Origin of the sequence: Paracoccus hibiscisoli (assembly GCF_005048265.1) — a bacterium.
Lineage (GTDB): Bacteria > Pseudomonadota > Alphaproteobacteria > Rhodobacterales > Rhodobacteraceae > Paracoccus > Paracoccus hibiscisoli.
The window spans coordinates 1-86,655 of the sequence record NZ_SUNH01000020.1; the positions used below are offsets into that span (position 1 = coordinate 1).

Genomic DNA, 86,655 nt, shown 5'->3' on the forward strand with positions numbered 1-86,655 from the left:
GCCGCCGCCGGAAGGGTGCGACGGGGCTGAGGCGCAGATTGCAGAAGGACCCGGGTCAGGGCTCAGCGATGAACGTCGGATCGACAGGCGTCAAGCCAGGGCCGGAAACCTGGTCATGCCGCTGCCGATCAAGAGCCGTCGCGGCTCATTCGAACCCAAACATATGACTTATGGAGAATTTTTCTCCAGCCCGACACGCGATGGCAGTTTTATGCGTGCCGGAATGGAAGCGACCACCGCAAAATGGCAGTTTTTCGGTGGTCATAACATCAGACGGTGTCCAGGTACAGCTCGACGGTCTCCTCATCCGACAGCTCGGCCATGTAGTGCAGCTCCTGGCGCTTGGTCATCAGGTAGTTGTCGACCAGGTGCGCGGGCAGGATGCGGCGGATTTCGGGGCAGGTGTCGAAGGCCTCGATGGCGGCGCCCCAATCACCCGGCAGCTGGGCCAGGTTCTTGTCATAGGCGTTGCCCTTGAAAGGCGCGGGGGCCTCCAGCCGGTCCTCCATGCCGTTCAGCGCCGCGCCGAGGATGGCGGCGATGGTCAGATAGGGGTTCACGTCGCCGCCCGCCACGCGATGCTCGATCCGGCGTGCCTTGGGACCGGATGAGGGGATGCGGATCGCCGCCGTCCGGTTCTCATAGGCCCAACCGATGCCGGTCGGTGCATGGGCGTTGGGGACCAGCCGGTCGTAGCTGTTCTCGTGCGGGGCAAACAGCAGCGTCGATCCGGGCATGGCGCGCAGACAGCCGGCGACCGCCTGGCGCAGCGCCTCGGTCCCCTCCTCGCCGCCATCGTCAAAGATGTTGCGCCCCGCCCGGTCCAGGATCGAGAAATGCATGTGCATCCCGTTGCCCGCGAACATCTCGTAGGGCTTGGCCATGAAGCTGGCCGCGAACCCGTAGGAGCGCGCGATTCCCTTGACCAGCATCTTGAACAGCCAGGTGTCGTCGGCGGCCTTCAGCGGGTCGGCCTGGTGCATCAGGTTGATCTCGAACTGGCCCGGCCCGGCCTCCGAGATGGCGGTGTCGGCCGGGATGTCCATCGACTCGCACGCCTCGTAGAGCGTGGTGAAGAACTGGTCGAACGCGTCCAGCGCGCGCAGCGACAGAACCTCGCCCCCCGTCCGCCGCTTGCCCGAACGCGGGCTGGGCGGCACGCGCAGCGTCTTGCCGCTGTCGTCGATCAGAAAGAACTCCAGCTCTGTCGCGACGACGGGCACCAGCCCCGCCGCCTGATAGCGTTCGGCCACGCGGGCCAGCGCCTGACGCGGATCGCCGTCATAGGGGCTGCCATCGGGGTGGAACATCCACAGCGGCAGCAGGCCCGTCGGCGCGTCCAGCCAGGGCATGGGCAGGAACCCGCGCTCGGTCGGCAGCAGCAGCCCGTCGGGGTCGCCGGATTCGAAGACCAGGGGGCTGTCCTCGACATCCTCGCCCCAGATGTCCAGGTTCAGCACGGAATAAGGAAATTTGGTCCCCTCCTCCAGCAGCTTGCCGGCATAGCGGGCGGGGATGCGCTTGCCGCGCGCAACCCCGTTCAGGTCGGCGGCGGCCACGCGGATCGTCTTCACCTCGGGGTGTTCGCGCAGCCATTCCATGGGGTCATCTCATCAGTTGGGGACGGTATCGGATGCGGCTGGCCGCATCGGGCAGATGCCGGTTCAGCCGCCGGTTCACCCTGCCGAAGATCCAGATCAAAGCCAAGGTGGCGGCGATGAAATAGGCGGCGGCAATGGGATAGGCGACGAAGGGGTTGAAGGTCCGGTCCGCGAAATAGCTGGCGTAATAGAGCGCGTCGCCCTTTTGCTGAAAGGCCGGAAAGCCCGAGAAATAGACCAGTGTCGTGGCGTGGAACAGGAAGATCGCCTCGTTCGTATAGCTGGGCCAGGCCAGGCGCAGCATGGTGGGCCAGATGACCCGGCGGAACCGCTTCCACCCGGTCAGGCCATAGGCGTCGGCGGCCTCGACCTCGCCCTTGGGGACCGACATCAGCGCGCCGTGAAAGATCTGCGCGCTATAGGCGGCGGTGTTCAGGATCAGCACGATCAGCGCCCCGGCCCAGGCCCGCGTCAGCCAGCTGGTCTGGACGGTCATGCCCAGGATGTCGATGCCCGCGCGCGGCAGCAGCACCAGCGATTCATAGGCGATGAAGAACTGGATGAACAGCGGGCTGCCGCGAAAGACAAAGATGAAGGCATCCGCGGGCTTGCGCAGCCAGGGGTTCGGACTGGTCTTGGCCAGCGCCAGCGCAGTCGCCAGCACGAAGCCGAAGGACAGCGCCAGAACCGCGAAATAGAGGTTCCAGATCAGCCCCGATCCGATCAGCGTCGCCTGCTGGCACAGGGTGTAGTCGGCGCGCGGCAGCAGGCGTTCCCCGATGCCGATCGAGCGCAGCCCGTAATCCATGATGGTCTGGACGCAGCTCATGCCGGGGTTTCCTTGCGCAGGGCCTCGCCGCCCATGGTGGCCTGGCCCTTGGACAGGCGGCGGGTCACGCGGTCCAGCACCCGGCCCGAGATCCAGGTCATACCCAGATAGAACACCAGGATGCCCAGGAAGTAATACAGCCGCCAGTCGGGATGCGGATAGGTGAAGGCGCTGGTCTTGGAGCCGCCCAGTTCGCGCGCCCAATAGACGATATCCTCGACCCCCAGCAGGAACAGCAGCGGCGTGGCCTTGATCAGGATCATCCACAGATTCGACAGGCCCGGCAGGGCATAGGTCCACATCTGCGGGATCAGCACGCGGCGGTTCACCTGGGCGCGCGACATGCCATAGGCCTCGGCCGTCTCCAGCTGGGCGCGGGGCACGGCCTGCATGGCGCCCGACAGCACATTGGCCGCAAAGGCGCCGAAGACGACCGAAAAGGCGATGACCGCCAGAAAGATGCCATAGACGTCATGCACCCAGGGCGCGGCGCTGTTCAGCGGCAGCTTGGCCGCGGCGCAGACGACGAAATCGTTGCCCTGGCGGACCGGCGCGTCGCTGTCGCACAGGATCTGGTGGCGGACCCATTCGAATCCCTGGTCCAGCGCGATGGGCACGAACAGGAAGAAGATGATGTCGGGCACGCCCCGCACCATCGACGTGTAGATCCCCCCGAACCAGCGCAGCGGCGCGATGCGCGACCGGCTGGCCATGGCGCCGCCAAAGCCGAACAGCAGCGCGATGGGCGCGGTGATCGCCAGCAGCAGCAGCACCGTCCCGAAGCTGGCATAGAACAGCAGATGCGTGCCCGATGTGAGGTAACACGACAGCCAGACAAGCCCCTCGAGCGAGGATGGATCGGCGCAATAGGAGAACATGGGATATCCCGAAGGGCCGCCGCAGGACCGGCCTGCGGCGGCGGGTCAGATCATTCGAAGATCAGCGCGTCGTCGCCGAACCATTTGACGATCAGCTCGTTCAAGGTGCCATCCTCCTTCATCGCGGTGATCTGCGCGTCAAAGGTCGCCAGCAGCTCGGTGTCGGACTGGCGCAGGCCCATGCCGATGCCCTCGCCCAGGGCCACCCGGTCCATGCCGTCGACCCAGACCAACTCTCCGCCCGATTCCGCCACGATGGGGGCCAGGAAATCGCGGTCGGCCAAAATCGCGTCGGCCTCGCCATTACGGACGGCGGCGACGGCCTGGTCGGGGTTCGGGAACTCGATCAGCGTGGCGCCGGTCTCGGCGACGTAACCAGCCTGGATGGTGTTGGTCTGGGCGGCCACGACACCGCCCTCGACATCCACGTCACCCGACAGCGCCGCATAGGCCGACGGCGTCGCGGGGGTGTAGGGCTGGGTGAAGGCGATGACCGCCTGGCGTTCCTCGTTGATGTTCATGCCGGCCATGATCGTGTCATAGTTCGACGAGACCAGGTTCGGGATGATCGAATCCCAATCGTTGCGCACCCAGGTGCATTCCAGGCCCGCCCGCTCGCACATCGCGTTGCCCAGCTCGATCTCAAAGCCGGTGACCTGTCCGGTCGCGTCGTCGATGAAGTTGTAGGGGGCATAGGCGCCCTCGGTCCCCATGCGGATGGTCTGGGCCTGGGCCAGGCCCGCGGTCAGCATCAATGCGGCGGCGGCAATCGTCAGCGATTTCATTCGGCGGTCTCTCCTGTTGGTTTCTTATGTCGCCATCGTGGCGGACAGGAAGCCGCGCAGACGGTCGGTCTGCGGGTTCCCGAACAGCCGGTCAGGCGGGCCTTCTTCGCAGATCACGCCCTGATGCAGGAACACGACGTGATCGCTGACATCGGCGGCCAGCCGCATGTCATGGGTGACCAGGATCATCGTGCGATGCTCTCCGGCCAGATCCTTGATAACCTTGACGACCTCCTGCTGCAGCTCGGGGTCCAGCGCGCTGGTGGGTTCGTCGAACAGCAGCGCCTTGGGCTGCATGCACAGCGCGCGCGCGATGGCCGCGCGCTGCTGCTGGCCGCCCGACAGCTGGGCGGGCCAGGCATCGGCCTTGTCGCCGATACCGACCTTGGCCAGCAGCGCGCGGGCACGGGTCTCGACCAGGGCGCGATCCTCGCCCAGGACGGTGACCGGGGCCTCCATCACATTCTGCAGGATCGTCATGTGCGCCCACAGATTGAACTGCTGGAACACCATCGACAGGTTGGTGCGCATGCGCGTGACCTGAGCGCGGTCGGCGGGCTGGCGGGCCTGCCCCTGCCCCTTCCAGCGGACGGGTTCGCCCTCGAACAGGATCTCTCCGGCCTGGCTGTTCTCCAGCAGGTTGCAGCAGCGCAGCAGGGTCGATTTCCCCGACCCGGACGATCCGATCAGGCTGATCACATGGCCGCGCGGCGCGGTCATGGACACGCCTTTCAGCACCTCAAGCGGGCCATAGGACTTGTGCAGGCCCTTGATCTGGATGACCGGGGCGGCGTCAGAGGCGGGGTCGGTCGGGGAAGGGGTCTGGGTCATCATCCGCGCATTGGGCGTCAAACGGGCCCGTTTTGCAACGGGGTCAGGGGGGCAACCTGCCGATAAGGGCAGGTTGCCGCTGCGTCAGCCAACGCTTCAGGCAATCTCGATCGAGTATTTCTCGATCACGGTGTTCGCCAGCAGGCCCTTGCACATGGCCTCGACCTCGGCGCGGGCAGCATCCGCGTCGGTGGCGGTCAGGTCCAGCTCGATCAGCTTGCCCTGGCGGACGCCGGTGACGTCCTTGTGGCCCAGGCCGCCCAGGGCGTGGCGGATCGCCTCTCCCTGGGGGTCCAGGACGCCGTCCTTCAGCATGATGGTGACTCGTGCCTTCATGGCGGCGTTCCTTCTCAGTTGATCGCGGTCGGTTTCAGGCTGGTGGTGTTCGCGGGCATCAGGCCCAGCCTGCGCGCCACCTCGGTATAGGCGTCGGTCAGGTTGCCCAGGTCGCGGCGGAACACGTCCTTGTCCAGCTTCTGGCCGGTCTTGACGTCCCACAGCCGGCAGCTGTCGGGGCTGATCTCGTCGGCGACGATCAGGCGCATGAAGTCGTTGTCCCAGACCCGGCCGATCTCGATCTTGAAGTCGATCAGCTTGATCCCGGCCCCGTAGAAGACCCCCGACAGGAAGTCGTTGACGCGCAGCGCCAGCGACACGATGTCGTCCAGATCCTGCTGGCTGGCCCAGCCAAAGGCGATGACATATTCCTCCGACACCATCGGGTCGCCCAGCTCGTCGTTCTTGTAGCTGTATTCGACGATGGGGCGCGGCAGCAGCGTGCCCTCCTCCAGGCCCAGACGCTTGGACAGCGAGCCTGCCGCGAAATTGCGCACGATCACTTCCAGCGGGATGATCTCGACCTGGCGGATCAGCTGTTCGCGCATGTTGATGCGGCGGATGAAGTGGTTCGGGACGCCGATATTCGTCAGCCCGTTCATGAAGAACTCGGACAGGCGGTTGTTCAACACGCCCTTGCCTTCGATGGTGGCGCGTTTCTGCGCGTTGAAGGCGGTCGCGTCATCCTTGAAATACTGGATCAGCGTGCCGGGTTCCGTGCCCTCATAGAGGATCTTGGCCTTGCCTTCGTAAACTTTCTTGCGCCGCGGTGCCATGGGCCCACCGTCCTTTCGCATGTCCCTGAAGATGCCGCTTATCCCGGATTGCCCATCAAGGGCAAGACGAGCCTTGCGACAAGCCCCCCCGATAGGCATATCTTGACGCAGAAGACAGACAGGAGTGTCCCATGTCCACGTTCAACGACCGCGAACGCGCCTATGAATCCAAGTTCGCCCATGACGCCGACCTGCGTTTCAAGGCCGAGGCGCGCCGCAACCGCCTGCTGGGCGAATGGGCGGCCGAGCAGCTGGGCAAGAGCGGCGACGACGCGCGCACCTATGCCATGAGCGTGGTCAGCGCCGATTTCGAGGAGCCGGGCGAGGAGGACGTGTTCCGCAAGGTCGAGGCCGATCTGGCCGGCCGCGCCGAGGCCGCCACGATCCGCGCCAAGATGGCCGAGCTGATGACCGAGGCCATGCGCCAGGTCGCCGACGAGAGCTGAGCCGCAGGGCACAGGCACCGCGACGGGGGGCGGCGACGCCCCCTTTTTCATGCGCAACAGGCGGCCTGCGACCGGGGGACGCGGAGGGCCTGATTTTGCAAGGTTTTACCCCGCACCGGGCGTGCACCGGGGCTGCACCGCCTGTGCACAGGGCGTACACCGCTTGCGGACCCCCGGTTAAGACCCCGTTAACGAAGCCGCAGGCGGAAAGACGCGACCTCAGCAACTGGTGATCGGGGCGGGGGATACGCAGAGCCGGTCGCGGCGTTGTCAGCCCATCACGGTTTCGACCGGACAGTCACGGAGACGATCCATGTCGCTTTATCGCACCTTCACCGCCGCGGCCCTGGTGGCCGTCACTGCCTCGGCCATGCCCGCGCTGGCCGATCCGGGCCGGGGCAATGGCAACCACCGGGGCGGCCCCCCGCATGCCCAGGGTTGCCCACCGGGTCTGGCCAAGAAATCGCCCGCCTGCGTGCCCCCCGGACAGGCCCGCCAGATGGAACGGCGCTATGGCCGCGATGTGGGCCAGGTCCTGCGCGTCGGGGATTACGCCCTGATCCGCGACCCCCGCCGGTTTGAGCTGCAGCAGCGCGACGGCTGGCGCTATTACCGCGACGGCGACCGCGCTTATCGCGTCGATGCCGAGACGCAGCAGATCCTGGCGATCATCAACCTGGCCCGTGCGCTGATCAATTAAGGGTGGGGGTCACCTGACCGCCGCGGGCAAACCCCGCGCCGCAGCCTCGGCGCGGGGATAGAGGCGCAGCATGGTCGCGGCCCGCGCCACGTTCAACGCCATCAGCGCCGCCCACAACCCGTGATTGCCCCAGACCGGCGGCAGGATCAGCACGCCCACGACGAACACCGCGACGGATTGGATCATCGCCACGCGCATCTCTCGGGTCAGGGTGGCGCCGATGAAGATGCCGTCCAGCATCCAGCCCGCCACCCCGACCAGCGGCGCCAGCGCCAGCCAGGGCAGATAGAGCCGCGCCTCGGCCCGGACCTGCGGGTCGGTGGTCAGCATGTCGATGATCGCGCCCCCGCCCAGCAGAAAGACCAGCCCCAGCGCCACTGCGCCCCCGAAGCCCCAGGCCGAGGTCATCAGGCTGGCGCGGCGCAGCCGGTCGGGACGGCGCGCGCCCACCGCCTGGCCCACAAGGCTTTCGGCGGCAAAGGCGAAGCCGTCCAGCGCATAGGCGGTCAGCGCCAGGAACTGCAGCAGCACCTGATTGGCGGCCAGGGGCACGTCGCCCTGCCCCGCCCCCATGAACAGAAAGCTGGTCATGCAGCCCTGCAGCAGGACCGAGCGGATCATGATGTCACCATTGACCCGCGCCAGCCGCGCCAGCCGGTCGCGCGCCCACAGCCCCCGCGCCGCCAGCGCCCGGCGCAGCACCGGCGCGGCCAGCCACAGCCCCAGGCCAAGGCCCAGCGCCTCGGCCGCAAGGGTCGCCCAGGCCACGCCTGCCACGCCCCAGCCCAGACCCAGCGCCAGCGCGATGCTGAGCGCGACGTTCACCCCGTTCTGGACCAGCTGCAGCGCCAGCACGGCGCGGGTGCGCTCCACCGCGATCAGCCAGCCGGTGATCGCATAGAGGCCGATGGTCGCGGGCGCCCCCCAGATGCGGATCGCCAGATAGTCGCGGGCCAGCGCCTCGACCGCGTCGGATGCCGGCGCCAGCCGAAAGGCCGCCCCCACGATCCCCCCCTGCAGCGCGATGAAGGCCAGCCCCGCGGCCCCGGCAATGGCCAGCGCGCGCAAGAGATGCGCGCCGACCTCGGGCGCGTCGCCCGCGCCATGCGCCTGCGCCACCAGCCCCGAGGTGCCCATGCGCAAAAACCCGAACACCCAATAGACCGAGGTCAGGATGACCGCGCCGATGCCCACCGCGCCGATGGGTTCCGGCCCGCCCAGCCGCCCGACCACCGCCGTGTCGACCAGCCCCAGCAGCGGCACCGTCAGGTTCGACAGCACGATGGGCAGGGCGATGTTCAGTACCCGCCCATGGGTCAGGGCCGTCACGGCTGGGGCATCAGGAAATGTCCGGTGGCCTGGGCGATCAGCCGGGCGCGGTTGTCCTGCCAGGCCTCGACATGCACGCTGGCATAGCGCCGCCCCGACCGGACCACGCGGGCGCGGGCATAGGCGTCGCGCGGCAGGCCCGACCGCAGGTAATCGACGGTGAAGTCGATGGTCTTGGGCAGGCGCGGCAGGCTGTCGGGGACGGCCGCGTCGGGGGCGATGCGGCCCGATTCCAGATCCTCCCACATGGCGGCCCAGGACAGTTCGATGATGGCCGTGACCTCCAGGAACGCCGCCGTCACGCCGCCATGGATGGCGGGCAGCATCGGGTTGCCGATCAGCTTGGCGTCATAGGGCAGGATGGCCGTCAGCTCATCCCCGCGCCGGTCAAAGCGGATGCCCAGCCAGGTCATGTAGGGCACCCCCGAGACCAGCGCGTTCAGCGCGCTGTCGCGGCGCGACTTGATCTGGTGCAGCGGTTCGTTGCGGTCGGCCATGATCACCGCTCCGCCGTGAAGGCGCCGGTGGCGGAGGCCACGGGGTTGTCGGGGTCGTCATCCAGCGCCGTGGCGCGCAGGAACGCCACGCTGCGGGTCATGTGATAGCATTCGGCCCGCGCGGTGATGCGCTGTCCGGGGGTGGCCGCGCGCATGTAGTCGATGCGCAGATCGATCGTCGCGGTCGAACGCGGGTTCGTCGGATGCGCCATCACCGCCGCCCCGCAGCAGGTGTCCATCAGCGCCGAGACCACGCCCCCGTGGATCACCCCCGTGCGCGGATCGCCGACAAGGTGGTCGGCCCAGGGCATGCTGATGACCGCACGGCCCTGCCCGATCTCGTCCACGCGCATGCCCAGGGCGCGCGCATGGGGGATCGCCTCGATGAATTGCTGGGCGATGCGGGCATGGTCGGCGGGGTCGGTCATGGGTCGGTCCTGATGGGGCGCGGGGCGCGCGCGCGATTCGGTTGAGAAAGGATGCAGCCGTGCTTAAGTTGACGCCAAGGGAAATCGTCGAGGAGGTGGCCGGTGACCGAGGACCGCATCAGTTTCAAGGACATGTGCACGCGCTTTGACGTGACGCCGCGCACCTTGCGATACTATGAATATATCGAGCTGCTGGCCCCCCGCAAGGAAGGCCGCGCCCGCTTCTATGGCCCGCGCGAGGTGGCGCGGATGACGCTGATTCTGCGGGGCCGGCGGTTCGGATTCTCGCTGGAGGAGATCCGCCAGTGGCTGCAGATCTATGACAAGCAGGGCTCGCGCGAGCAGTATCAGGTCTGGATCGACATGGCCGACCGCCAGCTGGCCGTGCTGGACCAGCAGATGGCCGACCTGCAGGCCGCCCGCGCCGATCTGGACCAGCTGCGCCGCACCACCGTGGACGAGCTGGCGCGCATGGGCTGACGCGGCGGAAGCCCCCGCCGTGACGCGGCGTCTTGCTTACGTTCGCGTCAACTTGGGGCTAGGGTGAATGCAGGACGGAAAGCCGGTTTGAGGAGGAGCCGCCCCGAATGTCCGACGATCTGATGACCATCCGCCAGATGTGCGACACCTATGAGGTGACGCCCCGCACCCTGCGGTTCTATGAGGCGCGAGAGCTGATCTTTCCCCAGCGACGCGGCCAGCACCGGCTGTACGACCGGCGCGACCGCGCGCGGCTGATCCTGATCCTGCGCGGCAAGCGCTTTGGGTTCAGCCTGGAGCAGATCCGCCAGCTGCTGGAGCTGTACGAGCCCGGCGGCACGAACCGCGCGCAGATCGCCGCGACCATCAACGTCGGGCGCGACCGCCTGGCCGACATGGAGCGGCAATATGCCGAACTGAGCGAGGCGATCGCCGATCTCAGGACCCAGATCTCGGAGGCCCAGAGCCGCCTGTCCGCTACCCCCGAACAGCCCAGAGGATGACGCCATGCCGACGTATACGCCCCCGATCCGCGACCTGCAGTTCGTGCTGCACGATGTGCTGAAGCTGTCGCAATCCGACCTGCCCGGCCATGACGAGCTGGCCCCCGACTTTACCGAGGCCGTGCTTGAGGCCGCGGGCAAGCTGTCCGCCGAAGTGCTGGCGCCCCTGAACCTGTCCGGCGACCACGAGGGTTGCGTGCTGGAGAACGGCGTCGTGCGCACCCCCAAGGGGTTCCGCGCCGCCTTTGACCAGGTCAAGGAGGGCGGCTGGACCGCGCTGGATTGCGACCCCGAATATGGCGGTCAGGGCATGCCCTACACGATGGGCGTGGCCACCGGAGAGATGTTCGTGTCGGCCAACATGGCGTTCAACATGTATCAGGGCCTGACCCACGGCGCCTATTCCGCCATCCACGCCCATGGCACGGATGAGCAGAAGCGGACCTGGCTGCCCAAGATGGTCAGCTGCGACTGGACCGGCACGATGAACCTGACGGAACCGCATTGCGGCACCGATCTGGGCCTGCTGCGCACCAAGGCGGAACCCCAGGATGACGGCAGCTATCTGATCACGGGCCAGAAGATCTTCATCTCGGCCGGCGATCACGACATGGCCGAGAACGTCGTCCATCTGGTCCTGGCCAAGGCGCCGGGCGGCGGCGAGGGCACCAAGGGCATCAGCCTGTTCATCGTCCCGAAGTTCCTGGTGAACGCGGACGGCTCTCTGGGCGATCGCAACGGCGTGAGCGTCGGCGCGCTGGAGCACAAGATGGGCATCCACGCCAACGCCACCTGCGTGATGAACTATGACGGCGCGAAGGGCTGGCTGCTGGGCGATCTGCACAAGGGCATGCGCGCCATGTTCACCATGATGAACGAGGCGCGTCTGGGTGTGGGCCTGCAGGGCTATGCCGCGGCCGTGCCCGCCTATCAGAACGCGCTGGCCTATGCCAAGGACCGCCTGCAGGGCCGTGCCGTGACCGGCGTGCAGAACCCCTCCGGCCCCGCCGATCCGCTGATCGTGCATCCCGACATCCGCCGCAGCCTGATGGACCAGAAGAGCTTCATCGAGGGGGCCCGCGCCCTGGCGCTGTGGGGCGCGCATCTGATCGACCGCGGCCACCTGGCCGGCGACAAGGATGCCGAGGGGCTGGTGTCGCTGATGACGCCCGTCATCAAGGGCTTCCTGACCGACAAGGGCTTTGAGGCGACGGTGCTGGCGCAGCAGGTCCTGGGCGGGCACGGCTATGTCGAGGAATGGGGCATGAGCCAGTTCGTCCGCGACGCCCGCATCACCATGATCTACGAGGGCGCGAACGGCGTGCAGGCGCTGGACCTGGTCGGCCGCAAGCTGGCCCAGGACGGTGGCAAGCATGTCATGGCCTTCTTCGACATGGTCAAGACCTTCTGCAAGGAGCAGTCCGGCAACGAGGCGCTGGCCGCCGACTTCATCGAACCGCTCAAGGCCGCGTCCAAGGACCTGCAGGCGGCGTCCATGTTCTTCATGGAGCGCGGCATGAAGAACCCCAATGACGCCTTGTCGGGCAGCTACGACTTCATGCACCTCTTCGGTCACGTGACCCTGGGCTTCATGTGGGCGCGCATGGCGGTCGCCGCCCGCGCGGCCTTGGACGAGGGCACCGGCGATCAGGCATTCTATAAGACCAAGCTGGTCACCGGGCGTTACTACATGAAGCGGCAGCTGCCGATGACCGCCACGCATCTGGCCCGCATCCAGTCCGGCGCCGCCACCGTGATGGAACTGGAAGCAGAGGCCTTCTGAGCCGCCCTGCCAAGCCCGCGCGACCGTCGCGCGGGCCGAGATCCCGGATGCCTCCGGCGGGGATATTTGAGTGAAGAAGAAGCATCCCCGGCCCGCGCATGGCCATCGGCCGCAGGCGCGGGCCAGGGACTTCTCCTTCAGCGGTCATCGGCTTCCCAGCCTGTACCGCACCCGCCAGCTTCGGGCCGAATCGTTGAGAAAGGGTTAACCCGCCCCTTCTTCTTCATGAAAATATCCCGCGGGGGGTCCGGGGGGCGCGAAGCCCCCCGGCCGTTTCGGCCCGGTGCCGTCCGGGCGATCTAGGAGGAACCATGACCGACGCATTCATCTATGACGCAGCCCGCACACCGCGTGGCAAGGGCCGCACCGACGGCAGCCTGCACGAGGTCACCTCGCTGGCGCTTTCCGCCCGCCTGCTGAACGCCGTCAAGGCGCGCAACAACCTTGAGGGGCACGCGGTCGAGGACGTCATCTGGGGCAATGTCACCCAGGTCAAGGAGCAGGGCGGCTGCCTTGCGCGCAGCGCCGTGCTGGCATCCGATCTGGACGAGCGCATTCCGGGCCTGTCGATCAACCGCTTCTGCGCCTCGGGCATGGAGGCCGTGAACCTGGCCGCCAACCAGATCAAGGGCGGCGCCGGTCAGGCCTATATCGCCGGCGGCGTCGAGATGATGGGCCGCGTCGCCATGGGCAGCGACGGCGCCGCCATCGCGGTCGATCCCAGCCTGGCGATGAAGTCCTATTTCGTCCCGCAGGGGATCAGCGCCGACATCATCGCGACCGAATACGGCTTCACCCGCGAGGAGGCCGACGCCTTGGCGCTGGAGAGCCAGCGCCGCGCCGCGCAAGCCTGGACGGAGGGCCGGTTCGACAAGTCCATCGTCCCCGTCTTGGACCAGAACGGCCTGACCATCCTGGATCGCGACGAATACATGCGCCCCGGCACGACGGCGGATGACCTGGCCAAGCTGCGCCCTGCCTTCAAGGAAATGGGCGAGATGATGCCCGGCTTTGACAAGGTCGCGATGCTGAAATACCCGCATCTGACCCATATCGACCATATCCACCATGCCGGGAACTCGTCGGGCATCGTGGACGGCGCCGCGGCCGTGCTGATTGGCAGCAAGGAATTCGGCGAGGCGCATGGCCTCAAGCCCCGCGCCCGCATCCGCGCGACGGCCAAGATCGGCACCGATCCCACGATCATGCTGACCGGCCCCGTCCCGGTGACCGAAAAGATCTTGCGCGACAGCGGCATGTCCATCAGCGACATCGACCTGTTCGAGGTGAACGAGGCCTTTGCCAGCGTCGTGCTGCGCTTCATGCAGGCGTTCCAGATCGACCATTCCAAGGTGAACGTGAACGGCGGCTCGATCGCGATGGGGCACCCCTTGGGCGCGACCGGCGCGATCATCATCGGCACCCTGCTGGACGAGCTGGAGCGCCAGGACAAGCAGGTCGGTCTTGCCACCCTGTGCATCGCGTCCGGCATGGGCGCGGCCACCATCATCGAACGCGTCTGAGGAGAGACCCATGACCGATTTCACCATGAAGACCGGCGATGATGGCGTGGCGATCATCACCTGGGACGTGCCGAACAAGTCGATGAACGTGCTGTCCATGGAGGGCGCGGTGGCGCTGGACGGGCTGATCGATCAGGCGCTGGCCGACGATGCCGTCAAGGGCATCGTCATCACCAGCGGCAAGAAGGATTTTGCCGCGGGGATGGACCTGAACGTCATCGCGGGCATGAAGGATCAGGGCGGCGCGCAGGGCGTGTTCGACGGCGTCATGACGCTGCACCACATGCTGCGCAAGATCGAGCGTGCGGGCATGGACCCCAAGACGCTGAAGGGCGGCAAGCCGATTGCCAGCGCCCTGCCCGGAACCGCCTTGGGCATCGGGCTGGAGCTGCCGCTGGCGACGCATCGGATCTTTGCCGCCGACAATCCGAAGGCCAAGATCGGCCTGCCCGAGATCATGGTCGGGATCTTTCCCGGATCGGGTGGCACCACCCGTCTGGCGCGCAAGCTGGGCGCGATGATGGCCGCGCCCTTCCTGCTGGAGGGCAAGCTGTCGGACCCGAAAAAGGCCAAGTCGGCCGGGATCATCGACGAGGTGGTCGAGAACCCGCTGGAGGCCGCGCGGGCCTGGGTTTTGGCGGCCAAGGATGCCGATCTGGTCAAGCCTTGGGATGCCAAGGGCTACAAGATGCCCGGAGGAGAGCCGTTCCATCCGGCGGGCTTCATGACCTTTGTCGGCGCAAGCGCGATGGTGCATGGCAAGACGATGGGCGTCTATCCGGCGGCCAAGGCGCTGCTGAGCGCCGTCTATGAGGGCGCGATGGTGCCGTTCGATCAGGCGCTGAAGATCGAGGCGCGCTGGTTCACGCATGTGCTGATGAACCCCAGCAGCACCGCGATGATCCGCAGCCTGTTCATCAACAAGGAAGCCTTGGAAAAGGGCGCGAACCGCCCCGAGGCGCCGGATCAGACCGTCAAGAAGGTCGGCATCCTGGGCGCGGGCATGATGGGCGCGGGCATCGCCTATGTCAGCGCCATGGCCGGGATCGAGGTCGTGCTGATCGATGCACAGCAGGCCAGCGCGGACAAGGGCAAGGCCCTGTCCGAGGGGCTGTTGGACAAGGCGATCAGCCGCAAGAAATCGACGCCCGAGAAGAAGGCCGAGGTGCTGGCCCGCATCACCGCCACGACCGACTACGCGGCGCTGGAGGGCTGCGACCTGATCGTCGAGGCGGTCTTCGAGGACCCCGCCGTCAAGGCCGAGGTCACCAAGAAGGCCGAGGCCGTGATCCCTGCGGATGCGATCTTTGCCACCAACACCTCGACCCTGCCGATCAGTGACCTCGCGAAAGCCAGCACGCGGCCTGAGCAGTTCATCGGCATCCACTTCTTCAGCCCCGTCGACAAGATGCTGCTGGTCGAGATCATCAAGGGCCGCGAGACCGGCCCGGTGGCGGTCGCCAAGGCGCTGGATTTCGTGCGCCAGATCCGCAAGACCCCCATCGTCGTGAACGATGAGCGGTTCTTTTACGCCAACCGCTGCATCATCCCCTATATCAACGAGGGGATCCGCATGGTGGCCGAGGGCGTGAACCCCACGCTGGTGGAAAACGCCGCCAAGATGATGGGCATGCCCCTGGGGCCGCTGCAGCTGGTCGATGAGACCTCGATCGACCTGGGCGTCAAGATCGCCAAGGCGACCAAGGCGGCGATGGGCGACGCCTATCCCGATGGCGCGGTCGATGAGGTGCTGTTCTGGATGGCGGATCAGGGCCGGATGGGCCGCAAGTCCAACGCCGGCTTCTATGCCTATGACGACGCCGGCAAGCGGCAGGGCCTGTGGGAGGGTCTGGACGCGCAGTTCCCGCGCGCCGAGGATCAGCCCGACCTGCACGATGTCCAGCACCGCCTGATGTTCGCGCAGACGCTGGAGGCGGTGCGCGCGCTGGAGGAGGGCGTGCTGGAGGACATCCGCGAGGGGGACGTCGGCGCCATCCTGGGCTGGGGCTTTGCGCCCTGGACCGGCGGGCCGTTCGGCTGGCTGGACATGCTGGGCGCGGGTCGCGCGGTCGAGATCTGCGACCGGCTGACCGCGGCGCATGGCGACCGCTTCAAGGCGCCGCAGATGCTGCGCGACATGGCGGCCAAGGGCGACAGCTTTTACGGGCGTCGCGCCGCGGCCTGACACCGTTCCGGATGGGCCGCCCGGCGTGGCCCATCCGCACCACCCCTGTGTCGCTCCTGCCATGCAGGAAACTTTCCGCGCACCCCATCGTTGATCGGGCAGGAATTCGCCATATGCTGGCGGCAACGGCCCCGCCCGCGGCGGACAGGCTGACAAGGGGACATGACGATGAGTGACGAGACGAAACGCCGGGCCGAGGCCGCACAGGCCCAGATCGACGCGCTGACCCGCACCTCTCTGCCCGAACCCGCCCCCACGCCGCAGGCCCTGACCGATGCGGACCCTGCCCTGCAGGCCAAGATCCGCAGCCGCATGGCCGAGATCGACCTGAAGGACAGCAATTCCATCCTGCGCTTTGGCACCCGCGCCCAGGCCGATCTGCAGCAGATCAGCCAGGCGATGCTGGCCGACGTCAAGACCAAGGAGGTCGGACCGGCGGGCGACAGCCTGCGCGCGGTGGTGACCACGATCCGCGGGTTCTCCACCACCGAGCTGGACATGCGCCGCGACCGCAGCTGGTGGGAAAAGCTGCTGGGCCGGTCGGCGCCCTTCGCCAAGTTCGTCGCGAATTACGAGCAGGTCCAGACCCAGATCGACCGCATCACCGCCGAGCTGGAGGCGCATGAGCAGAAGCTGCTCAAGGACATCAAGTCGCTGGACGTGCTGTATGACCGCACGCTGGATTTCTATGACGAGCTGGCGCTGTATATCGCGGCGGGCACCGAGAAGCTGGCCGAGCTGGACCGCGACACCATCCCCGCCAAGGAGGCCGAGCTGGCCGCGACCCCCGATGCCGACCAGGTGATCGAGGCGCAGGAGCTGCGCGACCTGCGCACGCTGCGCGACGATCTGGAGCGGCGGGTCCACGACCTGAAGCTGACGCGGCAGGTGACGATGCAGTCGCTGCCCTCGATCCGGCTGGTGCAGGAGAACGACAAGTCGCTGGTGACCAAGATCAACTCCACCCTGGTGAACACGGTGCCGCTGTGGGAGACGCAGCTGGCCCAGGCCGTCACCATCCAGCGCAGCGCCGAGGCCGCCCGCGCGGTGCGCGAGGCCAGCGACCTGACCAACGAGCTGTTGACCCGCAATGCCGACAACCTGCGCGCGGCCAATGCCCAGATCCGCACCGAGACCGAGCGGGGCGTGTTTGACATTCAGGCCGTGCAGACCGCCAATGCCCAGCTGATCGCCACCATCGAGGACAGCCTGCGCATCGCCGATGAGGGCCGCACGCGCCGCGCCTCGGCGGAGGAGGAGCTGACCCGGATGGAGGCCGAGCTGCGCGACACGCTGGCGCGGGCCTCGGCCCGTCCGGCGGTCTCCGGACCCGCCGGGGGGCGCTGATGCGGCGCGCGGTCACCGCCTTGGGGCTGGCCCTGCTGCTGGCCGCCTGCGACAGCCCGACCCCCGGCGACACCCCCGAGGCCCCCCGCCCCGACCCGCGCCCCGAGGTTGTGGAGGAGCCCGCCGATCCGCAGGCCGAGCTGCGCCGCGCCCGCGCGGAACGCAACCGCGCCGCCAACGAGGCCGCGCGCCAGGCCAGCGCGACCCCCAGCCCGGCCAGCCGGACGCAGCGCGATTTCTATGCCGCTGCCGAACGGCGCCTGGTCGCGCAGGGCCGCCTGCGCCGCGACCGCGTGCCGATGGACGCGCCCATCGATGCCGAGACCCTGACCCGCAACTTTGTCGCCATCGCGCTGCGCGACGAATACAGCCAGACCAGCGGCGGGCTGGTGGCGCAATCGCGCGCCGCGCCGCTGCGCCGCTGGCGCGCGCCGGTGCGGATGCAGCTGGAATTCGGCGCCTCGACCGACATGGCCGCGCGCCCGGCCTGGCGCTCGGAGGTGGCGGATTTCGCGGGGCAGCTGGCCTCGGTCACGCGCCATCCGGTGTCGCTGACCGCCGAAGGGGGCAACTTCACCATTTTGGTCCTGACCGAGGATGAGCGTCGCGCCATCGGCCCCCGGCTGGCGCAGCTGGTGCCGGGGATCCCGGCGCAGGACGTGGCCATCATGACCGACCTGCCGCCCGCGATCACCTGCGCGGTCTTTGCCTATTCGCAGGGGTCCGCCTCCGATTACGCCCGCGCCGTGGCCGTGATCCGGGCCGAGCTGCCGCCGCTGCTGCGCACGTCCTGCATCCATGAGGAGCTGGCGCAGGGCATGGGTCTGGCCAATGACAGCCCCGCCGCGCGCCCGTCGATCTTCAACGACGACGAGGAATTTGCGCTGCTGACCCGGCACGATGAGCTGCTGCTGCAGATCCTGTACGATCCGCGCCTGCGTCCCGGCATGACCGAGGCCGAGGCCGCCCCCATCGTCCGCCAGATCGCCACCGAGCTGTTGGGCGAGAGCGCTTGATCCACCCCCCGGCCCGCCCCTAGAAAGGGGCGAGGTCAGCGGGAGGCACCTATGTCCATCTTCGACATCCTGGGCGGCGAATTCATCGAGGTCATCGAGTGGACGGCCGACAGCCGCGACACGATGGTCTGGCGCTTTGAGACCGTCGGGCGCGCGATCAAGTATGGCGCCAAGCTGACCGTCCGCGAAGGTCAGGCGGCGGTCTTTGTCCATGAGGGGCAGCTGGCCGATGTGTTCGGGCCGGGCCTATATATGCTGGAGACGAACAACCTGCCGGTGATGACCCGGCTGCAGCATTGGGACCACGGTTTCCGCAGCCCGTTCAAGTCCGAGGTCTATTTCGTCAACACGACCCGGTTCAACGACCTGAAATGGGGCACCCGCAACCCGATCATCGCGCGTGACCCGGAATTCGGCCCCGTGCGCCTGCGCGCCTTCGGGACCTATTCGATGCGGGTCAGCGACCCCGCACGCTTCATGTCCGAGATCGTCGGCACCGACGGCGATTTCACCCGCGACGACATCACCTATCAGATCCGCAACGTGATCGTGCAGGAGTTCTCGCGCGCGATTGCCGCGTCGAACATCCCGGTTCTGGACATGGCGGCCAATACCGACCAGCTGGGCCGCTTGGTCGCCAAGGCCATTGCCCCGGTGATCGAGGCTTACGGGTTGATCCTGCCCGAGTTCTACATCGAGAATATCAGCCTGCCCTCCGAGGTCGAGGCGATGCTGGACAAGCGCACCAGCATGGGAATCATCGGCGATCTGGACCGGTTCGGCCAATATGCCGCCTCGGAGGCGATGCTGTCGGCGGCCCGGAACGAAGGTGGGGCGGGCGCGGGCATGGGCGCCGCGATGGGGGCCGCCATGGGCGCCACCATGCGCGGGCCCTGGGGCGCGGCCCCGCAGGCGGCGCCCCCGCCTTTGCCCGCCGCCGACGGCCCGCGCTGGCATGTGGCCATCGACGGCGCGGCCTCGGGGCCCTTCGCGCAATCCGACCTGCAGCGCCTGGTGGCCGAGGGTCGCCTGACCCGCGCCACGCTGGTCTGGACCGAGGGGCAGGACGGCTGGCAGGAGGCCGGACAGATCGCCGCGCTGGCCGACATCCTGGGTGCCACTCCGCCGCCCCTGCCCCGCTGAGGCCCGCATGATCCCGGCCGAGCACCGCTTTCCCTGCGGACAATGCGGGGCCAGCCTGACCTTTCGCCCCGGCCAGCAACAGCTGGTCTGCGACTGGTGCGGCCACAGTCAGACCATCGGCCCCGGCCCCGCCCGCGCGCCGGGACGGCAGGCCGATGACAGCGGCACCGACGCCGCGGTGCAATGGGCCGAAGGGCCGCGCCCCGCTGGCGCCGCGCTGCGCGAGATCCCCCTGGCCGAGGGGCTGGACCTCTATCGCGGGGCGGCGGATATCGTGCAGACCGTGCGCACCCTGTCCTGCCCCAATTGCGGGGCGCAGGTCGATCTGGATGCCGATCACCACGCCAGCGCCTGCCCGTTCTGCGCCACCCCGGTCGTCACCGATACCGGCCCCACGCGGCGCATCCGGCCACAGGGCGTGATGCCCTTTGCGCTGACCGAGGCTGAGGCCCGCGCGGCCATGACCGATTGGCTGGGCAGCCTGTGGTTCGCGCCCTCGGGGCTGACCGCCTATGCGCGCAAGGACCGGCGGCTGACAGGGGTCTATTCGCCCTTCTGGACCTTCGATGCCGACACGACCTCCCGCTATCGCGGCCAGCGGGGCGATGCCTATTACGTCACGGTGCAAAGCACCCAGACCGTGAACGGCCGGAGGCAGACGGTCAGCCGCCAGGAACGCCGCATTCGCTGGACGCCGGTGTCGGGCCAGGTCGCGCGCCAGTTCAACGATGTGCTGATCCCCGCATCCACCGCCTTGCCGCCGCGTTTCTCCGAGGCGATGAAGCCCTGGGACCTGTCGGCGGTGGTGGCCTATGACCCCGGCTTCCTGTCGGGCTTCGAGGCCGAGGGCTATACCGTCGCCCTAGCCGACGGGCACGAGGCCGCCCGCCAGCAGATGGCCCAGATCATCCAGCAGGACGCCCGCCGCAGCATCGGCGGCGCCGAACAGCGCGTGGACCATGTCGACAGCCGCTTTGCCAACGAGACGTTCAAGCATGTGCTGCTGCCGATCTGGTCGGCGGCCTATCGCTATAACGGCAACAGCTATCGCTTTGTCGTCAACGGCCAGACCGGCAAGGTCATGGGAGAGCGTCCGTACTCGGCCTGGAAAATCGCGGGTGCCGTGGCCGTGGCACTGGTAGCGGTAGCAGCCATCCTGTATCTGACGCAGTAGGGCCGAACCAAAGGGGGACCGACCATGATCCTGTGCGCAGGCGAATCGCTGATCGACATGGTGCCAGCCGACGGCACCTTCCGGCCCCTGGCGGGCGGCGCGGTCTATAACACCGCCATCGCGCTTGGGCGGTTGGGCCAGCGGACGGGCTATCTGTGGCCCATCAGCCGCGACCCCTTCGGCGACCAGATCCTGCGCCCGCTGGCCGAGGCCGGGGTGAACACCGACCTCTGCCCGCGCACCGACCGGCTGACCACGCTGGCGCTGGTGACCCTGACCAACGGAGAGGCGCGCTATTCCTTCTATGACGAGGGCTCGGCCGGGCGGATGCTGCATGCGGACGATATCGGGCCGCTGCCCGAGACGGTGACGGCACTGTTCGCGGGCGGCATCAGCTTGGTGCCCGACCCCTGCGGCGCAACGATCGAAGGTCTGATCGCGCAGCATCACGACCGCTTGCCGGTGATGATCGACCCGAACATCCGGCCGTTCTTCATCACCGATGCCGGGGCCTATCGCGCGCGTCTGGCGCGGCTGCTGCCGATGGCCGATATCGTCAAGCTGTCAGCGGATGACCTGGAATGGCTTTATCCCGACCTGTCCCCCGAGGACGCCGCCCGCGCGGTGCTGCAGACCGGCCCGCGGCTGGTCCTGCAGACCGGAGGGGAAGCCGGCGCCAAGGCCATCTGGGCCGGAGAGACCGTCCACGCCCCCGCCGTGCGCACCACGGTCGCCGACACGATCGGCGCAGGCGACACGTTCAACGCGGGCGTGCTGGCCTCGCTGGACCGCCAAGGCCTGCTGTCCAAGGACGCCATCGCGGCGATCACCCCCGACCAGATCCGCGCCGCCCTGACGCTTGGCGCGCAGGCGGCGGCGGTCACGGTGTCCCGCCCCGGCGCGAACCCGCCCTGGGCGCACGAAGTGCCCACCTGACGTTCAGGAGGGTCCGGGAGGGGCGAAGCGCCTCCCGGCGGGGGGTCGGCCGGCGGGTCGCCACCGGTTCGAGAGCCGGCGGCCGACGGGGGCTGGCCCCCCGCCTTCCGTCGCGGGACGCAAATGGCTCAGTCCGCCGGATGCCACCCACCGCTGCGCGGCTCGTCAGGTTCGTCGTCCGCCTCGATCTCTTCGGCGGTGCCGGTAAAGGCCTCGAAGGCGCCCTTCTGCCGCGCGGTCCAGCGCAGGTCCAGGTGCAGCCCGTCCTCTCCCGCCGCCTCGCGCTCGACCACGCCGGCCTCGTGCAGCCAGGCGCGGCTGCGGCCATCGGCAAAGTCCAGCACGACGTGACCCTCGACACGCGGCTCGTCCAGAACGTCGCCCAGTTGGCGGTCTATGGCGGCGATCAGATCGTCCAGCCCCTCGCCCGACAGGGCGCTGACCGCCTGCACGCCCTCGGTGCGGGCATCGGTGCGGCGCAGGGCGGCGCGGGTGTCGTCGCCCAGAGCGTCGATCTTGTTCCAGACCTCGATGGCGGCCACGTCGTCATCCACGCCCAGACTGTCCAGGATCGCGGCCACGTCATGGGCCTGCTCCTCGGTCTCGGGGTGGCTGATGTCGCGGACATGCAGGATCAGGTCGGCCTCCAGAACCTCCTCCAGCGTGGCGCGGAAGGCCGCGACCAGCTCGGTCGGCAGGTCACTGATGAAGCCCACGGTATCCGACAGGATGATCCGCCGCCCCGATCCACCCTCGCCCGCATCGGGCAGCTTGATGGCGCGCATGGTCGGGTCCAGGGTCGCGAACAGCATGTCCTTGACGAACACGTCCGCGCCGGTCAACCGGTTGAACAGCGTCGATTTTCCGGCGTTGGTATAGCCCACCAGCGCGACGATGGGATAGGGCACCTTGGCACGCGCCGCGCGGTGCAGGGTGCGGGTCTTGACCACGCGCTCCAGCTGGCGGCGCAGGCGGGTCATCTGTTCGTCGATGGCGCGGCGGTCGGCCTCGATCTGCGTCTCGCCGGGACCACCGACGAAGCCAAGGCCACCGCGCTGACGCTCCAGGTGGGTCCAGGCGCGCACCAGGCGCGTGCGCTGATAGGACAGCGCGGCCAGCTCGACCTGCAGCACGCCCTCACGGGTGCGGGCGCGGTCGGCGAAAATCTCCAGGATCAGCCCGGTCCGGTCCAGAAGCTTGACGCCCCAATCCTTTTCCAGGTTGCGCTGCTGCACCGGGGTCACGGGGCCGTCGACCAGAACCAGCTCGACCTCAAGGGCCTCCAGGCGTTCCTTGATCTCGGCCAGCTTGCCCTTGCCGAACAGCTTGCCCGGGTTCGGCTCGCGCAGGTTCGCCACCTCGGAGCCGACCATCTCGATGCCCGGCAGGGCCAGCGCCAGCGACACGGCCTCGGCCAGCGAATGCTCGGGCTGGCGGCGTTGCGTGCGGGCACGGCCCAGATCGGGGTGGATCACATAGGCCCGGGTCGGGCTGGCCGCGGTCTCCGTCAGTTCTGCCAAATCAATCGTCGCCTTCGTACAGGGTGATGGGCTGGCCCGGCATGATCGTGCTGATCGCATGCTTGTAGACCAGTTGCGACTGCCCGTCGCGGCGCAGCAGCACGCAGAAATTGTCGAACCAGGTGATCACGCCCTGCAGCTTGACGCCGTTGATCAGGAAGATCGTGACGGGCACCTTAGCCTTGCGGACATGGTTCAGGAACGCATCCTGCAGGTTCTGCTTGTCGCCAGCCATTTGTTAATCGTCCGTTTTTCACTGTCCCTGTGATGTCAACATCTAAGCCCATGCGGCACCCCATGCAAGCTTGGCGGGATCTGCGAAGGTTGAGTGACAACATTTGGGCCACACCTAGCGGCGCCAGAATTCCGGCGAAAACAGCGCCAGCACCGCCAGCGTCTCGATCCGGCCCAGGACCATGGCGCAGGCCAGCACCGCCTTGGTGAAGTCGGGCAGGCCCGACCACCCCTCCCACGGGGCCGAGGCGATGCCCGCCGTGCCCTCGAACGCGGGGGTCAGCGGGATGGCCCCGGCCAGCGGCCCCGCATTGGTCAACGCCGCGATGGAGAGGATGGTCGCGGTCTCGAACTCGATCGGATGGATCGAGACCAGGCTGACGACCAGCGCGATCGAGATGGCGAACAGCATGAAGAAGATGAAGGCCAGATAGGCCCCCTCGCGGCGCAGCCTGCGGGCGATGCGGCCGCCGCCCGACACGGAATGGGGGTGGATGATGCGCTCCATCTCGCGCTGGCCGTGGCGGGCCAGGGCATAGACGCGCAAGAGCTTGACGCCCCCCGCCGTGGTGGCGATGCCGCCGCCCATCATCGCCAACCCCGCCAGGATCAGCCCCGGCGCATCCAGCCCCGACCACACCCGCGCATCGGCCCATTCGACCGAGGTCCAGCCCGTGGTGGTCAGATAGGACAGGGCGCTGAACAGTCCGCCCCACATCGCGGCCAGCGCGCGCCCGATCTCGGTCAGGCCCAGGGGGTCGGGGGGCGTGGCGCGGTCGACCTCGATCGCGCCCAGGAAATGGCGCAGGAACAGCACGGCGGCGACCAGCCCCACCAGCCCCAGGGCCATGCGCAGCTCCGGGTCCTCGACCAGGCGTTCGGTCGCGCGCAGCTCGTTCCCGCCGGGCCAGAAGCGGCGCGACAGGGCCGGGATCAGGAACAGGAACACCAGCATCTCTCCGGGAATGCCCGAGGCCACGCCCGCAGGCCCGATCACCGGAGAGATCCCCGAGGTGGACAGCGTCCCCATCGCCCGGACCAGCGCCACGAAGGACGGATCGCCCAGCATCAGCAGCCCCACCCACAGCACCAGCGTCAGCCCCGCATAAAGCGGCCCGACCTGCAGCGCGGCGCGCAACAGGCGGCGCGACGGATCGCCCAGCTGCGCGTCGAAGCCCGGGTCCGACAGGTGCAGCACCGGGCGGCGCGGATCGGCCGAACGCGGCAGCTGTTCGTGATATTCCTTGCGGTTGTAGGGGCTGGCCATGATCTCGAACCCGCCCACGCGCAGGGGCGCCAGGATCGCCACCGCCGCGACCAGCACGAAGAACCCGCCCATCCAGCCCACCATCGCCCGCCACAGATGCAGCGGCATGGGCAGCAGGTCCGCCGAATAAAGCGACGCGCCCGTGGTGGTCAGCGACGACACCATCTCCCACCAGGCGTTGAAGAATCCGGTATCGGGCTGGCTTTCCGCAAAGGGCAGCGCCAGCAGCAGCGGCAGGATGCCATAGACGCCCATCATCATCAGCAGAGTCTCGCGAGAGCGCTGCGGCCGGGGGTTGGCCTGGGTCGCCAGCCCGATCAGCCCGCAGAACACCAGGATCAGCAGCCCCGCGTAGAAAAAGTTGCGCGCGATGAAGGCATAGCCCGTGACCGAGGCATAGGCCGCAGGCCCCATCATCATCAGCGCCACCAGCCCCGCCAGCAGCACCAGAAGCGGAACCCGCTGAAGAAACGCGATCATGCCGCCCCCGCCCTAGAAGAAGTCGATCGAGACCTGCAGCAGGCGCTCGACCTCGGGGACGTCCTTTGTCAGGGCAAAGATCAGCACGATGTCGCCCTCGTCGATGCGGGTGTCGGCCAGAGGCTTGACCACGCGGTCGCCCTTGCGCACCGCCCCCAGCAGCGCGCCTTCGGGGAAATCGATGTCGCGCAGCGCGCGCCCGGCCATCGGGCTGGTGGACAGGACCTGCGCCTCCATCACCTCGGCCTCGGCATCGCCGATGGAATAGATGTCGCGCACCCGCCCGTGGCGGATATGGCGCAGGATCGTCGACACCGTCGTCGATCGCGGGTTGATATAGGCGTCGATGTCCAGCGCCCCCATCAGCGGCACCAGCGTGGGGTCGTTGATCAGCGCGATGGCCATCTTGGCCCCCGCCTGCTTGGCGCGGACCGAGGCCAGGATGTTCGTCTTGTCGTCGTCGGTGACGGCCAAGACGGCATCGGCCTGGGGGACGGCGGCCTCCTCCAGGATCTCGGCGGACAGGCCGTCGCCGTTCAGCACGATGGTGCGCTCCAACCGGTCGGCGGCGAATTCGGCGCGCGCGCGGTCGCGTTCGATCAGCTTGGCGCGGATGCGGTCGGGCCGCGCCTCCAGCGCCTGCGCCACGGCCAGGCCCACATTGCCCGCGCCGATGATGGTCACGCGCTCCTGTTTCTGGGGGGGCTTGCCAAAGATGTCCAGCGTGCGGGCCACGTCGTCGATATGGCTGAAGACATAGATCTGGTCATGCGCGAACAGCTGATCGCCCGGTTCGGGCGCGAACAGCCGCCCCTTGCGGCGCACCCCCGCGACGATGGCGCGCAGGCTGGAGAACAGCTCGGTCAGCTGGCGCAAAGGCGTGTTCAGCGCCGGGCAGTCCGCCTCCAGGTCGATCCCCAGCAGCTGGATCTTGCCGTCCATGAAGGTCTCGACATCAAAGGTCGAGGGCGCCGACAGGCGTTGCAGCGCGGCCAGCGCGACCTCTCGTTCGGGGCTGATGACCACGTCGATGGGCAGGTGTTCGGTGCGGTACAGGTCGGAATAGATCGCGTCCAGATAGGCCCCCGACCGCAGGCGCGCGATCTTGCGCGGGATGCGAAAGACCGAATGCGCGACCTGGCAGGTGACCATGTTCACCTCGTCCGAATGGGTCGCGGCGATGATCAGGTCGGCGTCGCGCGCGCCCGCCCGGTCCAGCACGTCCGGGTGGCTGGCAAAGCCGGTGACGCCCTGGACGTCCAGCGCCTCGGTCGCGCGGCGCACCAGGTCGGGGTTGTTGTCGATGACGGTGACGTCATTGCGTTCGCCCGACAGGTGGCGGGCGATCTGCCAGCCGACCTGCCCCGCCCCGCAGATGATGATCTTCATGCGTCACCCTTCTTGTCGCGCGCCCTCTTTGCCTATGCCGGGCGCGCGTCCCGTGCAAGCGTGGGCTATTTACCCATCACCATCTCATCCTCGCCGCGCATGCCGCCGACCACGCCCAGGGATTTCAGCTTGCGGTGCAGCGCGCTGCGCTCCATGCCCACGAATTGCGCGGTACGGCTGATATTGCCGCCAAAGCGGTTGATCTGCGCGACCAGGTATTCGCGTTCGAACAGCTCGCGCGCCTCGCGCAGCGCCATCGCTGTGACCGACGGCCCCAGGCTGAGGGTGTCGCTGTTGTCGGGCGTGGCCCCCTGCGGCTCCAGCTCGGCGGGCAGGATCGGGCCGTGGGTCTCGGCCAGGATCAGAACGCGCTCGATCACGTTGCGCAGCTGGCGGATGTTGCCGGGCCAGCGCATGGATTGCAGGGCGGCGACCGTCTCCTCGGGCAGATCGCGGGGCGTCAGGCCCTGGTTCTTGTGGAACTGCTCGATGAAATGGCGCGCCAGGGCCGCGATGTCGTCGCGCCGGTCGGCCAGCGACGGCACCGCGATGGGCACCACGTTCAGCCGGTCATACAGCTCCTGGCGGAACCGCCCGGCGGCGATTTCCGCCACCAGATCGCGGTTGGTGGAGGACAGCACGCGCAGATCGACGCGCACCTTGTCCGCGCCGCCCGCGCGCACGAATTGCTGTTCGGTCAGCACGCGCAGGATCTTGGGCTGGGTGCCCATGGGCATGTCGCCCACCTCGTCGAAATAGATGATGCCGCCATGCGCCTGCTCCAGCAGGCCCGGCTCGATCCCGCGTTCGGGGGTCTCGCGGCCAAACAGCACCTCCTCCATGCGCTCGGGCTCGATCGTGGCGCAAGGGACGGTGACGAAGGGCGCCGACGCGCGGGGCGAGTGCGCGTGGATATAGCGCGCGGCGCTTTCCTTGCCGGTGCCGGGTTCGCCCGCCAGCATCACCCGGCCGTTCGACCGCGCGACCTTGTCCAGCGCGTCGCGCAGCCGCTTGAAGGATGCCGACTGGCCCAGCATCTCGGCGGCGCGGTCGCCGCCGCGGCGCAGGGTGCTGTTCTCGCGCCGCAGGCGGGCGGTCTCCATCGCGCGGTTGATGACCACCATCAGCTGGTCGATGTTGAAGGGCTTCTCAATGAAATCATAGGCCCCCTGCTTGATCGCCGCGACCGCGATCTCGATGTTGCCGTGGCCGGAGATGATGATCACCGGCACGTCGGGGTTGTTGCGCTTGACCTGTTTCAGGATGTCGATGCCGTCCATGCGGCTGTCCTTCAGCCAGATGTCCAGGATCATCAGGGACGGTTCGCGGTCGTTCAGGGCCGCCACGGCCTCGTCGGAATTGGCGGCCATGCGGGTGTCGAAACCCTCGTCGCGCAGGATGTCGGCGATCAGTTCGCGGATGTCGCGTTCATCATCGACGATCAGGATGTCGTTCATGGTGTCGCCTCGTCTTTTTCTTGTCTGCTCTTGGTCTTGGGGGCCCGGACGGGGTGGCGTTCGCGGGGCAGCCGGATCTCGGCCATGGCGCCCGGCGGATCGGGCGCGTCCGTCAGGGACAGGCTGCCACCATGTTCCTCGACGATCTTCTTGACGATGGGCAGCCCCAGCCCGGTGCCGTGGCTTTTCAACGTCACATAGGGTTCGAACAGCCGCGACCGGTCGGCAGGCAGGCCCGGCCCCGAATCGGTGATACGGATGCAGACCGATTCCGGGTCCACCTGCAGCGTCACGGCGATGCGCGCCTGCCATCCGGGGATGGCGTGCCCGGCCTGTTCATCGATCGCCTCTCCGGCGTTCTTCAACAGGTTGGTCAGCGCCTGGCGCATCATGCCCGCGTCGCAATCCACGATGACCGGATCATCGGGGATGTCGCGGGTGATGGTCGCATGCAGCGCATCCTGCTGCAACAACAGCGCCTCGCGCAGCAGGGCGGCCATGTCGGTTTCCGCCCGGTCGGGTTCGGGCATCCGGGCAAAGCGGCTGAATTCGTCCACGATCCGACGCAGGTCGTTGGTCTGGCGGATGATCACGTCGGTGTATTGCTCCAACGCGGCGCGGTCGCCTTCGGGGGCCAGCGGCCCGAACTTGCGGCGCAGCCGTTCAGCGGACAGCTGGATCGGGGTCAGGGGGTTCTTGATCTCATGGGCGACGCGGCGGGCGACGTCGCCCCAGGCCGCCATGCGCTGCGCGCTGACCAGTTCGGTCACGTCGTCGAAGGCCACCACATAGCCCTCCAGGGCGCCGTCGGTGCCGCGGCGCACGGCCATGCGGACCAGCAGGCTTTCCACACGCCCCTCGCGCATCAGGCGGATCTCGTCCTGGATGGTTTCCGCGACCGAGGCCGACAGGCGCGCAAACAGCGGCGCGAATTCCGGCACCACCTCCGACAGCAGCGCGTCGATGTCGCGCTTTGCGTCCAGCCCCAGCAGCCGGCTGGCCGAGCGGTTGACGAAATCGATCTCTCCGGCCGCGTCCAGCCCGATCACCCCCGACGTGACCGAGGTCAGCACATTGTCGAACAGCCGCCGCTGATCGTCCGACAGGCGATAGCTTTCGATCAGTTCCGCGCGCTGCGTCTTGAGCTGACGGGTCATGCGGTTGAAGGCCTGTCCCAGGGTCTGGATCTCGTCGCCGGTGCGGACCTCGGGGACCTGCACGTCCAGATCGCCGCGCCCTACGCGGTCGGTCGCCTGCGCCAGCAGGCCGATGGGCCGCGACAGGCGCGAGGCGAACCACAGCCCCATCCAGACCGCCGCCGCCACCAGAAGCAGCGCGAACCCCAGATAGACCAGCGAGAATTCCAGCAGGACCTGCGATCGCATCTCCTCCAGCTGCTTGTAGTCGCCCGCCGTGGCGCGGGTATCATCGACCAGCCCCAGCAGGTCGCCATCCACGTCGCGCGTCACATACAGATAGCGGTCGGCCAAAGGCGGCAGGGCCACCAGCGCGCGGAATTCGTCATTCTCCCAATCCTCGATCAGGGTGATGCCATCGGCCTGCGCGCGGTCCAGCTGATCGCTGGAGGGGGCCTCGTACCAGAACAGATAGCTGCGCTCGCCCCGGGCGCGGATCTCTCCGGCGCCGTTGATGATATAGGCCTCGCGCAGGCCGCGCTGGATCAGGCTCTGGCCCTGGGACAGCAGGCCGCGCAGCTCTCCGTCCTCGATCAGCGGGTTGGTGCGTCCGGCTTGGGTCAGCACGCCGGCCAGCGCGCGGGCATCCTCGGTCAGGTCGCTGCGATGTTCGGCGTGATAGGCCTCGGCTGCGGCCTGCGATGTGGTGACGACCTGCTGAACGCGGTCGGAAAACCAACCCTCCAGCCCGATATTGACCAGAAACCCCGCGAACAGCGCGACCAGGACGGTCGGCACCAGCGCCAGCCCCGCAAAGATCGCCACCAGCCGCGCATGCAGACGCGATGCGGGCGCCGTGCTGCGCCGGGCCGAGATCAGCCGCGCCATCCGCGCCACGATGAATCCGATCAGCACGATCAGGAACACCAGATCCGCCAGCAGCACGGCGCGCAGGGTCTGTCCCTGCAGCCCGCGCCCGAAGGGGCCCATCACCGCCAAGGTCGCCACGGCCAGTGCGATGCCGGTCAGCACCACCCCCCAGGTCAGCAGCCCGCGCCATTGGCGGGGCAGCCGGATGCGGGCCAGCCTGTCCCAGCTGAGCCCCGTTGCCAAGCCTGCCATAACCCCCACTTGCCGTCTTTCGCGGCTTTTGCTGTGGGCGCGCGTGTTATCCGCGCTGCCCCCTGTGGCGGTTTTACATCAGTTTGCGGCGCCGTGTCACCTCGATATTCAGCTCGGTCAGTTTCTTGCGCAGTGTATTGCGGTTGATGCCCAGCAGATCGGCGCAGCGCAGCTGGTTTCCGCCCGTCGCGTCCAGCGCCACCTGCAGCAGCGGGCGCTCGACCTCGCGCAGGATGCGATCATAGAGGCCCGGCGGCGGCAGCGCGTCGCCATGCAGGTCAAAGTAATGCTGCAGATGCGCCTCGACCGAATCCGACAGGCGCGATCCGACCTGCGGCAGCGGCACCACGCCCGCCGGTTCCGGCGTGGGCGCCACGGTCGAGACGGGCGCCGGGGCGGCGGCGCGGTGGCCGGTCTGTTGGCTCAGCGCCTCGCGCATCTCGGTGGCGGTGATGGCGGTGCCGCTGGCGGTCAGGGCCAGGCGCCGCATCATGTTCTCCAATTCGCGGACATTGCCCGGAAAGGGATGCGCGCGCAGCATGGCCGCCGCATCATCCGACAGGCTGCGTTCTGGCAGCCCCTGGGCGGCCGCGCGGGCCAGCAGATGGGCGGCCAGCGGCAGGATGTCGTCCACGCGCGCGCGCAGCGGCGGCACGCTGACGGTGACCCCCGCCAGCCGGTAATACAGGTCCGACCGCAGCCGCCCCGAGGCCACATCGGCCTGCGGGTCCGACCCGGTCGTGGCCACGATGCGGGGCGCATGGGCGCGGTCGGGGCCCGATTCCATCGCCTCGATCAGGCCGATCAGGCGGGCCTGGGCGCTGGCGTCGAAGCCTGCCGGGTTCTCGATCACCACGGTGCCGCCGCGCGCCTTGTCGGCGGCGCGCGCGATGGCGTCCTCTCCGGCATCCGACGAGGTCAGGATCGCCAGCCCCCGGTCGCGCCGGTCCGACAGTTCGTGAAAGCTGCGCGCGATGGTGGTCTTTCCGACCCCTGCCTCTCCGGCGATGATCACCGGCAGGTCGGCGTTCAGCACACGCGCGACCATGCGGAACAGCGCCTGCATGCTGGGCGCATGCCCGATCAGCGGCATGGCGGGGTCGGCGGCCTCACGCGGGGTGGGCAGCGGTTCGGGCACCGGGTCGGATTTGCGCGGACGCCGCGACAGGGCCTGGTTCGCCTTGGACATCAGGTCCGGCAGATCGAAGGGCTTGGGCAGGTATTCGAACGCCTCGGCCTCGGTCGCGCGAATCGCGGTGACGATGGTGTTCTGGGCCGAGATCACGATCACCGGCAGGTCTGGCCGCGCCTCGCGGATGGCGGGGATGCGGTCGATGCCGTTGCCGTCTGGCATCATCACGTCGGTGATGACCAGATCGCCGCGCCCCTCCTCGACCCATTTCAGCAGTTGCGCCAGGCTGCCGGTGGCATGGACCCTGCAGCCCGCGCGGGTCAGCGCCTGCGTCAGCACCGTGCGGATGGTGCGGTCGTCGTCAGCGATCAGAACGGTGCCGTCCATGGGATCAGGTCCTTATGCCTTGGGCAGGGAAATGCGGAACACGGTGCGACCGGGGCGGCTGTCCACCCGGATCAGCGCGCCGTGGTCGGTGATGATCTTGCTGACCAGCGCCAGGCCCAGCCCGGTGCCGTTCTCGCGGCCCGATACAAAAGGCTCGAACACCTGGTCGGCGATGGCGGGGGGAAAGCCGGGGCCGTTATCCTCGATCTCGATCTGCAGGGGCAGCGGGCGGCCCGTGGGGTCGGTGTCGTCGGGGGGGCGGCGCAGCGTGTGGTCGTAATGGGTGCGCAGGCGGATCGTGCCGCCCGCCTTGCCCGCAAGCGCCTCGGCGGCGTTCTTGACCAGGTTCAGGCAGACCTGCACCAGCTGGTCGGCATCGGCCAGCGCCATCGGCAGCGAGGGGTCGTAATCGGTCGCGATCTGCACGTCGCGCGCAAACCCCGCCTTGGCCGACCGGCGCACCTGTTCCAGCACGTCGTGGATGTTCAGGGGGGCCAGGTCCGGCTCGGACGTGTCGCCAAAGCGTTCGACCTGATCCAGCAGCGCCACGATGCGGCGCGATTCGGCCACGATCATCTCGGCCATCTCGCGGTCCTCGGGGGTGGCGTTCATGGCCATCAGTTGGGCCGCGCCGCGGATGCCGGCCAAGGGGTTCTTGATCTCATGGGCCAGCATCTCGGACATGCCGATGGCGCTGCGGGCGGCGCTGCGGACGTGGCGGGCCTGATGCGCGCCGTCATCGTCCTGGGGCACGATCAGCAGCGACACGGCGCCGCCCGACAGGCCCGCGGGCCCGGCATGGACCGCGGCGCGGCGCGCCTGATGCCCGCCGGCGCGGTCGCCGATCTCAAAGCGGACGCAGGCCTGATACAGCGCCTCGTCGCTGGCGCGGACCCGCGCCATCAGCGGCGCCAGGGTCGGGCGCAGGCGCAGGCGGGTGGACATCTCGTCCCCCTCCAGCATACGGCCCAGGGTGGAATTGCGCGACAGGTTCAGCCAGATCTCGGCCGCGTCATTCATCGCGGCCACGCGCCCCTCGGCGTCCAGGATCAGCGCGGGCAGCGGCAGCGCCTCCCATCCCGGTCCGGGCGCGGCCTCGCGAAAGTTGCGCGGGCGGGGCGTCATGCGGCAACCCCCGCGGCATCGCCAAAGGCGCGACCGATCAGGTCCAGCGTGGCGGCAGGGGTCTCGGCGCGCATCAGCTGGTCGCGCAGGGCTGCGCCGTTCGCGTCGGCATACCAGCCCAGATGCTTGCGCGCGACGCGCAGGCCCAGCTCGGCGCCATAGAAGTCCAGAATATCCTCGTAATGCTCGGCCACCAGATCGGCCAAGGCCGCGCCCTGCGGGACATGCGGCGCGGACGTGCCCCACAGATCATGCGCGATCTGCGCCAGAACCCAGGGGCGGCCCTGCGCGCCCCGTCCGACCATCACCGCATCCGCGCCCGACGCAGCCAAGGCCGCGCGGGCGCTGTCGGCATCGACCACGTCGCCATTCGCGACCAAAGGCGGGCGGCCCGGCAGGTCGGCCACTGCGCGGATTGCGGTCCAGTCGGCCTGCCCCTTGTAGAACTGCGCCCGGGTGCGGCCATGCACGGTCAGCATGGCGACCCCCGCATCGCGCGCCCGCGCGGCCAGATCGGCGGCGTTCAGGCAGTCGTCGTCCCAGCCCAACCGCATCTTCAGCGTCACCGGAACCGACACCGCGCCGACCACCGCATCGACCAGCGTCATCGCATGGTCCAGATCGCGCATCAGCGCCGCGCCGGACAGGCCGCCCGTGACCTTCTTGGCCGGGCAGCCCATGTTGATGTCGATGATGCGGGCACCCATGCCTGCCACGATCCGGGCGGTTTCGGCCATCGGCGCGGCCTCGCGGCCCGCGATCTGCACGCTGACGGGCAGTGCCCCTTCGGTCAGGGCCTTGGCGCGCACCGCGGCGCGGGTCGAGGGGCGCGGCGTCACCATCTCGGTCGAGGCGACCATCTCGGAGACCATCAGGCCTGCGCCAAATCGGGCGACGGCGCGGCGGAACGGCACATCCGTGATGCCCGCCATGGGTGCAAGGAACACCGGCGGGCCAAGGGGTGTGTCACCAAGCAGGATCGGGTCGGGCAAGCGCATGTTCTGTTCCTTCACCCCGGGGCACATCGCCCGCAAGAACGGCAGGCGGCGGCGGACCTGCCCAAATCGCAGGCGCGTCCCAGTTGCCCACAATTCAAGCATGTTGCAATCACTTTAAGCAGACCACGCCTCAGACCGGCACGCGGGCCGATGTCGCAACCGGGACGCGAAACGGCGCGGAACGTGGTGGCGGCAGGGGGCGGGTCGTGCTTGGATGGGCCGGGAAATGCAAGGGGAGAGTCATGTTTCTGTCGGTCTTCGATCTGTTCAAGCTGGGGGTGGGGCCCTCCTCCTCGCACACGATGGGACCGATGGTCGCCGGCGCGCGGTTCCTGGACGCGCTGCGCCTGCAGCCGTTCCGCGCCCACGGGCTGCGCGCCAGCCTGCATGGCAGCCTGGCCTTCACCGGCAAGGGTCATGCCACCGACCGCGCCACGATCCTGGGTCTGGCGGGCTTTATCCCCGCCAGCATGGACAGGGACGCGGCCGAGGCCGCCCTGGCCCGGAACCGCGAGACGCGCCTCTTGGAGCCGCAGGGTCTGGCGCCGCTGGTCTTCGACCCCGACCGCGACCTGCGGTTCGATTACGACCACACCCTGCCCGGCCATGCCAACGGCATGACCCTGTCGGCGGTCGATGCCCAGGGCGACGTGATCTTTCACCAGATCTATTATTCCATCGGCGGCGGCTTCGTGATGACCGACCAGGAGCTGGCCGACAAGGCGGGGGCGGTGCGCACGGATGCGACCTCCAGCGTGCCCTATCCCTTTGCCAGCGCCGCCGAGATGCTGGCGATGGCCCAGACCTCGGGCAAGTCCATCGCCCGGATGAAGGAGGCCAACGAGCTGTGCTTTCGGTCGCAGCCGGACCTGCATGCGGGGCTGGACCGGATCTGGGGCGCGATGCGCGACTGCATGGACCGGGGGCTGGCGACGGACGGCATCCTGCCCGGGGGCCTCAACGTGCGCAGGCGGGCCAAGGCCATCCATGAGAAGCTGCTGGCCGAACGCGGGCTGAACATGACCGCGCCGCATGTGATCAACGACTGGATGTCCACCTATGCGATGGCCGTGAACGAGGAGAACGCCGCGGGCGGTCAGGTCGTGACCGCGCCCACGAACGGCGCGGCGGGGACGGTGCCCGCGGTGATCCGCTATTGGCTGGACCATGTGCCGGGCGCGTCCGAACGCCTGCTGCCCGATTTCCTGCTGACGGCGGCGGCGGTAGGCGGGCTGATCAAGCACAATGCCAGCATTTCAGGGGCGGAATGCGGCTGTCAGGCCGAGGTCGGATCAGCCGCCGCGATGGCCGCCGCGGGTCTGGCCGCCGTGCTGGGCGGCACCCCGCAGCAGGTGGAGAACGCCGCCGAGATCGCGCTGGAGCATCACCTGGGCATGACCTGCGACCCGGTGCGCGGGCTGGTCCAGGTGCCCTGCATCGAACGGAACGGGCTGGGCGCGATCAAGGCCGTGGCCGCCGCCAGCCTCGCGCTGCGCGGGGACGGCAGCCACATCGTGCCGCTGGACGCCGCGATCGAGACCATGCGCCAGACCGGCCGCGACATGTCCGACAAGTACAAGGAGACGTCGCTTGGCGGGCTGGCCGTGAACGTGCCGAACTGTTGACGCGCGCCCTCAGGGGGACAGGTGGCCGCGCAGGCTGTAATGCAGGCCCTGGGGAAGGAATTCAGCCCGCCCCTGGCCGTCGAAATAGGCCGGGACGATCATGTTCACCAGCCGCGATCCGAACCCCTCGCGGGTGGGCGGGGCGACGGGCTGGCCGCCCTCCTCCTGCCAATCCAGGGCAAAGGCGTCGCCCTGCACCGACCAGGACAGTGCGACCACGCCATCGGGGCTGGCCAGAGCGCCGTATTTCGCGGCATTCGTCGCCAGCTCGTACAGCGCCAGCGACAGGCCGACCGCCTGCTGGCTGCTCAGCGGCACGGACGGCCCGGACAGGCGGATGCGGTCGCTGCCGACCAGATGCGCGCCGATCGAGCGGGCCATGACCTCGGTGATGTCGGCGCTGTCGCCCAGGCCGGTGAACAGGCCCTGCGCCTTGGCCAGCGCCATGATGCGGGCGCCCACAGTATCGCGCGCCTCCTGGATGGTGGCGGCGTTGCGCAGGCTGGAGGACACCACCGTCGAGGTCACCGACAGGATGTTCTTGATGCGGTGCAGCAACTCCTCCTGCATGACCTGCTGGTTGCGGCGGGCCTGGACCAGCGCGGTCATGTCGACGGTGATGTTCATCAGCCCCGCCACGCTGCCGTCATCGTCATAGAGCGGCGAATAGCTGAAGGTCCAGAACGTCTCCTCGTCAAAGCCGTTGCGCGTCATGATCAGGCGCATTTCCTCGGAATAGGTGCCCCGCCCGGACAGGGTCTGATCGACCAGCGGGCGCACGTCCTCCCAGACATCGGACCAGATCTGGCGAAAGGGCTGGCCCAGGGCGTGACATTCCTTGGCCCCCAGAACGTGCATGTAGGCGTCGTTGTACAGCATGATCAGATGCGGGCCCCAGAACATGCAGCAGGCGTGGCGCTGGCCCACCATGATCCGCACCGCCGCCAACAGCGCGCCCGACCAGCCCGCCATCGGGCCCAGGGGGGTGGCGGACCAGTCGAAATCACCGATCCGGCGTGCCATCGGCCCATCATCCCACGAGAACCGCGCGCGCGCGTGCGGTTCAGGACGATCGGGGTCACGGGCAGGAGCCGCAGAGGTCATCAGGTCATCGCCGCCGATCAGAGGAAGGTATTCCCGGATCATCACCGGATTCCCGGCGCTCTTCAATGACCAAGCCGTCAAACAACCCCCTGCAGGACGTGCAATAATCATTTATCAACGAATCTTCCCGCACTGCCCCCATCCGCAGCGGTCCCGCCCCTGCCAGCGCGCCATGAGAGGCCGGCAAGGGCCTGCCGGGGTGGGGGCGTGACGCTTGCCCCCTGTGGCTGCGGTTGCTAACGCTGGACGGACAGTGATCCAGACCGAACCAGAAGGCCAAAGCCCCATGTTCCCGCGCCCCCCCTTCCCTCGGCTTGCCATGCTTGCCCTGATGACCCTGCCCCTGGCCGCCTGCGACAGCGAGGCGATGACCGACCTGCGCCGCAATGTCGGGCTGGAGCAGGCCTCCGCCGAACCCGAGGAGCCCGCAGGCCCGCGCCCGCCCGCCGTCTCTCCGCTGGAGCAGCCGATCGAGACCGGCGCGGGCGCCCGCGCCATCGCCACCGCCGAGCCGCTGACCTATCGCGCCACCGCCTTTGTCGCGCGCGGCAACGAGCCCGACTGGAACGTCCAGATCAGCGGCACCACCGCCGTCTATCGCACGCCCGACACGCCGAACGGCCGCCAGATCGCGGTCAGCCGCATCGTCTTTGACCGTGGCGTCGAATATATCGGCGTGCTGGGCGGGCGGCCCTTCGTGGTCAACCTGCGCGCCGCCGAGTGCCAGGACAGCATGTCGGGCGACCGCTCTGCGCTGACCGCGCGGCTGACCGTCAGCGGCCAGACCCGCACCGGCTGCGCCGCCCCCGGCCAGACCCCTACGGCAGAGACCGCCCCAGCCGAAGCCGCTCCGGCGGCGGGCTGACCGCCCGCCCGGCGCGCGGGTCACGCATTCGTGTGTCGATGCGCGCGCCAAAGCCTGCCAATCCGCCTGGATATGCCGTCCCCGCCCCTGCCGATCCCGTCCTTGCCGCCGAAAGGAAGCCGCCGATGCGCCGCTCGCGTCTGACCCGCCAGCTGATGGCCACCACCCTGCCCCTGGCCCTGATCGCGGGCGCGGGCATCGCCGTCGCGGACCCGATGCTGGGCCGCACCATGTCGTCCTATGGCCTGCCCGGCGGCATCGACACCCCCACCGCCGAGACCCTGCCCGACGGCAGCCTGGGGGCGACGGTGTCGCTGTCGGATTACGCGCGCCGCGCCAACATCTTCTTTCAGGCGCTGCCGGGGCTGACCACGGTGCTGCGCTATGGCCGTGTGGATGGCATCGACGATTTCCGCGAGGAGGGGTTCATCTCGGACCGCTCGCTGGATTTGCGCTATCAGATCGTGGATGAGGATGGCTGGCGGCCTGCCGTGGCCATCGGTCTGCAGGATTTTCTGGGCACGGGCGTCTATTCGGGCGAATACATCGTGGCCACGCGCAACGTGACGCCCACGGTGCGCGCCTCGGTCGGCCTGGGCTGGGGGACGCTGGCGGGCAAGCCGCGGGTGATCGACGTGGACGATCTGGGCGGCACACCCAATGTGGACCAGTGGTTCCGCGGCGGGGCCAAGCCCTTTGCCTCGGTCAGCTGGCAGGTCAATGACCGGCTGAACCTGACGGCGGAATATTCCAACGACATCTACCTTGCGCGATACAGCAACGACCGCGACGTTCAGCAGGGGGACGAGCCCTCCAGCAAGCTGAACCTGGGCGCCAGCTATCGCATCGGCCGCAACTATGAGGCCGGGATCTATACCATCGGCGGCAAGACCATCGGCGCGCAGTTCACCATCGCGCTGAACCCGCGCGATGCGGCCTTCCCCTCGGGGCTGGAAAAGGCGCCCGCCCCGGTGCGCCCGCGCGTGTCCCCGGCGCAGGACCCCGAGGGCTGGTCGGGCAGCTGGTCGCAGGACCCCACCGCCCAGCCCGCCATCCAGAAGGCCTTGGGCGACGCGATGGCCAAGGAGGGCCAGCGCCTGGAGAGCATGGCCCTGACCGCGACCCGCGCCGAGGTGCGCCTGCGCAACCAGCGCTATATCAACCAGGCCGAGGCGGTGGGCCGCACCGCGCGCCTGATGACCCGCGCCCTGCCCCCCTCGGTCGAGACCTTCGTGATCACCTCGACCACGGACGGGATGGCCACGTCCTCGGTGACGATGCGGCGCAGCGACGTGGAGCGGCTGGAAAATACCGAGGCCGGCCAGATCGCTGCCGCCTCGACCCTGTCGGATGCGGCACAGACGGCGGGCCTGGTGCAGACGCCGGACCTCTATCCGCGGTTCCGCTGGTCGGTCAGGCCCTATGTCGAGGTCAGCATCTTCGACGCCGAGGACGGTCTCACGTCGGAATTTGGGGCTGAGGCGCGCGCCAGCTATGAGATCATGCCCGGCCTGATCGCGACCGGAGCCCTGCGGCAACGGGTGTTCGGAGATATCGGCCAACGCGGTCCCGGCATTCCGGGTGCACGGGGGACCTATTACGATCCGGATTTCTACGCCGATACCCCGTCCCTGGAAAGCTCTCCCCTAGGTGTGCCTCGGGTGCGCTCAGACACGCGCATGTATACCGGCAACTCGAATCCGGTGATCCCGGAACTGACGCTGGCCTGGTATGCCAAGCCCGCCGAAGCCGTCTATAGCCGGGTCACCGTTGGCCTTCTGGAGCGTGGCTATGGCGGCGTCTCAGCCGAGGCCCTCTGGAAGCCCGCGACATCGCCCTTGGGATTCGGCGCCGAAATCAACCACGTGCGCAAACGCGACTTTGATCAGCTCTTCGACTTCAGGGATTACGAGGTGACCACGGGCCATCTCTCGGCCTATTACGAGTTCTCGCAAGGGATTACCGGCCAGCTGGACGTGGGCCGATATCTTGCGGGGGATGTCGGTGCCACGGTGACCTTGTCACGCGAATTCGCAAACGGCTGGCAGGTCGGAGCTTTTGTCACCAAAACCGACCTCTCGGCCGAGGAGTTCGGCGAAGGAAGCTTCGACAAGGGCGTCAAGTTTTCGATCCCGATCAGCTGGGGAACCGGCCAGCCCTCCCGGGACCGCGTTGCGAACAGCCTTAGGTCGCTGTCGCGCGATGGCGGGTCTCGCGTCGAGGTCGACGGCCGCCTGTATGACAGGGTCCGCGAGAGCCATACCGTTGACCTATACGAGGGATGGGGGAAATTCTGGCGATGAACAGGCAAGCGAAAATGCGCAGCGTGACAATGGCGACGGTTCTGGCGCTGGCCGCTGCCTGCGGCAATACCGGTCCGGACGAGGGTGGAAGCAACGCCGACGTGCTCACATCGCTGGCGAAAAGTGTTGTTCCTGTCCGTGCGTCCAGGGACGCGGGCAGCACACCGGCCGCCGCGCGATCGCCCGAACAGGCCGCGGCCGAGGCGCTGCGAGTCAATCCAGGCCCGCTGATCCAAGCTGGTTTCGAAGGGCTGGGGCGCAGCCAGATCATGGCCATGACCGGCCAGAACGGCGCAATACGCACCTATATGACCCCCGCCGAGGAGGCGCTGATCTTGCGCGACGGCATGCTGGTTGGCACGCGCGGCCTGGGCCGCGACCTGTCGGTGGCCGAACCCGGAACCGACCGCCTGATCCGCGCGGTCCAGGCGGGCAGCGGCTCCCGGGTGATGCGCTATCTGTCGGGCGACGGGCTGGAGCGGCCGCTGCAATTCGCCTGCACCACCGCGCCGGGCCCCAATCCCGGCGTCATCGTGGAAAGCTGCGAAGGCCACGGCACGACTTTCCAGAACAACTATCTGGTCCAGGGCGGGCAAATCCCGGTGTCGCGGCAATGGATCGGGCCGGGCCTGGGCTATGTGACCATCCAGACGCTGCGCCCCTGACCCCACCGCCAACCATGAAAAAACCGGCCCTTCTCAGGGGCCGGTTTTTTCATGTCCATGGGTCCACAGGGACCCGGGCAAAAGAAAAGGGGCTGACCAGAGGTCAGCCCCTTGTGGCACGGATCGTCGGAACGATCCGGACCGATATCAGCTGTCGTCCGAAGCGACTGCGGCGATGACGCCCAGCAGCAGCAGGGCGGGGACGACCAGGCCGGCGTTGGTCGAAGCAGCGCGCTCCTCAACGATGACGGGCTCGACTTCGACGACGGGGGCGACATAGCCACCGGCCAGAGCCGAGGTTGCGGTCAGGCCGAGAGCGGCCGCGAAAGTAGCGAATTTGGTCATGATCATGCTCCGTTTCGATTGACGGCTGCCATTTCTGGCAACATCGTGGCGACAGTTACACAAACCCGAACAGTTGAAAAGCAGCATTGAATTGATTCCACCGTGGGCCTGCGGGCACTGTTGCATATTGGCCAACACCTATTTCGGCGCTTCGTTCCATGGGGTGCAAACCCCCGGAAAAACTGTGACAATTCGGCACTAGCCCCGGCGAAGTGCTTGGGAGAGGACGAAAAACATCGCCGCTGCGGTCACGATCGAGGGACCGGCGGGCGTGTCGAGTCGCAGGCTGGACCACAACCCCAGGATGACGGATGCGGCGGCGATCAGGGCGGCACCGGCGGCCATCCGCTCGGGGGTGCGCGCCCATCCGCGGGCCGCCGCCGCAGGCACGATCAGCATGGCCGAGATCAGCAGCGAGCCCACCACTCGAATCGCCAGCGCCACCACCACGGCCAGGGCCAGCGACAGGACCAGACGCTCGACCCGCGGATCGATGCCCGCGGCCATGGCCAACTCCTCGTTCAGGCTGCTGGTGACCAGCCGCTGCCAGCGCAGGATCAGCACCCCCAGCACCAGCGCCGCCCCCGTCCAGATCAGCACCAGATCGGACCGCCCCACCGCCAGGATGTCGCCGAACAGATAGCCGCCCAGATCGGACCGCGCCTGCGGCACGAAGCTGATCGCGACCAGGCCCAGGGCCAGCGCCGAATGCGACAGCACCCCCAGCATCGTGTCCATCGCCTGCCCCCGCGCCACCAGCGCCGAGACCAGACACGCCATCGACACCGCCACCGCCAGCGTCCCCGCATAGATCGAGATGTCGAAGGCCAGCGCGAAGGCCACCCCCAGGATCGCCGCATGGGCTGTCGAATCGCCGAAATAGGCCATGCGCCGCCACACGACGAAACTGCCCAGAGGCCCCGCGACCAGCGCCAGTCCCAGTCCCGCCAGCACGGCGCGCGTGAAGAAATCGTCCAACATCCGTCCGGTCCGTCAGCGCCGCGGCGCGGTATGGTCATGCCCACAGCCCGGCCCATGCACATGCGCCCCGGCGGGCATCAGGTCGTGGTCATGGTCGTGGCGGTGGCGATAAAGGGCCAGCGTGCCCTGCGCCTCGGCCCCGAACAGGGCGCGGTATTCGGGGGCGGTGCTGACATGCTGGGGCGTGCCCTCGCAGCAGACATGCCCGTTCAGGCAGACGACCCGGTCCGACGACCGCATCACCACCAGCAGATCGTGGCTGACCATCAGCACGGCGGCGCCGGTCTGGCGGCGGACCTCCTCGATCAGCTGATAGAAGGCCACGATGCCGGGCTGGTCCAGCCCCTGCGTGGGTTCGTCCAGGACCAGCAGATGCGGGTCCGACAGCAGCGCGCGGGCCAGCAGAACCCGCTGGAACTGGCCGCCCGACAGCTGCGTCAGCTGCCGCGCGCCCAGCCCCGCGACGCCGGTGCGCGCCAGCGCGGCCTCGGCCTGGGCGTCGGTCACGCGGGTGGGCAGCGACAGAAAGCGGCGGACCGTCATGGGGATGGCGGTGTCCAGCTGCACCCGCTGCGGGACATAGCCGATGCGCAGCCCGCGCTTGCGCACAACCCGCCCCGAGGCAAGTGGCATATGCCCCAGCAGCGCCCGGATCAGCGACGATTTGCCCGACCCGTTCGGGCCGACGACGGTCACGATCTCTCCGGGCTGGATGCGGAAATCGACCTGTGCCAGCACCGGCTCGGACGTGCCGGGCCGATGCACCGTCAGGGCGCTGGATGAGATCAGGGCGCTCATGCGACGCCCTCGGCCGCGCAGGTGGCGCAGAGGCCAAGCGCCTCGATGGTGGCCCGCTCGACCCGGAACCCGCCCTGGGCCGCCACGGCGGTCAGCGCGTCGCGGATGGGGGCGGCGGCGGCCTCTGCGACCTTGTCGCAGCTGCGGCAGATCAGGAAGGCCGGGTGGTGGTCATGGCCCGGATGCAGGCAGGCCGCAAAGGCGTTCAGCCGCTGCAGCCGATGCGCCAGCCCGTGGGTGACCAGAAATTCCAGCGCGCGATAGGCGACGGGGGGTTGCCTGCCGAACCCCTCTGCGGCCAGCCGGTCCAGCACCTCATAGGCGCCCATCGCGCGGTGGCTTTCCAGCAGGATCTCCAGCGTGCGGCGGCGCACCGGGGTCAGGCGCGCGCCCTGTTCGGTCAGGCGGGCCGCGGCCTCGTCCAGCGCGCGATGGGCGCATTGCTGATGATCGTGCGGCGCAAAGGTCGCGGCGATGGCGTGGTCACTGTCGGGCACGATGGTCCTTCACGCGCGATGGCGTTACTTTATTACATTCAGGTTGACTTGTTATGCTGTAACACACAGAACCCGGCCATCGCAACAAAGCCCCGTTCCCGAAAAGGAGATCCCGATGCGCATCCCGGCATCCGCAGCCGCCGTCCTGGCCCTGACCACCGCACCCGTCCTGGCCGCCCCCCAGGTGGTCACCGACCTGGTGCCCACCGGCGCCCTGGTCCAGGAGGTCATGGGCGATCTGGGCCAGGTCCGGGTCCTGCTGCCCCAGGGCGCCAGCGCGCACCACTATCAGATGCGCCCGTCGGACGCGCAGGCGCTGCAGTCGGCGGATCTGGTCGTCTGGATGGGCCCCACGCTGACCCCCTGGCTCGCGCGCGCCTCCGACACCCTCGGCGGCAGCGAACAGCTGCGCCTGCTGGAGGTCGACGGCATCACCCTGCGCGGCTATGCCGACGCTGCGGCGGATGACCACGACGGTCATGGTCACGACGATGGGCACGGCCATGACGATCACGCGCATGACGATGCCCACGCCCACCATGACGACCACGCGCACGACCATGACCATGACCATGACCATGACCATGGCGACCATGATCACGGGGATCACGACCATGCCCATACCGGCACCGACCCGCATGCCTGGCTGAGCCCCGCCAATGCCGGTCCCTGGCTGGAGGCGATTGCCGCAACCCTGTCCGAACAGGACCCCGACAACGCAGCCACCTATCGCGCCAATGCCGATGCCGCCGCCGCGCGGATCGCGGCGCTGGACACCCAGCTGCGCGACCGCCTGGCGCCCCATGCCGATGACCGGTTCGTGGTCTTTCACGATGCCTATGGCTATTTCACCGCGCATTTCGGCCTGCAGCCAGCCATGGCGGTGTCGCTTGGCGATGCCTCGACGCCGTCTGCCGCACGCATCGACCAGATCCGCAAGCAGATCACCCAGACGGACGCGCGCTGTGCCTTTCCGGAATATGCCCATGACGATTCGCTGATCGCCACCGTGATCGAGGGCACGGGCACCCGCCTTGGCGGCGAGCTGAGCCCCGAGGGCGGCATGCTGGCGCCCGGCGCGGGGCAGTACGACGCGCTGCTGACCGGGCTGGCCGACACGATCGTCGCCTGCCTGTCGGCCGAATGACCCCCTGCATGGCGCCCGAAACAGGGCGCCATGCCGTGCCGAAAGGCGGAAAATGATCGGAAGGTCCGAATCCTGACTATTTTACTTTGACAAACCCAAATGAATTTGTCAGCTTTGAGGCATCAACAGTGCCACCCCATGAGGTTGACCATGACCGCCACGCGCCCCGCCGATTTCACCCGTCCCGGCACCTCCATCCTGGCCCGGATGCCCCAGCATGACGCCACCCAGCTGACCCAGGGCGGCAATCAGGCCCTGATCGTGCTGGACGAACAGGTCTATCAGCTGCGCATCACCCGCGCGGGCAAGCTGATCCTGACGAAATAACCGACCGCCTGCGGCACCATGCTAAAAGGGCCGCCCCTTGAGGGGCGGCCCTTTCCTGATTGCGCAACGCTCAGCCGCGCGGCTTGCCGGTCGGACGGCCGCCTGCGGGCTTGGGCTTGCCCTTGAAGCCGCCCGCACCCGACGGCTTGCGGTCGCCATCTGCGCGCGGCTTGCCAAACGGTTTGCGATCGCCATCGGGGCGCGGGCCGCCGAACGGCTTCTTCGCACCGCCAGCATCGCCGCGCGGGCCGCCGAACGGTTTGCGACCCTCGGCACCCTCGCCACGCGGCGCGCCATAGGGCTTGCGGTCCCCGTCCGCGCGCGGCTTGCCATAGGACTTGCGGTCGCCCTCGGGGCGGGCACCGCCGAATGGCTTTCTCGGGCCGTCAGCGTCGCCACGCGGGCCTCCGAACGGTTTGCGACCTTCGGCACCTTCGCCACGCGGTGCGCCGTAAGGCTTGCGATCCCCGTCCGGGCGCTTGCCATAGGGCTTACGGTCGCCCTCGGGGCGCGGGCCGCCGAACGATTTGCGACCCTCGGCACCCTCGCCACGCGGCGCGCCGTAAGGCTTGCGATCCCCATCCGCGCGCGGTTTGCCATAGGGCTTGCGGTCGCCTTCGGGGCGGGCGCCACCGAACGGCTTTCTCGGGCCGTCAGCGTCGCCGCGCGGGCCGCCGAACGGCTTGCGGGCCTCGCCCGGCTTGCCGGAAAAGCGGGCGGGGCGGGCATCGTCGCCCCCGGTCTTGCGGCCCGGTCCCTCGCCGGGACCGGATTTCTTCCAGCGCGGCTTGTCGCCCGCCGGACGCGGTCGGTCGCCAAAGCCCGCGCCCTCCCCGGCCCGGTCGCCAAAGCGCGGACGATCCCCGGCGGGCTTGGCGCCCCAGCTGCGGACCGGGCGGTCGTCCTGGCCGTCCCGCGGACGGTCACCAAAGCCCCGCCCGGCAGGCTTGCCCGCAAAGCCCGGCTTGGCGCCGAACCGGCGCGGGCCGGCATCGGGCCCCTCGACGCGGGCGGCGCGTTCCCCGGCGGCACCGCGGGGGCGCATCTCGCGCGGCTTGTCCTCGACCTCTCCGGTCAGCAGGCCGCCCAGCTGGTCCCGCAGGACCTTGCGCTTGACCTCGGTCACCTGGTTCTTGTCCATGCCGGTCAGCTTGAACGGGCCATAGCCGATGCGGATCAGGCGGTTCACCTGCAGGCCGACATGGGCCATCGCGCGGCGGATCTCGCGGTTCTTGCCCTCGCGGATGCCGACGCTGATCCAGGCATTCGCGCCCTGCTGGCTGTCCAGCTTGATCTCCATGGGAGAGAAATCCTCACCCTCGATCGTCACACCGCGGCGCAGCGGGTCGAAGGTCATGTCCGACGGCGTGCCATTCACCCGCACACGGTACCGGCGCAGCCAGCCCGTCGCGGGCAGCTCCAGCCGGCGCTTCAGCTCTCCGTCATTGGTCAGCAGCAGCAGACCCTCGGAGTTCAGGTCAAGGCGGCCGATGGTCATCACGCGGGGCATGTCGCGCGGCAGGGCGTCGAACACCGTCTGGCGGCCCAGCTCGTCGTTTTCCGACGTGATCAGGCCCAGGGGCTTGTAATACAGCCACAGCCGCGTCTCCTGCGGCTCGTCCAGCTTCTTGCCGTCGACGGTGATGCGGTCGGTGGGCAGGACGTCCAGCGCGGGGCTGTCGATCTTGGTGCCGTTCACGCTGACGCGGCCCTCGATGATCATCCGCTCGGCCTCGCGGCGGCTGGCGACACCGGCGCGCGCCATCACCTTGGCGATGCGGTCGGCCTCGGTGCGCGGCGCGGTCTGGGGGGCCTTGCGGTCGGGGATCTGGTCGTCGGTCATGCGCGTCTCCTTCGCATCTCTGCGGGGCAAAGAGGGGTGCATACGCCCAAGCGGGCCTTGTGGAAAGCGTTTCTTTCCCCCGCTTGCGCCAAGCCGCCCGGATTGCGACAAGCGGGCCATGACGCGCTTCATCAGCCACATGCCCCTGGCGCTGGACCAGGCCCGCGCCGCCGCCCTGCGCGGCGAGGTGCCGGTCGGCGCGGTCATCACCGACCCCCAGGGCCGCGTCGTCGCGGCCGAGGGCAACCGCACCCGCGAACGCGCCGACCCCACCGCCCATGCCGAGATCCTGGCCATCCGCGCCGCCTGCGCGGCGATGGGCTCCGAACGCCTGCCCGGCCACGACCTGTGGGTCACGCTGGAGCCCTGCCCGATGTGCGCGGCGGCCATCTCGGCTGCGCGAATCGCGCGGCTGTATTACGGCGCGGCCGACCCGCGCATGGGGGGCGTCGCGCATGGCGCGCAGGTGTTCCGACACGCCCAGTGCCATCACCGCCCCGAGGTCTATGACGGCCTGTCGGCCCCGCAATCGCGCGCCCTGCTGCAGGCGTTCTTTGCCGCGCGCCGATAATGCGACAGTGCTTGAACCTCCCGGCGGACCGGCCTATATCCAGACCCAGCGCGGGTGTTGTGTAATGGTAAGACCCTAGCCTTCCAAGCTAGAGACACGGGTTCGATTCCCGTCACCCGCTCCAAAATCCCCCATAACCGACTAAAATCGCCGCGAAGTCACTGCGGACGGAACCTCATGGGCCTATGCCCGTTCCGCTGTCTCACAGACAGGAGAACACCATGTTTAAATTCTTCGGCAGCGTCGTCGGAATCATCTTCATCATCGGCCTGCTGGTCGTCATCGGCATCCTGTCGCTGATCTTCTGATCCCGGGGGCGGGTGACCAAAGGCCCGCGGGCGGGGGCGCCGGGAGGCCGCGGCCCCCCGACCTGTCCGGGCGCCTCAGGCGCGCAGGGTGCCGCCGGTGGCCTTGGTCACCTTGTCGACGATCTTGCGGCTGACCTCGGCAATGTCGGCATCGGTCAGCGTCTTGCCCTGCGGCTGCAGGCGCACGGTGATGGCCAGCGACTTGGCGCCGCCCTCAAGACCCTCGAACTGGTCAAAGACCGACACGGACGCGATCAGCGCCTTGTCGGCACCGGCTGCGGCGTTGACCAGCGTCAGCGCCTCGACCCCTGCATCCACCACAAAGGCGAAATCGCGGTCCACCGCCTGCAGCTCGGACAGCTCCAGCGCGGGCCGCGTGGGCGTCTTGGCCTTGGGGAAGGGCACCGCGGCCAGCTGGATGGTGAATCCAACGGCCGGGCCCTTGACGTCCATCTGACGCAGCACGCGGGGGTGGATCTCTCCGAACGTCGCCAGCACGTTGGGGCCAAGCGCGATATTGCCCGCACGGCCCGGATGCCACCAGCCGTCCAGCTTGCGGTTGATCTGGGCGCGGGCGGGGGCACCGATGGCCTGCAGGATCGCCTCGGCATCGGCCTTGGCGTCGTAGAGGTCCACCTTGCGGCGGCTGCCGAAGGGATCGCGCGGCGCGGTCTGGCCGACCAGCAGGCCGCTGATGCGGACCGCCTGTTCGCCCGGCTCTCCGCCCGCGAAGACCGGGCCCAGCTCGAACAGCGCCAGATCGGCGAAACCGCGCGCCTGGTTGCGTGCCGCGGCCTGCAGCAGGCCGGGCAGCAGATCGGGGCGCAGATGCGACATCTCGCTGCTGATCGGGTTCTCCACGCGCACCGCGTCCGACCCGCCGCCGAACAGCGCGGCCGAGGGCTGGTCGATGAAGCTGTAGGTGACGCATTCGTTATAGCCCAAGGCCGCCGCCATACGCCGCGCAGTCTTTTCGCGGACCTGCAGGGGCGTCAGTACCGGCTGCGGCACGCCCGCCTGCGCGCGCGGCAGGGGCTTGCCCTGCAGGCGGGTCAGGCTGGCGATGCGGGCGATCTCCTCGACCAGATCGGCCTCGCCCAGCACATCGGGGCGCCAGGACGGGACATGGGCCATGTCGCCCTCCAGCCGGAACCCCAGGGCCTCCAGCGTGGCGCGCTGATCGGCCTCGGGGATGTCCATGCCGACCAGGCGGCTGGTGCGCTGCGGGTCCAGGCGATAGGCGCGGGCCGTGTCGGGCAGCGCACCGGCGGTCACCACCTCGGAGGCCTCGCCGCCGCAGAGGTCGATCACCATGCGCGTGGCCAGCTCCAGCCCCGGCAGGGTGAAGGCCGGGTCGATGCCGCGTTCAAAGCGATAGCGCGCATCGCTGTTGATCTTCAGCGCGCGGCCCGTGGCGGCGGTGGTGATCGGGTCGAAATAGGCGGCCTCGATGAAGACATCGGTGGTCTCCTCGGACGCGCCCGAGGCCGCGCCGCCCATGATGCCCGCGATGCTTTCCGGGCCGTGATCGTCGCAGATCACGACCGCGCCTTCGGGCAGGGCATAGGTCTTGTCGTCCAGCGCCACCAGCTCCTCTCCGGCGCGCGCGGCGCGCAGGGTCAGGTCGCCCGAGACCTTGGCCGCGTCGAACACATGCAGCGGGCGGTTCAGGTCGAAGGTGAAGAAATTCGTGATGTCCACCAGCGCGTTGATCGGACGCAGGCCGATGGCGCGCAGGCGTTTCTGCAGCCACGCGGGCGACGGGCCGTTCGTCACGCCCCGCACCACGCGGCCCGCGAAGAACGGCGCCTTGGCGGCCACGCCCGCGTCGATGGTCACACCCACCGGGCAGGGGAAGGCCCCCGGCACGGGGTCCACGGCCACGGCCTTAAGCGTGCCCAGACCACGCGCGGCCAGATCGCGGGCGATACCGTGGACGCCCAGGGCGTCGGGGCGGTTGGGCGTGATCTTGATATGGATCATCGGGTCGATCTTGTCGGGCGCGTTCTGCGCCAGCCAGTCGACAAAGCGCTGACCCACCTCACCGGAGGGCAGCTCGATGATGCCGTCATGCTCCTCGGACAGCTCCAGCTCTCGTTCGGAGGCCATCATCCCGTGGCTTTCGACGCCGCGGATCTTGCCCACGCCCAGGGTCGTGTCGATGCCCGGGACGTAATCGCCGGGCTTGGCCAGCACCACCGTGATCCCTGCGCGTGCGTTGGGCGCGCCGCAGACGATCTGCTTTTCGCCCTCATCCGTCATCACCCGGCAGACGCGCAGGCGGTCGGCATCGGGATGCTGCTGGGCATCCTCGATCCGCGCCAAGGTAAAGGTGCCCAGCCTGGCCGCGGGGTCGGCGATCTCCTCGACCTCCAGGCCCAGGTCGGTCAGCGCCTCGGCGATCTGATCGAGGGTGGCGGTGGTATCCAGATGCTCCTTGAGCCAGGAGAGGGTGAACTTCATGGCGCGTCTTTCCGGGTCGTGTGCGGGACTTTGCCGTCTTAGAACCGCGCGAGGGGCCGGGGGTCAAGCCGGATCGGCGGATTTCACGGCTGTGCAGGCGATTCACCGCGCTTGCGGGGTGCGCGGGGCGGTGCGATTGTCCGGCCAACACAACAGAAGGTGTCATCATGAGTCTCATGTCCCGTCTTGCCCCGCTGCCCCTGGCGCTGCTGGCCGCCCTGCCCGCGCAGGCCCAGGACGCCCCCGCGACCGAGGGGCCGATCTGTTCGGGCCTGCCCGCCCTGTGGCTGGGGGACAGCGCCGAGACCAGCGACATGACCACCGCCGACGCCCCCCTGATGCGGCAGATGACCACCACGGCCAGCACGAGCCCCTATGCGATGTTCCGCGTCACGGGCGCGATGCAGGCGCTGCGCCTTGAGGCGCAATCCGACGGCGACCCGGCCCTGCGTCTGGAGACCCCGGAGGGCGATCTGCTGGCCGAAAACGACGACGCGATCGGCCTCAATTCGCGGATCGAGCAGTCGGTCGGGCCGGGCGATTACTGCGTCCAGCTGCGCGCCATCGGCAATGCCGACATGACCGCCACGGTGCAGCTGACCCGCCCCGAGATGCCCGCCCTGCTGGCCGATCCGGTCGACACGACCATCGCCGCCTGCACCCCCGACACCCCCGCCGATGACTGGGCCGAGGGGCCGCTGGAGGCCGCCCTGCCCTTGCGGACCGACAGCGACGGCACGGTGCGCTATTTCAGATTTTCCTTGGAAAGCAACGCGTCCCTGACCCTGCGGGCGGTCAGCGAGGGGCTGGACCCCACCATGATCCTGTTCGATGGCGCGGGCACGGAAATCGCCGCCAATGACGATGCCGACGGGCTGAATTCGCGGCTGGATTTCCCGAACGGGCTGGCCGCAGGCCAGTATTGCCTGGGCGTCGCGCCCCTGTCGGCCGGTGAGGGCGTGATCACCGTCAGCGCCGAAGCGCTGGACCGAGACGCCTTCCTGCGCAGCGCCTGGCGGCGCGGAGAGCTGCCGCCGCCCCTGGACGGGGATTACGCGATGCAGACCATCGACCTGGCCACCACGCCCGAAACCGTCGTCCTGCAGGACGGCAGCGCGCAATGGCTGACCTTTACGCTGGAGCGCGAGACGGCGCTGGTGGTCAGCGCCTATGGCGGGCTGGTCGGCGTGGACAGCAAGCTGGCGCTGTTCGACCGCTCGGGCGCGGTGGTGGCGCAGGATGACGATTCGGGCGGCAATACCGATGCGCGGATCGGGCCGGTCGTGCTGGAGGCCGGGCGCTATCGCCTGGCGCTGACCGACGTGAACCGGCCCGACCAGGCGGGCGCGCCGATCCGGCCCGTGGGGCTGGTCTTTGAGCGGTTCGAACGGGTGGAATAAGGGCGTTGCGCCCGCGCGGGTGTTGCGCGGGCGGTGCCGTTGCGGGGCCTCTGGCGCGGGATGCGCCGGGGGCCCTTGTTTTGCTGGGGATCAAGGCGCACCGGAGGTGCACAGGCGCAGCACCGGATGTGCACAGGCTGTACACCGCTTGCGCACGGTGGTGTTGCATTTGGGGGGATCGCCCGTGGGCGGGATCTTGTCTGGCGGTTGCGGGTTCCTATCTTGATGGCGCGCGCCCGGTGGCGTGCGGACAAGACAGGAGAGCCGGACAGATGGACACGCAGCGCGAATTGCTGATCGAGCAACGGGTCGCCAATGAAGCGAAATCGCCGTTGATCGCCTATCTGCTGCTGATCTTCCTGTGGGGGTTCGGCGTGCACCGCATGTATCTGGGACGCTGGATCAGCGGGCTGTTCATGCTGTCGGTCTGGGCGGTGGGCTGGCTGCTGACGCCGATCCTGATCGGCTGGCCAGCGGTCGCCTTTGTCGCGATCTGGTGCGTGATCGACCTGTTCCTCATTCCGGGGATGATCCGGGGCGATCGAGAGGATATCCGGCGGCGGTTGCGCTGAGGGGCCGCCTCGCACGACAGACATCCGCGCTTGATATGATTGCATGAGAGGCTAGGCTGCGCCCTGCAACTGCAGGGAGTATTCGTGTGAAACAATTCGCCTTTTTTCTGATAGTCCTGACGGGACTGGCCGGATGCGCCGAGACGACGGTGACCCCGCTCAGCGCCAACAGCTTTCTGTTGACCACCAGCGGCGACGAGTTCTGCGGCACGCAGGGCGTGATGCGGGTCGCCAGCCGAATGGCGGCGGTCGAGACCCTCCGCCGGGGGCAGGACCGCTATGTGATCCAAAGCGTTGGCCACGACAACAGCATCCGCACGCAATACCACGCGCCGGTGTCGCGGGGCTTCGTGCTGGGCGCGGACGGCCTCGCGCATCCGGTGGCCCGGAATCCGTTCGATATCGGATACTCGACCACGACCGGCAGCAACGATACGACCCTGACCGTTACCGTGCTGACCAAGTCCGATCCGGGCTATAGCCAAGGCCTGGACGCCCGACAGGTGCTGGGCCCGGACTGGGAAAGCCATGTGCGCAACGGGGTCGTGGATTGCTAGCCGCCGCGCACCCCCGGCCTGCGGACGTCAGCGGCTGAGGCCACCCGCGATGCTGGGCACATCGCCTGCCGCGAAGCCGTAGTGGCGGAGCCAGCGGAGGTCGCTCTCGAAGAAGGCGCGCAGGTCGGGAATGCCGTATTTCAGCATCGCGAGGCGGTCGATGCCCATGCCGAAGGCAAAGCCCTGCCATTGGTCGGGGTCGATCCCGCCCGAGCGCAGGACGTGAGGGTGGACCATGCCGGAACCCAGGATTTCCAGCCAGGAGTTGCCCTCGCCGATCTTGAGCTGGCCGCCCTCCCACGAGCAGCGGATGTCGACCTCGGCCGAGGGTTCGGTGAAGGGGAAATGCGACGCGCGGAACCGCAGCTCCACCGAGGGGACCTCGAAGAAGGCGCGGCAGAATTCCTCCAGCGTCCATTTCAGATGCGCCATCGAGATGTCGCGGTCGATGGCCAGGCCCTCGATCTGGTGGAACATCGGCGTGTGGGTCTGGTCCATGTCCATGCGATAGACGCGGCCCGGCGCGATGACGCGGATGGGCGCGCCCTGATCCTGCATGGCGCGGATCTGGACGGGGCTGGTATGGGTGCGCAGCACATGCGGCGGGCGGTCATCGCCGGGCGCGCGGTGCATGAAGAAGGTGTCGTGTTCCTGCCGGGCGGGATGTTCGGGGGCGATGTTCAGCGCGTCGAAATTGTACCAGTCGGATTCGACCTGCGGGCCTTCGGCGACGGCAAAGCCCATATCGGCAAAGATCGCGGTGACCTCATCGGTGACCTGGCTGATCGGGTGGATCGTGCCCTGGCGGCGGGGCCGGCCCGGCAGGGTCACGTCCAGCCATTCGTCCTTGAGGCGCGCGTCCAGCGCCGCATCCTCCAGCGACAGCTTGCGGGCGCGCAGCGCCGCGTCGATCTCGTCGCGGATCTGGTTCAGGGCCTTGCCGGTGGTCTGGCGTTCCTCGGGCGACATGCGGCCCAGTTCGCGCATGCGCAGCGACAGATCGCCCTTTTTGCCCAGGGCGGCCAGACGCACCTCCTCGATGGCCTGCGGGTCCGAGGCGGCGTTGATACGGTCAAGCCATTGCTGGCGCAGGGGGGTCAGATCGTCCATCGCATCGCTCATCACGGGGCCTTTCCTGGTTGGCCCCGCGTTAGCATGGCCGGGCGCGCGGGGTAAAGACCGCGCGCCCCTGCCCGTCCGGCGTGCGGGTCAGTTCCAGATGTCGGGTTTCACGCCGGGCGCGATGCCGGGATGGTCCTTGATGTGGAACTGGGGCTCCTGCCCCAGCTTGCGCTGGCGCAGATAGTCGCGGGTGACATGGGCCACCGTGCCCGACAGCGCGACGATGGCGATCAGGTTGATGGTGGCCATCAGCCCCATGCTGGCATCGGCAAAGTCGAACACCGTGGCGACCGCCTGCAGCGAGCCCCAGATGACCATGCCCATCGCGGCGACGCGCAGGATCATGATCCCCGGCTTGCCCGCACCCAGAAAGACCAGCGAGTTTTCGGCATAGGAGTAGTTGCCGATGATCGAGGTGAAGGCGAAGAAGAAGATCGCCACCGCGATGAAGATATGCCCGAAAGGTCCGTAATGGTCCGACAGGGCGGCCTGGGTCAGGTTGACGCCGGTCAGCTCGTCCGAGGGGATGACATCGGCCAGAAGGATCATCACGGCGGTCGCGGTGCAGACCAGGATGGTGTCGATGAAGACGCCCAGGGCCTGCACGAAGCCCTGCGATGCGGGGTGATGCGGGTTCGGGATGGCCACCGCGGCGATGTTGGGGGCCGAGCCCATGCCGGCCTCGTTCGAGAACAGGCCGCGGCGGATGCCGTTCATCATCGCGGCCATGACGCCGCCCGCGACGCCGCCGACGGCCTCTTGCAGGCCGAAGGCGGAGCGGATGATGCCCGCCAGGATGCCCGGCACCTCGGAGAAGTCCATGACCAGCACGACGGCGGCGACCAGCAGGTAGATGCCCGCCATGAAGGGCACGACCAGCTGCGCCACCCGCGCGATCTGGGGGATGCCGCCAAAGATCACCACCCCCGCCAGCAGCGCCACGACGCCGCCGACCAGGCCCGCATTGATGCCAAAGGCGCCCTCGACCGCCTGAGCGATGGAATTGGCCTGCACGGCGTTGAACACCAGACCGAAGGCGATGATCAGCGCCACGGCAAAGATCCCCGCCAGCCAGGGCAGCCCCAGCCCGCGCGAGATGTAATAGGCCGGACCGCCGCGATACATGCCGTCGGCGCCATGCACCTTGTACAGCTGCGCCAGCGTCGATTCCGCATAGGCCGTGGCCATGCCGACCAGCGCCACCATCCACATCCAGAAGATCGCGCCCGGCCCCCCCAAGGTCAGCGCCACCGCGACGCCCGCGATATTGCCGGTGCCCACGCGGCTGGCCAGCGACACCGACAGCGCCTGGAACGGAGAGATGCCGTCACGGTCGGTCTCCCCCGACCCGCGCACGCAGCGCCACATCTCGCGGAAATGCACGAATTGCAGCAGGCCGAGGCGCGCGGTGAAGTAGATGCCCACGGCCAGCAGGCCATAGACCAGCACATAGCCCCAGAAGATGGTGTTGAGAAAGTCGATGATGGCGATCATGGCGGTTCCTGCTGTGCGTTTGGCGCAGTCTGTAACAGCCATGTGAGGGGTGGCAACCGCTTAGTCGCGGGGCGTCACCGTCAGCCAGACGCCGCCTTCGGGGCGCAGCGTCAGGATCATGCGCGGCTGCGGTTCCTTGCCCGGGACGCGCTGAAAGCGGAACCGCGCCAGCAGGGTGGCCAGGATGATCACCGCCTCCTGCAGGGCAAAGCTGGCGCCGATGCAGATGCGCGGCCCCGCCCCGAAGGGCAGGAAGGCATAGCGGTCGGGCGCGGTCAGAAAGCGGTCGGGATCGAAGGCGTCGGGCCGATCCCACAGCTGATGATGGCGATGCAGGGCATAGACCGGCATCATCACCGTGTCACCGGGCCGGATTTCGCGCCCGCACAGCGTGTCGGCGACCTGGGCCGTCCGCGACAGGAAGGCCGCGGGCGGATAGAGGCGCAGCGTCTCGTTGACGATGCGCATGGTCAGGGGCAGCGCGCCCAGATCGGCGGCGGTGGCGGCGCGGTCGCCCAAGGCGGCGCGGGCCTCGTCGGCGGCGGCCTGTTGCACGGCGGGGGCGAAGGCCATCAGATACAGCGCCCAGGCCAGGGTCAGGGCGGTCGTCTCGTGGCCCGCCACGATGAAGGTCAGCAGGTTGTCGCGCAGCTCGTCGCGGGTCATGGTGCGGCCGGTCTCGGGGTCCTGGGCCACCAGCAGCAGGTCCAGCAGGTCGGGCGGGCCGTCCTTGGCGGCGGCGGCGGCGCGGCGCGCGATGGCCTGATCGGCGATGCCCTTCATCTTTTTCAGCCCCGGCCCGGAAAACAGCCGCCCCGGACGCGGCAGCCAGGCGGGCAGACCCAGCACATCCATCAGCGACAGCTTTGCCGTCTGCGCGATATAGGCGTCGATCGAGCCATGCACCGCGTCGCGGTCGAACATCCCGTCGCCCGAAAAGGTCACGTCCGAGATCACCTCGAAGGTCGCGGCCACGGTCTCCTGGAACAGGTCCACCGGACCGCGCGCCTCTGACAGGCGGCGGCAGGAGGCCTCGGCGGCGGCGGTCATCACGGGGCCCAAGGCCTCGACATGGCGCTGCGCAAAGGCGGGGGCGGCGGCGCGGCGCTGCCAGCGCCAATGCGCGCCCTCGGCCACGAACAGGCTGTCGCCGATGGCGGGGTTCAGGATCAGCTTGGTCGTGACCGATTTGGGATAGTCATCGACCTTTTCCTTGAGGATGCGGCGCAGGGCGGTGGGGTCCATGACCATGTGCCAGCGCACCCCGGTCTTGCCCGAGACCATCGGCTGCCGGGTGGCGATGGCGGGGATCAGCTCCAGCACGTTGCGGCGCGCGGTCATCGCGGTGCCCCACAGGCCCAGGGGCACCGTGGCCAGCGGCACCTTGGCGGGATCGGCTTGGGGCAGGTCGAGCATGGCGGCGGCCTCTGGTCGGGTGCGTTCCCCTCAAGCTGGGGGTCGGGGGCGCCCGGGTCAACCGCCCTGGGGATGCGTCAGTGTCGCGGGTCGCGGCGCCGGCCAGAGGGCTTCAGGGGTCGGCGTCATCGGGGGGCGGCAGCATGTCGGGGTTCCAGACGACCTCCCACAGATGCCCGTCGGGGTCCTGGAAATAGCCCGCATGACCGCCCCAGAACGTGTCCTGCGCGGGCTTGACGATCCGGGCGCCAGCGTGCGCCGCCATGTCCAGGATGCGGGCGACCTCGTCGCGCTGCGTCACGTTATGCCCCAGGGTCAGCGCGGTGGGGCTGACCGGCCCCACCGGCAACCCGGTATCATGGGCGATGTCCGCCTGCGCCCAGAGCGCCAGCGTCAGGCCGCCCGACAGGCCGAAGAACGCGACCGCACCATGCGGGAATTCCTGCCCGACGATGCCCTGCGTCGGCAGCCCCAGCCCGTCGCGATAGAAGGCCAGCGCCCGGTCCAGATCGCGGACGCCAAGCGTCACGACAGAGATCCTGGGTGTCATGCGAGGCCCCTTCCCCAAGGCGCGGTCCGGCCGCCGCCGCCACGCTGTCCAAGGATCACCGCAATGGGGTCGCCGGGTCAACACGCTGGCCCACAAAACGGCAAAAGCCCCGCCGGGGCGGGGCTTTCGGGTCGTGCGCAAGGGGTCGATCAGATGTCGTTGCCCAGCTTGCCCTTGACGGTGCCGGACACGTCCTGAGCCGCGCCCTTGGCCTTCTGGGCCTTGCCTTCGGCCTGCAGGCGCTCGTTGCCGGTCAGGTCGCCGACGCCATCCTTGATGCTGCCGGCCAGTTTGTTGCCTGCGGCTTTCGCCTTGTCGGTCATCTCACCCATGGGACGTTCCTTTGTGCTGTTGTCTGTCTTGCAGCATCAACGCCGAACCGCCCGCCGGGTTCCCGGCCCATGAGAAAGGCCCGCCCCCGGGTGGGACGGGCCATGTCGCCTGCGCTGCGCCCTGGATCAGGCGGCAGCTTTGGCCTGGGCCACGATCGCACCGAAGGCGTCGGGCTCGTTGACGGCCAGATCGGCCAGGACCTTGCGGTCGACCTCGATCCCGGCCTTCGCCAGCAGGTTGATGAACCGCGAATAGGTCATCTCGGTATCCACCGCGCGGACAGCCGCGTTGATGCGCTGGATCCACAGGGCGCGGAAGTTGCGCTTGCGGTTCTTGCGGTCGCGGGTGGCGTACTGGTTCGCCTTGTCGACAGCCTGGGTGGCGGTGCGGAAGTTGCGCGACCGCGCGCCGTAATAGCCCTTGGCTTGCTCAAGGACTTTCTTGTGGCGGGCGTGGGTGACCTTGCCGGATTTAACTCGTGCCATGTTTCAGTCCTCGGATCAGCGGTTGTAGGGCATGTATTTCTTGACGATCTTGGCATCCGCGTCGCACAGGACGGTGGTGCCGCGCGCGTCGCGAATGAACTTCGTCGTGCGCTTGATCATGCCGTGGCGCTTGCCGGCCTGGCCGGCTTTCACCTTGCCCGAGGCCGTGAACGAGAACCGCTTCTTGGCAGCGGATTTTGTCTTCATCTTCGGCATTTTCATCTCCTTCGTCAGAGTGAACGCGCGGCTCGGCAATGCCATGTCGGCCGGCCGCACGGGTCAGTCAGGCGCGCCGTATAGGCGGGCGCGCCCGGATTGGCAAGGCCTGATGGCCGATTGCGTCAGGGCGTGACGGTGCCGCCGGTGACCGCGCGCATGGCCTGCGGGATGGTGTCCGGGCCGAACGGCTGCGGGTTGGTCCAGGCGCCCACGAACAGCAGGAAGATCCCGGCGATCAGGGCCAGCGCAGCCGCGCGTGGCGGCTGCGTCTGCAGCAGCTGGACCACCGCCAGGATGACGGACAGCACACACAGGGCAACCCCTGCCAGCAGTAGAAGATCGGACATGGCCACCCCGTTGGTTGTTCGTCCTCCGGGTTATTCCGGGTCGGTGGCGAAAATCAAGCGGTCATCGCAGGGCGCGATGCGCAGGATGTTGGTGGTGCCCGGCACGTTGAAGGGCACGCCCGCCATCACCACGACCTGACGCGATTCGTCCGCCAGCCCGGAATCGCGGGCGGCGCGGGTGGCATTGACCACCGCCTCCTTGAAGCGGGACAGGCGCGGGGTGATGACGCAATGCGTCCCCCAGGTCAGCACCATGCGGCGGGTGACCTCGACGATGGGGCTCATCGCCAGGATCGGCACGCGGGGGCGTTCGCGGGCGACCAGGCTGACCGTCTTGCCCGATTGGGTGAAGGCGCAGATGGCCGCGACATCGGTCGTCTCGGCGATCTCGCGCGCGGCGGTCACGATGGCGTCGGGGACCGACGACAGGCTGGCCTTGCGCGCCGCCTCGATGATCGAGCGATAGTTGGGGTCCGCCTCGACGGAACGGGCGACGTTGTCCATCGTGCGCACGGCCTCGACCGGGAAGCTGCCGGCGGCGCTTTCGGCCGACAGCATGACGGCGTCGGCGCCCTCATAGATGGCGTTGGCGACGTCGCTGACCTCGGCGCGGGTGGGCATCGGGCTGTCGATCATGCTCTCCAGCATCTGGGTCGCGACGATCACCGGCTTGGCGGCGCTGCGGCACAGGCGCACCAGGCGCTTCTGGATCGGCGGCACGGAATGGACGGGCAGCTCCACGCCCAGATCGCCGCGCGCGACCATGATCCCGTCGGAGGCCTTGAGGATCTCGTCAAAGGCGCGGACGGCGGCGGGTTTCTCGATCTTGGACAGCACGGCGGCGCGGCCGCGGGCCAGGGTCTTGGCCTCCTCGACATCCTCGGCGCGCTGCACGAAGGACAGCGCCAGCCAGTCCACGCCCAGCTCGCAGGCGAATTCCAGATCGGCGCGGTCCTTGTCCGACAGCGCGGCCAGCGGCAGCACCACGTCGGGGACGTTCACGCCCTTGCGGTCGCTGATGGCGCCCGCGACGGTGACCACGCAATCGGCGAAATCGGCGCCGCAGGTCTCGACCGTCAGGCGGATCTTGCCGTCATTGACCAGCAGCTCGGACCCCTCGATCAGGGCGGCGAAGATCTCGGGGTGCGGCAGAGAGACGCGGGTCGCGTCCCCCGGCTCGGGCGAGAGGTCAAAGCGGAAGCGGTCGCCCACGGACAGATCATGCGGGCCGTTCGCAAAGGGGCCGACGCGCAGTTTCGGTCCCTGCAGGTCGGCCAGGATGGCGATGGGGCGGCCGGTCTCGGCCTCGATCTCGCGGATGGTGTCGTGGCGGGCGCGGTGGTCGTCGTGGCTCCCGTGGCTCATGTTCAGGCGGAACACGTCGGCCCCCGCCTCGAACAGGGCGCGGATCATCTCTTTCGACGATGATGCCGGTCCCAGGGTTGCCACGATCTTCACGTTGCGATGTCGTCTCATCATCCCGCCCTTGTCTCAGGTTTAGCGCTATCTATGCCGCAATTGCGGTGGTGGGGCAACTGGCGTCTGCCCCCCATCCGTCGTAGACATCCTGCACCATGACAGATGAACAGACGATGACCGAGCGCCCCTTTCGCATCCTGGGCGAGGATCGCCCCTCGCGCTGGCTGATCACCTGCGATCACGCGACGAACCGTGTGCCCGATTGGGTGGGCGGCGGCTCTCTGGGGATCGCGCCCGACGACATGGCGCGCCACATCGCCTATGACGTGGGCGCCGCCGGCCTGACCGAGCGGCTGGCCGAGCGGCTGGATGCGCCCGCGATCCTGTCGGATTTCTCGCGGCTGGTGATCGACCCGAACCGGGGCGAGGATGATCCGACCCTGCTGATGCGGCTTTACGACGGGACGGTGATCCCGACCAACCGTGATGCCGACGCGGCCGAGCGGGTGCGTCGGCTGGACCGGCTGCACCGTCCTTATCACGCGGCGCTGGAGGCGCTGGCGGCACGGCACGCGGCGCGCTGCATCTGCGCGATCCACAGCTTTACCCCGCAGCTGCGCGGGCGGCCGCCGCGCCCTTGGCAGGTGGGGGTGCTGTATTCGCATGCCGATGCGCGGTTGGGCCCGGCGATGGTCGCCGCCTGCCGCGAGGCGGGCTGGATCACCGGAGAGAACCAGCCCTATGACGGGCATCTGGAGGGCGACAGCATCGACCGCCACGCGCTGCGGCACGGGCGCCCGAACATGCTGATCGAGGTCCGGAACGATCTGATCGCCACGGCGGAGGGGCAGCAGCTGTGGGCGGATCGGCTGGCGCCGGTGATCGCTCAGGTGCTGGACCAGAGCGGGCTGTAAGCCTGCGCATGGGTGGCAGGGGGGCCAGCCCCCCATCGCCTTGCGGCGATTCCCCCGGGATATTTGGATGAAGAAGAAGCGGCGGCAGGGCTTGGTGTCGCAGCCCCTGGCGCGCCGGGGGGGGTGCGGGGGGGCTTGCCCCCCCGCCGTGGCGGGACGCAATCAGGTGCCGGTCTTGAGGCTTTCCTCCAGATAGATCTCGCGCAGGCGGCGCGCCACGGGGCCGACCTCGCCCGCGCCGACCGGGGTGCCGTCGATCGAGATCACCGGCATCACGAAGGCCGAGGCGGAGGTGACGAAGGCCTCGTCCGCCGCTTGGGCCTCGGCGATGGTGAACGCGCGTTCCTCGACCTGCATCTGCGCCTCGCGGGCAAAGCGCAGCACCGCCGCGCGGGTGATGCCGTGCAGGATGTCGTGGGACAGCTGGCGCGTGATGATCGTGTTGCCCTTGACGATATAGGCGTTGTTCGACGTGCCCTCGGTCACCGCGCCGTCCTGGACCATCCAGGCATCGTCCGCGCCGCGCGCCTTGGCCTCCATCTTGGCCATCGACGGGTAGAGCAGCTGCACCGTCTTGATGTCGCGCCGGCCCCAGCGCAGATCCTCGACGCTGACGATCTTCCAGCCGGTCCTGGCTGCCGGGGCATCGGCCAGGCCAGGCTTCGCCTGGGTGAACATCACCACCGTGGGCACCGTGTCCGCGGGCGGATAGGCAAAGTCGCGGTCGCCGGGATTGCCGCGGGTGACCTGCAGGTAGACCAGCCCGTCGGTGATGTCGTTCCGCGCCACCAGCTCGCGATGCGCGGCCAGATAGTCATCATCCGACAGCGGGTTGGTGATGGCCAGTTCCGACAGCGACCGCTTCAGCCGCACCATGTGCCCGTCGAAGTCGATCAGCTTGCCGCCCAGGACGCTGACCACCTCATAGACGCCGTCGGCCATCAGGAACCCCCGGTCAAAGACAGACACCGTGGCCTGATCCTCGGGGAGATAATCGCCATTCACATAGACCGTCCGCGTCATCGCTGCCTCCGTGCCGTCGCGTGTTCGGGGCCGGTCCTGCGCCCAAAGCCCCGCTGCGTCAAGAACCGCGCCCGATGCCGCATTGCGGAAATAGGGCTTGCTGCGACCGCAGCGCAACATTATTACCGACCACAGGCCCGAATCTTGTCGAACTGGACCCTGCCATGAGCTTTCGCCAACAGCCCCTGCCCCCCGCGCGCCTGAACCGCTGTCAGCTGTTCGGTCCCGGATCGCGCCCCGCGCTGTTTGCCAAGATGGCCGCATCCGCCGCCGACGTGATCAACCTGGACCTGGAGGATTCGGTCGCGCCCGATGACAAGGATCAGGCCCGCGCCAACATCATCACGGCGATCAACGAGGTCGACTGGGGCACCAAGACGCTGTCGGTGCGCATCAACGGACTGGACACGCCCTGGTGGTATCGCGACGTGGTCGACCTTCTGGAGCAGGCGGGCGAGCGGCTGGACCAGATCATGATCCCCAAGGCGGGATGCGCGGCCGACATCTATGCCGTGGACGCGCTGGTGACCGCCGTCGAGCGCGCCAAGGGTCGCACGAAACCCATCGCATTCGAGGTGATCATCGAATCCGCTGCCGGCATCTGCCATGTCGAGGAGATCGCCGCCGCCTCTCCGCGCCTGCAGGCGATCAGCTTGGGCGCCGCCGATTTTGCGGCATCAATGGGCATGGCCACCACCGGCATCGGCGGCACGCAGGAGAATTACTACATGATCCGGGACGGCCAGAAATACTGGCCCGATCCCTGGCACTGGGCGCAGACGGCCATCGTCGCGGCCTGCCGCATGCATGGGCTGCTGCCCGTGGACGGGCCCTTCGGCGATTTCAGCGACCCCGAGGGGTTCCGCGCGCAGGCCATGCGCAGCGCCACCCTGGGCATGGTCGGCAAATGGGCCATCCATCCCAGCCAGATCGCCTTGGCCAATGAGGTGTTCTCACCCTCCGAGGCCGCCGTGACCGAGGCGCGCGAGATCCTGGCCGCCATGGAGAAGGCCAAGGCCGAGGGCGCGGGCGCGACCGTCTACAAGGGCCGCCTGGTCGACATCGCCTCGATCAAGCAGGCCGAGGTCACGCTGCGCCAGTCGGACCTGATCGGCGCCTGACGGAACCCCCGCAGCCCGGACCAGTGGAGGGGGACAGGCTGCACATGAGGGAGGAGCGGCCCCGCGATTGATCGCGGGGCCGCTACCGTTTTCAGACGCTGCGCGTCAGGTCTGCTTGACGGTGCGCCCCGGTGCGGGGCCGGTCAGCCAGGTTGCCGGGACATAGGCGCGGTCGGTCAGGTTATCGACGCCCAAGCTGATGTCGGTGCCCTGCGCCACGCCCGATTGCCAGATCCAGGTGGCAAAGATGTCATGCACCCCATAGCCCGCGCAATGCGTGCCGCAGACCTTCTCGCCCGGCGGCCAGCGTCCTGCGCGCACCCAGCCGCAGGGCGGGGCTGGCCCGCCAAGGCGGCGTTCAGGGTCATGCGGTCGTTGCGCAGGCTGTCCAGGTCGGCGCTGTCTTGATCCTGCCCCGACACCATGGCAATGGCCGCGCCCAGCTGCCAATTGCCGCTGGCATAGCTGGCCTCCAGCTCTTCGCCGCAGAGATAGGCACGGTCGATGTTCACATAGGCCGGGGTCGGAAAGGGCGCGTTGGTGCGTTCGATCCGGTCGCGGATATGGTTACGGAACAGCGTCCCATTGACCGCCAGCCGGTCGCCCTGGGACCAGAGATCCGAAGCGGCATCGCTGATCACGGCCTCGAGGTTGCGGCCAATCCCCTCGGTCAGGTCTGGCGACGGAGCGCCGCCCAAAAAGCTGTCATAGAGCTCGTCCCCCGTCGGCACGCATTTGACCAGCGCGGCCGCCGAAGGCCGCCCAGCGGTCGCTCAGCCGATAGAGCGCGGCGACCTACGGCTCCAACACGTCGGTCGCCAGTCGGTTGTCGGTGGCGGTGACGCTGTCCCGGGCCTTGGTCCGCTGGCGGGTCTAGCGCGGCCCGGCACGTTACCGCCTCGGGGTGCGACGACAAGATCGTGGTTGAGCTGCGGTCCTGATGCGACAGCTCCTACCCCAGGGTCAGGACATGGTCGTGGCCCGCAACCGACAGATCGGCGCGGCTCTAGGCCCTGCAGCCGCCACAGGGCATAGCCGCGCCGCCCCAGCAGGCTGGGCATGATCGGCTCGGCCGCGATGCGGTCCTGGCGGATGTCTTTGATGGTGTTGGAATGTGACAGGGTGACCGTGGTGTCGATCAACGGATTGCCGACGGGCGCATAGCCCCAGGCCAGCCGCGCGGTCCGGTCGCGGGTCAGGATGTCCCCCACCCCCCAAGCCGGTGCATCCGGGAAACAGGCCGGGCTGCGGCCCCTGCAGCTGGTTCAGGTTCTGGTTGTCGCCTCTGGCCTCCAGATGCAGAGAGGACGCCTCGACCCGGGGATCGCCCAAGCGCTGGCGCGCCTTGAACAGCAGGCTCGGCGTGTCAGCGTTGGACCGCACGATGGTCCGGTCATCGGCATCGCGCGCGTCGCCGATGCTGCAATAGGCAAAGGTGGTCACGGCCTCGAACCCCGTATCGGTGCGCCTGCTCCAGGCCAGACTGCCGAAGCCGGTCTCGGGCTTGCTGGCATAGCCCAGCCGGACCCGCCCCCGCCGTCCGCGCCCAGCGCAATGCAGGTCAGCCGGATCGTCCACCCCGCACTGCGATGACGCCGCCCAGCGCGCCCGCGCAGTGCGGGGTGGACGATCCGGGCCTGCGCAGCACCTCGTCCCGTTTGAGGAAGTCGGGTTCGACAAAGAGCGAGCCTTGGCGGCAGGATTCGGAGTATTTCCGCTCTCCGTCGATCAGCTAGACGATGCTCGCCTGGGAGGCGCATGTGCCGGTCGCGCCAAAGCCGCGGAGGTTAAAGCCCTGACCGAAAAAGCCCGCCCCGCCGGTATTGGCCACGGCCGGCACCTGCGCCAGAACGTCGCCGTTGCTGCCGGGCACAAGGTCGGCCAAGGCCTGCCCCTCGATCACAGTGACCGATTGCGGCACCGACGAGGCGACCCTTTCCGCCACCGCCCGCATCGCCCCCGACCGCGCCGACGCACTGCGCGTCGAATGGGCGGCGATGACCGACACGCATCAGTTTAATACGCTGGTCCGGCGGCGGAAGATGAACCGGCTGGGCGCCTACCGCGTGGTGGGCGCGCCCCATGCCCGGCGGCTGGCGGTGGCGGCATCGGACGCGTTGTTTCATGGCGTGCGCGACCGGGTGCTGGCGGTGATGCTGTTCGTGGGCAACATGGGCTGCATCCAGATCCATTCCGGCCCGGTGCAGGTGCTGACCCTGGCGGGGCCCTGGCTGAACGTGATGGATGCGCGGTTCAACCTGCATCTGCGCGCCGATCACGTGGCCGAGGTCTGGGCTGTGTTCAAGCCCACGAAACGCGGCGAGGCGCTGTCGGTCGAGGCCTTCGACGCCCAGGGCGCGCTGATCTATCAGTGTTTCGGCATGCGGGCGGACCGGGGCGGCGACCCGGATGCCTGGGCGCAGCTGGTGGCGGGGCTGCCGGCATGATCCGCGCCGCGGTGGTGCTGCTGGCGCTGGCCGTGCCCGCCGGAGCGCAGGACCGCGTGCTGGCCATCGGCGGCTCGGTGACCGAGACAATCTTTGCCGTGGGCCAGGGCCACCGCCTGGTGGCGCGCGACAACACCTCCAGCCGGCCCAAGCGCTGGACCTGCCAGAGGTGGGCTATATGCGCGCCCTGTCGCCCGAGGGCGTGCTGTCGGTCGCCCCCGACCTGATCCTGGCCGAGGAGGGCGCGGGCCCGCCCGACGCCATCGCCCTGCTGGCGCAGGCGGGCATTCCTCTGCGCAGCCTGCCTGAGGGGTTCGGGGACGCGGCGGACGCCCTGCCCGCCAAGATCACCGCCATCGCCGAGGCCCTGGGCGTGCCCGATGCCGCCACCCCCCTGCTGGCCGCGCTGGAGGCCGATCTGGCGCGCCTGGCGGCCGCGCGCGCGGGCATCGACCGGCCGCGCCGCATGATGTTCATCCTGTCGGCGCAGGGCGGGCGCATCATGCGGCGGGGTCCGACACGGCGGCCGATGCGATGATCCGCCTGGCGGACGCGGAGAACGCGGTGCAGGGCTTCACCGACTACAAGCCGCTGACCGACGAGGCGATCAGCGCCGTCGCACCCGAGGCCATCGTGATGATGACCCGCGCTGCCGACAGCGCCCATGACGCGACTGACGCGGCGTTGATGGCGCTGCCCGCGCTGTCGACGACGCCCGCGGCGGGACGGGCAGTGATCCGCATGGACGGGCTGTATCTGCTGGGGTTCGGACCGCGCACCGGGCGGGCGGCGCTGGACCTGCACCGCGCGATCCAAGAGGCCGGGTGATGGTCGCGCTGGACGCACACGCTGCGCTGGAGGGCGACCGCCGCCACCGGGGCCGCGCGCTGTCGCTGTGGCTGGTGATGGCGCTGCTGGCGGTGTCGGTGCTGTCCCTGGGCTGGGGCGCGTCGAGGGGGTCGGCGCTGCGCGTCGCGGGGGACTGGTGGGCCGGGCGGCCTGTCGCGCCGGTCGATCAGGTGGTGCTGCTGCAGATCCGCATGCCGCGCCTGCTGACGGGGCTGCCGGTCGGCGCGTCGCTGGCCGTGTCGGGGGCGGTGATGCAGGGGCTGTTTCGCAATCCGCTGGCCGATCCGGGCCTGTTGGATGTCAGCGCGGGGGCCGGTTTGGGCGCCATTCGCAGCCATCGTGCCGGGGCGCGCGCTGCCACCTTCGGTGGCGGCCCGGGCCGGGTGGCATCTGGTGCGGCTGGCGACCTTTGGCGGGGGCTGGGCCGCGATGATGGCGCTGTATCTGATCGCCACGCGACAGGGGCGGACCTCGATCGCGACGATGCTGCTCGAGGGGATCGCGCTGGCCGCGATGGGGGCCTGTCGGGGCTGATCGTCTCTCGCGCGACCAACGACCTGCTGCGCGACCTGACCTTCTGGGGAATGGGGTCGCTGGCTGGGGCCAGGTGGGCCAGGCTGGCGGCCGCCGCGCCCATCATCCTGGCGGAGCTGATTGCCGCGCCCTTCCAAGCGCGCGGCCTGAACGGACTGGCCTCGGGAGAGGCCGCCGCCGCCCGTACCAACATCCGTGTCCAGCGCGTCAAGACGACGGCGATCCTGACCACGGCGGCGGCCACGGGCGCATCGGTCGCCGTGTCGGGGTCATCGGGTTCGTGGGCATCGTGGTGCCGCATCTGCTGCGGCTGGTGCAGGGGCCGGATCACCGCTGGCTGCTGATCGCTACGGGGCTGCTAGGGGCCACGGCGCCGGTCGCCGCCGACATGGTCAGCCGCAGCGTCATCGCGCCATTGGAACTGCCCATCGGCATCATCACCGCGATGATCGGCGGGCCGGCCTGTCTGTGGGTGCTGCTGTACGGGTCGGGCAAGACCATCCTGCTACGCGACCTTACCACCGAGATTGCGCCCGCGCGGGGCCGCGTCACGCTGAACGGGCGCGCCATCGCGGGCCAGTCGCCCGCGGCCCTGCCCCGCCGGCGCGCCGTCCTGCCCCAGCAGAGCGCGCTGAGCTTTGCGTTTACCGCCGCCGAGATCGTGGGCATTGGGCTGGACCCGCTGCCGCTGGAGGGAGTGCGGGGCTGATCCGGGTGGCGCTGGCGCGCGTGGGGCTGCCGCATCATGCCGGGCGGCTGTGGCAGGACCCGTCGGGCGGAGAGCAGCAGCGCGTCAAGCTGGTCCGGGTCGCGGCGGCGGGGACCGGGTCGGACCCGTGCTGGCTGCTGCGGGACGAGCCGGTCAGCAGCCTGGGCATCGCCCATCGACTGTCGGTGATGCGGCTGGCGGGGGCGGGACGCTGGCGATCATGCACGACCTGAACCTGACCGCGATGTTCGCCCTTCACGTCCTGCTGCTGCGCGATGGGCGCGTCCTGGCCGAGGCGGTGCTGACCGACGCGGTGCTGGCGGCGGCCTATGGCTGCGCGCTGCGGGGATGCACCGCGCCCGCGTAGGGCGTCTGGCTGCTGCCGCAGGCGGCGGTCTGAGGCTGGGTCAGGCGCGGCGCAGCTTGCGGAACGCGGCCGAGGCGCCCCAGCCCGCGATCACCGCCACCGCCAGCGACATCAGCCCGTAGAGCAGCGGGTGGTCATAGGCCAGCCGGTACAGCCAGCGTTCCAGGCCGACCTTGCGCACCTCGATCGCGGCGCCATAGGCGTCGATGACCGCCCCCTCGCGCAGCAGGAAGATGCGGGCGCGGTAATCGCCCTCGATCAGGTTGGCGGGCAGGCGGATGTCGGTGCGGAACAGCGTGTCCTCGACCAGGGTGACGGCGCCCTCCTCCAGCCGGTAATGGCCGTTCTGCTGGCGCAGGCGGATCAGGGCCTGGGTATAGGGCAGCGCGTCCTCAACCTGGGGCGCGTTGGCGAAGGCGCGCAGCACCAGCGGCAGCGAGATGCGATAGCGGTTGTCCCATTCCGTCGCCAGGATGTCGGACAAAGGCCGCGTCGTGGCCACCGCGTAAAAGCTGGGCGCGGCCCCCACATCCACGCGGTCGGTATTGACCCAGATACCGAAGCGGCGGGCCTTCTGCCAGATGGTCAGGGGCTGGGACGGGGCCTCGATGGTGACGATCACGTCCAGCGGGCCGTCGGGAATCGGCGTCTCGCGCCGCACCGCGCCATAGATCAGGATGTCGCTGCCATCAAAGCTGGTGGTGATGGCCACGGCGCTGTTGGACAGGCCCGCGACCACCTGTTCGGTGGGGCCGTCCGGCTCCGTCACCGGGCCGCGGGGCGCGGTCGCGTCGGGAAACAGCGGCCAGACCGGGCCGGAGCCCGCGGGCGGAATCAGCCCTGCCCCCGGATCGGTGGGCATGGTCGAACCCGCCCCCTGCGCCATCGCGGCCGCGGGCATCATCAGCATCATCAGCGCCAGAAGGGCCGCGCGCATCACGACCCCCGCGTGGTGATGACGAACAGGTCGTCGGGTGTCAGGAACAGGTCCAGCGCCAGCTTGCCGCAGACCGCCAGCACCAGAAGCGCCAGCAGGATGCGCAGCTGTTCGGCCCGCAGCCGCGCGCCCAGCGTGGTGCCGATCTGCGCGCCCACCACGCCGCCGATGATCAGCAGCACCGCCAGCATCACGTCCACGGTGTTGTAGCTGACCGCGTGCATCAGCGTGGTGAAGGCCGTGACGAAGGTGATCTGGAACAGCGACGTGCCGACCACCACCTTGGTCGGCATGCCCAGCAGATAGATCATCGCGGGCACCATGATGAAGCCGCCGCCCACCCCCATGATCGCAGCCAGCACCCCCACCGCCAGACCGACCAGCAAAGGCGGGATGACGCTGATATACAGGCCCGATGCCCGGAACTTGACCTTCAGCGGCAGGCGGTGGACCCACATGTGCTGGTGCAGGCGGCGGCGCCCGGACGGGTTGCGGGCGCGCAGCAGCGCGCGCAGGCTCTCCTGCAGCATCATCGCGCCGATCAGGCCCAGAAAGACGACGTAGCACAGCTGGACGACCAGCTCGACCTGGCCCAGCTGCTGCAGGATGTTGAAGACCAGCACCCCCAGCCCCGACCCGACCATGCCCCCCGCCAGCAGCACGCCCCCCATGCGGAAATCGACGGTCTTGCGTTTCATGTGGGCCAGCACGCCCGACACCGACGAGGCGACCACCTGGTTCGCCCCGGTCGCCACCGCGATGGCGGGCGGGATGCCGATGAAGAACAGCAGCGGCGTGATCAGGAACCCGCCGCCCACGCCGAACAGGCCGGACATGACACCGACCAGCCCGCCCAGACCCATCAGGGTGAAGGCGTTGACCGAGACTTCGGCGATGGGAAGATAGATCTGCATCGCATCCCGGCCCGTTGCGCGTTCCGACCACGATGCAACGCGCCGCCGCCAAGGTCAAACCGCTTCGGACCCCTTGGTGCAGGCCACCGTCCCAGGCCCCATCGCAGGAACGGGTTGAAGCAGGAACCCGCCACCGCTAAGCAGTTGGGGTCACAACCGCGTGCGCAGGGGCGCGCGCCAGGCCGACCGGGGGACAGGATGCGCATTCTCATCACCAATGACGACGGCATCAACGCACCGGGACTGGAGGTCCTGCACCAAATCGCGACCGAGCTGGCCGGCCCCCACGGAGAGGTCTGGACGGTCGCCCCGGCCTTTGAACAATCAGGCGTGGGCCATTGCATCAGCTATACCCACCCCACCATGATCGCCCGCCTGGGCGAGCGTCGCTATGCCGCCGAGGGCAGCCCGGCCGATTGCGTGCTGGCCGCCCTGGGCGATCTGATGGAGGGGGCGCCCGATCTGGTCCTGTCCGGCGTCAACCGCGGCAACAATGCGGGCGAAAACGCGATGTATTCCGGCACCATCGGCGGCGCGATGGAGGCGGCGCTGCAGGGCCTGCCTGCGATCGCGCTGTCGCAATATCTGGGCCCGCAGACCGCCGATCTGGCCGACCCGTTCGAGGGCGCGCGCCATCACGGTGCGGCGGTCATACGGCGCCTGCTGGATCACGGCGACTGGTCGTCGGATGCCGATTTCCGGCTGTTCTACAACGTGAATTTCCCGCCCGTCCCGGCCCGCGCCGTGCAGGGCCTGCGCGTCGCGCCCCAGGGCCAGCGGCAGGGTTCGCGGTTCGCGGCGGTGCCCTATAACGCGCCGAACGGCCGGCGCTTCATGTGGATCGCGGGCGGATCGCAGCAGGCCCCGGCGCGGGCGGGCAGCGATGTGGCGGCCACCATGGAGGGGTTCGTGTCGGTCACGCCGATGCGGGCCGATCTGACCTGCCACGCCTCGCTGGAGCGGCTGGCGGCGGCGCTGGACGACCCGCTGGCCCGGGCCGCCGAATGAGCGACGGGGACGAGGCCGAACGCAAGATGCGCTTCGTCTATCAGCTGCGCACGCGCGGCGTCACCGATCTGCGCGTGCTGGACGCAATGGAGGGGATCGACCGCGGCCTGTTCGTGCGCGGCCAGTTCGCCGACCGCGCCTATGAGGACACGCCCCTGCCCATCCCCTGCGGCCAGACGATCAGCCAGCCCTCGGTCGTGGGGCTGATGACCCAGGCGCTGGAGGTGGGCCCGCGCGACACCGTGCTGGAGGTGGGCACCGGGTCGGGCTATCAGGCGGCGGTCCTGTCGGGGCTGTGCCGCCGGGTCTATACCGTGGACCGCCACCGCCGCCTGGTTCAGGAGGCCGAGGCGATCTTTCGTGGCCTGGGGCTGCACAATATCATCGCGCAGGTGGCGGACGGGTCGCGCGGGCTGCCCGACCAGGCGCCCTTTGACCGCATTCTTGTGACCGCCGCGGCCGAGGATCCGCCCGGCCCCCTGTTGGCACAGCTGAAGATCGGCGGTATCATGGTCGTGCCTGTCGGGCAGTCGGATGCGGTGCAGACCCTGATCCGCGTGACGCGGACGGAAGTCGGCTTCGATTACGACGAGCTGCGACAGGTGCGGTTCGTTCCGCTGGTCGAGGGGTTGGGCCAGACATGACCCCCGGCCACCACAAGGCAGGCTGAGGACAGGATCATGACCAGATTTGACTTTCGCGCGGGCTGCGCCCTGGTGGCGCTGCTGGCGGTGGCGGGCTGCGGGGCGGATGGGGTCTTCGATCCGGATCTGCGCGGGCTGATGGGCGGCATGGACACCGCGGCCGCGGCCGCAGCGGCCGCCCCCCGGCCCGCGCCGGACGCGCGCGGAGTCGTCAGCTTCCAGGGCGGACAGGCGGTGGTGGCGCAGGCGGGCGACACGCCCATGACCATCGCCGCAAGGCTGGGGCTGCAGGGTCCGGAACTGGCGGCGCATAACGCCCTGCCCGCTGACGCGCCGATGCAGGCGGGGGCGGTGCTGGTCCTGCCGCGCCAGGTGGCCGTGACCGCGCCCGCGCGCGGTGGCGGGACGACGGTCGTGACCGATCCCTTTGCCACGGGCGCGCAGCCAGTGCCCGCGACCACCGCCGCCGCGCAACCCGCGCCCGCGGCCGCCACCGCGCCCAATCCGCGTGAACATGTCGTCGCCGCCGGAGAGACGGCCTGGGCCGTCGCCCGACGTTATGGCGTGACGGTGCAGGATCTGGCCAGCTGGAACGGCCTGCCCGCCGACATGAGCCTGCGTCCCGGCCAGCGCCTGATCGTGCCGCAGCCGGGTCAGAGCCCCGACCGTCTGGCCACGACCGCGCCGGGGACCGGCAGCCCGACCCCCACGCCGCCCTCGGCCGCGCAGCCTCTGCCCGACGAGACGACCCCGCCTGCGGGTGCCCCCGCGCCGGACGTGCCGACAACCGATCTGGGATCGACGCGCACGGCCGCCTCCAGCGGGGGGCGGTTCCGCATGCCGGTGGAGGGCGCGATCATCCGGACCTATGAAAAGGGCCGCAATGACGGCATCGACATCGCGGCGCCCGGCGGCACCGCGGTCCGCGCGGCGGGCGGCGGACAGGTCGCGGCGATCACCCGCGACAGCGCCGGGACGCCGATCATCGTGGTGCGCCATGAGGGCGACCTGATGAGCGTCTATACCAACTTGGGCGAGGTCGCCGTCGCCAAGGGCGACAGTGTGGAGGCAGGCCAGTCCCTGGGACAGGCGGGCAGCGCCGGGTTCGTCCATTTCGAGATCCGCCGCGGGTTCGAAAGCGTCGATCCCGAGGGGATGCTGAACTGACCCTGCCCGCCTGACGGGTTACAGATGGGTCAGACGCTCATCCAGGGCGGTTGCGATCTCGCGGCGGACCACGGCGCGCAGGTTGCCTGAGAATCGGGCACCCATCTCTCCCTCCAGCTCCTCGCGGATCATCTCCTTCAGATGGGCGCGCAGGCTGCCATCCTCCATGATTCGGGTGACGGCCTGGCCCACGATCTCGTCCATCGGGACCGGGGTCTGGGGCGGCGTTTGCGCGACCGGTACGCAACCGACGGGCGCCGGGTCCGCGGGGGCATCCTGCGCCATACTGGTGGCAGCCGCCTGGCGCAGGGGCTGCGGCATCGAGCCGGGGCGCGCGGCCGAGGCCTGGTTGGGCAGGGCCGGCGGCAGCAGGCGCCACATCAGCCAATCCCCCCAGGCCGACAGCAACCGTGCGATGCGCGAGGGTGCCCGGACCGGGGCAGGCATGGCGACGGGCGCGACGAGCTGCGCAAGAACAGGGTCGGGGTTCGCGACCACCGGGGCGATCTGCGGCGCGACCGGATCGGCAATGGCATCCGGCAACGGTGCGGCGATCGCGTCGGGCACCGCCCGCAGCGCGCGGGCGGCAGGCGCCGAGGCGCGGCGCGTCTGCGGCACCAGTTCGATGACCGAGGCCGTGCTGCCCGCCAGCAGCCCGCGCGGCGCGGGGTTGCGGCACAGCCGCTGCAGCATGGCATGGGCATCGCCCTGCTCGACCGGCTGGCTGTCGATCATGTGGCGGATCTGCTGCATCTCGGAGCGGATGCGGGCGATCTCTCGGGCGGCGGCGCCCAGCGGCTGATCCTCGGAGAGGACGATCTGGGCCACGCTCCGCCCGGCCTGGGCTTGGGCCTGGGCCGCAAAGGTCAGTTCGTCGACCCAACGGGCCTCGGATGCCGGGGCGGGCTTGGCCGCGCGGGCCCGGGTCTGACGGGCCGGTTTGGTCGCGGCGGCCGTGGCAGGCGCCTTGGAGCGGCTGCGCGGTTTGGCGGCGGGTTTGGGCGGGGCGTCCTCTGCGCGCGGCGCGGCCTTCGTCTTGGCGGTGCGAGCGCGGGGGGCCTTGGCGGCGGGGGCTTCGGGTGCCGCCGCGGCTTTGCGGGAGCGGCGGGGCTTGGTCCCCTCGATCACCGTCAGCACGAGGGGCTGGGCGGGGTCCGCCGCGTCGGCGGCGGAGGTGCGGCGCGCCTTAACCATGGCGCACCGCCAGTGCCGGATCAGTTCCGGCCGATGGCGCGCAGCACGCGGTCCAGGCTTTCGCCCTGTCTGCTGGTTGCGGGCGCATTCCGCACAGCGTTGTAATATTGCGATGGGTCATAGGTCGGGATTCCCAGTTGCAGGTTTTCTACCGTCAACAGACCCATAGCAGCCAGAAGTTGATAATGAGCTAATTGCAGATTGGATTCCGCCGTAATCCGGTCCGCCCGCGCCTGAAGCAGCGCCTGTTCCGCATCCAGCACGTCCAGCGTGGTGCGCGCGCCCAGCTGCGCCTCCTCGCGCACGCCGTCATAGGCCTGCTGCGCGGCCGAGATCTGCTGGGTGATGGCGGTGATCTGCGCCCGGGCCACGGCGATGTTGGCCCAGGTTTCGCCAACCTGCTGGCTGACCTGCCGGGAGGTGTTCAGCAACCCCGCCCGCGCCTGATCGCGCTGCGCCATCGACCGGCGGTGCCCGGCCGACAGCCGCCCCCCGGAATAGAGCGTCTGCGACAGCTCCAGCCCCACCGAGGAGGAATTGCGGCTGCCGTAACCGCCCAGCTCGGTCTGCGGGCTGCGCGTCACGCCGACGCTGGCGGTGCCCGACAGGGTCGGGTTGCGCTCGGCCGCGGCCGAGGCGACGGCCAGTTCCGAGGCCGCGGCCTGGCGCTGTGCCTGGCCGATCGCGGGGTGGGTGCGCTGCGCGATGGCGCGCGCCTCTTCCAGGGTTGCGGGCAGGCTGGGCAGGGGCGGCGGCGCGGCCAGGGCCCCCGGCTGGCGGCCGGTGACCGCCAGATAGACCTCGCGCGCGACCTCCAGCTGGCCGTTGGCGGCGGCCAGCGCGGCGCGGGTCGCGGCCAGCTGCGCATCGGCCAGGGCCACGTCGGTCACGGTGATCTCGCCCACGTCGAACCGGTCCTGGGCGGCCTGACGCTCGCTGGTCAGGACCTCGACGGAATTCTGCTGCAGGCCGACCTGCTGGATCGCCTCGCGCACGTCGAAATAGGCGATGGCCGCGGCCAGCAGCACGTCCTGTTCGATCGAGACCAGCGCCTGCCGCGTGGCCAGCACCTGTTCCTTGGCACCGTCGATGGCCAGCTGTCCCCGCCCGAAGTCATAGAGCGTCACCTGCGCCCCGATCGACAGCGAGGTCGAGCGCGCGGTCGTGCTGCCCTCGGCGCGGCTGGCGCTTTGGCGGGCGACCCATTCCACGACCGGGCGCAGCGCCGCGACCGAGGCCGCGACATCCTCGTCGGCGGCGCGCAGCACGGCGCGATTCTGCTCGATCAGCGCGGAATGGCGATAGGCCGCGACCATCGTGTCGGCCAGCGATTCGGCCCGGGCGGGCAGCGCCGCGCCCAGCGACAGCAGCGCGACCGCCGCCAGGCGCTGCAGCACCCTCACAACGCGAACCCGCGCTGGCGGCCAAAGCCCGGCAGCATCGGCGCATTGGCGTTGAAGGCATAGCGCCAGGCGATCCGGTCGCCGCGGCGCGTGCCGATGCGGGCGACGCCCAGCGCGCCCTCGGTGAACAGCGCGCCGATGCGGCCGCCCTCGCGCAGCTGGTCGATGATGGCGGGGGGGATCTCCTCGACCGCGCCCTCGATCAGGATGACGTCATAGGGGCCCTGTTTCGGGGCACCCTCGGTCAGGGGGGCGTGCAGAACGGCCACGTTGAAGATGCCGGCGCGGGTCAGGCGGTCCTCGGCCTCGGTGGCCAGTTCGGCGTCATCCTCGATGCCGACGACGGCCTCGGCCATGCGCGCCATGACGGCGGCCGAATAACCGTAGCCGCAGGCCAGGTCCAGGACCAGCTCATCGGGCTGGATGTCCAGCGCATCGACCAGCTTGGCCAGGCTGCGCGGCTCCAGCAGGACGCGGCCATGGCCGATATCCAGATTCTCGCCGGAATAGGCGACGGAGCGGCGGCTGGCGGGCACGAAATCCTCGCGTGGGATGGTCAGCATCGCCTCGATCACCGGGAACTTCGTGACGTCACTGGGCCGGACCTGCGTGTCCACCATCATCGTGCGGCGCGCGGCGAAATCGCTCATGTCAGGGGAACCTCTGCTTGGGTCGTTTGCGCGACTATTGCCATGTTTCCCCCGCTTGGGCAACGCAGGACATGGGCCGCGCGCTTCGCGTCTTGCAAGGGTCGCGGCAATCCGCTAGGACACGGCCACTCTCGACGGCGGCGGGTTGGCGGAGAGGTTACGCACCGGATTGCAAATCCGTGAAGACCGGTTCGATTCCGGTACCCGCCTCCAACACTCCCTGAGCGAGGGGCCACCCTGCATGATCTATGACGCCACGACCCGCATCGCCGAGGCCGCGCTGTGCCTGCGCGCGCGCATGGGCGGATCGGCGGCGTTGCGCGAACGGCTGGTCTGCGGCACGCGGCCCGGCCCGGCCGCGATCTGGGTCCATGCCGCATCCGTCGGAGAGCTGACCTCGGCCCGCACCGTCATCGCGGCGCTGGCCGCGCGCCACCCCCTGACCGTCACCACCAACAGCGAGACGGGCCGCGCGCTGGCGCAGGACTGGGGCCTGCCCGCACGCTTGGCACCGCTGGACCTGCCCGGTGCGCTGGCGCGTTTTCTGGACGCCACCCGCCCCCGCCTGGCGCTGACCGTGGAGGGAGAGTTCTGGCCCCTGCGTTCGCGGCTGCTGGCCCAGCGGGGCGTGCATCAGGCGATGATTGGGGCGCGCATGTCGGAACGCTCTGCCGGGACCTGGGGGCGGTTTCCGCGCATCATCGGCCCGATGCTGGGCCGCATCGCCGCCCTGTCGGCGCAGGATCAGGGCAGCGAGGCGCGCCTGCTGTCCCTGGGCCTGCCGCATCGCGCGCTGCTGCCGCGCCTGGACCTGAAGCTGCTGGCCCCGGCGTCCCTGCCCGTCACGCCCCAGGACGACGCACGTGACCGGGTGATCCTGGCGGCCTCGACCCATGAGGGCGAGGATGGGCCGGTGCTGGACGCCTTTGCCGCGCTGCGCGCCACGCGGCCCGACCTGCGGCTGATCCTGGCGCCGCGCCATCCCGACCGGGCCGATGCCATCGCGGCGCTGATCGCGGCGCGCGACCTGCCCATGGCGCGGCGCAGCGCCGGGGCCGATGACGCGCCCCAGGGCGGCGTCCTGCTGGCCGACACCCTGGGAGAGATGGCGCGCTGGTATGCCCGCGCGGGCCTGTGCATTATCGGCGGCAGCATCGCGGATCATGGCGGCCACACCCCGTGGGAGCCCGCCGCCCATGCCTGCGCGCTGCTGCACGGGCCGCATCTGGGCAATTTCATCGAGACCTTTGACGCCCTGCACGCGCAGGGCGCCGCGCGCCCCTGGGAGGAGGGTCTGGCCCCGCTGATCGACCGCCCCGAGGCGGCCCGCGCCATGGGCCGCGCCGCACGCGCGGTGCTGGAGGCGCGGGCGGGCGACCCAGATGCGCTGATCGGGCGACTGGATGACCTTGCACGCGGGCCCGCCTGACCCGATATGAAGGCCAGATGACAGGAGCGTTTCGATGATCCGCTATGCCTTGCGCTGTGACGAGGGCCATGACTTCGACGGCTGGTTCCGGTCTTCGGACGGGTTCGAGGCGATGCGCGATGCGGGCCATGTCACCTGCGCGCAATGCGGCACGACCCGCGTGGACCGTGCCCTGATGGCCCCCGCCGTCACCGAGAAACGCCCCCTGACCGCCCCCCGCAACCCCGCCGAGGCCGCGCTGGACGCCCTGCGCCGCAAGGTCGAGGAAAACTCAGATTACGTCGGCCTCAGCTTCGCCGAGGAGGCCCGCGCCATGCATGAGGGCAAACGCCCCGCCCGCGCCATCCACGGCGAGGCCCGCCCCGAGGAGGCCCGCAAGCTGATCGAGGACGGCGTGCCGGTGGCCCCCCTGCCCTTCCGCCCCCGGCAGAAGGCCAATTGACGGGCTCTTGCGGTTTGCCGCCCCCGCCCCTAAAAGCCCCGCCGACGCACATCCTTTGGCTGGAGGCCCTTGATGCCGCTTCTGGTAATGAAATTCGGCGGCACTTCGGTGGCCGATCTGGACCGGATCAGGAACGCCGCCCGCAAGGTGCAGCGCGAGGTCGATCGCGGCTATGACGTCATCGTCATCGTCAGCGCCATGTCCGGCAAGACGAACGAGTTGGTGGGCTGGGTCGAACAGACGCAGCCGATGTTCGACGCGCGCGAATACGACGCCGTCGTCAGTTCCGGAGAGAACGTGACCGCGGGCCTGATGGCCCTGACCCTGCAGGAAATGGGCGTGCCCGCGCGCAGCTGGCAGGGCTGGCAGGTGCCGATCAACACGACCGCCGCCTATTCGGCCGCGCGGTTCGTGGACATCCCGCGCAAGAACCTGGACCAGAAATTCGCCGAGGGCTTCAAGGTCGCGGTGGTCGCGGGGTTCCAGGGCGTGTCGCCCGAGGGCCGCATCACCACGCTGGGGCGCGGCGGGTCGGACACGACGGCGGTGGCCTTTGCCGCGGCCTTCGGGGCGGAACGCTGCGACATCTACACGGATGTGGACGGGGTCTATACCACCGACCCGCGCATCACGTCGCGCGCCCGCAAGCTGCCCCGCATCGCCTTCGAGGAGATGCTGGAGCTGGCATCCCTGGGGGCCAAGGTGCTGCAGACGCGGTCGGTCGAACTGGCGATGCGTTACAAGGTGCGGTTGCGGGTGCTGTCCTCCTTTGAGGAGACCGACGAGACTTCCGGCACGCTGATCTGCGATGAGGATGAAATCATGGAATCGAAAGTCGTCAACGGCATCGCCTCGTCGCGCGACGAGGCCAAGATCACGCTGGTCACGGTCGAGGACCGGCCCGGCATTTCCGCCGCCATCTTTGCGCCGCTGGCCGATGCGGGCGTGAACGTCGACATGATCGTGCAGAACATCTCGGAGAAGGACTACGACGATCATCCGGGTTCGGTGACCGACATGACCTTCTCGGTGCCGATCAACCAGGTCGAGCGCGCCAAGCGTGCGATGGAAGAGGCCCGCCAGTCCGGTCACATCGCCTATGACGAGCTGGTCGTCGATACCGAGGTCGCCAAGGTGTCGGTCGTTGGCATCGGCATGCGCAGCCATGCGGGTGTCGCCGCACGCATGTTCAAGGCGCTGGCCGATGAAAACGTCAACATCAAGGTGATCTCGACCTCCGAGATCAAGATTTCGGTGCTGATCGACCGGAAATACATGGAACTGGCTGTGCAGGCGCTGCATGATGCCTTTGAACTGGACAAGGCGTAACGCCTTCCGGTCGGATCCCTGACCGGGGAACCGCAAAACCAGAAGGCGGGCCAAGCGATGCAGGATCGCACCGACAGCGACTCGCGCAAGCTGCTGCGGCGGCTCAAGGAAATCCTTGCCGCCGCGGGCGGGGGCCAGGACAGGCTTGACCAGATCACCCATCACATCGCCGATTCGATGGGGACCGAGGTCTGCTCGATCTACCTGTTCCGCGATGCCGATACGCTGGAGCTGTGCGCGACCGAGGGGTTGCGCCCCGAGGCCGTCCACCAGACCCGCCTGCGTCTGGGCGAGGGTCTGGTCGGCCGCGTGGCCCGCACCGGACGCTATGTGAACACCGCCGACGCACCGTCCCAGCCTGGCTTCCGCTTCATGCCCGAGACCGGCGAGGAAGTCTTTCCCGCCTTCCTGGGCGTGCCCATCCAGCGGGTCGGCGAACGCCTGGGCGTGCTGGTCGTGCAATGCGCCACCGCCCGACAGTTCAGCGAGGACGAGGTCTATGGCCTTGAGGTCGTCGCCATGGTTCTGGCCGAGATGACCGAGCTGGGCGCCTTTCAGGGCAGCCAGTCCGACAGCCTGCCGCTGGCGCATCGCTTTCCGCTGATGATCCGCGGCGGGACCGGACAGGAGGGCGCCGCCCAGGGCCGCGTCTGGCTGCACGAGGCGCGCGTGGTGATCTCCAACCCCGTCGGCGACGACCCCGACAAGGAGCTGATCCGCCTGCACGAGGGCGTCGACCGCCTGCGCAGCACCGTCGACACGATGGTCGCCGCCGCCGACATGGTCGGCGAGGGCGAGCATGCCGCCGTGCTGGAAACCTATCGCATGTTCGCCCATTCGCGCAGCTGGCTGAAGCGCATGGAGGAGGACATCCGCCTTGGCCTGTCCGCCGAGGCCGCCGTCGAAAAGGAGCAGTCCACCGCCCGCGCCCGGCTGGAGATGGCCTCTGACCCCTATCTGCGCGATCGGCTGCACGATCTGGACGACCTGTCGAACCGGCTGCTGCGCATCCTGACGGGACAGGGCCGCGACACCGGCGCCGAGATGCCGGAAAACCCGATTCTGGTCGCCCGCAACATCGGCCCGGCGGAACTGCTGGAATATGGCCGCCGCCTGAAGGGCGTGGTCCTGGAGGAGGGATCGGTCGGCAGCCACGCGGCCATCGTCGCCCGGGCGCTGGCCATTCCGCTGGTCATCCACGCCACCCGCATCACCACCGAGGCGCTGAACGGCGACCCGATCCTGGTCGATGGCGATCAGGGCGTTGTCCATCTGCGCCCCGAGGAATCGGTCCACAAGGCGTTCCTGGACAAGATCGCCATGCAGGCCGAGGCGCAGGACCGCTATGCCGACCTGCGCGACCTGCCCGCCACCGGCACCTGCGGCACGACGATCCAGATGTACATGAACGCGGGTCTGATGGCCGACCTGCCCTCGCTTGAGGGATCGGGCGCCGAGGGCGTGGGTCTGTTCCGCACCGAGCTGCAGTTCCTGGTGCGCAACCACGTGCCGCGCCGGGCCGAGCTGGCGGGCCTGTATGCCCGCGTCATGGACAACGCCCAGGGCAAGCCGGTGATGTTCCGCACGCTGGACATCGGCTCGGACAAGGTGCTGCCCTACATGAAACCCCAGGACGAGCCGAATCCCGCGATGGGCTGGCGCGCGATTCGGGTGGGTCTGGACAAGCGCGGCGTGCTGCGGATGCAGCTGCAGGCGCTGATCCGCGCCAGCGTGGGCCGGCCGCTGCACGTGATGTTCCCCTTCGTCGCGGACATCACCGAATACGAGGCCGCGCATCGCATCCTGATGCAGGAGATGGCGCGCGAACAGCGTCTGGGGCATTCCATGCCCAGCGACATCCGCGTGGGCGCCATGCTGGAGACGCCGTCGATGGCCTTTGCGCCGCGCCGCTTCTTCGAGATGTGCGATTTCGTGTCGATCGGCGGCAACGACCTGAAACAGTTCTTTTTCGCCGCCGACCGCGAGAACGAGCGCGTGCGCCGCCGCTATGACACGCTGAACCTGTCGTTCCTGGCGCTGCTGCGCCAGATCGTGCAGCGCTGCGAGGAGGCGCGCGTGCCGCTGTCCTTCTGCGGCGAGGATGCGGGCCGCCCCATCGAGGCGCTGGTCTTTGCCGCCCTGGGCATCCGGCGCCTGTCGATGCGCCCGGCGTCCATCGGGCCGGTCAAGCACCTGATCCGCCGCGTCAGCATCACCGATCTGGCCCAGGTCATCGCCGACGCCGAGGCCGAGGGCCTGACCAGCGTGCGCGGCCCGGTCACGGCCTGGCTGGCGCGGCAGTGAACCGCCCGGGCCACTTGCGGCTTGCCCGGATGGCGCTTATCGGCTGATAAGAGCTTAAGCCGGACAGCAGCGTTGCTGCACTGCGGCGGCCTGCTATAATCCACCATCCCTGTCGAGACATCCCCGGATATGAAGCGTCGCCAATTTCTCAATGCTGCCACCGCCCTGGCTGCCGGCGGGTCCCTGCTGGCGGTGCCCGCCCAGGCCCAGCAGGCCCAGGACCCCACGGGCTTTGGCCCCGCCATGCCCGAACCCTTCGGGTTCGAGACGGTGGCGGCCCTCGCCCAGGAGCGGTCCGCCCGCGTCTATGTGCAGCCCATCTCGCAGTTGGAGGGCAGCTTTGCCAACCTGAACTATGACCAGTATCGCGGCATCCGGTTCCGGCGCGAACATGACCCGCTGGCGCAGAACCCCGATTTCCGCATCGACCTGCTGTCGCCCGGCTCGATCTTCTACGAGCCGGTGCAGATCAATCTGGTCCGGGGCGGCATCACGCGGCCGATTCCCTTCGACCCCGCCCTGCTGGAATTCGACGAGCGGTATTTCCCCGATGGCGGCGATGTGACCACCATCGGCAACATGGGCTGGTCGGGCTTTCGGATGCGCACGCCGCTGAACCGCCCTGGCGTGATGGACGAATTCATCGTCTTTCAGGGCGCCAGCTATTTCCGCGCGGTGGCGCGGGGCACGCTTTACGGCCTGTCGGCCCGCGGCCTTGCCATCAAGACCGGCAGCCCGGACGGCGAGGAATTCCCCCTGTTCACCGATTTCTGGATCGTCGAGCCCGAGCCCGGCGCGCAATCGGTGCGCATCTATGCGATCCTGGACAGCCGATCGGTCGCGGCGGCCTTCCAGTTCGACGTGACCCCCGGCGCGGTCACCATGGTGCGCACGCGCGTGGCGCTGTTCCCGCGCGTGGACCTGCGCGAGACGGGGCTGGCGCCCTTGACCTCGATGTTCTGGTTCAGCCCGGCCTCGCGCCGCGTGGTCGATGATTATCGCCCCGCCTGCCATGACAGCGACGGGTTGCAGATGCAGACCGGTGCGAACCAGGCGCTGTGGCGCGGCCTGATGTCGCCGCGCAACCTGCAGATCAGCAGCTTTGTCGACCGCGACCCGCGCGGCTTCGGTCTGGTCCAGCGGGCCCGCGACTTTGAGACCTATCAGGATGCCGAGGCGATGTATCACCTGCGCCCCTCGGCCTGGATCGAACCCGAGGGCAGCTGGGGCGAGGGCGAGGTCCGCCTGATCGAGATCCCGGTCGAGAACGAGTTCAACGACAACATCGTCAGCTATTGGTTGCCCGCCGCCACCATCCCGCGCGGCGAGCGGACCGAGTTCCGATACCGCCTCAGCTTTGGCGCCTTGCCGCCCAGCAGCCTGCCGCTGGCCAAGGTGCGTCAGGTCCGGTCGGGCCGGTCCGTCAATGTCGAGACGACGCGCAGCTATGTCATCGATTTCGACCTGGGCCTGTTCCGCGAGACGCTGCCGAATTTTCAGGTCACCGCCTCGGCCGGCCGGGTCGTGCATGCCTATCTGAAGCCGCTGCCCGATCAGGACGTGCTGCGCCTGGCCTTCGAGTTCGAGCCGGGGCGCATCCAGCTGTCCGAGTTGCAGGCCGTGCTGACCACGCCCGAAGGCCTCGCCCTCAGCGAGACCTGGCTGACCCGCTGGACGGCATGACCATGGCGACCGACATGCAGACCGCCGGAGGGCCTGCTGCCCGACCGGCCGACCCCATCGTGCCGCCCGCCGCCCCCACGACCATGCCGGTGCAGGATTTCGCCCGCGCCCCCCAGGGCGGGCCGGGCCGCCGCCAAAACAGCCTGCGGGTCTGGATGGCGCGCCTGATCGCCTTTGGCGGCACGGCGGCGCTGGCGGTCTATGGCTTTTCGCAGATGCTGGCGGCGTTCGGCGCCGACCCCAAGCCGATGCAGATCGCGCTGCTGGTGCTGTTCGTGCCGACATTCGCCTGGATCGGATTCTCGTTCTGCGGGACGCTGGCGGGGTTTCTGGCCCCGCGCCTGACCACGCCGGACGGCCCGAACGACGCCCGCGTGGTTGTGGTCATGCCGATCTATCACGAGGATGTCGCCACCAGCACCGCCCTGCTGGTCGCGCTGGCGCGCGAGCTGGAGGCCGAGGGCATGGCCCAGCGGACCGAGATCTTCGTGCTGTCCGACACCCGCGACCCGGCCATAGCCGTCAACGAGACGCTGGTGGTCCATGCCGCCCGCGCCCTGTCGCCCTTGCCGATGTGGTATCGCCGCCGCCTGACGAATGACGACCGCAAATCGGGCAATCTGGCCGAATTCGTGCGCCATTGGGGCGGGCGCTATGACCAGATGGTCGTGCTGGACGCCGACAGCGTGATGTCGGGCGCGACCATCCGCGCCCTGTCCGCCCGCATGGCCGCCGATGACCGCGTGGGGCTGATCCAGACCATGCCGATGCTGGTCGGCGGAGAGACGATCTTTGCCCGCCTGACCCAGTTCGCGGGCCGTGTCTATGGCCCGATGATCGCCCGCGGCGTCGCCGCATGGTCGGGTGATACGGGCAATTACTGGGGCCATAACGCGATCATCCGCGTGACTGCCTTTGCGCAGGCCTGCGGGCTGCCGCGCCTGCCAGGCAACCCGCCCTTTGGCGGCACGATCCTCAGCCACGATTTCGTCGAGGCGGCGGCGCTGTGCCGCGCGGGCTGGTCGGTGCGCCTGGATCACGACCTGCGCGGCAGCTATGAGGGCTGTCCGCCCACGCTGCTGGACATGGCCGTGCGCGAACGGCGGTGGGCTCAGGGCAACCTGCAGCACTCCCGCCTGCTGGGCGTCAAGGGGCTGCGCGGCATCAGCCGGGCACATATGATCATCGGCATCATGGGTTTCCTGATGAGCCCGCTGTGGCTGGCGCTGATCCTGGTCGGCCTGATCCTGTCGGCGACCGTGCTGCTGTCCACGCCGGAATATTTTCCCAACGCCTATCAGCTGTTCCCCGACTGGCCGGTCTTTGACAGCCGCCGGATGCTGTGGCTGTTCGCGCTGGCCATGGCGCTGCTGCTGCTGCCCAAGTTCATCGCCACCTTCCGGGCCTGGGCGCGCCCCCTGGCGCGCAATTCGGGCGGCCGCGTGCGCATCTTTGCCAGCGCGATCTTCGAGACGATCCTGTCGGCGCTGATCGCGCCGGTGCAGATGCTGGTTCAGACCCGCCAGATCTTCGAGATCCTGTCGGGCCGCGACAGCGGCTGGAACGCGCAGACCCGCGCGGGGTCGATGCCGACATGGGGCGTCGTGCTGCGCCATCACTGGGCGCATGTCGCCCTGGGCGCGGGGACGCTGATCGTGCTGGCCAGCTTTTCGCCCGCGCAGCTGATCTGGCTGTCGCCGATCCTGGCGGGGCTGATCCTGTCGCCGGTCACCTCGCGCCTGTCGGCCAGCCCGGTCTTTGGCCGGTGGGCCCGGATGCGCGGCCTGCTGGTCACCCCCGAGGAACGCGACCCGCCCGCCATCCTGACCGAGGCCACTGCCATCGCCCGCGCCCTGCCCCAGGCCGATACCGGCCCCGACAGCCTGCTGCGCCTTGGCCGCGACGCGGATCTGCTGGCCCGCCATGTCGCGATGCTGGCGCCGCTGCCCGAGGCGCTGCCGCGTTCGGTGCACCTGGCCCGGATCACCGCCGAGGCCAAGATCGCCCATGCCCCCGATCAGCGCCAGGCGCTGGCGGACATGGACCGCGCCGAAACCGACGCCATGCTGCTGGACCCGGCCCTGTTGACGCGCTGGAGCAGGCTGCCCGCATGAATCGGCTGATCGCTCTGGACATGCTGCGGGGCTATGCCTTGGTCAGCATCATGGTGAACCACATGCCCATCTCGGTCATGCGGGGCTGGACGCTGCCGAATTTCTCGATCTTCGACGCGTCAGAGCTGTTTGTGCTGCTGTCGGGCTTTCTGGTCGGCCTGGTCTGGCGCAGCGTCGAGGCCCGCGACGGCCGCCGCACAGCCCAGCGCCGCTTTGCCCGCCGCGCCTACGAGGTGTGGCGCGCCATGCTGATCGGGGCGCTGCTGATGGCGCTGCTGTCGGCGGCGCTGCTGGCGCTGGATCGTCCGCATACCGCCATCTGGAACCAGTACGCGGTCTGGGTGCTGGAGAACCCCCTGGGCTATCTGGGCACGGTCGCGACCTTCTGGGTCCAGCCCAACATCATCGACGTGCTGGCGCTGTATGTGATCCTGATGGTGGCCGCGCTGGCGGTGGTGCCGCTGATGGTGCGCTGGCCCTGGCTGGTGGCGGTGGGGTCGGTCCTGCTGTGGTGGCACGCGCCGGCGCTGAACGCGATGATCCCAAATCACCGCACCCAGGGCGGATTCCTGTTCAACCCCTTCGGCTGGCAGATGCTGTTCTTTACCGGGGTGGCGATGGGCCTGTTCCGCCAGCGCATCATGGCGGCCCTGTGGCCGTGGCGGCACCTGCTGACGGTGCTGGCCCTGGGGATGTTCGCCTTTGGCAGCGCGATCGTCATCGGCGCGCGCATCGGGGAACCGGCGCTGGCCTTCCGCGAGGCGCTGAAGCTGGTCTATGGCAGCATCGACAAATGGAGCCTGGACGGCACCCGCTATCTGGCCATCGTCGCCGCTGCCTGGCTGGTCGCGGCCCCCCTGGCGCGGCCGATGGCCTGGCTGGCCGCCACCCGCCCCGGCGTGGCCCTGCAACAGATCGGCAAGGGGGGGCTGTTCGCCTTTGTCGCCTGCGTGCTGCTGTCGGTGCTGGGCGACGCGTTCCAGATGACCCCGGCGGAACAGCCGATGGGGCGGCGGCTGCTGGTCGATCTGTGGGCCTGCCTGGCGCTGTGGTGGGTGTCCGCGCTGTGGCTGGACAAGGGCGCGCCCCGCCTGCGCGCCCGCAACTAGCGGCGCGCCTTGCGACAGCGCTAGGGTCAGGACTCGTTCTTGATCACAGCCAGAACAGAACGGTGGCGGCCAATGCGATTGCGGAGAGGTAGGTTTCCGGGCACCTGTCGTAACGCGTGGCGACACGTCTCCAGTCCTTCAAGCGGCCGAACATGATCTCGATGCGATTGCGGCGTTTATAGCGGCGCTTGTCGTATTTCACGGTTTTCTTGCGGGACTTCCGGCCGGGAATGCAGGCTTTTATCCCTCTGTCCTGCAACGCTTTTCGCAGCCAGTCAGCATCATAGCCCCGGTCCGCCAAGAACCAGTCGGCCTGCGGCAGACTGTCCAGAAGCGCCGCCGCTCCGGTGTAGTCGCTGACCTGTCCTGCCAACAGGAAGAACCGGATAGGTCTTCCTGTCGCATCGGTAACAGCGTGCAGCTTCGTGTTCATACCGCCTTTTGTTCGACCGATCTGGCGGCCACGCCCCCCTTTTTTGCACGCAGGCTGCAGGCCGTGCGGTGCGCCTTGAGATAGGTCGCGTCGATCATGATCGTCTTCGGATCGGTGCTTTCGGCGGCCAGGCCGACCATGATCCGGGCGAAGACGCCGTTATCGCTCCAACGCCTCCAGCGATTGTAAAGAGTCTTGGCCGGTCCATATTCCCTCGGCGATGTCGATGGGCGTTGTTGCAGAACTTTTATTGAGAGGGATTCACATCGCGATTTCATGCGGTTAGGCGGGCAGCATGAGCAAGCCCGATCCCGCCCGCTACCGCACGACGAACTGGCCCGCTTACGACGCTGCGCTCAGGAAGCGCGGGTCTTTGTTGATCTGGCTGGACAAGGAGATGGC

The 86,655-nt window shown here is 68.9% G+C and carries 84 protein-coding genes, 2 tRNA genes and 4 pseudogenes; 45 read left to right on the forward strand and 45 right to left on the reverse strand.

Annotated elements, in window-relative coordinates; all coding sequences use genetic code 11:
* Positions 1-269: 269 nt before the first annotated feature.
* From FA740_RS14000 to purC, 7 genes are all read right to left on the reverse strand, one after another.
* Positions 270-1,601 carry a glutamine synthetase family protein gene (locus FA740_RS14000; RefSeq protein WP_136857398.1) on the reverse strand — a complete coding sequence of 444 codons (1,332 nt, stop codon included), beginning with the start codon at positions 1,599-1,601 and terminating at the stop codon, positions 270-272.
* 4 nt (positions 1,602-1,605) lie between these two features.
* Positions 1,606-2,430 (reverse strand): ABC transporter permease, encoded by an 825-nt coding sequence (locus FA740_RS14005; protein ID WP_136857399.1) that lies wholly within the window; start codon positions 2,428-2,430, stop codon positions 1,606-1,608.
* Complete coding sequence (locus FA740_RS14010) at positions 2,427-3,308, reverse strand: ABC transporter permease (protein WP_136857400.1); 882 nt, start codon at positions 3,306-3,308, stop codon at positions 2,427-2,429. The genes FA740_RS14005 and FA740_RS14010 overlap by 4 nt, the downstream gene beginning before the upstream one ends.
* 50 nt (positions 3,309-3,358) lie before the next feature.
* On the reverse strand, positions 3,359-4,093 hold the full coding sequence (locus FA740_RS14015; protein WP_136857401.1) for a transporter substrate-binding domain-containing protein: 735 nt from the start codon (positions 4,091-4,093) through the stop codon (positions 3,359-3,361).
* 24 nt (positions 4,094-4,117) lie between these two features.
* On the reverse strand, positions 4,118-4,927 hold the full coding sequence (locus tag FA740_RS14020; RefSeq protein WP_277355207.1) for an ABC transporter ATP-binding protein: 810 nt from the start codon (positions 4,925-4,927) through the stop codon (positions 4,118-4,120).
* A 93-nt stretch (positions 4,928-5,020) separates the two neighbouring features.
* A complete protein-coding gene (gene purS / locus FA740_RS14025; RefSeq protein WP_136857403.1) occupies positions 5,021-5,260 on the reverse strand; it encodes a phosphoribosylformylglycinamidine synthase subunit PurS in 240 nt (79 codons plus the stop codon).
* Positions 5,261-5,274: 14 nt separating this feature from the next.
* The gene (purC, locus tag FA740_RS14030) at positions 5,275-6,036 is read right to left on the reverse strand and encodes a phosphoribosylaminoimidazolesuccinocarboxamide synthase (RefSeq protein WP_136857404.1); all 762 of its coding nucleotides are present in this window, start codon (positions 6,034-6,036) and stop codon (positions 5,275-5,277) included.
* Between the two features lie 131 nt (positions 6,037-6,167).
* On the opposite strand from purC, the gene FA740_RS14035 reads away from it, so the two are divergent.
* Both FA740_RS14035 and FA740_RS14040 read left to right on the forward strand, forming a co-directional pair.
* Positions 6,168-6,482: a DUF1476 domain-containing protein gene (locus tag FA740_RS14035; protein ID WP_136857405.1), complete on the forward strand. Its 315-nt coding sequence runs from the start codon at positions 6,168-6,170 to the stop codon at positions 6,480-6,482.
* A gap of 313 nt (positions 6,483-6,795) precedes the next feature.
* On the forward strand, positions 6,796-7,182 hold the full coding sequence (locus tag FA740_RS14040; protein ID WP_136857406.1) for a hypothetical protein: 387 nt from the start codon (positions 6,796-6,798) through the stop codon (positions 7,180-7,182).
* A 9-nt stretch (positions 7,183-7,191) separates the two neighbouring features.
* Here FA740_RS14040 and FA740_RS14045 read toward each other — a convergent pair whose 3' ends face one another.
* From FA740_RS14045 to FA740_RS14055, 3 genes are read right to left on the reverse strand one after another with little or no spacing between them, the layout of a single operon-like run.
* Positions 7,192-8,511 carry an MATE family efflux transporter gene (locus FA740_RS14045; protein ID WP_136857407.1) on the reverse strand — a complete coding sequence of 440 codons (1,320 nt, stop codon included), beginning with the start codon at positions 8,509-8,511 and terminating at the stop codon, positions 7,192-7,194.
* On the reverse strand, positions 8,508-9,008 hold the full coding sequence (locus FA740_RS14050; protein ID WP_136857408.1) for a PaaI family thioesterase: 501 nt from the start codon (positions 9,006-9,008) through the stop codon (positions 8,508-8,510). The genes FA740_RS14045 and FA740_RS14050 overlap by 4 nt, the downstream gene beginning before the upstream one ends.
* Positions 9,009-9,010: 2 nt before the next feature.
* Positions 9,011-9,436, reverse strand: coding sequence for a PaaI family thioesterase (locus tag FA740_RS14055; protein WP_136857409.1), 426 nt, complete (start codon positions 9,434-9,436; stop codon positions 9,011-9,013).
* A 102-nt stretch (positions 9,437-9,538) separates the two neighbouring features.
* On the opposite strand from FA740_RS14055, the gene FA740_RS14060 reads away from it, so the two are divergent.
* The 10 genes from FA740_RS14060 to FA740_RS14105 all read left to right on the forward strand — a co-directional run bounded on the left by FA740_RS14060 (position 9,539) and on the right by FA740_RS14105 (position 21,526).
* Positions 9,539-9,916: a MerR family transcriptional regulator gene (locus FA740_RS14060; RefSeq protein WP_169306313.1), complete on the forward strand. Its 378-nt coding sequence runs from the start codon at positions 9,539-9,541 to the stop codon at positions 9,914-9,916.
* A 107-nt stretch (positions 9,917-10,023) separates the two neighbouring features.
* Positions 10,024-10,419, forward strand: a complete 396-nt coding sequence (locus FA740_RS14065) for a MerR family transcriptional regulator (RefSeq protein ID WP_136857410.1) — start codon at positions 10,024-10,026, stop codon at positions 10,417-10,419.
* A gap of 4 nt (positions 10,420-10,423) precedes the next feature.
* Positions 10,424-12,202, forward strand: a complete 1,779-nt coding sequence (locus FA740_RS14070; RefSeq protein ID WP_136857411.1) for an acyl-CoA dehydrogenase C-terminal domain-containing protein — start codon at positions 10,424-10,426, stop codon at positions 12,200-12,202.
* Between the two features lie 311 nt (positions 12,203-12,513).
* On the forward strand, positions 12,514-13,725 hold the full coding sequence (locus FA740_RS14075) for an acetyl-CoA C-acetyltransferase (protein WP_136857412.1): 1,212 nt from the start codon (positions 12,514-12,516) through the stop codon (positions 13,723-13,725).
* Between the two features lie 10 nt (positions 13,726-13,735).
* Positions 13,736-15,910, forward strand: a complete 2,175-nt coding sequence (locus FA740_RS14080) for a 3-hydroxyacyl-CoA dehydrogenase NAD-binding domain-containing protein (protein WP_136857413.1) — start codon at positions 13,736-13,738, stop codon at positions 15,908-15,910.
* 168 nt (positions 15,911-16,078) lie between these two features.
* A complete protein-coding gene (locus tag FA740_RS14085) occupies positions 16,079-17,257 on the forward strand; it encodes a toxic anion resistance protein (RefSeq protein ID WP_136857414.1) in 1,179 nt (392 codons plus the stop codon).
* The gene (locus FA740_RS14090; protein WP_136857415.1) at positions 17,257-18,273 is read left to right on the forward strand and encodes a DUF2927 domain-containing protein; all 1,017 of its coding nucleotides are present in this window, start codon (positions 17,257-17,259) and stop codon (positions 18,271-18,273) included. Before FA740_RS14085 ends, FA740_RS14090 begins: the two co-directional genes overlap by 1 nt.
* A 51-nt stretch (positions 18,274-18,324) precedes the next feature.
* Positions 18,325-19,416 (forward strand): SPFH domain-containing protein, encoded by a 1,092-nt coding sequence (locus tag FA740_RS14095; protein ID WP_136857416.1) that lies wholly within the window; start codon positions 18,325-18,327, stop codon positions 19,414-19,416.
* A gap of 7 nt (positions 19,417-19,423) precedes the next feature.
* Positions 19,424-20,590, forward strand: a complete 1,167-nt coding sequence (locus tag FA740_RS14100; RefSeq protein WP_136857417.1) for a primosomal protein N' — start codon at positions 19,424-19,426, stop codon at positions 20,588-20,590.
* 24 nt (positions 20,591-20,614) lie between these two features.
* Positions 20,615-21,526, forward strand: a complete 912-nt coding sequence (locus FA740_RS14105) for a carbohydrate kinase family protein (RefSeq protein ID WP_136857418.1) — start codon at positions 20,615-20,617, stop codon at positions 21,524-21,526.
* Between the two features lie 128 nt (positions 21,527-21,654).
* On the opposite strand, the gene hflX is transcribed toward FA740_RS14105, so the two are convergent.
* The 9 genes from hflX to dusB all read right to left on the reverse strand — a co-directional run bounded on the left by hflX (position 21,655) and on the right by dusB (position 33,773).
* Positions 21,655-23,046 carry a GTPase HflX gene (gene hflX, locus FA740_RS14110; RefSeq protein WP_246053645.1) on the reverse strand — a complete coding sequence of 464 codons (1,392 nt, stop codon included), beginning with the start codon at positions 23,044-23,046 and terminating at the stop codon, positions 21,655-21,657.
* Between the two features lies 1 nt (position 23,047).
* Positions 23,048-23,281 carry an RNA chaperone Hfq gene (hfq, locus tag FA740_RS14115; protein WP_119885907.1) on the reverse strand — a complete coding sequence of 78 codons (234 nt, stop codon included), beginning with the start codon at positions 23,279-23,281 and terminating at the stop codon, positions 23,048-23,050.
* Between the two features lie 114 nt (positions 23,282-23,395).
* Entirely contained in the window at positions 23,396-25,027 is a 1,632-nt protein-coding gene (locus FA740_RS14120; protein WP_246053646.1) for a potassium transporter TrkG, read from the reverse strand.
* Positions 25,028-25,039: 12 nt separating this feature from the next.
* Entirely contained in the window at positions 25,040-26,416 is a 1,377-nt protein-coding gene (gene trkA / locus FA740_RS14125) for a Trk system potassium transporter TrkA (protein WP_136857420.1), read from the reverse strand.
* 65 nt (positions 26,417-26,481) lie between these two features.
* A complete protein-coding gene (gene ntrX, locus FA740_RS14130; RefSeq protein ID WP_136857421.1) occupies positions 26,482-27,873 on the reverse strand; it encodes a nitrogen assimilation response regulator NtrX in 1,392 nt (463 codons plus the stop codon).
* A complete protein-coding gene (locus tag FA740_RS14135; RefSeq protein WP_136857422.1) occupies positions 27,870-30,131 on the reverse strand; it encodes a sensor histidine kinase NtrY-like in 2,262 nt (753 codons plus the stop codon). Before FA740_RS14135 ends, ntrX begins: the two co-directional genes overlap by 4 nt.
* A 73-nt stretch (positions 30,132-30,204) precedes the next feature.
* Positions 30,205-31,650 (reverse strand): response regulator, encoded by a 1,446-nt coding sequence (locus FA740_RS14140; RefSeq protein WP_136857423.1) that lies wholly within the window; start codon positions 31,648-31,650, stop codon positions 30,205-30,207.
* Positions 31,651-31,662: 12 nt separating this feature from the next.
* Positions 31,663-32,775, reverse strand: coding sequence for a two-component system sensor histidine kinase NtrB (locus FA740_RS14145; RefSeq protein ID WP_136857424.1), 1,113 nt, complete (start codon positions 32,773-32,775; stop codon positions 31,663-31,665).
* Positions 32,772-33,773 carry a tRNA dihydrouridine synthase DusB gene (gene dusB, locus FA740_RS14150; RefSeq protein ID WP_136857425.1) on the reverse strand — a complete coding sequence of 334 codons (1,002 nt, stop codon included), beginning with the start codon at positions 33,771-33,773 and terminating at the stop codon, positions 32,772-32,774. The genes FA740_RS14145 and dusB overlap by 4 nt, the downstream gene beginning before the upstream one ends.
* Positions 33,774-34,015: 242 nt before the next feature.
* On the opposite strand from dusB, the gene FA740_RS14155 reads away from it, so the two are divergent.
* A complete protein-coding gene (locus tag FA740_RS14155; RefSeq protein ID WP_136857426.1) occupies positions 34,016-35,398 on the forward strand; it encodes an L-serine ammonia-lyase in 1,383 nt (460 codons plus the stop codon).
* 9 nt (positions 35,399-35,407) lie between these two features.
* Here FA740_RS14155 and FA740_RS14160 read toward each other — a convergent pair whose 3' ends face one another.
* On the reverse strand, positions 35,408-36,421 hold the full coding sequence (locus FA740_RS14160; RefSeq protein WP_136857427.1) for a sensor histidine kinase: 1,014 nt from the start codon (positions 36,419-36,421) through the stop codon (positions 35,408-35,410).
* Positions 36,422-36,833: 412 nt separating this feature from the next.
* Between FA740_RS14160 and FA740_RS14165 the strand changes: the two genes are divergently transcribed.
* From FA740_RS14165 to FA740_RS14175, 3 genes are all read left to right on the forward strand, one after another.
* Positions 36,834-37,367: a hypothetical protein gene (locus FA740_RS14165; RefSeq protein ID WP_136857428.1), complete on the forward strand. Its 534-nt coding sequence runs from the start codon at positions 36,834-36,836 to the stop codon at positions 37,365-37,367.
* A gap of 125 nt (positions 37,368-37,492) precedes the next feature.
* A complete protein-coding gene (locus FA740_RS14170) occupies positions 37,493-39,670 on the forward strand; it encodes a YjbH domain-containing protein (protein WP_136857429.1) in 2,178 nt (725 codons plus the stop codon).
* A gap of 14 nt (positions 39,671-39,684) precedes the next feature.
* Positions 39,685-40,335 carry a YjbF family lipoprotein gene (locus tag FA740_RS14175; protein WP_136857430.1) on the forward strand — a complete coding sequence of 217 codons (651 nt, stop codon included), beginning with the start codon at positions 39,685-39,687 and terminating at the stop codon, positions 40,333-40,335.
* A 147-nt stretch (positions 40,336-40,482) separates the two neighbouring features.
* Here the strand turns inward: FA740_RS14175 and FA740_RS14180 are convergent, their stop codons facing one another.
* From FA740_RS14180 to FA740_RS14195, 4 genes are all read right to left on the reverse strand, one after another.
* A complete protein-coding gene (locus FA740_RS14180; RefSeq protein WP_136857431.1) occupies positions 40,483-40,686 on the reverse strand; it encodes a hypothetical protein in 204 nt (67 codons plus the stop codon).
* A 192-nt stretch (positions 40,687-40,878) separates the two neighbouring features.
* A complete protein-coding gene (locus FA740_RS14185; RefSeq protein WP_136857432.1) occupies positions 40,879-41,661 on the reverse strand; it encodes a metal ABC transporter permease in 783 nt (260 codons plus the stop codon).
* 12 nt (positions 41,662-41,673) lie between these two features.
* The gene (locus tag FA740_RS14190) at positions 41,674-42,459 is read right to left on the reverse strand and encodes a metal ABC transporter ATP-binding protein (protein WP_136857433.1); all 786 of its coding nucleotides are present in this window, start codon (positions 42,457-42,459) and stop codon (positions 41,674-41,676) included.
* Positions 42,456-42,956 carry a Fur family transcriptional regulator gene (locus FA740_RS14195; RefSeq protein WP_409597097.1) on the reverse strand — a complete coding sequence of 167 codons (501 nt, stop codon included), beginning with the start codon at positions 42,954-42,956 and terminating at the stop codon, positions 42,456-42,458. The genes FA740_RS14190 and FA740_RS14195 overlap by 4 nt, the downstream gene beginning before the upstream one ends.
* Positions 42,957-43,071: 115 nt before the next feature.
* On the opposite strand from FA740_RS14195, the gene FA740_RS14200 reads away from it, so the two are divergent.
* Entirely contained in the window at positions 43,072-44,103 is a 1,032-nt protein-coding gene (locus FA740_RS14200) for a zinc ABC transporter substrate-binding protein (protein ID WP_136857434.1), read from the forward strand.
* A gap of 150 nt (positions 44,104-44,253) precedes the next feature.
* On the forward strand, positions 44,254-44,430 hold the full coding sequence (gene hemP, locus FA740_RS14205) for a hemin uptake protein HemP (RefSeq protein ID WP_135313729.1): 177 nt from the start codon (positions 44,254-44,256) through the stop codon (positions 44,428-44,430).
* Positions 44,431-44,500: 70 nt separating this feature from the next.
* Here hemP and FA740_RS14210 read toward each other — a convergent pair whose 3' ends face one another.
* Positions 44,501-46,273, reverse strand: a complete 1,773-nt coding sequence (locus FA740_RS14210) for a pseudouridine synthase (protein ID WP_136857435.1) — start codon at positions 46,271-46,273, stop codon at positions 44,501-44,503.
* 118 nt (positions 46,274-46,391) lie between these two features.
* Here FA740_RS14210 and FA740_RS14215 point away from each other — a divergent pair, with 118 nt between their 5' ends.
* The 3 genes from FA740_RS14215 (at position 46,392) to FA740_RS20355 (ending at position 47,152) form a co-directional block, all read left to right on the forward strand.
* A complete protein-coding gene (locus tag FA740_RS14215; protein WP_136857436.1) occupies positions 46,392-46,844 on the forward strand; it encodes a nucleoside deaminase in 453 nt (150 codons plus the stop codon).
* Positions 46,845-46,894: 50 nt separating this feature from the next.
* Positions 46,895-46,968: transfer RNA gene (locus FA740_RS14220), tRNA-Gly, on the forward strand.
* A 61-nt stretch (positions 46,969-47,029) separates the two neighbouring features.
* Positions 47,030-47,152, forward strand: a complete 123-nt coding sequence (locus FA740_RS20355) for a small membrane protein YohP (RefSeq protein WP_277355208.1) — start codon at positions 47,030-47,032, stop codon at positions 47,150-47,152.
* A 75-nt stretch (positions 47,153-47,227) separates the two neighbouring features.
* Here the strand turns inward: FA740_RS20355 and pheT are convergent, their stop codons facing one another.
* Positions 47,228-49,615, reverse strand: a complete 2,388-nt coding sequence (gene pheT / locus FA740_RS14225; RefSeq protein WP_136857437.1) for a phenylalanine--tRNA ligase subunit beta — start codon at positions 49,613-49,615, stop codon at positions 47,228-47,230.
* Between the two features lie 167 nt (positions 49,616-49,782).
* Here pheT and FA740_RS14230 point away from each other — a divergent pair, with 167 nt between their 5' ends.
* The 3 genes from FA740_RS14230 to FA740_RS14240 all read left to right on the forward strand — a co-directional run bounded on the left by FA740_RS14230 (position 49,783) and on the right by FA740_RS14240 (position 52,144).
* Positions 49,783-51,015 (forward strand): DVUA0089 family protein, encoded by a 1,233-nt coding sequence (locus tag FA740_RS14230; RefSeq protein WP_136857438.1) that lies wholly within the window; start codon positions 49,783-49,785, stop codon positions 51,013-51,015.
* 272 nt (positions 51,016-51,287) lie between these two features.
* Entirely contained in the window at positions 51,288-51,587 is a 300-nt protein-coding gene (locus FA740_RS14235) for a TM2 domain-containing protein (RefSeq protein WP_136857439.1), read from the forward strand.
* 86 nt (positions 51,588-51,673) lie between these two features.
* Positions 51,674-52,144, forward strand: coding sequence for a hypothetical protein (locus FA740_RS14240; RefSeq protein WP_136857440.1), 471 nt, complete (start codon positions 51,674-51,676; stop codon positions 52,142-52,144).
* Positions 52,145-52,171: 27 nt separating this feature from the next.
* Here FA740_RS14240 and pheS read toward each other — a convergent pair whose 3' ends face one another.
* From pheS to pyk, 9 genes are all read right to left on the reverse strand, one after another.
* Positions 52,172-53,254 (reverse strand): phenylalanine--tRNA ligase subunit alpha, encoded by a 1,083-nt coding sequence (gene pheS, locus FA740_RS14245; RefSeq protein WP_136857471.1) that lies wholly within the window; start codon positions 53,252-53,254, stop codon positions 52,172-52,174.
* A 99-nt stretch (positions 53,255-53,353) separates the two neighbouring features.
* Entirely contained in the window at positions 53,354-54,760 is a 1,407-nt protein-coding gene (locus FA740_RS14250) for an alanine/glycine:cation symporter family protein (RefSeq protein WP_136857441.1), read from the reverse strand.
* A 60-nt stretch (positions 54,761-54,820) separates the two neighbouring features.
* Positions 54,821-56,176 (reverse strand): cytochrome P450, encoded by a 1,356-nt coding sequence (locus FA740_RS14255; RefSeq protein ID WP_136857442.1) that lies wholly within the window; start codon positions 56,174-56,176, stop codon positions 54,821-54,823.
* A 112-nt stretch (positions 56,177-56,288) separates the two neighbouring features.
* Positions 56,289-56,726, reverse strand: a complete 438-nt coding sequence (locus FA740_RS14260; RefSeq protein WP_136857443.1) for a VOC family protein — start codon at positions 56,724-56,726, stop codon at positions 56,289-56,291.
* A 149-nt stretch (positions 56,727-56,875) separates the two neighbouring features.
* Positions 56,876-57,049, reverse strand: coding sequence for a CsbD family protein (locus FA740_RS14265; RefSeq protein WP_246053647.1), 174 nt, complete (start codon positions 57,047-57,049; stop codon positions 56,876-56,878).
* A 135-nt stretch (positions 57,050-57,184) separates the two neighbouring features.
* Positions 57,185-57,544, reverse strand: coding sequence for a 50S ribosomal protein L20 (rplT, locus tag FA740_RS14270; protein ID WP_136857445.1), 360 nt, complete (start codon positions 57,542-57,544; stop codon positions 57,185-57,187).
* Between the two features lie 15 nt (positions 57,545-57,559).
* A complete protein-coding gene (rpmI, locus tag FA740_RS14275; RefSeq protein WP_136857472.1) occupies positions 57,560-57,760 on the reverse strand; it encodes a 50S ribosomal protein L35 in 201 nt (66 codons plus the stop codon).
* Positions 57,761-57,885: 125 nt separating this feature from the next.
* Entirely contained in the window at positions 57,886-58,110 is a 225-nt protein-coding gene (locus tag FA740_RS14280) for a hypothetical protein (RefSeq protein WP_136857446.1), read from the reverse strand.
* A 30-nt stretch (positions 58,111-58,140) separates the two neighbouring features.
* Positions 58,141-59,586: a pyruvate kinase gene (pyk, locus tag FA740_RS14285; protein ID WP_136857447.1), complete on the reverse strand. Its 1,446-nt coding sequence runs from the start codon at positions 59,584-59,586 to the stop codon at positions 58,141-58,143.
* A 116-nt stretch (positions 59,587-59,702) separates the two neighbouring features.
* Here pyk and FA740_RS14290 point away from each other — a divergent pair, with 116 nt between their 5' ends.
* A complete protein-coding gene (locus FA740_RS14290) occupies positions 59,703-60,443 on the forward strand; it encodes an N-formylglutamate amidohydrolase (RefSeq protein WP_136857448.1) in 741 nt (246 codons plus the stop codon).
* 162 nt (positions 60,444-60,605) lie between these two features.
* Here the strand turns inward: FA740_RS14290 and FA740_RS14295 are convergent, their stop codons facing one another.
* Complete coding sequence (locus FA740_RS14295; RefSeq protein WP_136857449.1) at positions 60,606-61,466, reverse strand: D-amino-acid transaminase; 861 nt, start codon at positions 61,464-61,466, stop codon at positions 60,606-60,608.
* Between the two features lie 164 nt (positions 61,467-61,630).
* Here FA740_RS14295 and FA740_RS14300 point away from each other — a divergent pair, with 164 nt between their 5' ends.
* Positions 61,631-62,587, forward strand: coding sequence for an L-malyl-CoA/beta-methylmalyl-CoA lyase (locus FA740_RS14300; RefSeq protein WP_136857450.1), 957 nt, complete (start codon positions 61,631-61,633; stop codon positions 62,585-62,587).
* 105 nt (positions 62,588-62,692) lie between these two features.
* Here the strand turns inward: FA740_RS14300 and FA740_RS20110 are convergent, their stop codons facing one another.
* From FA740_RS20110 to FA740_RS20115, 3 genes and pseudogenes are all read right to left on the reverse strand, one after another.
* Entirely contained in the window at positions 62,693-62,908 is a 216-nt protein-coding gene (locus FA740_RS20110; RefSeq protein WP_246053649.1) for a TonB-dependent receptor, read from the reverse strand.
* 98 nt (positions 62,909-63,006) lie between these two features.
* A pseudogene (locus FA740_RS20510) lies at positions 63,007-63,318 on the reverse strand (TonB-dependent receptor domain-containing protein); the annotation flags it as partial.
* A gap of 1,001 nt (positions 63,319-64,319) precedes the next feature.
* Positions 64,320-64,472, reverse strand: a complete 153-nt coding sequence (locus FA740_RS20115; protein WP_246053650.1) for a hypothetical protein — start codon at positions 64,470-64,472, stop codon at positions 64,320-64,322.
* A gap of 19 nt (positions 64,473-64,491) precedes the next feature.
* On the opposite strand from FA740_RS20115, the gene FA740_RS14315 reads away from it, so the two are divergent.
* The 7 genes and pseudogenes from FA740_RS14315 (at position 64,492) to FA740_RS19750 (ending at position 67,493) form a co-directional block, all read left to right on the forward strand.
* Positions 64,492-65,034 (forward strand): ChuX/HutX family heme-like substrate-binding protein, encoded by a 543-nt coding sequence (locus FA740_RS14315; protein WP_338119669.1) that lies wholly within the window; start codon positions 64,492-64,494, stop codon positions 65,032-65,034.
* On the forward strand, positions 65,031-65,261 hold the full coding sequence (locus tag FA740_RS20435) for a hypothetical protein (protein WP_338119670.1): 231 nt from the start codon (positions 65,031-65,033) through the stop codon (positions 65,259-65,261). The genes FA740_RS14315 and FA740_RS20435 overlap by 4 nt, the downstream gene beginning before the upstream one ends.
* The gene (locus tag FA740_RS20440; RefSeq protein ID WP_338119671.1) at positions 65,213-65,572 is read left to right on the forward strand and encodes an ABC transporter substrate-binding protein; all 360 of its coding nucleotides are present in this window, start codon (positions 65,213-65,215) and stop codon (positions 65,570-65,572) included. Before FA740_RS20435 ends, FA740_RS20440 begins: the two co-directional genes overlap by 49 nt.
* The gene (locus tag FA740_RS20445) at positions 65,569-65,862 is read left to right on the forward strand and encodes a hypothetical protein (protein WP_338119672.1); all 294 of its coding nucleotides are present in this window, start codon (positions 65,569-65,571) and stop codon (positions 65,860-65,862) included. The genes FA740_RS20440 and FA740_RS20445 overlap by 4 nt, the downstream gene beginning before the upstream one ends.
* A pseudogene (locus FA740_RS20120) lies at positions 65,862-66,910 on the forward strand (FecCD family ABC transporter permease); the annotation flags it as partial. The gene FA740_RS20445 and the pseudogene FA740_RS20120, both read left to right, overlap by 1 nt.
* A gap of 221 nt (positions 66,911-67,131) precedes the next feature.
* Positions 67,132-67,359 carry an ATP-binding cassette domain-containing protein gene (locus FA740_RS14335; protein WP_136857455.1) on the forward strand — a complete coding sequence of 76 codons (228 nt, stop codon included), beginning with the start codon at positions 67,132-67,134 and terminating at the stop codon, positions 67,357-67,359.
* Positions 67,347-67,493, forward strand: coding sequence for a hypothetical protein (locus FA740_RS19750; RefSeq protein WP_169306316.1), 147 nt, complete (start codon positions 67,347-67,349; stop codon positions 67,491-67,493). Before FA740_RS14335 ends, FA740_RS19750 begins: the two co-directional genes overlap by 13 nt.
* Positions 67,494-67,533: 40 nt before the next feature.
* Here FA740_RS19750 and FA740_RS14340 read toward each other — a convergent pair whose 3' ends face one another.
* Both FA740_RS14340 and FA740_RS14345 read right to left on the reverse strand, forming a co-directional pair.
* Entirely contained in the window at positions 67,534-68,430 is an 897-nt protein-coding gene (locus FA740_RS14340) for a TIGR02186 family protein (RefSeq protein ID WP_246053651.1), read from the reverse strand.
* Positions 68,430-69,344 (reverse strand): sulfite exporter TauE/SafE family protein, encoded by a 915-nt coding sequence (locus tag FA740_RS14345; RefSeq protein WP_136857456.1) that lies wholly within the window; start codon positions 69,342-69,344, stop codon positions 68,430-68,432. Before FA740_RS14345 ends, FA740_RS14340 begins: the two co-directional genes overlap by 1 nt.
* Positions 69,345-69,542: 198 nt before the next feature.
* On the opposite strand from FA740_RS14345, the gene surE reads away from it, so the two are divergent.
* The 3 genes from surE to FA740_RS14360 are packed head-to-tail and all read left to right on the forward strand — an operon-like array spanning position 69,543 to position 72,163.
* Positions 69,543-70,352: a 5'/3'-nucleotidase SurE gene (gene surE, locus FA740_RS14350; protein WP_136857457.1), complete on the forward strand. Its 810-nt coding sequence runs from the start codon at positions 69,543-69,545 to the stop codon at positions 70,350-70,352.
* Positions 70,349-70,996: a protein-L-isoaspartate(D-aspartate) O-methyltransferase gene (locus FA740_RS14355; RefSeq protein ID WP_136857458.1), complete on the forward strand. Its 648-nt coding sequence runs from the start codon at positions 70,349-70,351 to the stop codon at positions 70,994-70,996. The genes surE and FA740_RS14355 overlap by 4 nt, the downstream gene beginning before the upstream one ends.
* A 36-nt stretch (positions 70,997-71,032) precedes the next feature.
* A complete protein-coding gene (locus FA740_RS14360) occupies positions 71,033-72,163 on the forward strand; it encodes a LysM peptidoglycan-binding domain-containing protein (RefSeq protein ID WP_136857459.1) in 1,131 nt (376 codons plus the stop codon).
* A gap of 18 nt (positions 72,164-72,181) precedes the next feature.
* Here the strand turns inward: FA740_RS14360 and FA740_RS14365 are convergent, their stop codons facing one another.
* From FA740_RS14365 to FA740_RS14375, 3 genes are read right to left on the reverse strand one after another with little or no spacing between them, the layout of a single operon-like run.
* Entirely contained in the window at positions 72,182-73,357 is a 1,176-nt protein-coding gene (locus FA740_RS14365; protein ID WP_136857460.1) for a hypothetical protein, read from the reverse strand.
* Between the two features lie 20 nt (positions 73,358-73,377).
* Positions 73,378-74,760: a TolC family outer membrane protein gene (locus FA740_RS14370; RefSeq protein ID WP_246053652.1), complete on the reverse strand. Its 1,383-nt coding sequence runs from the start codon at positions 74,758-74,760 to the stop codon at positions 73,378-73,380.
* Positions 74,757-75,410: a protein-L-isoaspartate O-methyltransferase family protein gene (locus FA740_RS14375; RefSeq protein ID WP_136857461.1), complete on the reverse strand. Its 654-nt coding sequence runs from the start codon at positions 75,408-75,410 to the stop codon at positions 74,757-74,759. Before FA740_RS14375 ends, FA740_RS14370 begins: the two co-directional genes overlap by 4 nt.
* Positions 75,411-75,549: 139 nt before the next feature.
* Between FA740_RS14375 and FA740_RS14380 the strand changes: the two genes are divergently transcribed.
* The 8 genes from FA740_RS14380 (at position 75,550) to opgC (ending at position 85,820) form a co-directional block, all read left to right on the forward strand.
* Positions 75,550-75,623, forward strand: a tRNA-Cys gene (locus tag FA740_RS14380).
* Positions 75,624-75,651: 28 nt separating this feature from the next.
* Complete coding sequence (locus FA740_RS14385; protein ID WP_136857462.1) at positions 75,652-76,839, forward strand: 3-deoxy-D-manno-octulosonic acid transferase; 1,188 nt, start codon at positions 75,652-75,654, stop codon at positions 76,837-76,839.
* 34 nt (positions 76,840-76,873) lie between these two features.
* On the forward strand, positions 76,874-77,281 hold the full coding sequence (locus tag FA740_RS14390) for a DUF1178 family protein (RefSeq protein ID WP_136857463.1): 408 nt from the start codon (positions 76,874-76,876) through the stop codon (positions 77,279-77,281).
* Between the two features lie 72 nt (positions 77,282-77,353).
* The gene (locus tag FA740_RS14395; RefSeq protein WP_136857464.1) at positions 77,354-78,610 is read left to right on the forward strand and encodes an aspartate kinase; all 1,257 of its coding nucleotides are present in this window, start codon (positions 77,354-77,356) and stop codon (positions 78,608-78,610) included.
* A gap of 57 nt (positions 78,611-78,667) precedes the next feature.
* On the forward strand, positions 78,668-80,914 hold the full coding sequence (gene ptsP, locus FA740_RS14400; protein ID WP_136857465.1) for a phosphoenolpyruvate--protein phosphotransferase: 2,247 nt from the start codon (positions 78,668-78,670) through the stop codon (positions 80,912-80,914).
* 129 nt (positions 80,915-81,043) lie between these two features.
* Positions 81,044-82,597: an OpgD/OpgG family glucan biosynthesis protein gene (locus tag FA740_RS14405; RefSeq protein ID WP_136857466.1), complete on the forward strand. Its 1,554-nt coding sequence runs from the start codon at positions 81,044-81,046 to the stop codon at positions 82,595-82,597.
* A complete protein-coding gene (gene mdoH, locus FA740_RS14410; RefSeq protein ID WP_246053653.1) occupies positions 82,594-84,711 on the forward strand; it encodes a glucans biosynthesis glucosyltransferase MdoH in 2,118 nt (705 codons plus the stop codon). Before FA740_RS14405 ends, mdoH begins: the two co-directional genes overlap by 4 nt.
* Entirely contained in the window at positions 84,708-85,820 is a 1,113-nt protein-coding gene (gene opgC / locus FA740_RS14415) for an OpgC domain-containing protein (RefSeq protein ID WP_136857467.1), read from the forward strand. The genes mdoH and opgC overlap by 4 nt, the downstream gene beginning before the upstream one ends.
* Before the next feature lie 43 nt (positions 85,821-85,863).
* On the opposite strand, the pseudogene FA740_RS14420 reads toward opgC, so the two are convergent.
* Positions 85,864-86,474, reverse strand: a pseudogene (locus FA740_RS14420) (IS5 family transposase); the annotation flags it as partial.
* Between the two features lie 74 nt (positions 86,475-86,548).
* Between FA740_RS14420 and FA740_RS14425 the strand changes: the two are divergent.
* Positions 86,549-86,655, forward strand: a pseudogene (locus FA740_RS14425) (IS5/IS1182 family transposase); the annotation flags it as partial.

Coding starts and splice junctions, on each gene's coding strand:
- FA740_RS14250 (WP_136857441.1), bottom strand. CDS start 54,760: ATGATCGCCATCATCGACTTTCTCAACACCATCTTCTGGGGCTATGTG.
- FA740_RS14020 (WP_277355207.1), bottom strand. CDS start 4,927: ATGATGACCCAGACCCCTTCCCCGACCGACCCCGCCTCTGACGCCGCC.
- rpmI (WP_136857472.1), bottom strand. CDS start 57,760: ATGCCGAAGATGAAGACAAAATCCGCTGCCAAGAAGCGGTTCTCGTTC.
- pheS (WP_136857471.1), bottom strand. CDS start 53,254: ATGGACGATCTGACCCCCCTGCGCCAGCAATGGCTTGACCGTATCAAC.
- FA740_RS20440 (WP_338119671.1), top strand. CDS start 65,213: ATGCGCGCCCTGTCGCCCGAGGGCGTGCTGTCGGTCGCCCCCGACCTG.
- opgC (WP_136857467.1), top strand. CDS start 84,708: ATGAATCGGCTGATCGCTCTGGACATGCTGCGGGGCTATGCCTTGGTC.
- FA740_RS14155 (WP_136857426.1), top strand. CDS start 34,016: ATGTTTCTGTCGGTCTTCGATCTGTTCAAGCTGGGGGTGGGGCCCTCC.
- FA740_RS14065 (WP_136857410.1), top strand. CDS start 10,024: ATGTCCGACGATCTGATGACCATCCGCCAGATGTGCGACACCTATGAG.
- FA740_RS14260 (WP_136857443.1), bottom strand. CDS start 56,726: ATGACACCCAGGATCTCTGTCGTGACGCTTGGCGTCCGCGATCTGGAC.
- rplT (WP_136857445.1), bottom strand. CDS start 57,544: ATGGCACGAGTTAAATCCGGCAAGGTCACCCACGCCCGCCACAAGAAA.
- FA740_RS14345 (WP_136857456.1), bottom strand. CDS start 69,344: ATGCAGATCTATCTTCCCATCGCCGAAGTCTCGGTCAACGCCTTCACC.
- FA740_RS14165 (WP_136857428.1), top strand. CDS start 36,834: ATGACCCTGCCCCTGGCCGCCTGCGACAGCGAGGCGATGACCGACCTG.
- FA740_RS14120 (WP_246053646.1), bottom strand. CDS start 25,027: ATGATCGCGTTTCTTCAGCGGGTTCCGCTTCTGGTGCTGCTGGCGGGG.
- dusB (WP_136857425.1), bottom strand. CDS start 33,773: ATGCGCTTGCCCGACCCGATCCTGCTTGGTGACACACCCCTTGGCCCG.
- FA740_RS14040 (WP_136857406.1), top strand. CDS start 6,796: ATGTCGCTTTATCGCACCTTCACCGCCGCGGCCCTGGTGGCCGTCACT.
- FA740_RS14385 (WP_136857462.1), top strand. CDS start 75,652: ATGATCTATGACGCCACGACCCGCATCGCCGAGGCCGCGCTGTGCCTG.
- FA740_RS14105 (WP_136857418.1), top strand. CDS start 20,615: ATGATCCTGTGCGCAGGCGAATCGCTGATCGACATGGTGCCAGCCGAC.
- FA740_RS14100 (WP_136857417.1), top strand. CDS start 19,424: ATGATCCCGGCCGAGCACCGCTTTCCCTGCGGACAATGCGGGGCCAGC.
- FA740_RS14145 (WP_136857424.1), bottom strand. CDS start 32,775: ATGACGCCCCGCCCGCGCAACTTTCGCGAGGCCGCGCCCGGACCGGGA.
- FA740_RS14290 (WP_136857448.1), top strand. CDS start 59,703: ATGACCGAGCGCCCCTTTCGCATCCTGGGCGAGGATCGCCCCTCGCGC.
- FA740_RS14055 (WP_136857409.1), bottom strand. CDS start 9,436: ATGACCGACCCCGCCGACCATGCCCGCATCGCCCAGCAATTCATCGAG.
- FA740_RS14160 (WP_136857427.1), bottom strand. CDS start 36,421: ATGGCACGCCGGATCGGTGATTTCGACTGGTCCGCCACCCCCCTGGGC.
- FA740_RS14135 (WP_136857422.1), bottom strand. CDS start 30,131: ATGGCAGGCTTGGCAACGGGGCTCAGCTGGGACAGGCTGGCCCGCATC.
- FA740_RS14070 (WP_136857411.1), top strand. CDS start 10,424: ATGCCGACGTATACGCCCCCGATCCGCGACCTGCAGTTCGTGCTGCAC.
- trkA (WP_136857420.1), bottom strand. CDS start 26,416: ATGAAGATCATCATCTGCGGGGCGGGGCAGGTCGGCTGGCAGATCGCC.
- surE (WP_136857457.1), top strand. CDS start 69,543: ATGCGCATTCTCATCACCAATGACGACGGCATCAACGCACCGGGACTG.
- FA740_RS14300 (WP_136857450.1), top strand. CDS start 61,631: ATGAGCTTTCGCCAACAGCCCCTGCCCCCCGCGCGCCTGAACCGCTGT.
- FA740_RS14085 (WP_136857414.1), top strand. CDS start 16,079: ATGAGTGACGAGACGAAACGCCGGGCCGAGGCCGCACAGGCCCAGATC.
- pyk (WP_136857447.1), bottom strand. CDS start 59,586: ATGAGACGACATCGCAACGTGAAGATCGTGGCAACCCTGGGACCGGCA.
- purS (WP_136857403.1), bottom strand. CDS start 5,260: ATGAAGGCACGAGTCACCATCATGCTGAAGGACGGCGTCCTGGACCCC.
- hemP (WP_135313729.1), top strand. CDS start 44,254: ATGACCGCCACGCGCCCCGCCGATTTCACCCGTCCCGGCACCTCCATC.
- FA740_RS14375 (WP_136857461.1), bottom strand. CDS start 75,410: ATGAGCGATTTCGCCGCGCGCCGCACGATGATGGTGGACACGCAGGTC.
- FA740_RS14200 (WP_136857434.1), top strand. CDS start 43,072: ATGCGCATCCCGGCATCCGCAGCCGCCGTCCTGGCCCTGACCACCGCA.
- FA740_RS14010 (WP_136857400.1), bottom strand. CDS start 3,308: ATGTTCTCCTATTGCGCCGATCCATCCTCGCTCGAGGGGCTTGTCTGG.
- FA740_RS14095 (WP_136857416.1), top strand. CDS start 18,325: ATGTCCATCTTCGACATCCTGGGCGGCGAATTCATCGAGGTCATCGAG.
- FA740_RS20355 (WP_277355208.1), top strand. CDS start 47,030: ATGCCCGTTCCGCTGTCTCACAGACAGGAGAACACCATGTTTAAATTC.
- ntrX (WP_136857421.1), bottom strand. CDS start 27,873: ATGAACGACATCCTGATCGTCGATGATGAACGCGACATCCGCGAACTG.
- mdoH (WP_246053653.1), top strand. CDS start 82,594: ATGACCATGGCGACCGACATGCAGACCGCCGGAGGGCCTGCTGCCCGA.
- FA740_RS14000 (WP_136857398.1), bottom strand. CDS start 1,601: ATGGAATGGCTGCGCGAACACCCCGAGGTGAAGACGATCCGCGTGGCC.
- FA740_RS20445 (WP_338119672.1), top strand. CDS start 65,569: ATGATCCGCCTGGCGGACGCGGAGAACGCGGTGCAGGGCTTCACCGAC.
- FA740_RS14080 (WP_136857413.1), top strand. CDS start 13,736: ATGACCGATTTCACCATGAAGACCGGCGATGATGGCGTGGCGATCATC.
- FA740_RS14170 (WP_136857429.1), top strand. CDS start 37,493: ATGCGCCGCTCGCGTCTGACCCGCCAGCTGATGGCCACCACCCTGCCC.
- FA740_RS14215 (WP_136857436.1), top strand. CDS start 46,392: ATGACGCGCTTCATCAGCCACATGCCCCTGGCGCTGGACCAGGCCCGC.
- FA740_RS14180 (WP_136857431.1), bottom strand. CDS start 40,686: ATGATCATGACCAAATTCGCTACTTTCGCGGCCGCTCTCGGCCTGACC.
- FA740_RS14365 (WP_136857460.1), bottom strand. CDS start 73,357: ATGGTTAAGGCGCGCCGCACCTCCGCCGCCGACGCGGCGGACCCCGCC.
- FA740_RS14235 (WP_136857439.1), top strand. CDS start 51,288: ATGGACACGCAGCGCGAATTGCTGATCGAGCAACGGGTCGCCAATGAA.
- FA740_RS20435 (WP_338119670.1), top strand. CDS start 65,031: ATGATCCGCGCCGCGGTGGTGCTGCTGGCGCTGGCCGTGCCCGCCGGA.
- FA740_RS14090 (WP_136857415.1), top strand. CDS start 17,257: ATGCGGCGCGCGGTCACCGCCTTGGGGCTGGCCCTGCTGCTGGCCGCC.
- FA740_RS14295 (WP_136857449.1), bottom strand. CDS start 61,466: ATGACGCGGACGGTCTATGTGAATGGCGATTATCTCCCCGAGGATCAG.
- FA740_RS14405 (WP_136857466.1), top strand. CDS start 81,044: ATGAAGCGTCGCCAATTTCTCAATGCTGCCACCGCCCTGGCTGCCGGC.
- FA740_RS19750 (WP_169306316.1), top strand. CDS start 67,347: ATGCACGACCTGAACCTGACCGCGATGTTCGCCCTTCACGTCCTGCTG.
- FA740_RS14390 (WP_136857463.1), top strand. CDS start 76,874: ATGATCCGCTATGCCTTGCGCTGTGACGAGGGCCATGACTTCGACGGC.
- FA740_RS14265 (WP_246053647.1), bottom strand. CDS start 57,049: ATGACCGACAAGGCGAAAGCCGCAGGCAACAAACTGGCCGGCAGCATC.
- FA740_RS14175 (WP_136857430.1), top strand. CDS start 39,685: ATGCGCAGCGTGACAATGGCGACGGTTCTGGCGCTGGCCGCTGCCTGC.
- FA740_RS14340 (WP_246053651.1), bottom strand. CDS start 68,430: ATGCGCGCGGCCCTTCTGGCGCTGATGATGCTGATGATGCCCGCGGCC.
- FA740_RS14230 (WP_136857438.1), top strand. CDS start 49,783: ATGAGTCTCATGTCCCGTCTTGCCCCGCTGCCCCTGGCGCTGCTGGCC.
- FA740_RS14355 (WP_136857458.1), top strand. CDS start 70,349: ATGAGCGACGGGGACGAGGCCGAACGCAAGATGCGCTTCGTCTATCAG.
- FA740_RS14395 (WP_136857464.1), top strand. CDS start 77,354: ATGCCGCTTCTGGTAATGAAATTCGGCGGCACTTCGGTGGCCGATCTG.
- FA740_RS14280 (WP_136857446.1), bottom strand. CDS start 58,110: ATGTCCGATCTTCTACTGCTGGCAGGGGTTGCCCTGTGTGTGCTGTCC.
- FA740_RS14005 (WP_136857399.1), bottom strand. CDS start 2,430: ATGAGCTGCGTCCAGACCATCATGGATTACGGGCTGCGCTCGATCGGC.
- FA740_RS14015 (WP_136857401.1), bottom strand. CDS start 4,093: ATGAAATCGCTGACGATTGCCGCCGCCGCATTGATGCTGACCGCGGGC.
- purC (WP_136857404.1), bottom strand. CDS start 6,036: ATGGCACCGCGGCGCAAGAAAGTTTACGAAGGCAAGGCCAAGATCCTC.
- pheT (WP_136857437.1), bottom strand. CDS start 49,615: ATGAAGTTCACCCTCTCCTGGCTCAAGGAGCATCTGGATACCACCGCC.
- FA740_RS14035 (WP_136857405.1), top strand. CDS start 6,168: ATGTCCACGTTCAACGACCGCGAACGCGCCTATGAATCCAAGTTCGCC.
- FA740_RS14210 (WP_136857435.1), bottom strand. CDS start 46,273: ATGACCGACGACCAGATCCCCGACCGCAAGGCCCCCCAGACCGCGCCG.
- hfq (WP_119885907.1), bottom strand. CDS start 23,281: ATGGCTGGCGACAAGCAGAACCTGCAGGATGCGTTCCTGAACCATGTC.
- FA740_RS14140 (WP_136857423.1), bottom strand. CDS start 31,650: ATGGACGGCACCGTTCTGATCGCTGACGACGACCGCACCATCCGCACG.
- FA740_RS14075 (WP_136857412.1), top strand. CDS start 12,514: ATGACCGACGCATTCATCTATGACGCAGCCCGCACACCGCGTGGCAAG.
- FA740_RS14050 (WP_136857408.1), bottom strand. CDS start 9,008: ATGGCCGACCGCAACGAACCGCTGCACCAGATCAAGTCGCGCCGCGAC.
- FA740_RS14190 (WP_136857433.1), bottom strand. CDS start 42,459: ATGAGCGCCCTGATCTCATCCAGCGCCCTGACGGTGCATCGGCCCGGC.
- FA740_RS14360 (WP_136857459.1), top strand. CDS start 71,033: ATGACCAGATTTGACTTTCGCGCGGGCTGCGCCCTGGTGGCGCTGCTG.
- FA740_RS14255 (WP_136857442.1), bottom strand. CDS start 56,176: ATGCTCGACCTGCCCCAAGCCGATCCCGCCAAGGTGCCGCTGGCCACG.
- ptsP (WP_136857465.1), top strand. CDS start 78,668: ATGCAGGATCGCACCGACAGCGACTCGCGCAAGCTGCTGCGGCGGCTC.
- FA740_RS14185 (WP_136857432.1), bottom strand. CDS start 41,661: ATGTTGGACGATTTCTTCACGCGCGCCGTGCTGGCGGGACTGGGACTG.